General features: G+C 67.1%; 103 protein-coding genes (2 of these 103 only partly in view). 59 read left to right on the plus strand and 44 right to left on the minus strand.

Translation table 11 applies throughout. The features are described 5' to 3' along the window. On the minus strand, positions 1-810 hold the 5' portion of the coding sequence (locus HV766_RS01840; protein WP_175180443.1) for a Bug family tripartite tricarboxylate transporter substrate binding protein. 174 nt of this gene lie to the left of the window's left edge; 810 of the gene's 984 nt are visible here — the first part of the coding sequence; its start codon is at positions 808-810; its stop codon lies beyond the left edge, outside the window. Positions 811-912: 102 nt separating this feature from the next. Here HV766_RS01840 and HV766_RS01845 point away from each other — a divergent pair, with 102 nt between their 5' ends. Beyond that, complete coding sequence (locus tag HV766_RS01845; RefSeq protein ID WP_054454964.1) at positions 913-1,710, plus strand: IclR family transcriptional regulator; 798 nt, start codon at positions 913-915, stop codon at positions 1,708-1,710. Here HV766_RS01845 and HV766_RS01850 read toward each other — a convergent pair. The 4 genes from HV766_RS01850 to HV766_RS01865 all read right to left on the minus strand — a co-directional run bounded on the left by HV766_RS01850 (position 1,707) and on the right by HV766_RS01865 (position 5,430). Next, a complete protein-coding gene (locus HV766_RS01850; RefSeq protein ID WP_175180444.1) occupies positions 1,707-2,252 on the minus strand; it encodes a DUF934 domain-containing protein in 546 nt (181 codons plus the stop codon). The genes HV766_RS01845 and HV766_RS01850 overlap by 4 nt on opposite strands. Next, the gene (locus HV766_RS01855) at positions 2,245-3,987 is read right to left on the minus strand and encodes a nitrite/sulfite reductase (protein WP_175159681.1); all 1,743 of its coding nucleotides are present in this window, start codon (positions 3,985-3,987) and stop codon (positions 2,245-2,247) included. Before HV766_RS01855 ends, HV766_RS01850 begins: the two co-directional genes overlap by 8 nt. Before the next feature lie 239 nt (positions 3,988-4,226). Further along, entirely contained in the window at positions 4,227-4,418 is a 192-nt protein-coding gene (locus tag HV766_RS01860) for a DUF2970 domain-containing protein (RefSeq protein WP_013391270.1), read from the minus strand. A 76-nt stretch (positions 4,419-4,494) separates the two neighbouring features. After that, on the minus strand, positions 4,495-5,430 hold the full coding sequence (locus HV766_RS01865) for a LysR family transcriptional regulator (protein WP_054454956.1): 936 nt from the start codon (positions 5,428-5,430) through the stop codon (positions 4,495-4,497). 291 nt (positions 5,431-5,721) lie between these two features. On the opposite strand from HV766_RS01865, the gene HV766_RS01870 reads away from it, so the two are divergent. Next, entirely contained in the window at positions 5,722-7,059 is a 1,338-nt protein-coding gene (locus HV766_RS01870) for a DUF3100 domain-containing protein (protein ID WP_054454954.1), read from the plus strand. Between the two features lie 55 nt (positions 7,060-7,114). Here HV766_RS01870 and HV766_RS01875 read toward each other — a convergent pair whose 3' ends face one another. The 11 genes from HV766_RS01875 to HV766_RS01925 form a co-directional block, all read right to left on the minus strand. Continuing rightward, complete coding sequence (locus HV766_RS01875) at positions 7,115-7,621, minus strand: hypothetical protein (protein WP_175180445.1); 507 nt, start codon at positions 7,619-7,621, stop codon at positions 7,115-7,117. A 200-nt stretch (positions 7,622-7,821) separates the two neighbouring features. Further along, positions 7,822-8,421: a glutathione S-transferase gene (locus tag HV766_RS01880; protein ID WP_054454949.1), complete on the minus strand. Its 600-nt coding sequence runs from the start codon at positions 8,419-8,421 to the stop codon at positions 7,822-7,824. 25 nt (positions 8,422-8,446) lie between these two features. Further along, on the minus strand, positions 8,447-10,153 hold the full coding sequence (locus HV766_RS01885) for an FAD-binding protein (protein WP_119452185.1): 1,707 nt from the start codon (positions 10,151-10,153) through the stop codon (positions 8,447-8,449). Between the two features lie 5 nt (positions 10,154-10,158). After that, positions 10,159-10,887: an SDR family NAD(P)-dependent oxidoreductase gene (locus HV766_RS01890; protein WP_054454945.1), complete on the minus strand. Its 729-nt coding sequence runs from the start codon at positions 10,885-10,887 to the stop codon at positions 10,159-10,161. A gap of 9 nt (positions 10,888-10,896) precedes the next feature. Then, a complete protein-coding gene (locus tag HV766_RS01895; RefSeq protein WP_175180446.1) occupies positions 10,897-11,649 on the minus strand; it encodes an SDR family NAD(P)-dependent oxidoreductase in 753 nt (250 codons plus the stop codon). Between the two features lie 19 nt (positions 11,650-11,668). Next, positions 11,669-12,388 (minus strand): ABC transporter ATP-binding protein, encoded by a 720-nt coding sequence (locus tag HV766_RS01900; RefSeq protein ID WP_119452187.1) that lies wholly within the window; start codon positions 12,386-12,388, stop codon positions 11,669-11,671. Further along, a complete protein-coding gene (locus HV766_RS01905; RefSeq protein ID WP_054454939.1) occupies positions 12,381-13,145 on the minus strand; it encodes an ABC transporter ATP-binding protein in 765 nt (254 codons plus the stop codon). Before HV766_RS01905 ends, HV766_RS01900 begins: the two co-directional genes overlap by 8 nt. Further along, complete coding sequence (locus HV766_RS01910) at positions 13,142-14,140, minus strand: branched-chain amino acid ABC transporter permease (protein ID WP_054454937.1); 999 nt, start codon at positions 14,138-14,140, stop codon at positions 13,142-13,144. The genes HV766_RS01905 and HV766_RS01910 overlap by 4 nt, the downstream gene beginning before the upstream one ends. After that, positions 14,137-15,039 (minus strand): branched-chain amino acid ABC transporter permease, encoded by a 903-nt coding sequence (locus HV766_RS01915; protein WP_054454934.1) that lies wholly within the window; start codon positions 15,037-15,039, stop codon positions 14,137-14,139. The genes HV766_RS01910 and HV766_RS01915 overlap by 4 nt, the downstream gene beginning before the upstream one ends. 67 nt (positions 15,040-15,106) lie before the next feature. Continuing rightward, the gene (locus HV766_RS01920) at positions 15,107-16,321 is read right to left on the minus strand and encodes an ABC transporter substrate-binding protein (protein WP_054454932.1); all 1,215 of its coding nucleotides are present in this window, start codon (positions 16,319-16,321) and stop codon (positions 15,107-15,109) included. 83 nt (positions 16,322-16,404) lie between these two features. Further along, entirely contained in the window at positions 16,405-17,199 is a 795-nt protein-coding gene (locus HV766_RS01925) for an SDR family NAD(P)-dependent oxidoreductase (protein WP_175180447.1), read from the minus strand. A 204-nt stretch (positions 17,200-17,403) separates the two neighbouring features. Here HV766_RS01925 and HV766_RS01930 point away from each other — a divergent pair, with 204 nt between their 5' ends. Further along, positions 17,404-18,081, plus strand: a complete 678-nt coding sequence (locus tag HV766_RS01930) for a GntR family transcriptional regulator (protein WP_013391284.1) — start codon at positions 17,404-17,406, stop codon at positions 18,079-18,081. A gap of 20 nt (positions 18,082-18,101) precedes the next feature. Here HV766_RS01930 and HV766_RS01935 read toward each other — a convergent pair whose 3' ends face one another. After that, the gene (locus tag HV766_RS01935; protein ID WP_054455866.1) at positions 18,102-18,755 is read right to left on the minus strand and encodes a carbonic anhydrase; all 654 of its coding nucleotides are present in this window, start codon (positions 18,753-18,755) and stop codon (positions 18,102-18,104) included. 197 nt (positions 18,756-18,952) lie between these two features. Next, positions 18,953-19,291, minus strand: coding sequence for an FxLYD domain-containing protein (locus HV766_RS01940; protein ID WP_119452189.1), 339 nt, complete (start codon positions 19,289-19,291; stop codon positions 18,953-18,955). A 364-nt stretch (positions 19,292-19,655) separates the two neighbouring features. On the opposite strand from HV766_RS01940, the gene HV766_RS01945 reads away from it, so the two are divergent. Next, positions 19,656-19,991: a PsiF family protein gene (locus HV766_RS01945; protein WP_059377545.1), complete on the plus strand. Its 336-nt coding sequence runs from the start codon at positions 19,656-19,658 to the stop codon at positions 19,989-19,991. Between the two features lie 80 nt (positions 19,992-20,071). Here HV766_RS01945 and iaaH read toward each other — a convergent pair whose 3' ends face one another. Both iaaH and HV766_RS01955 read right to left on the minus strand, forming a co-directional pair. Further along, positions 20,072-21,547 (minus strand): indoleacetamide hydrolase, encoded by a 1,476-nt coding sequence (gene iaaH, locus HV766_RS01950; RefSeq protein WP_175180448.1) that lies wholly within the window; start codon positions 21,545-21,547, stop codon positions 20,072-20,074. Positions 21,548-21,640: 93 nt separating this feature from the next. Beyond that, entirely contained in the window at positions 21,641-22,411 is a 771-nt protein-coding gene (locus tag HV766_RS01955; RefSeq protein WP_175180449.1) for a class I SAM-dependent methyltransferase, read from the minus strand. Between the two features lie 115 nt (positions 22,412-22,526). On the opposite strand from HV766_RS01955, the gene HV766_RS01960 reads away from it, so the two are divergent. Continuing rightward, positions 22,527-23,351: a helix-turn-helix transcriptional regulator gene (locus HV766_RS01960; protein WP_054459416.1), complete on the plus strand. Its 825-nt coding sequence runs from the start codon at positions 22,527-22,529 to the stop codon at positions 23,349-23,351. Between the two features lie 4 nt (positions 23,352-23,355). Here the strand turns inward: HV766_RS01960 and mutY are convergent, their stop codons facing one another. Further along, positions 23,356-24,426 (minus strand): A/G-specific adenine glycosylase, encoded by a 1,071-nt coding sequence (mutY, locus tag HV766_RS01965; RefSeq protein WP_175180450.1) that lies wholly within the window; start codon positions 24,424-24,426, stop codon positions 23,356-23,358. Between the two features lie 168 nt (positions 24,427-24,594). On the opposite strand from mutY, the gene HV766_RS01970 reads away from it, so the two are divergent. Continuing rightward, complete coding sequence (locus HV766_RS01970; protein WP_175180451.1) at positions 24,595-28,206, plus strand: indolepyruvate ferredoxin oxidoreductase family protein; 3,612 nt, start codon at positions 24,595-24,597, stop codon at positions 28,204-28,206. 16 nt (positions 28,207-28,222) lie between these two features. Here HV766_RS01970 and HV766_RS01975 read toward each other — a convergent pair whose 3' ends face one another. Next, entirely contained in the window at positions 28,223-29,209 is a 987-nt protein-coding gene (locus HV766_RS01975) for an AraC family transcriptional regulator (RefSeq protein ID WP_119452194.1), read from the minus strand. Positions 29,210-29,489: 280 nt separating this feature from the next. Here HV766_RS01975 and HV766_RS01980 point away from each other — a divergent pair, with 280 nt between their 5' ends. Genes HV766_RS01980 through HV766_RS02005 form a run of 6 tightly spaced genes read left to right on the plus strand, consistent with a single transcriptional unit; the run spans position 29,490 to position 35,246 of the window. After that, positions 29,490-30,668: an ABC transporter substrate-binding protein gene (locus tag HV766_RS01980; RefSeq protein ID WP_054459409.1), complete on the plus strand. Its 1,179-nt coding sequence runs from the start codon at positions 29,490-29,492 to the stop codon at positions 30,666-30,668. Between the two features lie 28 nt (positions 30,669-30,696). Next, positions 30,697-31,941: a dienelactone hydrolase family protein gene (locus tag HV766_RS01985; RefSeq protein WP_054459407.1), complete on the plus strand. Its 1,245-nt coding sequence runs from the start codon at positions 30,697-30,699 to the stop codon at positions 31,939-31,941. 9 nt (positions 31,942-31,950) lie between these two features. Continuing rightward, complete coding sequence (locus HV766_RS01990) at positions 31,951-33,294, plus strand: aromatic ring-hydroxylating dioxygenase subunit alpha (protein ID WP_054459406.1); 1,344 nt, start codon at positions 31,951-31,953, stop codon at positions 33,292-33,294. Continuing rightward, a complete protein-coding gene (locus tag HV766_RS01995; protein ID WP_054459404.1) occupies positions 33,285-33,818 on the plus strand; it encodes an aromatic-ring-hydroxylating dioxygenase subunit beta in 534 nt (177 codons plus the stop codon). The genes HV766_RS01990 and HV766_RS01995 overlap by 10 nt, the downstream gene beginning before the upstream one ends. Then, positions 33,815-34,426, plus strand: a complete 612-nt coding sequence (locus tag HV766_RS02000) for a cysteine hydrolase family protein (protein WP_054459402.1) — start codon at positions 33,815-33,817, stop codon at positions 34,424-34,426. Before HV766_RS01995 ends, HV766_RS02000 begins: the two co-directional genes overlap by 4 nt. A gap of 13 nt (positions 34,427-34,439) precedes the next feature. Continuing rightward, on the plus strand, positions 34,440-35,246 hold the full coding sequence (locus HV766_RS02005; protein ID WP_054459400.1) for an SDR family oxidoreductase: 807 nt from the start codon (positions 34,440-34,442) through the stop codon (positions 35,244-35,246). A gap of 18 nt (positions 35,247-35,264) precedes the next feature. On the opposite strand, the gene HV766_RS02010 is transcribed toward HV766_RS02005, so the two are convergent. Then, positions 35,265-37,007 (minus strand): flagellar assembly protein A, encoded by a 1,743-nt coding sequence (locus HV766_RS02010; protein ID WP_175180452.1) that lies wholly within the window; start codon positions 37,005-37,007, stop codon positions 35,265-35,267. Between the two features lie 266 nt (positions 37,008-37,273). On the opposite strand from HV766_RS02010, the gene HV766_RS02015 reads away from it, so the two are divergent. Then, complete coding sequence (locus tag HV766_RS02015; RefSeq protein WP_054459396.1) at positions 37,274-38,026, plus strand: lytic transglycosylase domain-containing protein; 753 nt, start codon at positions 37,274-37,276, stop codon at positions 38,024-38,026. A 34-nt stretch (positions 38,027-38,060) separates the two neighbouring features. On the opposite strand, the gene hemL is transcribed toward HV766_RS02015, so the two are convergent. The 3 genes from hemL to HV766_RS02030 are packed head-to-tail and all read right to left on the minus strand — an operon-like array spanning position 38,061 to position 40,815. Next, entirely contained in the window at positions 38,061-39,338 is a 1,278-nt protein-coding gene (gene hemL, locus HV766_RS02020; protein WP_054459395.1) for a glutamate-1-semialdehyde 2,1-aminomutase, read from the minus strand. Between the two features lie 5 nt (positions 39,339-39,343). Continuing rightward, on the minus strand, positions 39,344-40,009 hold the full coding sequence (gene thiE / locus HV766_RS02025; protein WP_054459393.1) for a thiamine phosphate synthase: 666 nt from the start codon (positions 40,007-40,009) through the stop codon (positions 39,344-39,346). Beyond that, positions 40,006-40,815, minus strand: a complete 810-nt coding sequence (locus HV766_RS02030) for a bifunctional hydroxymethylpyrimidine kinase/phosphomethylpyrimidine kinase (protein WP_119452196.1) — start codon at positions 40,813-40,815, stop codon at positions 40,006-40,008. Before HV766_RS02030 ends, thiE begins: the two co-directional genes overlap by 4 nt. Before the next feature lie 155 nt (positions 40,816-40,970). Between HV766_RS02030 and HV766_RS02035 the strand changes: the two genes are divergently transcribed. The 7 genes from HV766_RS02035 to HV766_RS02065 all read left to right on the plus strand — a co-directional run bounded on the left by HV766_RS02035 (position 40,971) and on the right by HV766_RS02065 (position 45,681). Next, positions 40,971-41,135, plus strand: a complete 165-nt coding sequence (locus HV766_RS02035) for a rubredoxin (protein ID WP_003814980.1) — start codon at positions 40,971-40,973, stop codon at positions 41,133-41,135. Positions 41,136-41,287: 152 nt separating this feature from the next. Further along, a complete protein-coding gene (locus HV766_RS02040; protein ID WP_054459390.1) occupies positions 41,288-41,875 on the plus strand; it encodes a YqgE/AlgH family protein in 588 nt (195 codons plus the stop codon). Further along, the gene (gene ruvX / locus HV766_RS02045) at positions 41,868-42,269 is read left to right on the plus strand and encodes a Holliday junction resolvase RuvX (protein WP_054459420.1); all 402 of its coding nucleotides are present in this window, start codon (positions 41,868-41,870) and stop codon (positions 42,267-42,269) included. The genes HV766_RS02040 and ruvX overlap by 8 nt, the downstream gene beginning before the upstream one ends. A 21-nt stretch (positions 42,270-42,290) precedes the next feature. Beyond that, entirely contained in the window at positions 42,291-43,223 is a 933-nt protein-coding gene (locus HV766_RS02050) for an aspartate carbamoyltransferase (RefSeq protein ID WP_175180453.1), read from the plus strand. Beyond that, positions 43,220-44,509 carry a dihydroorotase gene (locus HV766_RS02055; protein ID WP_175180454.1) on the plus strand — a complete coding sequence of 430 codons (1,290 nt, stop codon included), beginning with the start codon at positions 43,220-43,222 and terminating at the stop codon, positions 44,507-44,509. The genes HV766_RS02050 and HV766_RS02055 overlap by 4 nt, the downstream gene beginning before the upstream one ends. Further along, on the plus strand, positions 44,506-45,246 hold the full coding sequence (locus HV766_RS02060; protein WP_054459385.1) for a lysophospholipid acyltransferase family protein: 741 nt from the start codon (positions 44,506-44,508) through the stop codon (positions 45,244-45,246). Before HV766_RS02055 ends, HV766_RS02060 begins: the two co-directional genes overlap by 4 nt. Positions 45,247-45,522: 276 nt before the next feature. Further along, positions 45,523-45,681 (plus strand): hypothetical protein, encoded by a 159-nt coding sequence (locus HV766_RS02065; protein WP_175180455.1) that lies wholly within the window; start codon positions 45,523-45,525, stop codon positions 45,679-45,681. A 311-nt stretch (positions 45,682-45,992) separates the two neighbouring features. On the opposite strand, the gene glpK is transcribed toward HV766_RS02065, so the two are convergent. Both glpK and HV766_RS02075 read right to left on the minus strand, forming a co-directional pair. Then, positions 45,993-47,519: a glycerol kinase GlpK gene (gene glpK / locus HV766_RS02070; RefSeq protein WP_119451860.1), complete on the minus strand. Its 1,527-nt coding sequence runs from the start codon at positions 47,517-47,519 to the stop codon at positions 45,993-45,995. Further along, complete coding sequence (locus HV766_RS02075; RefSeq protein WP_054459292.1) at positions 47,506-48,960, minus strand: DHA2 family efflux MFS transporter permease subunit; 1,455 nt, start codon at positions 48,958-48,960, stop codon at positions 47,506-47,508. Before HV766_RS02075 ends, glpK begins: the two co-directional genes overlap by 14 nt. Before the next feature lie 98 nt (positions 48,961-49,058). Between HV766_RS02075 and HV766_RS02080 the strand changes: the two genes are divergently transcribed. The 4 genes from HV766_RS02080 (at position 49,059) to HV766_RS30280 (ending at position 51,578) form a co-directional block, all read left to right on the plus strand. After that, positions 49,059-49,247, plus strand: coding sequence for a DUF3460 family protein (locus HV766_RS02080; protein ID WP_042796240.1), 189 nt, complete (start codon positions 49,059-49,061; stop codon positions 49,245-49,247). A 16-nt stretch (positions 49,248-49,263) separates the two neighbouring features. Further along, positions 49,264-50,154 carry a segregation and condensation protein A gene (locus HV766_RS02085; RefSeq protein ID WP_054459290.1) on the plus strand — a complete coding sequence of 297 codons (891 nt, stop codon included), beginning with the start codon at positions 49,264-49,266 and terminating at the stop codon, positions 50,152-50,154. Between the two features lie 36 nt (positions 50,155-50,190). Continuing rightward, entirely contained in the window at positions 50,191-51,045 is an 855-nt protein-coding gene (panC, locus tag HV766_RS02090; RefSeq protein ID WP_054459288.1) for a pantoate--beta-alanine ligase, read from the plus strand. A gap of 116 nt (positions 51,046-51,161) precedes the next feature. After that, the gene (locus HV766_RS30280) at positions 51,162-51,578 is read left to right on the plus strand and encodes a response regulator transcription factor (protein WP_054459287.1); all 417 of its coding nucleotides are present in this window, start codon (positions 51,162-51,164) and stop codon (positions 51,576-51,578) included. 91 nt (positions 51,579-51,669) lie between these two features. On the opposite strand, the gene HV766_RS02100 is transcribed toward HV766_RS30280, so the two are convergent. After that, positions 51,670-52,458, minus strand: coding sequence for a copper resistance protein NlpE N-terminal domain-containing protein (locus HV766_RS02100; protein ID WP_119451858.1), 789 nt, complete (start codon positions 52,456-52,458; stop codon positions 51,670-51,672). Positions 52,459-52,661: 203 nt separating this feature from the next. On the opposite strand from HV766_RS02100, the gene HV766_RS02105 reads away from it, so the two are divergent. The 7 genes from HV766_RS02105 (at position 52,662) to HV766_RS02135 (ending at position 64,232) form a co-directional block, all read left to right on the plus strand. Continuing rightward, positions 52,662-53,510 carry a prepilin peptidase gene (locus HV766_RS02105; protein WP_054459296.1) on the plus strand — a complete coding sequence of 283 codons (849 nt, stop codon included), beginning with the start codon at positions 52,662-52,664 and terminating at the stop codon, positions 53,508-53,510. 31 nt (positions 53,511-53,541) lie between these two features. Next, entirely contained in the window at positions 53,542-54,171 is a 630-nt protein-coding gene (coaE, locus tag HV766_RS02110; protein ID WP_119451856.1) for a dephospho-CoA kinase, read from the plus strand. Positions 54,172-54,232: 61 nt separating this feature from the next. Continuing rightward, positions 54,233-54,985: a cell division protein ZapD gene (gene zapD / locus HV766_RS02115; RefSeq protein WP_054459281.1), complete on the plus strand. Its 753-nt coding sequence runs from the start codon at positions 54,233-54,235 to the stop codon at positions 54,983-54,985. 233 nt (positions 54,986-55,218) lie between these two features. Then, positions 55,219-56,493: an MdtA/MuxA family multidrug efflux RND transporter periplasmic adaptor subunit gene (locus tag HV766_RS02120; protein WP_054459279.1), complete on the plus strand. Its 1,275-nt coding sequence runs from the start codon at positions 55,219-55,221 to the stop codon at positions 56,491-56,493. Positions 56,494-56,506: 13 nt separating this feature from the next. Continuing rightward, entirely contained in the window at positions 56,507-59,605 is a 3,099-nt protein-coding gene (locus tag HV766_RS02125; protein ID WP_119451854.1) for an MdtB/MuxB family multidrug efflux RND transporter permease subunit, read from the plus strand. Further along, on the plus strand, positions 59,602-62,715 hold the full coding sequence (locus HV766_RS02130) for a multidrug efflux RND transporter permease subunit (RefSeq protein WP_175180456.1): 3,114 nt from the start codon (positions 59,602-59,604) through the stop codon (positions 62,713-62,715). Before HV766_RS02125 ends, HV766_RS02130 begins: the two co-directional genes overlap by 4 nt. Beyond that, entirely contained in the window at positions 62,712-64,232 is a 1,521-nt protein-coding gene (locus tag HV766_RS02135) for an efflux transporter outer membrane subunit (protein WP_175180457.1), read from the plus strand. Before HV766_RS02130 ends, HV766_RS02135 begins: the two co-directional genes overlap by 4 nt. Positions 64,233-64,285: 53 nt before the next feature. On the opposite strand, the gene HV766_RS02140 is transcribed toward HV766_RS02135, so the two are convergent. Next, positions 64,286-64,555, minus strand: a complete 270-nt coding sequence (locus HV766_RS02140; protein ID WP_054459270.1) for a hypothetical protein — start codon at positions 64,553-64,555, stop codon at positions 64,286-64,288. Between the two features lie 10 nt (positions 64,556-64,565). Further along, positions 64,566-65,339, minus strand: coding sequence for an SDR family oxidoreductase (locus HV766_RS02145; RefSeq protein WP_054459269.1), 774 nt, complete (start codon positions 65,337-65,339; stop codon positions 64,566-64,568). A 147-nt stretch (positions 65,340-65,486) separates the two neighbouring features. On the opposite strand from HV766_RS02145, the gene HV766_RS02150 reads away from it, so the two are divergent. Continuing rightward, on the plus strand, positions 65,487-66,395 hold the full coding sequence (locus tag HV766_RS02150; protein ID WP_054459267.1) for a LysR family transcriptional regulator: 909 nt from the start codon (positions 65,487-65,489) through the stop codon (positions 66,393-66,395). Between the two features lie 70 nt (positions 66,396-66,465). Here HV766_RS02150 and HV766_RS02155 read toward each other — a convergent pair whose 3' ends face one another. Both HV766_RS02155 and HV766_RS02160 read right to left on the minus strand, forming a co-directional pair. Then, entirely contained in the window at positions 66,466-67,884 is a 1,419-nt protein-coding gene (locus tag HV766_RS02155; protein WP_054459266.1) for an amidase, read from the minus strand. 64 nt (positions 67,885-67,948) lie between these two features. Next, positions 67,949-69,181 carry an amino acid ABC transporter substrate-binding protein gene (locus HV766_RS02160; RefSeq protein WP_054459264.1) on the minus strand — a complete coding sequence of 411 codons (1,233 nt, stop codon included), beginning with the start codon at positions 69,179-69,181 and terminating at the stop codon, positions 67,949-67,951. 161 nt (positions 69,182-69,342) lie between these two features. Between HV766_RS02160 and HV766_RS02165 the strand changes: the two genes are divergently transcribed. The 5 genes from HV766_RS02165 (at position 69,343) to HV766_RS02185 (ending at position 73,664) form a co-directional block, all read left to right on the plus strand. Beyond that, positions 69,343-70,227 carry a LysR family transcriptional regulator gene (locus HV766_RS02165; RefSeq protein ID WP_175180759.1) on the plus strand — a complete coding sequence of 295 codons (885 nt, stop codon included), beginning with the start codon at positions 69,343-69,345 and terminating at the stop codon, positions 70,225-70,227. 89 nt (positions 70,228-70,316) lie between these two features. Beyond that, positions 70,317-71,309, plus strand: a complete 993-nt coding sequence (locus HV766_RS02170) for a branched-chain amino acid ABC transporter permease (RefSeq protein ID WP_175180458.1) — start codon at positions 70,317-70,319, stop codon at positions 71,307-71,309. Positions 71,310-71,318: 9 nt separating this feature from the next. Then, the gene (locus HV766_RS02175; protein ID WP_054459258.1) at positions 71,319-72,200 is read left to right on the plus strand and encodes a branched-chain amino acid ABC transporter permease; all 882 of its coding nucleotides are present in this window, start codon (positions 71,319-71,321) and stop codon (positions 72,198-72,200) included. A gap of 14 nt (positions 72,201-72,214) precedes the next feature. Beyond that, on the plus strand, positions 72,215-72,922 hold the full coding sequence (locus HV766_RS02180) for an ABC transporter ATP-binding protein (RefSeq protein ID WP_054459256.1): 708 nt from the start codon (positions 72,215-72,217) through the stop codon (positions 72,920-72,922). Between the two features lies 1 nt (position 72,923). Next, positions 72,924-73,664, plus strand: coding sequence for a branched-chain amino acid ABC transporter ATP-binding protein (locus HV766_RS02185; RefSeq protein WP_054459254.1), 741 nt, complete (start codon positions 72,924-72,926; stop codon positions 73,662-73,664). Positions 73,665-73,799: 135 nt separating this feature from the next. Here HV766_RS02185 and vapC read toward each other — a convergent pair whose 3' ends face one another. Next, entirely contained in the window at positions 73,800-74,210 is a 411-nt protein-coding gene (gene vapC, locus HV766_RS02190; RefSeq protein WP_175180459.1) for a type II toxin-antitoxin system tRNA(fMet)-specific endonuclease VapC, read from the minus strand. A 502-nt stretch (positions 74,211-74,712) separates the two neighbouring features. Between vapC and HV766_RS02195 the strand changes: the two genes are divergently transcribed. Then, entirely contained in the window at positions 74,713-75,906 is a 1,194-nt protein-coding gene (locus HV766_RS02195; RefSeq protein WP_054459250.1) for a low temperature requirement protein A, read from the plus strand. A gap of 98 nt (positions 75,907-76,004) precedes the next feature. On the opposite strand, the gene HV766_RS02200 is transcribed toward HV766_RS02195, so the two are convergent. From HV766_RS02200 to HV766_RS02220, 5 genes are all read right to left on the minus strand, one after another. Next, the gene (locus HV766_RS02200; protein WP_119451845.1) at positions 76,005-76,967 is read right to left on the minus strand and encodes a Nudix family hydrolase; all 963 of its coding nucleotides are present in this window, start codon (positions 76,965-76,967) and stop codon (positions 76,005-76,007) included. Next, positions 76,960-77,826 (minus strand): ATP-binding protein, encoded by an 867-nt coding sequence (locus HV766_RS02205; protein WP_054459246.1) that lies wholly within the window; start codon positions 77,824-77,826, stop codon positions 76,960-76,962. The genes HV766_RS02200 and HV766_RS02205 overlap by 8 nt, the downstream gene beginning before the upstream one ends. 24 nt (positions 77,827-77,850) lie before the next feature. Then, on the minus strand, positions 77,851-79,077 hold the full coding sequence (argJ, locus tag HV766_RS02210) for a bifunctional glutamate N-acetyltransferase/amino-acid acetyltransferase ArgJ (RefSeq protein WP_175180460.1): 1,227 nt from the start codon (positions 79,075-79,077) through the stop codon (positions 77,851-77,853). 99 nt (positions 79,078-79,176) lie between these two features. Further along, the gene (locus HV766_RS02215) at positions 79,177-80,199 is read right to left on the minus strand and encodes a hypothetical protein (RefSeq protein ID WP_054459241.1); all 1,023 of its coding nucleotides are present in this window, start codon (positions 80,197-80,199) and stop codon (positions 79,177-79,179) included. A 50-nt stretch (positions 80,200-80,249) separates the two neighbouring features. Beyond that, entirely contained in the window at positions 80,250-80,744 is a 495-nt protein-coding gene (locus HV766_RS02220; RefSeq protein ID WP_054459239.1) for a MarR family winged helix-turn-helix transcriptional regulator, read from the minus strand. Between the two features lie 359 nt (positions 80,745-81,103). On the opposite strand from HV766_RS02220, the gene HV766_RS02225 reads away from it, so the two are divergent. The 10 genes from HV766_RS02225 to HV766_RS02270 all read left to right on the plus strand — a co-directional run bounded on the left by HV766_RS02225 (position 81,104) and on the right by HV766_RS02270 (position 92,508). Further along, positions 81,104-82,267: an ABC transporter substrate-binding protein gene (locus HV766_RS02225; RefSeq protein ID WP_054459234.1), complete on the plus strand. Its 1,164-nt coding sequence runs from the start codon at positions 81,104-81,106 to the stop codon at positions 82,265-82,267. A gap of 207 nt (positions 82,268-82,474) precedes the next feature. Next, the gene (locus HV766_RS02230) at positions 82,475-83,395 is read left to right on the plus strand and encodes a branched-chain amino acid ABC transporter permease (RefSeq protein ID WP_013391329.1); all 921 of its coding nucleotides are present in this window, start codon (positions 82,475-82,477) and stop codon (positions 83,393-83,395) included. A 2-nt stretch (positions 83,396-83,397) separates the two neighbouring features. Then, the gene (locus HV766_RS02235) at positions 83,398-84,363 is read left to right on the plus strand and encodes a branched-chain amino acid ABC transporter permease (RefSeq protein WP_054459232.1); all 966 of its coding nucleotides are present in this window, start codon (positions 83,398-83,400) and stop codon (positions 84,361-84,363) included. Further along, positions 84,360-85,127 carry an ABC transporter ATP-binding protein gene (locus HV766_RS02240; RefSeq protein WP_054459230.1) on the plus strand — a complete coding sequence of 256 codons (768 nt, stop codon included), beginning with the start codon at positions 84,360-84,362 and terminating at the stop codon, positions 85,125-85,127. Before HV766_RS02235 ends, HV766_RS02240 begins: the two co-directional genes overlap by 4 nt. Then, positions 85,127-85,831: an ABC transporter ATP-binding protein gene (locus HV766_RS02245; protein ID WP_175159935.1), complete on the plus strand. Its 705-nt coding sequence runs from the start codon at positions 85,127-85,129 to the stop codon at positions 85,829-85,831. The genes HV766_RS02240 and HV766_RS02245 overlap by 1 nt, the downstream gene beginning before the upstream one ends. A 308-nt stretch (positions 85,832-86,139) precedes the next feature. After that, positions 86,140-88,122: a biofilm regulation protein phosphatase SiaA gene (gene siaA / locus HV766_RS02250; RefSeq protein ID WP_199728345.1), complete on the plus strand. Its 1,983-nt coding sequence runs from the start codon at positions 86,140-86,142 to the stop codon at positions 88,120-88,122. A 23-nt stretch (positions 88,123-88,145) separates the two neighbouring features. Continuing rightward, a complete protein-coding gene (gene siaB, locus HV766_RS02255) occupies positions 88,146-88,685 on the plus strand; it encodes a biofilm regulation protein kinase SiaB (protein ID WP_054459227.1) in 540 nt (179 codons plus the stop codon). A 36-nt stretch (positions 88,686-88,721) separates the two neighbouring features. Beyond that, entirely contained in the window at positions 88,722-89,099 is a 378-nt protein-coding gene (siaC, locus tag HV766_RS02260) for a biofilm regulation phosphoprotein SiaC (protein WP_054459225.1), read from the plus strand. After that, positions 89,096-89,896: a biofilm regulation diguanylate cyclase SiaD gene (gene siaD / locus HV766_RS02265; protein ID WP_054459223.1), complete on the plus strand. Its 801-nt coding sequence runs from the start codon at positions 89,096-89,098 to the stop codon at positions 89,894-89,896. The genes siaC and siaD overlap by 4 nt, the downstream gene beginning before the upstream one ends. Positions 89,897-89,931: 35 nt before the next feature. Continuing rightward, positions 89,932-92,508, plus strand: a complete 2,577-nt coding sequence (locus HV766_RS02270; RefSeq protein ID WP_054459221.1) for a sensor domain-containing protein — start codon at positions 89,932-89,934, stop codon at positions 92,506-92,508. Positions 92,509-92,987: 479 nt separating this feature from the next. On the opposite strand, the gene HV766_RS02275 is transcribed toward HV766_RS02270, so the two are convergent. The 3 genes from HV766_RS02275 to HV766_RS02285 all read right to left on the minus strand — a co-directional run bounded on the left by HV766_RS02275 (position 92,988) and on the right by HV766_RS02285 (position 98,977). Next, a complete protein-coding gene (locus tag HV766_RS02275; protein WP_175180461.1) occupies positions 92,988-94,466 on the minus strand; it encodes an efflux transporter outer membrane subunit in 1,479 nt (492 codons plus the stop codon). A 73-nt stretch (positions 94,467-94,539) separates the two neighbouring features. Continuing rightward, positions 94,540-97,755 carry an efflux RND transporter permease subunit gene (locus HV766_RS02280; protein ID WP_054458791.1) on the minus strand — a complete coding sequence of 1,072 codons (3,216 nt, stop codon included), beginning with the start codon at positions 97,753-97,755 and terminating at the stop codon, positions 94,540-94,542. Between the two features lie 25 nt (positions 97,756-97,780). Continuing rightward, positions 97,781-98,977 (minus strand): efflux RND transporter periplasmic adaptor subunit, encoded by a 1,197-nt coding sequence (locus HV766_RS02285; protein WP_054458793.1) that lies wholly within the window; start codon positions 98,975-98,977, stop codon positions 97,781-97,783. Positions 98,978-99,361: 384 nt separating this feature from the next. On the opposite strand from HV766_RS02285, the gene HV766_RS02290 reads away from it, so the two are divergent. From HV766_RS02290 to HV766_RS02320, 7 genes are all read left to right on the plus strand, one after another. Next, positions 99,362-100,429, plus strand: a complete 1,068-nt coding sequence (locus tag HV766_RS02290) for a LysR family transcriptional regulator (RefSeq protein ID WP_175180462.1) — start codon at positions 99,362-99,364, stop codon at positions 100,427-100,429. A 150-nt stretch (positions 100,430-100,579) separates the two neighbouring features. Next, a complete protein-coding gene (locus HV766_RS02295; RefSeq protein ID WP_054458797.1) occupies positions 100,580-101,680 on the plus strand; it encodes an AI-2E family transporter in 1,101 nt (366 codons plus the stop codon). 5 nt (positions 101,681-101,685) lie between these two features. Then, positions 101,686-102,456, plus strand: coding sequence for a phytanoyl-CoA dioxygenase family protein (locus HV766_RS02300; RefSeq protein WP_119451679.1), 771 nt, complete (start codon positions 101,686-101,688; stop codon positions 102,454-102,456). Between the two features lie 441 nt (positions 102,457-102,897). Next, positions 102,898-103,431, plus strand: coding sequence for a fimbrial protein (locus HV766_RS02305; protein WP_054458801.1), 534 nt, complete (start codon positions 102,898-102,900; stop codon positions 103,429-103,431). 134 nt (positions 103,432-103,565) lie between these two features. Beyond that, entirely contained in the window at positions 103,566-104,333 is a 768-nt protein-coding gene (locus HV766_RS02310) for a fimbrial biogenesis chaperone (protein ID WP_175180464.1), read from the plus strand. Between the two features lie 130 nt (positions 104,334-104,463). Next, on the plus strand, positions 104,464-107,043 hold the full coding sequence (locus HV766_RS02315) for a fimbria/pilus outer membrane usher protein (RefSeq protein WP_175180465.1): 2,580 nt from the start codon (positions 104,464-104,466) through the stop codon (positions 107,041-107,043). A gap of 43 nt (positions 107,044-107,086) precedes the next feature. Next, positions 107,087-108,097 carry a fimbrial protein gene (locus HV766_RS02320; RefSeq protein ID WP_054458807.1) on the plus strand — a complete coding sequence of 337 codons (1,011 nt, stop codon included), beginning with the start codon at positions 107,087-107,089 and terminating at the stop codon, positions 108,095-108,097. Here the strand turns inward: HV766_RS02320 and HV766_RS02325 are convergent. Continuing rightward, on the minus strand, positions 108,078-109,553 hold the full coding sequence (locus HV766_RS02325) for an MFS transporter (RefSeq protein ID WP_175180466.1): 1,476 nt from the start codon (positions 109,551-109,553) through the stop codon (positions 108,078-108,080). The genes HV766_RS02320 and HV766_RS02325 overlap by 20 nt on opposite strands. A gap of 97 nt (positions 109,554-109,650) precedes the next feature. Here HV766_RS02325 and HV766_RS02330 point away from each other — a divergent pair, with 97 nt between their 5' ends. The 4 genes from HV766_RS02330 (at position 109,651) to HV766_RS02345 (ending at position 113,203) form a co-directional block, all read left to right on the plus strand. Continuing rightward, a complete protein-coding gene (locus tag HV766_RS02330) occupies positions 109,651-110,541 on the plus strand; it encodes a helix-turn-helix transcriptional regulator (protein WP_175180467.1) in 891 nt (296 codons plus the stop codon). A gap of 91 nt (positions 110,542-110,632) precedes the next feature. Beyond that, complete coding sequence (locus HV766_RS02335; RefSeq protein ID WP_119451769.1) at positions 110,633-111,526, plus strand: DMT family transporter; 894 nt, start codon at positions 110,633-110,635, stop codon at positions 111,524-111,526. Between the two features lie 77 nt (positions 111,527-111,603). Next, complete coding sequence (locus tag HV766_RS30165; protein ID WP_254593263.1) at positions 111,604-112,365, plus strand: PadR family transcriptional regulator; 762 nt, start codon at positions 111,604-111,606, stop codon at positions 112,363-112,365. A 22-nt stretch (positions 112,366-112,387) separates the two neighbouring features. After that, complete coding sequence (locus HV766_RS02345; protein WP_119451686.1) at positions 112,388-113,203, plus strand: siderophore-interacting protein; 816 nt, start codon at positions 112,388-112,390, stop codon at positions 113,201-113,203. Positions 113,204-113,237: 34 nt separating this feature from the next. Here the strand turns inward: HV766_RS02345 and HV766_RS02350 are convergent, their stop codons facing one another. Further along, positions 113,238-113,532, minus strand: the end of a protein-coding gene (locus tag HV766_RS02350) for a LysR family transcriptional regulator (RefSeq protein ID WP_175180468.1). Its footprint extends 584 nt past the window's final position; only the last 295 of its 879 coding nucleotides appear in the window; its start codon lies off the right edge, out of view — the gene reads right to left on this strand; the stop codon is at positions 113,238-113,240.

The raw sequence follows: 113,532 nt of genomic DNA on the forward strand, positions 1-113,532 counted from the left end.
CAAGCGCTCGACGACGGGCTTGGGGGTGCCGGCCGGCGCCATCACGCCGAACCAGGATTCCACCTCGAAGCCGGGCAGGCCGGATTCGGCCAGCGTGGGCGTGTCGGGCGCGGAGGGCAGGCGCTGCGGCGAGGTCACGCCGATGGCGCGCAGCTTGCCGGCCTGCACGTGCGGCAGCGACGAGGGCAGGTTGTCGAACATGGAATCCACCTGGCCGCCTAGCAGGTCGGCCACGGCCGGGCCGCTGCCGCGGTACGGCACGTGCAGGATGTCGGTGCCGGTCTGCATCTTGAACAGCTCGCACGACAGGTGGATGGACGAGCCGCTGCCGGAAGAGGCGCAGGTCAGCTTGCCCGGATTCTTCTTCGCGTAGGCCACGTATTCCTGCACGGTCTTGACCGGCAGCTTGGGGTTGACGACCAGGATGTTCGGAATGGTCGCCAGCAGACCCACGGGCTCGAAGCCCTTCACGAAGTCATAGTTGAGCTGGCTGTACAGCGTGCGGTTGATGGTGTTGGCGATGGAACCCACATACAGCGTGTAGCCGTCTGGCGCGGCGCGCGAGACGATTTCCGCGCCTATGTTGCTGTTGGCGCCGGTCTTGTTCTCCACCACGATGGTCTGGCCCAATTCTTCCGAGAGGGACTTCGCCATCAGGCGCGCCACGATGTCGGTGGCGCCGCCCGCCGCGTAGCCGACGACCAGCGTCACGGGACGCTCGGGATAGGGCTTGGCCGCCAGGGCCGGGGCCGCGAGCAGCGCACCCAGGGCGGCCGCCGCGGCGGCCCACCGCTTGCTTTGCATCTTCATTGTTGTCTCCGTCCTGTTTGTCTAATATTTGGACAGCTCTGCGTCTGCCCGGATTCATATTGGGCTTTGATAGGGGCCTCATCAACGCAAGCTGTCCAAAAAATGAACAAACCAGAATCCGAAGGCTCGGGGCCGCGCGTATTGCGCCGCGGGCTGCGCGTGCTGGGCGTGCTGCGGCAGGCGGGGGCGGCGGGCATGCACGTGGTCGACATCGCGCGCGCTGCGGGCATGCAGCGGACCACGGCCTATCGCTATCTCGACGTGCTGGTGCAGGAGGGCTACGCCTTGCGCGAGTCCGAGGCGCCGCGCTGGCGCGTGGCTGAGCTGGGCGTGATGATGGCGGGCGATCCGCATGCGCAGGCTGTGCGCGACCTGCGGCCGGTGCTGCGCCAGATCAGCGACGTCAGCGGCGATTCCGCTTTTCTCATCTGCCGCGCGGGCAACGATTCGCTTTGCCTGCACCGTGAAGTGGGCAACTATCCCGTGCAGGTGCTGGCGGTCACGGTGGGCCACCGCCAGCCGCTGGGCGTGGGGGCGGCCGGGCTGGCGCTATTGGCCGCGCTGCCGCCGGACGAGTCGGAAGAGGTGATTGCGCAGAACGAGCAGGCGCTGCGCGCCTACGGCGGCATGACGGTGGCGCAGATGCGGCGCCTGGTGGAGAACACGCGCGGGCGCGGCTGGTCGGTGGTGGGCAACGCGGCGGTGCCGGGCGTGTTGGGGGTGGGCGTGGCCTTGTGCGACGCGGGCGGATATCCGCGCCTGGCCGTCAGCGTGTCCAGCCTGATCGGCCGCATGCAGGCGGCGCGCCAGCGCAATATCGCCGACCTGATCCGCGCCCAGTTGGCGCAGGATGAGGTCAGGACGCAGCGCTGGGCGCTGCCGGGATTTCCCGCGGCTTAGGCGGCTGCCGGCGTCGGCACGCGGTAGGTCTTCTGGTAATGCACCGTGAAGGTCTTGAACGCGTCCAGGGCCTTGTGCGGATCGTGGCCGGGCTTGACCAGGAAGCTGTCGAAGCCGACGCGCGCCTGGTAGTGGATGGTATCGATCATCACGTCGCCGACCGCGCGCAGTTCGCCTTGCCATTGGTAGCGCGTGCGCAGCAGCTGCGCCAGCGAATAGCCTCGGCCATCGGTGTAGACCGGGAAGTCGACGGCGATGAAGGCGATGCCGGCGGGGTCCAGCGTGCCGTCGGCTTCTGCCAGGTCGCGCAGGTCGGCGTCGGGGTCAAGCAGTACCGCGACCGGATGCTGGTGGCGGCGCAAGGTGGCGCGCGAGATCTTCCAGACGGAAAGCGGCACGATCCAGCCCGGCGCGTCGCCAGGCACCTGGCCTTCGGCGGGGACCTCGGGTTCAGGCGTGAAGACGCGCGAGGCGTCGGCTTCCAGGCGGCCGTTGCGGATCAGGTGCGGGCCGGGGGCGTCGTGCGGATAGATTTCAGACATGGGCGGCCTCGGCTTGCTGCGCGGGTTTGGCGAAGGCGGGATCGGAGTAGACGTCCTGCTTGAAGGGGTCGATGCCGACCCGGTCCACCACGTCGATGAAGCGTTCCTCTTCGCTGTCGCGCAGGCCCAGGTAAGTGCGGATCAGGCGGTCCACCACGCCAGCGACCTGCTCGCGTGCGAACGACGGGCCGATGATGCGGCCGATGGCGGCGCCGCCGCCGCGCGTGGATTCGATATCGGGCAACGGCTTGGCGGCGCCGTTCTGGCGTCCGCCGATGGTGACCTGATACCACTCTTCGCCGGCCTTATCGACCCCGAGGATGCCGATGTGGCCCACGTGATGGTGGCCGCAGGAGTTGATGCAGCCCGAGATGTTCAGGTCCAGCTCGCCGATCTCGAACAGGTAGTCGAGGTTGTCGAACTGGCGCTGGATGGCTTCGGCCACGGGGATGGAGACGGCATTGGCCAGCGCGCAGAAATCCCCGCCCGGACAGGCGATGATGTTGGTCAGCAGGCCGATGTTGGGCGTGGCCAGGTTCAGCGCCTGCAACGTGGTCCAGAGATCGTGCAGGCGCGCGCGGCGCACGTCGGCCAGGATCAGGTTCTGCTCGTGCGAGACGCGCAGTTCGCCGAAGCCGTAGTCGTCGGCCAGGTCGGCTACCGCGTCCATCTGGTCGGCGGTGATGTCGCCCGGGGGCACGCCGGTGGGCTTGAGCGACACGGTGACGGCGGCATAGCCGGCCACCTTGTGCGGATGCACGTTGGTGCGCAGCCAGCGCGCAAAGCGCGGATCGGCGGCGGCCAGCGCGGCGGTGTTGTCCACATCCTGCGCGGCAGCGGCATCGTATTGCGGCCAGACGAAACGGGCCTTGATGCTGTCGACGAATTCCTGGGTGATGGTGTCCGGGCCGCCCTTGATGAGCTGCCACTGTTCATCCACCTGCTGCGCATAGACTTCCGGCGTCAGGTCCTTGACCAGGATCTTGATGCGCGCCTTGTACTTGTTGTCGCGGCGGCCGTGCAGGTTGTAGACCCGCAGCGCGGCCTGCAGATAGGTCAGCAGGTCCTGCCATTCGACGAAGGGATTGATCAGCTTGCCGACGATGGGCGTGCGGCCCAGCCCGCCGCCCACCCAGACGCGAAAGCCCAGCTTGCCGTCGCGTTCGACGGCTTGCAGGCCGATGTCGTGCACGCCCACGGCCGCGCGGTCCTGCACGGCGCCGCTGACCGCGATCTTGAACTTGCGCGGCAGGAAGGCGAACTCCGGGTGCAGCGTGGACCACTGGCGGATGATCTCGCACCAAACCAGCGGATCCACCAGCTCGTCCGGCGCGACGCCGGCGAAGTGGTCGGTGGTGGTGTTGCGGATGCAGTTGCCGCTGGTCTGGATGGCATGCATCTGCACCGTGGCAAGTTCGGCCAGGATGGCCGGCACGTCTTCCAGCTTGGGCCAGTTGAACTGGATGTTCTGGCGGGTGCTGAAATGGCCGTAGCCGCGGTCCCATTTGCGGGCGATGTGCGCCAGCGTGCGCAATTGGCGCGACGCCAGGATGCCGTAGGGAATGGCGACGCGCAGCATGGGCGCGTGGCGCTGGATGTACAGGCCGTTCTGCAGGCGCAAAACGCGGAATTCATCTTCCGTTAGTTGGCCATCGAGGAAGCGGCGCGTCTGGTCGGAGAATTGCGCCACGCGTTGCTCGACTAGCTGCTGGTCGACGGGGTCATACACGTACATGTCTACTGCCCTTGAAGTCTTCTCGGTCTGGATCCCGGCGGTCGCCCGGCGCAATGCGGCAGGAGAAAGGGGTTCATAACCGTAACAGGCAGCTGTAGCGACCGTCTAAGTCATTCTGGTAATAAGATAATGGGGCCCCCACGCTGCACGCGCTTGCGCGCGCTTGCTGCCCCCCGAGGGGGCTGTCCCGCCTTGGGGCGGCCCGGCGGCGGGACGGCCATTCTTGCGGGACGGTGGATTTACAACGCGGCGTTCACCGCCCAGCGCGCGACCAGCACCAGAATGACCACCAGACAAGCCGCCATCAGCAGCCCGGTCAATATCAATGGCGCCGGCTTGTTGTTGGCGATGTCGGCATCGTAGCCCCGTCCGCGGCGCACGCCGAAGAATCCCCACAGCACGGATTTGACCGTGCGCAAGAAACTCAGCATGTTGTCTCTCCTGGCGTCGTGGCGGATAGCGCCAATGTAGGCTGCCGGACGTCGGGGAAACAGATGCAGATCCGCCTTACCTGACCGTATCAGACGCCGAACCGGCCGGGGCGCCGATGCCGCGCACGATGTGGTCCAGCAGTTCGCGCGCGGCGGGGGACACATGGCGGCCGGCGCGGCTCAGTACGTGCAGGCTGCCCTGGTTGAGGATGGGATTGGCCAGCGGCAGGCTGGCCAGGCGCTGGGCGCGCAGGTCGGCCGTGACCGCGATGGGCGGCGTCAGCGCATAGCCGATGCCGGCGGCGGCGAATTGCCACAGTGCCTTGAAGGACGAAGTGGTGAGCACGTTGCGCAGCCTGACCTGTTCGCTGATTTCGGCGGCCTGGATGTGCTGGCGCACGCCGAACCCCTCCTGCATGGACGCGCCGGGATACTCGGCCAGGTCGGTCAGCAGCAGGGGACGGCGCAGCAGCGTCAGCGGGTGGTCCTCGCGCACGATGGCGCGGATGGGTTCGGGCCGCGAATAATGGGTGCGCAGGCGGGCGTCGTTGGGCGGCTGGAACACCAGCCCTATGTAGGCGCGGTCATCGACGATGCGCTGCACGATCTCGGACGTGCGCGCGACGTCGATGTCCAGCGTGACCTCCGGGTGGCTGCGCCAGTAGCCCGGCAGCACGCGTTCGAACATCAGCTCCACGAAGCCCTCGCCCAGCACCAGGTCTATGTGTCCCCGTTCGGCCTTGCGCAAGCTGTCGATCTCGGAGAAGAAGCTCTCCTGGATGTCCTGCTGGCGCTTGATGTAGCGCGCCAGGATGTGGCCCGCGTCGGTCGGCACTACGCCCCGTCCGCGGCGTTCGAACAGGGCGATGCCGCAGTCGCGTTCCAGGGCGGCTATGGCGCGGCTGACGGCGGACGGGTCCATGTCCAGCACTTCGGCGGCGCCGCGCACCGAGCCGCGGCTCATGACCTGCATGAAATAGTGGGTGCGGCGGGCGTCGAGTTTTTCGTCCATGGCGGGGCTCCGTGGCGGGGAGTGCGGCGGCAGATCCACAGATACAATCTAGGGTTTACCCTTGCATGAATCGAGATCATGCAAAATTTTCCCTGGAAAAGCCTGTCCGTTGCATTTTACGCAACGTTTATGCGCCAGCCCTGTCATGGTTGCGCGCCGGGCCCCCGGCGAAAATCGGCCCTGCTGCGCGCGCCGTCGCCGCCGCCGCGCTGCGACGCCCATTGCGGGCGCCGGCCGGCCGGGATCGCGGCGGGCAGCCACGACGACTATTCACGTACTCAGGGGAATCCGATGTCACACGCCAGCGCCAGCCTGGCCGCGCCTTCCATGCCGCTATCCGGGCGCATCCGCATGCTCGCCGCCATCTTGCTGGTGGTTGTCGTTTCGGAGGCGATCGGCAGCGCCACCTTCAACGTAGGCCCGGGCAAGATCATCCTGCAGCCGATGCTGTGGGCCATCTTCATCGGCGCCATCGTGGCCGCCTTGGGCCAGCGCCTGCCGGCGGGCCTGAACATCGACACCGCCATGCAGACCCGCATCAGCGGCTATCTGCAATACGCGCTGCTGCCCTTCCTGGCCAAGCTGGGCCTGATGGTGGGCGGCGCCTTGCCGCAGGTGCGCGAAGCCGGCTGGGCCCTGGTGTTCCAGGAATTCGGCCACTTCTTCGGCACCATGGCCGTCGGCCTGCCGCTGGCGCTGCTGCTGGGCATCAAGCGCGAGGCCATCGGCGCCACTTTCTCGGTGGGCCGCGAGCCCAGCCTGGCCATCATCGGCGAACGCTACGGCATGAACTCGCCCGAAGGCCGCGGCGTGATGGCCGAGTACATCACCGGCACCGTGATCGGCGCGCTGTTCGTGGCGTTGATGGCCGGCTTCATCACCAGCCTGAACATCTTCGATCCGCGCTCGCTCGCCATGGGCGCCGGGGTGGGCTCGGGCAGCATGATGGCCGCCGGCGTGGGCGCGATCGCGTCCCAGCAGACGCCCGAAGTCGCGCACCAGGTGGCCGCGCTGGCCGCCGCCGCCAATCTGCTGACCACGGTGGTGGGCGTGTACTTCACGCTGTTCATTTCGCTGCCGACCACCATCTTCCTGTACGGCAAGCTGGAACCGGTGCTGGGCCGCTTCTCGCGCGGCAAGGCCGAGACCGTCGCCGCTGATGACGAGGTCACGCAGGACGCGCCCGCGCACGGCGTCAAGATGGGCTTCGGCGATCGCCTGACCGCCTATGTCATCTGCGGCCTGTTCGCGCTGGTGGGCAACCGCCTGGGCTACAACGTGCCGTTTGCCGACGCCTTGCCGGGCATGGGCATCATCATCCTGCTGGTCGTCATCACCGACCTGGTGCTGCGCGTGGTGCCCAAGTTGCCCGCCGTGTTCGTGCTGTCGCTGATCGCCATGACCGCGGGCTGCCCCGGCGTGCTGCCGTACTCGGACCAGATCATCGCCATGGTAGGCAAGGTGAACTTCCTGCCGTTCACGACCGTGATCCTGGCCATGGCCGGCCTGTCGATCCTCAAGGACCTGCCGGCGTTCCGCAAGCTGGGCTGGAAGATCGTGGTGGTGTCCCTGGCCGCCAACGCCGGCACCTTCCTGGGCGCGACCATGATCGCGGAATTCTTCCACTGATCGCCGTTCGCTCCCGAATCAAGAACCGCCTGATGCGTCAGGCGGTTTTTTTTGGTCAGGGCGCGAAACCCGGCCGGTAGCGCGCGTTGTCCGTGACGTTCTCGGTCGCGCCGATGTTGGCGACCTTGGGAACGCCCAGGCCCGCCGCCTTCATGGCGACTGCGGTCTGCAGGTCCTGCACTTGCGGATTGCCCATCGCGACGCGGTAGGCCTGCAGCGGCATCAGGCCTTCGATGGTGCCCAGGTCGTTGGCGGAGCCGGCGCGCTGGGCCGCGGGGTCGGGCTGCGCGGCAAAATCCTCAACGGCGCGGCGCATGCGCGATGCCGCGTGCAGGTCGCGTAGCGCGTCCGCATTCGAGGCGTCAAAGACGGCCAGCGCCAATGGCAGACTGTCGCGGTCGCGTTCGACGCGCAGCGCGTGGGCGGCAGCCGTTGCCCGGGCCGCGTGGACGTGGGCCACGCGTTGGGTTTCGGGAAATGCGCGGGTGGCGTCCAGCGCGGCGGAGCGCGCGGGGTAGGGCGCGTCAGCCCGGTGGATGGCGGAGATCGCAGCGACGTTCATGCTGGGCCCCTTCTGGTGATGGCCGGCGGATCGGCCCGCCTGCCGACTTCACTGTAACAGCTGGGGGCGATCCGGGCGAAAAAAAGGCCCCTGCACGCGTCAGGGGCCTAGCGACGCGGCTCGGGGCCGCGCCGTACCAGGGCAGGTGATGGCCAGGGAGCCCGGCGGGTTCTCCCGGCCCTGCGCCTGCCCAAACCGGATCAGGGCTTGGTGGCCTGCATGGACGGACGCTGGCTGAAGGTCTCGTACCAGGCGGCGGTGGCCGGATGTTCGGCGCGCCAGTCCAGGTCGGGGAAGCGGAAGTCCAGATAGCCCAGCGCGCAGCCGATGGTGATGGTGCCGATGTCCAGGCGGCCTGCCAGCGCGGCGGCGTTCTTTTCCACCAGCGCGAGGCCGTCGCGGACCTTGCCCAGCTGGCCCTCGACCCAGCCGTCCCAGCGCAGCGCTTCCGGACGCAGCACGGTTTCGTAGCGGGCCAGCAGTGCCGCGCCCAGCATGCCGTCGGCCATGGACTGTTCCGTCAGCACCTGCCAGCGGGTCTTGCCCGACGGGAACAGCGAACCGCCGCCCAGGTCGTTCAGGTATTCGCAGACCACGCGGCTGTCGTACAGCGCCTGGCCGTCATCCGTGATGAAGGTGGGCACCTGGCCCAGCGGATTGGTGGGGATGATGGTCTGGTCGCGGGCCACGGGGCCGGCTGCGCTCGGCAGCTTCTCGATGCGGTCGGCCAGGCCGAGCTCATGGGCGATGACCATGCATTTGCGCACGAAGGGCGAGGCGGGCGAGTAGAAGATTTTCATGGGGATCCTTGTCGGTGGAGAGGCGTCAGTGTTGTGCATGGGCCAGATGTTGTCCAGCGATCCAGCCGAAGGTCAGGGCGGGACCAAGCGTGATGCCGGGGCCGGGATAGGCGCCGCCCATCACCGACTGCATGTCGTTGCCGGCCACGTAGAGGCCAGCAATGGGCGCGCCCGTGGCGTCCAGGGCCTGGGCATGCGGATTGGCGGCGATGCCGCAAGCGGTGCCGATGTCGCCGGGATAGACCTTGACGGCGTAGTAGGGGCCCGCCGCCAGCGGCGCGAGGCAGGGATTGGGAGCGTGTTCCGGATCGCCCAGGTAGCGGTTGTAGGCGGTCGATCCCTTGCCGAAGTCTGGGTCCTGGCCCTGGGCGGCGTGGGTGTTGTAGCGTTCCACCGTGGCCTGCAGCGCATCGGCGGGCACGCCCAGCCGGGCCGCCAGGGCCGCCAGCGTGCCGGCTTGCAGCAGGTAGCCGGCGTCGATCAGATGCTGGCGCGGCCGGCCCCCTGGCAGCGCCAGGCCCAGGCCCCAGGTGTCGATGAAGCGCTGGTCGCAGATCAGGAAAGCGGGAATGCTGGGCGTCGTGCCATGGCTGCGGTACATGGCCTGCACGAACTCATGGTACGAGGCGGATTCGTTCACGAAACGCCGGCCCGCGCCATTGACCGCGATGAGGCCCGGCTTGGCCCGGTCCCACACCAGGTGCGGGTAATGCAGGGGCTTGCCGTCCGCGGATTCCAGCAGCGAGACCGGCGCCCAGAACGCGGGGCTGGCGTGGCCCGAGCCGAGCGCGGCGCCGGCGGCTTCCGACAGGCGGATGCCGTCGCCGGCGTTGTCTCGCGGCGACATGGACCACAGACCCGTGGGCTGAGGATAGCTCTGCGCGCGGCGCGCCGGATCCCAGGGAAAGCCGCCCGTGGCCATCACCACGCCGCGGCGCGCGCGGATGTTCAACGACTTGCCATTGCGCCGGACCGCGGCGCCCAGCACGCGGCCCGCTGCATCGCGGTGCAGCGCCAGCGCCGGCGTGTCCAGCCAGTATTCGATCTTGCGAGCCAGCATGCCGTGGAACAGCTGCGCGGCCAGCGCATTGCCCAGCAGCAGCCGGGTGCCGCGGCGATAGCCGCGCGCGCGGTCGGCGGCATAGCGCAGCACCAGCTTCATGCTGTGGCGCCAGGCCGCGAACGAACGCGTGGCGCGCAGCAGATGGCGCACGTCGGTGATGTTGACCATCATGCCGCCCAGCACCGTGAATTCCTTCAGGGGATCCCGCAGGAAACGGAAATCGCCGCCGAGCTTGCGGCCGTCGAACTCCAGTGGGTCGAGCGAACGGCCGCCCATCGCGGCGCCGGGCAGGTCGGGGTAGTAATCGGGCGAGGCCGTGCGCGCCGCCAGATCCAGGATGCCGCGCGACACCAGGTAATCCATCATGCGCGGGCCGGCTTCGAGATAGGCGCGCTTCATGTCGTCGGGGGCCGCCGCGCCCACGGTCTGTTCCAGATACGTCCAGACCTTTTCAAAACTGTCCGGATGGCCGGCGGCTTCTGTCTGCGCGTTCAGCGGTATCCACAGCGCGCCGCCTGAGATCGCGGTGGAACCGCCGATGCGGCCGGTCTTTTCCACCAGCAGCACGTCCAGTCCTTCCTCGCGCGCCGTCAGCGCCGCGGCCATGCCGCCCGCGCCCGAGCCGACGACCAGCGCGTCGACTTCCTTGTCCCAAGTAATGCCTTCCATGCTGCCTATGCTCCCGAGCCGCCCAGCGATTTTCCGCCGTCCACGAAGATGACCTGGCCGGTGATGAAGTCCATGTGCGGCGCGGCCAGGAAGGACACGGCATAGGCGATGTCTTGCGGCTGGCCCGCGCGGCCGGTGGGCTGCAGGGCCAGTTGCGCCGCAAGGCGTTCGGGCGTGAGGTTGCGCAAGAGCGGGGTGTCGATGAGGCCGGGGGCGATGGCGTTGACCAGGATGCCGCGCGGGGCCAGTTCCATGGCCGAGGCGCGCGTGTAGCCGACCAAGGCCGCTTTCGAGGCCACGTAGTGCGGGTGGTTCTTTGCGCCCAGGTAGGCGCGCGAGGCGATGTTGACGATCTTGGCGCCCGGCGCCATGTCGCGCGCGGCCTCCTGCGTCAAGGTCGCGACCGCCAGCAGGTTGACGTCAAAGGCGCGGCGGTAGTCGGCGCTGTCCACCTCAAAGAACTTGCGCTCGTCGAAGAGTCCCGCGTTGTTGACCAGCGCGGCCAGCGGCGCAAGCGAACGCGCCAGCGCGCGCGTGGCGGCTTCGTCCGTCAGGTCCACCACGCGGTGTTCCACGTCCAGCCCTTGCGCCCGCAGCGCGTCGGCCTCCTTTTCGGCCAGTTCCGCGTTGCGGTCGGCCATCACGACGCGAAAGCCATCGCGCGCCAGCCGCTCCACGATCGCAAGACCCATGCCGCTAGCGCCGCCCGTAACCAATGCCGTGCCCAGATTCATGATGTTTCCTCACACGGCCAGGTAGCCGCCGTCCACGGGCAGCACCACGCCGTTCACGTAGCTGGCCATGTCCGAGGCCAGGAAAAGGACCGGACCCACGATCTCGTCGGCCCGCCCCGCGCGGGCCATGGGCGCGCGCTGCATGTACCAGTCCGTGCCCTGCGCCTGCGCGCGCTGGCCCGCCGTCATCTCGGTTTCCATCAGGCCGGGAGCCACGGCGTTCACGCGCACGCCATGCGGCGCCAGGTCGCGCGCCAGTACCTCGGTGAACGAGCGCACGCCGCCCTTGGACACCACATAGCCGGCGGTCGAGATGCTGCAGCCGTAGGCCACGATGGAGCACAGATTGACGATGGCGCCGCGCGTGGCTTTCAGCTGTTCGACGAAGGCGTGGGTGACGTTGAACGTGCCTTGCAGGTTCACGCTCATCAGGCGGTCCCAGATCTCGGGCGTCTGGGGATCGTCGAACGGGGCGCGCGCCGAAATCCCAGCGTTGTTGATCAGGATGTCCAGATTGCCGTGTTCGGTGGCGGACCGTTGCGCAAAGTCGCGCACGGCGGCGGCATCCGTCACGTCCAGCACCGCGTCGGCGGCCTTGCCGCCCGCGGCGCGGATGGCTTGCACCGTGGCTGCGGCCAGCGCCGCATCCACATCGGCGACGATGACGGCAGCGCCTTGCCTGGCGAAGCCCAGCGCGATTGCCGCGCCCAGGCCGCGGCCCGCGCCCGTCACGAGCACCCGCTTGTCTTGCATCGATATCATGGTCGGTCCTTTCGGCGCGTCAGGCGCCCAGATAGGCGCGCTGCACGCCTTCGTCGCTGGCGAGCGCGGCGGACTCGCCTTCCAGCGCGATCTCGCCGTTTTCGAGGATGTACGCGTAGCTGGACACCGACAGCGCCAGCTTCACGTTCTGCTCCACCAGCAGGATGGTGATGCCTTGCTCGCGGTTCAGCCGCAGCACGATGTCGAAGATCTGTTCGACCACCAGCGGCGACAGACCCATCGAGGGTTCGTCCAGCAAGATCATGCGCGGGCGCGCCATCATGGCGCGGCCCGTGGCCAGCATCTGCTGTTCGCCGCCGGACAGCGTCGCGGCTTTCTGTTCGTAGCGTTCGCGCAGGCGCGGGAAGGTGTCGCACACCATGTCCAGGTCCTGCCGCACCGCGGCCCGGTCGGTGCGCAGGTAGGCGCCCATCTCCAGGTTCTCGCGCACGCTCATTTCGCGGAAGATCTCGCGGCCTTCCGGCACCTGCACGATGCCGCGTCCGACGATGGCGTCCGCTGCCAGGCGGTGTATGGGTTCGCCCGCAAAGCGCACGCTGCCCGCGGTGGGCGCGACCAGGCGCGAGATCACGTTCAGCGTGGTGGACTTGCCCGCGCCGTTGGCGCCCAGCAGCGCCACGATGGCGCCCTGCGGCACTTTCAGCGATACGTCCTGCAGCGCGCGGATATTGCCGTAGGCGGCCGATACCGCATCGACTTCAAGCAAATAATCAGCCACCGGCCGCTCCCTTGCCCAGATAGGCTTCAATGACCCGCGGGTTGCTGCGCACCTCGGCAGGCGTGCCTTCGGCGATCTTCTCGCCAAAGGACATGACGGTGATGCGATGCGAGATCGACATCACCAGCTGCATGACGTGCTCCACCAGCAGCACCGTGATGCCGTCGCGTTCGCACAGTTCGGTCAGCAGGCGGTCCAGCGTTTCGATTTCGCGGTTGCGCAGGCCGGCCGCCGGTTCGTCCAGCAACAGCAGCTTGGGCGATATGGCCAGGGCGCGCGCCAGCTCCAGCATCTTCTGGCGGCCGAAGTCCAAGCTGCACGCCGGCGTGTCCAGGAAGTCGGCCAGTCCGACGCGCTCCAGCAGGTGCTCGACGCGCTCGCGCGTCTGCGCGGCAGCGGGGCGCAGCAGCTTGCCTGCGCTGTCGGCGCCATGCGCATAGGTGCCCAGCAGGGCGTTTTCGCGCACGCTCAGCGCGCCGAACAGCTCCAGGTTCTGGAAGGTGCGGGCCACGCCCAGCGCCGCCATTTCATGCGGCTTCTTGCGGGTGATGTCCGCGCCGTCGAACCGGATGCTGCCGCTGCTGGGACGGTAATAGCGCGAGATGCAATTGAAGGTGGTGGACTTGCCCGCGCCGTTGGGGCCGATCAGCGCGTGGATGCGGCCGCGCTCGACCTGCATGGACAGGCCGTTGATGGCGGTGAGGCCGCCGAACTTGACGGTCAGGCCTTGCACGTCCAGATAGGGATGGCTGCTCATGCGGCGCTCCTTTGGGTCGGTTTGGCCGCGGCCGGGCGCGTGGCAGAAGGCAAGGGCGCAGCCGGCGCCGGTGCCCGTCCGCGCGCACCTCGGCCGGCGAACAAGCCCTTGGGCGCGAACATCATGAAGCCCATCAGAATGACGCCGTAGATGATTTCCTGGAACGACAGGGCCTGGCGCAGCAGCTCGGAGATCAGGCCGAAGGCCAACGCGCCCGCGATGGCGCCGCGCACCGACCCGATGCCGCCAACCACCACCATCGTCAGGATCAGGATGGTGGTCTGAAAGCCCAGGCTCTCCGGGTGGATGAACGAGGCGAAGGTCGTGTACATGCCGCCGGCGATGCCGGCATAGGCCGCGGACAACGTGAAGGCCGTGCGCTTGATGGCGTTGACGTTCACGCCCATGGCCTGGGCCGCCACGTCGCTCTCGCGCACGGCGCGAAAGGCCGAGCCCAGTTGCGAGCGCGACAGCGCAATGGTGGCCCACAGCAACAGCGCGGCGATCAGCACCACGAAGGGATAGGCCTTGGCGTCCGACACCAGTTCGTAGCCGAACAGCGTGGCCGGCGAGATCCGGAAGCCGTTCGAGCCGTTGGTGACCGATTGCCAGTTCAGGAACACCCACTGCATCGCTTCGCCGAAGGCGAAGGTGGACAGCGCCAGGTAGATGTCGCGCATGCGCAGCGCCAGCGCGCCGATCACATAGCCGAGCACGGCGGCCAGCAGCCCGCCCGCGATGATCGAAATGAAGAAGGGCGGATGCCACAGATTGTTGATGAGGCCCGCGGTATAGATGCCCACGCCGTAGAAGGCGGCGTGCGATAGCGCGAACTGCCCGGTTTCGCCGATGACCAGATGCAGGCCCAGCGCCAACACCACGAACACCATCAGCAGGTTCACCACGTAGATGACATAGCCGCTGGCCGCGAAGGGCAGGATCGCCAGCACGATGGCCATCAGCGCCAGCAGCGCATGGTCTATTTTCTTGCTCATACTTTCTTCACCTGCAGTTTGCCGCCCAAGAGCCCTTGCGGACGCAGCAGCAGCACGACCATGATGGCCACGAAAGGCGCAACCACGATGGCATTGGTCGAAATGAACAGCCCCACCAGGTTCTCGGCCACACCGATCACGAAGCCGCCGACCACCGCGCCAGGCAGGCTGGTGATGCCGCCCACGATGGCCGCGGCGTAGGCCAGGATGGCGATGTGGCCGATGTCGGGAGTGATCAGGATCTTGGGCGTGATGAGCAGCGCCGCGACCGCCGATATCAGGCCGGCCAGCGCCCACACCAGCATGCGGATGCGGGTCAGGTTCACGCCCACCAGCCGGGCGGCCTTGGGATTCATACCCACGGCGCGCATGGCGCGGCCGACCCGGGTATAGGTGAACATGCCGAAAAGCAGCAGCATCACCGTCACGGCGACCGCGAAGATCACCAGGTCCAGCTGGGTCAGCACCGCGTCGCCGATGATGATGGCGTCGGTTGATGCCAGCGGCGGCAACGAGCGCGGCGTGTCGCCCAGGCCGGTCTGGCGCACCAGGCCCTTGAGCGCATAGGCCAGGCCCAGCGTGGCGATCACCATCTGCACGCCCACGCCCTTGGAGGCGATGACGCGCTCCATCACGACGCGCTGGAACAGGCCGGACAGGATGGCCACGGCGGCGAGCGTGATGGGAATGACGACGAGATAAGGCCAGCCCATTACCAGGGTGAGGAACAGGGCGATGTAGCCGCCGACCATGAAGATCTCGCCCTGGGCGAAATTGGGCACGTCGGTGGTCTTGAAAATGATCACTACGGCGACCGCCAGCAGCGCGTACACGCTGCCCGTCACCAGTCCCGACAGCACCCCCTGCTGCAGGAACAGCCAGATATCGGCAAAGCTCATGATGTTCTCCGGCAGCCCGCGCGCTGCTGCGCCAGCGCGCGGGCCAGGCCCAAGGCGGGCCGCTGATTTACTTCTGGTACTGCCAGACGCTCTTGAAGGCGCCGGGCACGAGCGACATGTTGGTGCCGTCGAACTTGATGTAGATGGCGGATTCCTGCGCCGCGCGGTCGTTCGGGCCGAACTCGATCGGACCGGCCATGACGCCGGAGTCGAACTTCATGGTTTCCAGCGCCTGCAGCACTTTTTCGCGGGTGGGCTGCGGGCCGGCGGCCTTGAGCGCGTTGACCACCGCCATCGCGGGCGGCAGGCCGTAAGGCATGTAGGTCTGCGGATGGCCCGGCTTGGCGGCCAGGTCGGGGTAGGCCTGCTTGTACATGTCGTACACCCAGGTCAGCTTGGCGCCGCCCGGCACGTCGGACAGCACTTCCTGGATGTAGACGTTCTTGAAGGCGTCCTTGTTGCCCACGTTTTCCACCAGTTGCTTCAGGTCGGCCGTGCCGTTCACCGCCAGGACGATAGGCTTGTTCCAGCCCAGTTCCTGTGCCTTCTTGATGATGAGCGCGGCGGGGCGGGCGTATGTCGTCAGCAGAAGCACGTCGGCGTTGGCGGCGCGGATCTTCAGCATGGGCGCGGTCACGTCGGTGATGTTCGGGTTCACCGACTGGACTTGCAGCGATGCGTCGCCCAGCTGCTTGACCTGGGCCTGCGCGGCCTCCAGGTTCCAGCCGCCGTAGGCGTCGTCATGGTTGATGTAGCCGATCTTCTTGGCCTTAAGGTGCTCGGCGGCGAACTGCACCATCGAGCCGCCCACGGCGTGCTGGGAGATGGAGAAGGCGCCGTAGATGTACTTGGACGGCGGATACAGCGCGCCGTCGCCCGAGGCGTTGAGCATGACCAGCGGCACCTTTTCGCGTTCCACGTATTCGCGCGAGGCCACCACCGCGGCCGAGCAGGAACCGCCGTTCAGCAGGAACACCTTGTCCTGTTCGTTCAGCTTCTTCACCGCGGCGACCAGGTCGTTGGCGTTGCAGCGGTCGTCCTCGATCACCAGTTCGATCTGGCGGCCGTGCACGCCGCCTTCCTTGTTGACCTTGGCGTACCACATCTTGGCGGCGTTCAGCACGTCAAAGCCGTAGGCCATGCCGCTGCCGGACAAGGGCGCGAACAGACCGATCTTGATGGTCTTGTCGGTGATGCCCGGTTCCTGCTGCGCTTGCGCGCCCGTGCTCAGCGCCCATGCGCATAGCGCGGCGGCGGCTGCGTAGCGACTGCTTTTCTTCATCTTTGTCTCCCGTTCTTTTTTGATGCGCGCCTTTGTTTGGGTGTGGCGCTTTGCTGCGTTGCCGGCCTGGCCGCCGGAATGCCTTACTGCATGCGGTAGCCGCCGTTGACGTCGATGACGCTGCCGGTGATGTAGCCGGCTTCTTCGGACGCCAGGAAGCGCACGGAGGCCGCGACATCGTCCACGGTGCCGATGCGGCCCAGCGGAATGGCCTGCGCCGCGGCGGCCAGCGCGCCGCTGCTTGTGACGGTGCTGCGCAGCATGTCGGTGTCGATGAGGCCGGGGGCAATGCCGTTGACCGTCACGCCCAGGTGCGCGGATTCGCGCGCCATGGCCTTGGTCAGGCCCAGCACCGCGGACTTGGCCGCGATGTAAGACGCGCTGGAGCGGTAGCCGCCCAGCTGCGCCGCAACCGAGGTGAACGTGACGATGCGGCCGTGCGCCAGCGGCGCGGCCTCGCGCCGGCGCAGGTAGGCGCGGCCGCACAGGAACACGCCGCGGGCGTTGACGGCGAAGCTGCGTTCCCAGATGTCCAGCGAGGTGTCCTTGATGAGCGGGCGTTCGCCGTTTTCCTGGAACAGCAGCAGGCCGGCGGCGCTGACGAGCACGGCGATGGGGCCGTGCTGCGCTTCGATCTGTTCGAACGCGTTTTCGACCGAGGACTCATCGCTGACGTCGAAGGCGAGCGACGCGTGCGGCGCGCCCAGCTCGTCGGCCACGCGGCGGGCGCGCCCGGCGTCCACGTCCGAGACGACGACGCGCAAGCCGGCGCTGGCCAGTTCCTGGCAGATGCGGGCGCCTATGCCGCCGCCGCCGCCCGTGACGAGCGCAAGACGGGGAGCCGGGCCCTTGCCGGCCGGCGTGGATACATTGGACATGCTGTCTCCTGGTAGCGTGCTGTCCGCCTAGGGTGGGACCTGGCCGCTGGTTTGAATTTTTTGCGATTATGTATACATGGATGATTCGCAGGTATAGGGGCTTACCCGGAGTGTTGCTTGATTTACATCGTGTTTTACGGAGATGTTCCGAAAACTAATAAGGCGCATGACGCCCTATGTATTCTTCATGTATACAATGCGGCTATGGACACGCTATCTCAACACGTTACCGACACGCTGCGGGACTGGGTGCTGCACGGCAAGTTCAGCCCTGGCGCCCGCCTGGAAGAAATCCCGCTGGCGGAAAAACTGGGGGTGTCGCGCACGCCGGTGCGCGCGGCGCTGGCGACGCTGGGCAATGAAGGCTTGCTGGAGCATCTGCCCAAGCGCGGCTACACGGTGCGCGCCTACGACATCGGCGAAATCGTGGCGGCCTACGAGGTGCGCGCGGCGCTGGAAGGGCTGGCCTGCCGGCAGGCGGCCTTGCGCGGGCTATCGAACGACGCCGTGGCGGTGCTGAAGAATTGCCTGGACGAAGGGGACCGGATCCTGGGCAAGGGGGTCTTGCTGGCCGAGGACCATCTGCCGTATCAGCAGGTGAACATCACCTTGCACAACGGCATCCTGGAAGCGGCGGGCAACCCCTGGGTGCGGCGCTTCGCGACGCAGGCGCAGGCTATCCCCTACGCCTCGGACCGGATCATCCTGTGGGAAGACCACGGGATCATCCTGCGATCGCATGACGACCATCACCGCATCGTCAATGCGATCATCGCCCGCGACGGCGCGCGGGCCGAGGATCTGATGCGCGAACACGTGTACTACGCGGGCATCATCCTGAAGAACAACTACGAGAGGCTGGCGCAGGCGTACCGGGTGTAAGGCCCGCCCGCGGTCCAACCTCAGGCTGCGGCCGCAGGCGCCTCGAGGCAGGGATTGAATTCGCCGGTGGCGGGGTCGCGCAGGTACAGCAGGCCGGTGGCCACGCCGAAGTAGGTGCCGTGCAGTTCCAGTTCGCCCTTTTCGACGCGGCGGCGGATGGAGGGGAAGGTCATCAGGTTGTTCAGGCTGTGCTCGACCACGGCCAGTTCCAGGCGCTTCAGGTTGGCCTGGCGGTCGCCGGTGCCGGGGCCCAGGCGTTCGGCCACGGGTTCGATCTGCGACATCCACTTGCCGATGAAATCGCCTTTGGTCAGGGGCTTGGCGTCGTCGAAGAACGAGCGGATGCCGCCGCAGGAAGCATGGCCCAGCACCACGATGTGCTTGACGTTCAGGCCGTTGACCGCGAATTCGATCGCGGCGCTGGTGCCGTGGTACGAGGATTCCGAGTCAGGGTCACAGGGCGGGACCAGGTTCGCGACGTTGCGCACGACAAACATTTCGCCGGGGCCGGCGTCGAAGATGACTTCAGGCGACACGCGGGAGTCGCAGCACCCGATGATCAGGATTTCCGGGTTTTGCCCCGATTCGGCCAGCTTCTGGTATCGGCTGCTTTCCGAAGGGAAACGGCCCCCCAGGAAAGATTGATAGCCTTCGGTAAGTCTTTTTGGAAACATGATCTTTTCTTCCTCGTAGCTGGAGCCAGGCGTGCTGGCGCGTCGGCGCACGCAACAAGGGGCTTCGTGTGGAAGCCCCTTTTATTGAGTCGACGAACGGAATTTTCCCATATTTGACCTTGCGCCACGCTGTCTAAACCCTGAAGTAATCAGGGTTTTTTCCGGCAGGCGGGCCATAACGGGCGCCTGGCGGGCGCCTAGCGGGCGTCGACGTCCAGCGCGGTGACGCGGGCGAATTGCAGCGGCGTGACGGCCCGGATCTGCTTGATCTGGCCGGGCGCCAGCGGGCCGATGACGTCGTCGCGAACGCGGCCGATCTCGCGGCCCTGCGAGTCGTACAGCACGAAGGTCAGCATGGCGCTGTTGATGTGCCGCGCCGACTGGTTGGACAGCAGGCCGGTGATGGCCGACACGTTCTGGTTGACGTCGCGCACGGCCTGGACATTGCCCAGCGTGACGCCGTAGACCAGGCTCTGCGCGCCGGCGGCGCCGGACAGGCCGGCAAGCAGCGCGAACGAAGCAAGGGCAAGTTTCATCATGGTCTCCTGTGCAGCCGCGCAGTCGGACGCCGTTCGGGTCCGCAGGGCGGTCAATGCCTCCTCTACCTTGGGGGCATGCTTATCTCACACCTTTCCCGCCGTGTACACAACGGGGCAAAGGGATGAATGGGTAACAGGGTGCTTGGATTGGTCGCAAATTCGCCTGCGTGGATGGCCTGTCCACGAGGGAAGCGGCCGGTGGTTTCAGGGGCATGTAAGGCCTTGGCGATTCTTGACTTTCCGCACTCTTGCGCAGGGTTCGGGTTTGTTCGATCATGACCGGGCCGGCGATTGGGCCGGCGGATCGTGCGGCCCGCCTTTGCGACTGAGTCCAGGCGCGCGGGCGCCAAGGGAGGAACCCATGCTTTCCCGTACCAGCCAGTTGGCCTCGGCCTTTCTGTTGACCGCTTGTTTTGCTGGCGCAGCCCTTGCCCAGACCCCCGCAGCTCCCGCCACCGCCAAGACGCCTACGCCGCAACAGCAGCGCATGGCCGACTGCAACAAGTCCGCTGAAGGCAAGAAGGGCGACGACCGCAAGGCCTACATGAGCAGCTGCCTGAAGGGCGAAACCGCCGCGCCCGCCAAGGAACTCACGCCGCAGCAGCAGAAGATGAAGGACTGCAACGCCAAGGCCACCTCGCAGCAACTGACCGGCGACAAGCGCAAGACCTTCATGAGCACCTGCCTGAAAGGCTGATGCCGAAGCAACGCGTCATCTCGCGAAGAAAAATCGCCAGCCCGTGAACCGGCTGGCGATTTTTTTGCATGAGGCGCCTCTCAGCCGCCGGAACGTCCCGGCCCCTGCAAGCGCCCCAGCACGCTTTCCAGCGCCAACCCGACCGCCAGCACCTTGCGGTCCTCGCCCGGCAGCCCGTCGACTTCCAATCCCACCGGCAGTCCGTCCGCTGCCAAGCCCGCAGGCACGCTCAGCCCCGGCAGGCCGGCGTTGCTGCCCGGATCGACGTTGCGCGCCAGGCGGCCGAAGCTCTCGAAGCTGCTGGCCTCGGGCGTGGCGGCCATCGGCGGGATCGGCACGGTGGGAAACAGCAGGCCGTCCAGCGCATGCTCCTGGAACGCGCGGCGGTACACGCCGATGAGCTCGTCGCGGTGCGTCGCCATGGCGCGTTCATAAAGCGGCTGCAGCGGCAGCGCCTCGCCGGAGGGCAGGGGCAGCACGCCAGGCACGATGAGGCCGTCGAAAATTCCTTTGACGTCCGGGCTGGAAATTTGCGCCACCACCTGTTCGAAGCTGAGGCCCGTGCCGTAGCGGCTGAGATAGTCGGTCAGGTCGCCCTTCTGTTCGTACAGGCAGACCGGCATGCCGACCGCGGCGTTGCTGGCTTCCAGGCCCGGCATTTCCAGTTCGACCAGTTGCACGCCGGCCGCGCGCAGCTTGGCCAGCGCGGCATCCGTGACGGCCTGCACCTGCGGATCCAGGTCCTTCCAGAAGTAGTCGCACAGGCCCAGGCGCATGCCGGCAGGCGGCAGGGCGGACAAGGGCTGGCGGTCGCCCGTCAGCACCGCGTCCAGCAGCACGATGTCGTCCATGCTGTTGGCGATGGGCCCCGGCGTATCGCGGGTGTGCGAGATCGGTGTGATGCCGGCGCCGTCGTAGCGGCCCACCGACGGGCGAAAGCCCACCGCGCCGTTCACCGCCGCAGGCAGGCGCACCGAGGCGCCCGTGTCCGTACCCAGCGCGGCCGGCGTCAGGTGCGCGCCCACCGCCGCGCCGCTGCCCGAGGACGAGCCGCCAGCGATCAGGCGCGCGTCATAGGCATTGCGCGTGCCCTCGCCGTGCGCGCCGGGAAAGGCGGTGTTGTACCCCGACACGCCGAAGGCCAGTTCATGCATGTTGGTCTTGCCCACGATGACGGCGCCCGCCTCGCGCAGGCGGCGCACCACCGGTGCGTCCTCGGCCGGACGGAAATTCTTCAAGGCGGGCGTGCCGGCCGTGTTGGGCAGGCCGGCAACGTGGATGTTGTCCTTGATGGCGATGGGCACGCCCGCCAGTGGCAGCGCGGCCTGGTCCGCCTGGCCGCGGGCGGCATCCCGGGCGCGGGCCTGGGCCAGCGCGCCTGCGCGGTCCACGGTGATGAAGGCGTTGAGATCGGCGCGCGCCTCGATGCGGTCCAGGCAGGCCTGGGTCAGCGCAACGCTGGTGAGGCGGCCCTGCCGGATCAGGGCCGCGGCCTCGGTGACGGTCAGGTCCGCAGGGGACGCGGCGGGCAATGACTGTTTGGACGTATCGGACATGACGCTTCCTTACCTGTGCGGGATTCTGTCGAATCCGTACCTATACAGGGGGAAGCGGGCGCTGTCGAGCAGGTCCCGCCGCCGCTGCAGGAATCAGCCCGGCTTTCTCACCACGATGGTCGCCGTGTCGCTGGTGAAGGATGCGTCGTCCTGCACCTCGAAGTGCGCGCGCACCACGTCCGGCGCGATGCCGAACATGTGGCGCAGCGCCGCCACCAGCGTCTCCGGGGTGCGCATGCGCACAACCCAGGACTGGAACTCCAGCGGCAGGCGGCGCGGCGTCAGACCCTGCAGGGTGAAGCCGGCCTCGGTCAGCATGCGGGTCCACTCGGCGACCGAGTAGTCGCGCACGTGCGAGGTGTCGCGCAGCACCTCGATGGTCTGCAGCCACGTATCCAGGAGCGGCTCGCCCGGCGACACCACGTCGGCGAACACGGCGATGCCGCCCGGCTTCAGCACGCGGAAGGCTTCCCGCAGGCCGCGCCCGGCGTCCTGCCAGTGGTGGGTGGAGTAGCGCGACATCACCAGGTCGAACTCGCCGTCGCCGAAGGGCAGGTACTCCGCCTTGCCCTGGCGGGTGGCCAGATTGGCCAGCCCGCGCTTGGCGGCCTCGCCGGCGACCACGTCCAGCATCTGCTGCGACAGGTCATAGGCGGTGACGTGTTTGACCTGCGGCGCCACGTGAAAGCTCACGTGGCCGCCGCCACAGCCCAGGTCCAGCAGCCGGGCTTCGGGATGCTGCGCGGCGATGTCGGCCATCTGCAGCAGGTCTTCGCCCTGCGCGTGTACGGCGCTGGTCAGATAGTCGGTCGCGCGCGGGCTGAATTGGCGGTCGACGGCGGCGTCATGGGTACTGGCGGTCATGGGAATCCTTGGGTGGCTGGGGCCGGTACAAGGGCGGAAAGCATTTGGAAGCGGCGGCCCAGGCGCTAAGATAGGCGGCCGCCCATACACGTACAAGTCCATTGCTCATCCTGGTATGACTACTTCCCCCCAAGCCGGCGCCGCCGGTCACGAAGGCTCCCCCCTGCGCCGTCAGGCGCTGGGCGAATTCGTGCGTAGCGCCCGCTCCCGCATCACGCCCCAGATGGCCGGCCTGCCCGAAGGCATGCGCCGCCGCACCCCCGGACTGCGGCGCGAGGAAGTCGCCCAGCTTTGCGGCATCAGCGTCACCTGGTACACCTGGATCGAACAGGGGCGGGAAGTGTCGGTATCGCCCTCGGTCTGGTCGCGCATCGCGGGCGTGCTGCAACTGGCCCGCGCCGAACGCGCGTATCTGTTCGACCTGGCCGACTGCGCCGACCCTCAGCATGCCCGCGACGACGCCGGCGCGCCGGGTCCCTTGCAGGAATGCGTGAACGCGATCAACGCCCCGGCCTACGTGCTGGACCGCGCCTGGAATGTGCTGGCCTACAACGAGCCCCTGCGCGACCTGTTCGACAACTGGCCGGCGCGCGATGCCGAGCCCAACCTGCTGCGCTATATCTTCCTGGACCCCGCCGCCCGCGAGCTGGTGGTGGATTGGGACCAGCGCGCTCGCCGCGTGGTGGCGGAATTCCGCGCCGACGCCGGCGCGCATCTGGACGAGCCGGCCGTGCTGGCGCTCTTGGACAACCTGAACCGGCAAAGCCCGGTGTTCGCCCACTGGTGGACGCGCCACGCGGTGGTCGAGCGCGAAGGCGGCCTGCGTGAGTTCCAGCATCCGGGCCGCGGCAAGCTGGCTTACCAGCAGATCACGTTCCGGCTGGCGACGCATCCGGACCTGAAGCTGGTGATCTTGTTGGGCGGGGGCGCGCAGCCCTGAAAGATCAGCCCTTGAACAGGCTGTCCTGCATCCCGGCTTCGACCAGTCCTTGCAGCAGTTTTTTCACCGGCGCCGGCAGCGCCATCGACGGCAGTTCATCCGCCGGCACCCAGCGCTCCGGCCTTGCGGACTCGCGCAGCCCGGCTGCGCGCACCGGCACCAGCCAGGGCCGGATGTGCAGGCGGTAGTGCGTGAAGGTGTGGGCGAAGGCCGCCAGCTCGAAGCGCTGTTCAGGCTCCAGGCCCAGCGCGCGGGAAGCGCTGTCGGGGTCTTGCGACACGTCGAATTCGGGCAGGCTCCACAGTCCGCCCCAGATGCCGGGTTCGGGCCGCTGCTGCAGCAGGAAGGCGCCTTGGTGCCGCAGGACCAGCATACAGGTCTCGCGTTCGGGGATCGCCTTGCGCGCCTTGGGCGTGGGCAGTTCGGCCTGGCGGCCTTCGCGCTTGGCCACGCAGCTGTCCGCCACGGGGCAGGCCTCGCACGCGGGCTTGCCGCGCGTGCATAGCGTGGCGCCCAGATCCATCAGCCCCTGCGTGTAGGCGGCCATGTCCAGGCCGGGCGCGGCCTCGACCTGCGCATCGGCCAGCGCCCACAGCCTCTGTTCGATTTCACGCTTGGCGGGATCGCCGGCGATGCCGAAGTGCCGCGTGAATACGCGTTTGACGTTGCCGTCCAGGATGGGCGAGCGCTCGCCGTAGGCGAACGCGGCGATGGCGGCGGCGGTGGAACGGCCGATGCCGGGCAGCGTGGCGATGGCTTCGGCCGTGGGCGGGAAACGTCCGTCCCAGTCGCGCGCGATTTCTTGCGCGCAGCGGTGCAGGTTGCGGGCGCGGGCGTAGTAGCCCAGTCCGGCCCAGTAGGGCATCACGTCTTCCTGCGCGGCCGCCGCCAGCGCGGCGACGTCCGGAAAGCGCTGCAGGAAGCGTTCGTAATAGGGAATGACCGTCGCCACCTGCGTCTGCTGCAGCATGATCTCGGAGAGCCAGATGCGGTAAGGATCCCGGGTGTTTTGCCAGGGGAGATCGTGGCGGCCATGGCGGCGCTGCCAGTCGACGATACGAGGGGCGAAGTCCATGGCGGCAATTATCGCATCGCCCTATTGCCCGGGTTGGGGCTAGCGGTTACAAACAATGGAAACAGAAGCGCGCCAGCGCCCGCAATTCACGTCCCTTGCTCGCCCGCGTGCGCTTCAAGAGGGTGTCGCGCGTAGCCGGCCGGGGTTCCTGGATCCCTTGGAGTCGACATGAACGCTCCTGTTTCGCCCGCCTTGCGTGCCGCGCTTGAATCCGTCCAGCTGGACGACAAGTACACCCTGGAATCCGGGCGCGCCTGGATGAGCGGCATCCATGCCCTGGTCCGCCTGCCCATGATGCAACGCGTGCGCGATGCGCGCGCCGGCCTGAACACGGCGGGCTTCGTGTCGGGTTATCGCGGCTCTCCGCTGGGCGGCGTGGACCAGAACATGTGGAAGGCGGCCAAGTACCTGAAGGCGCATCACGTCGAGTTCCAGCCCGGCATCAACGAAGACCTGGCCGCCACCGCGGTGTGGGGTTCGCAGCAGGTCAACCTGTTCCCCGGCGCCAAGTACGACGGCGTGTTTGGCATGTGGTACGGCAAGGGACCTGGCGTGGACCGCTGCGGCGATGTCTTCAAGCACGCGAACGCGGCCGGCACCTCGCGCCACGGCGGCGTGCTGGTGGTGGCGGGCGATGACCACCCCGCAAAGTCTTCGACCCTGCCGCACCAGAGCGACCACATCCTCAAGGCCTGCATGATTCCCGCGCTGTTTCCGTCCAGCGTGCAGGAAGTGCTGGACTACGGCCTGCATGGATGGGCGATGAGCCGCTACGCGGGCGTCTGGGTGGGCATGAAGTGCATCACCGACATCGTCGAAGTCTCGGCTTCCGTGGACGTGGATCCCCATCGCGTGGAGATCCTGCTGCCGCAGGACTTTTTGCTGCCGGCCGACGGCCTGAACATCCGGCTGCCCGACACGCCGCTACAGCAGGAAGCCCGCCTCCTGGACTACAAGCTCTATGCCGCGCTGGCCTATGCCCGCGCCAACAAGCTCAACCGCGAACTCTGGCACGTGCCGCAGCGCGATGCGCGCTTCGGCATCATGACCTCGGGCAAGGCTTATCTGGACACGCGCCAGGCGCTGTCCGACCTGGGGCTGTCCGAGTCCGTATGCCAGCGCATCGGCCTGCGGTTGTTCAAGGTCGGCATGGTCTGGCCGCTGGAATCCACCGGCATGCAGCATTTCGCCGAAGGCCTGGACGAGATCCTGGTGGTCGAGGAAAAGCGCCAGGTGCTGGAGTACCAGCTGAAGGAAGAACTGTTCAGCTGGATCGGCAGCGGCAAGAAGATTCCGCGCGTGGTCGGCAAGTTCGACGACAAGGACGGCGGCGAATGGTCGGTGCCGCAGGGCAACTGGCTGCTGCCGGCGCACTACGAGTTCTCGCCCGCGATGGTCGCGCGCGCCATCGCCGCGCGCCTGCTGCGCTTCGAACTGCCCGAGGACGTGCGCGCCGGCATCGAGGCGCGCCTGGCCTTCATCAGCGGCCGCGAACAGGCGCTGGCGCGCCCGCGCGTGGTCGAAGAGCGCAAGCCCTGGTTCTGTTCGGGCTGTCCGCACAACACCTCGACCCGCCTGCCGGAAGGTTCGCGCGGGATGGCAGGCATAGGCTGCCACTACATGGTCCGCTGGATGGACCGCAGCACCGATGTCTTTACACAGATGGGCGGCGAGGGCGTGCCCTGGGTGGGACAGGCTCCGTTCACCGAGGAAAAGCACGTGTTCGCCAACCTGGGCGACGGTACCTATTTCCATTCGGGCTTGCTGGCCATACGCGCGGCAGTGGCGGCCAAGGTGCCCATTACCTACAAGATCCTGTTCAACGACGCGGTGGCGATGACGGGCGGGCAGCCGGTGGACGGCCCCTTGAGCGTGCCCATGATCAGCAGCCAGGTGGCGGCCGAGGGCATCGAGAAAATCATCGTCGTCACCGACGATCCCGACAAGTACAAGCATGTCGAGGGACTGGCCCCAGGCGTGCCGGTGCGGCATCGCGACGAACTCGACGCGGTCATGCGCGAACTGCGCGAGCATCCCGCGGTATCGGTGCTGATCTATGACCAGACCTGCGCCACCGAGAAGCGCCGCCGCCGCAAGCGCAATGCCTACCCGGATCCGGCCCGCCGCGTGCTCATCAACGAGCGCGTGTGCGAAGGCTGCGGCGATTGTTCACAGAAATCGCACTGCCTGTCGGTGGAACCGCTGGACACCGAGTTCGGCCGCAAGCGCACGATCAACCAGTCCAGCTGCAACAAGGATTTCTCCTGTCTGAAGGGCTTTTGCCCCAGCTTCGTGACGGTGGAAGGCGGCAAGCTCAAGAAGCCGGACGCCCTGGCGCAGGACGGCGCCATCGACGACGACGTGCCGCATCCGGCGGCGCGCGAACTGCATCAGCCCTACGGCGTCTTCATCGCCGGCGTGGGCGGCACGGGCGTGGTCACCATAGGCCAGTTGCTGGGCATGGCCGCGCACCTGGAAGGCAAGGGCTGTTCGGTGCTGGACATGGCGGGCCTGGCGCAAAAGGGCGGCGCGGTGTACTCGCACGTGGTGCTGGCGCAGACGCCGGACCGCCTGCTGAATACGCGGGTCGCCATGGGCGAGGCCGACCTGCTGCTGGCAGGCGATCTGGTCGTGGCCACCAGCGCCGAATCCATGGCGCGGGTGAATCCGGATCGCACCCGCGTGCTGCTCAACAGCGACACCGCGCCGACCGCGGCCTTCGTCGGCAATCCGGACTGGACGCTGCCGGGCGCCAACCTGACCGCAGACCTGGCGTCCGCCTGCGGCAAGGAGCACCTGGCCACCGTCGATGCCGCCGCATTGGCCCTGGGCTTGCTGGGCGACGCGATCTACTCGAATCCGCTGATGATGGGCTACGCCTACCAGAAGGGCTGGATCCCGCTGTCGCAGCAGGCGCTTTTGCGCGCCATCGAACTGAACGGCCAGCAGGTGCCGAACAACCTGGCAGCCTTTGCCTGGGGCCGCCGCGCCGCGCACGACCTGGCGGACGTGAAGCGCCTGATCGCCAACGGCGGCGCGCCGTCGCGGCCGGAAGGCATCATCGAACTCAAGCGTCCGCGCGCCGCCAGTCCGGTGATGGAACTGAAGAAGCCGACCGGCGAACTGGAGCGGGTGGTGGCGGTGCGCAAGGCTTTCCTGACCGACTACCAGAACCAGGCTTACGCCCTGCAATACACCGAACTGGTGGACAAGGTGGCGCGCGCCGAGCGCGAGGCTACGGGCACCAACCGGCTGGCGCTGGCGGTGGCACGCTACTACTTCAAGCTGATGGCCTACAAGGACGAATACGAAGTCGCGCGGCTGTATTCGGACGGAGAGTTCCTCAAACGGGTGCAATCGCAGTTCGAAGGCGACTGGAAGCTGCGTTTCCACCTGGCGCCGCCGCTGTTCGCGCGGCGCGACCAGGAAGGCCGCCTGATCAAGCGCAGCTATGGCCCGGGGATGTTGCGCGTGTTCCGGGTGCTGGCGCGGATGCGGAGATTGCGCGGCACGAAACTGGACCCGTTCGGTTACACGGCCGAGCGCCGCGCCGAACGCGAACTGATCCGCGAGTACCGGGAGACGATCACGGCGATCCTGTCGAAATTGAATCGCGGGAATCTGGATCGTGCAGTGGCGCTGGCGAGCTTGCCCGAGGACATCCGGGGGTACGGGCATGTGAAGGAGGCCGCGATGGAGAGCGTGGCGGCGCGCAGGGAGACGTTGCTGAAGGACTTCAGCGCGACGGTGGTTTCCATCGGAGGAGCGCGGGTGGCTTGAGTTACTCCATGACCCGTCACTCCATGACCCGCCGCGTCTCGCGCGGCAGTTCCCCGAAACGTTCCCGGTAATACTCCGAGAACCTCCCCAGATGTCCGAACCCTACGCCCAGCGCCACTTCGGTGACGCTGGCGCCTGTCTGCGTGCGCAACCGGTTCCTGGCTTCGTCCAGCCGCAGCGCCCGCAGCGCATTCATGGGCGTGGTGTTGCGGTGTTCCTGGAACAGGCGCGTCAGCGCGCTGGCGCTGGCGCCGGCGTGACGGGCGATGTCGGCCAGGGTGAGCGGAGCAGCGAGGCGGTCGCGCATATAGGCTTCGGCGGCGCTCAGGCGGCGCGGGACGGCGGGGGCGATGCCGGCGTGCGCCTGCCAGCTGTTGGGCTGGTTGTAGAGCAGGTGCAGCACCAGCGTGTCTTCCAGGTGCTCCAGCCAGGCCGCGGGCGGACGGGGGGCGCCGTCGTCCAGGGTGGGCAGCAGGTGGATCAGGCTTTCGACCATGCTGCGCCAGACGGCGCCCACGGGATTATCCAGGCGCAGGGCGGGGCTGAAATCCAGCGGCCGGGTGGCGGCCTCGCCGAATGCGCGCTGCCCGATGGCTTCGAGCTTGCCGCGGGGGATCTTGAGCAGCAGCTGTTCGCAGCCGGCTTCCCAGTGCAGCTTGAGCGGGCGGTTGGGGGCGATGACCGCGGCGCAGTCGGGGTCGGCGTCGACGCGGTCGTTGCCGCATTCGATACAGGCGCGGCCGCTCAGGGGGACCTGGACCAGCATGAAATCCTGCAGGCGGTCGGGTTCGATGTGGACTTCGGCGCCGTAGCGCAGCGTACAGACCGTCAGCGACCCGAAGCGGCCCCGGTTCAGTTCGGCATCGACGCGGCCACCCTTCCAGGTGAGACGGTGTTCCTTCAGGGCTTCAGATACGAGGGTGCGCGTCTCGTCCTGCTGGGTGGAGCTGAAGACGCGCCGCTTGAACAGCGGCGCAAGCGTAAGTCGGGACCAGCCGTGCATGGATGCCTCCGGGACGGGAACGCTCCCGTGTCACTGCCGAGGGTAATTTAAACGTCAAGGACTTGGAATTAAGTGATTCCCGGATAAGGCTGACGGAATCCGGATAGAGCGGCCCCCTGGCGCGGCCTAATCTAGCCGGCAGGCCCTTCGCGTGCAGGTTGGAGGGCGCCGCCGCGGCGCGTAAGCTGGCGGCGTTGTTCGGCAGCATGCGTTAACCGACGGCAGACGGGTTCTGTCAGCTTTCCGCCGGCATGGCCAGGCGGGGATAACGGGGTGGCTCATGAATCGGAATCTATGGAGCCGGCGCGCGCTGGCTGCGCTGGTGTGCATGACGGCGGCGGCGGGCGCGACGGCGGCGGACAAGGTCAAGGTCGGCTTGCTGACCACGCTGTCGGGGCCGGGCGCGGCGCTGGGCAACGAGATCCGCGACGGCTTCAACCTGGCGCTGCAACATACGGGCGGCAAGCTCGGCGGCTTGCCGGCGGAAGTCGTGGTGGCGGACGACCAGCAGAAGGCGGACACGGGCCGCCAGGCGGTAGAGCGGCTGTTGAAGCGCGACCGCGTGAACGTCATGACGGGCATCGTGTTCTCGAATGTGCTGCTGCCGGTGATGCCGGCCATCCTGCAGTCGGGCACCATCTACCTGAGCACCAATACTGGCCCGGAGAACTATGCGGGCGCAGGCTGTAATCCGAATTTCTTCGCGGTGGCATGGCAGAACGAGGACATCCCGGCCGCGATGGGCAAGTACGCCACAGACCAGGGCTACAAGAGCGTGGCGCTGATCGCGCCGGATTATCCGGGCGGACGCGAATCGCTCAACGGTTTCAAGCGCCTGTACAAGGGCGGGCTGTCCGAAGAGATCTACACCCAGCTGGGGCAGTTGGATTATGGCGTGGAGATCACGCGCCTGCGCGCCAGCAAGCCGGACGCAGTGTTCTTCTTCCTGCCCGGCGGCATGGGCGTGAATTTCATCAAGCAGTTCAACGGCGCCGGCCTGTCCAAGGAGATCGCGCTGCTGGCGCCGGGCTTCTCGGGCGACGAGGACACCATCGCGGCGGTGGGCGCGCCCATCGAGGGCATGCGCAATACCTCGCAGTGGGCCTCGGACCTGGACAACCCCGCCAACCGCAAGTTCGTCGAGGACTTCCGGAAGACCTACAACCGCAGTCCCACGCTGTATGCCTCGCAGGGCTATGACGCGGCCATGTTGCTGGACAGCGCGGTGCGCCAGACCGGCGGCAAGCTGGAGGCGGACGCGCTGCGTCCGGCGCTGCGGCGCGCGGACTTCAAGTCGGTGCGCGGCGATTTCAAGTTCAACCGCAACCAATATCCGGTGCAGAACTATTACCTGCGCATCGTCGAGGCCGGGGCGGGGGGCAAGTTGTCCAATAAGCTGTCGGGCACGGTGCTGACCCAGTATCAGGACCCTTTCGCCGCAGCCTGCCAGATGAAGTAGGGCGGACATCCGCAACAAGGAGATACGTATGACCCAGAACATTACGACGCGCGAAGTGACGGTGGCCTCGCATGACGGCAAGTCCTTCGGCGCCTATCTGGCCGTGCCGGCGTCCGGGCATGGCCCGGGCCTGGTGCTGTGCCAGGAGATCTTCGGCGTGAACGATTTTATGCGCCGCGCGGCGCAGCTGTTGGCCGAGGAAGGTTATGTGGTGCTGGTGCCGGACCTGTTCTGGCGCCAGCAGCCGGGCATCCAGCTGACCGATGGCCCGGCCGATATGCCGCGCGCCTTCGAGCTTTACCAGAAATTCGACGTAGAGCTGGGCCTGAAGGACATCGCGTCCACCATCGCCGCGCTGCGCGGGCTGCCTGAACAGCAGGGCGGGGTGGGCGTGCTGGGCTACTGCCTGGGCGGCAAGCTGGCCTACCTGGCCGCCTGCCGCACCGACGTGGACGTGGCCATCGGCTACTACGGCGTAGGCATCGAGAACAGCCTGGACGAAGCGGCGCAACTGCGCGGCCGGCTGGTGCTGCACATCGCCGAGCAGGACGGCTTCTGTCCGCCCGAGGCGCGTCAGCGCATCCTGGAAGCGCTGGGCAACAAGCCCGGGGTGCAGATCTACGTCTACCCGGGCATGGACCATGCGTTCGCGCGCACGGGCGGGGACCATTACGACAAGCCTTCGGCGCTGATGGCGCATCAGCGCAGCATGGCGGCCTTGCAGCGCGCCATCGGGCCGGAGTTCGACTATTCGTACTTGTGGGACAAGCACTGCGAGTACGAATTCGGCACGCGCGATGTGGCGGCGACCATGGCGACCATGGTCGCCGAACCCTACGTTAACCACATCCCCACCATGACCGGGGGCGTGGGCCACAAGGAGCTGAGCCGCTTCTACCAGCATCACTTCGTCAACAGCAATCCGCCGGATACGCGCCTGGTGCCGCTGTCGCGCACGGTGGGCGCGACGCAGATCGTGGACGAGCTGCTGTTCTGCTTCACGCACACCACCGAGATCGACTGGCTGCTGCCGGGCGTGAAGCCCACGGGCAAGTACGTGGAGATTCCGCTGATCGCCATCGTCAAGTTCCGCGGCGACAAGCTCTATCACGAGCACATCTATTGGGACCAGGCCAGCGTGCTGGTGCAGGTGGGCCTGCTGGACCCCAAGGGCCTGCCCGTGGCCGGTCGCGAGACCGCTGCCAAGCTGCTGGACGAGACCCTGCCGTCGAACACGTTGATGGCGCGCTGGAAAGAAAGCGAGAACAAGTAGGAGCCGGACATGTCATACACCGAAGAGCAATTGGCCGCGATGGTGCGCGGCGACAGCGTGCACCGCGGCGTCTACACCGACCCCGCCATCTTCGACCTGGAGATGCAGCGGATCTATGGCCGCGCCTGGATCTACGTGGGGCACGAAAGCCAGGTGCCCAAGACGGGCGACTACCACACCACGCGCCTGGGCGACCAGGACGTGCTGATGGTGCGCGCCACCGACGGCCGCGTGCATGTGCTGTACAACCGCTGCCCGCACAAGGGCGCCAAGGTAGTGGCCGACGGCGAGGGCTGCGTCGGCAAGTTCTTCCGCTGCCCCTACCACGCCTGGACCTTCAAGCTGGATGGCAGCCATCTGGGCGTGCCGTTGAAGCAGGGGCTGGAGGGTACGGCCTACGATCCCGCCGATCCGTCCTTTTCGATGCGCCGGGTGGCGCGCGTGGAAAGCTATCGCGGCTTCGTGTTCGCCAGCCAGGCCAAGGACGGCCCGGCGCTGGAAGACTTCCTGGGCGGCGTGCGCTCGTCGATCGACAATCTCTGCGACCGTTCGCCGGTGGGCGAGGTGGAAGTGGCCGGTGGCATCTTCCGCGTCATGCAGCGTTCCAACTGGAAGGTGTTCTACGAGAACCTGCACGACACCATGCATGCCCGCGTCACGCATGAATCGTCGTATGCCGCGGCCCGCGACGAAGCCAAGGAAATGGGCGAGATGCCGCTGGAGCTGCACATCATGGACGGCAACGGCGAACCCTACGAATTCTGGGAAAAGCTGGAGCTGCGCGCCTATCCCAACGGCCACGGCTACATGGAAGGCATCTTCAATCCGGGCGCGGCCGAGCGCGACCCGGTGTCGCGCGCGCATTTCGAAACCCTGACCGCCGCCTATGGCGAGACGCGCGCCCGCGAGATCCTGGGCATGAACCGCCACAACACGGTGATCTACGGCAGCGGCTCGCCCCACACGGTGTTCCAGCAGTTCCGCGTGATCCGACCCATCGCCGTCGACCGCACCATGATCGAGATCCAGACCTTCCGCTGCAAGGGCGCGCCGGACGGCGTTTTCAAGCGCGCCATGCTGTACGCCAACGTCATCAACTCGCCTTCGTCCAACGTCATGCCGGACGACATCGAACTCTACAACCGCTGCCAGGAAGGCAACGCCACGAGAGGCGGTGAATGGGTCAGCATGCACCGCTACCACGGCAGCGACCGCAGCGATAGCGAAGGCCTGGTGTCGGTCAACGGCACCAGCGAGCTGCCCATGCGCAACCAGTTCGACGCCTGGAAGACCTATATGGAAGCCGGCCCCGCCGCCGCCGAAGCCGCCACCGGAGACCGCTCATGCTGCTAGACCTTGATTTCGACGTGAGCACGGAAGGCCTGTCGCCGGCAGAGGTCCCGGCCGACGCCTATCACCGCATCGCGCAGTTCCTGTACCGCGAGGCCCGCCTGCTGGACGAACGCCGCTACGACGACTGGCAGGCGCTGTGGACCGCCGACGGCATGTACTGGATGCCGCGCACGCCGGGCCAGCAGAGCCCCTACGACCACATCTCGCTGTTCTGGGAAGACCGCATGCTGCGCGACGTGCGCATCCGCCGGCTGGAGCATCCGCGCAACTGGTCGCAGCAGCCGCCCACGCGCAGCGCGCGGCTGGTGGGCGCGGTGGAGATCGAGGGCGTGGACGCCGGCGGCAATCTGGTGGTGCATTCCACCTTCCAGATGACCGAATGGCGCAAGCGCCAGCCGCGCCAATTGGCGGGCCGCTATACCCATAAGCTGGCCGCCGAGGGCGACAGCTGGCGTATCCGCATGAAGCGGGTGGATCTGGTCAATTGCGACGACGTGCACGACGTGTTCGAGGTGTTCGTGTGACTGCGACCGACGCCGCGGTGCTGGCGCTGCACTTCCAGAACGACGTGCTGCACCCCGAGGGCAAGATCCGTGTCGGCCTGGATGCGGACAGCGGGGCGCGCCAGCGCCTGCTGGACAACGCGGCGGCCCTGCTGGCGGGGGCGCGGGCGCATGATCTGCCCATCGTGCACGTGCGCATCGCATTCCGGCCGGATTACGCCGACCTGATGGCCAATTGCCCCATCTTCCGCAACGTGGCCGCCATCGGCGCGGTGCCGGAGGGGCAGTGGGGCAGCGCGTTTTACGAGGGGCTGCAGCCGCTGGCCGGCAGCGCGCGCGAGTTCGTGGTGAAGCACACCCGCATCAGCGCCTTCTACGGCACGCCGCTGGAAGAGACCCTGCGGCTCTTGGGCGCGCGTCGGCTGGTGGTGGCAGGCGTCGCCACGCATTCGGTGGTGGAGGGCACGGTGCGCCACGCGGCCGACATCGGCTTCGAGGTCATGGTGGCGCAGGACGCCTGCGCGTCCGCTGACCCGGCGGTGCATGACGCGTCGCTGGCCAGCATGCGCCTGATTGCGCAAACCGGGCCGGTGGCGGAAGCTGTGCGCTGGGCCGCCGCGCCTCATTGATCAAGGATTCATCATGGATTTCACAGGCTTTCCCGGGCTGGCCGGCAAGACCGCCATCGTCACTGGCAGTACCCAGGGACTGGGCGCGGACATCGCGCGCGGCCTGGCCGCGGCTGGCGTCAACGTGGTGCTGGTCGGGCGCAACGCCGAGGCCGGCCGCAAGCTCGAAGACGAGCTGGACGGCCGTGCGCTGTACTGCGAAACCGACATCGGGCAGGACGCGCAGATACAGCGCTGCATCGATGCTGCCGTGGCGCGTTTCGGACGGCTGGATATCCTGGTCAACAACGCTTGCCAGTACGCGGACCGGGGCCTGGCCTCGTCGCGCGAGGAATGGCACAACACGCTGGACACCAACCTGGTGTCGGCGGCCATCTTCACGCAACTGGCTGCGCCGCTGCTGCCGCGCGGCGGCGTGGTGGTGAACATGGGCAGCACCGGCGGCAAGTTCGGCGCGGCCGGGCGCGCGCTTTATCCGGCGTCCAAAGCGGCGCTGCTGCAGATCACCAAGAACTTCGCGGTGGAGCTGGCGCCGGCCGGCGTGCGCGTGCTGGCGGTGTCGCCGGCCTGGACCTGGTCGCCGTCGGTGGAACAGTTGTCGGGCGGTTCGCGTCCAGCGGCGGACGCGGTGGGAGCGCATTTCCATCCGCTGGGGCGGGTAGGGTCGGGCGAGGAGATCGCCGCGGCGGTGTGCTTCGCCTGCTCCGACGCGGCTTCGTGGATGACGGGTGTGGACATACCCGTGGACGGCGGCTTTTCCATCCTGGGGCCGGACCGCGGCATTTCGCCGCGCGCCTGGTTCAAGGAACTGGCGCCCTGAGGGCGCCAGCGGGCAGGGTCAGCGGATGACGATCTGCCCTTCTTCGACGGCGGCCTTGCCGCCGATCTGGTCTTCCAGGAATTCCTGCACCTTGTTGCCCACCTGAATCGTCGCGCCGCCGCAGAAGCGGCGCGCGGCCTGGATGGTGGCGCTGGCCAGGGGCTGCAGGTCCAGCACCAGCTGGGCTTCCTCTGCGTCCAGCGCCAGCAGGTCCTGGCTGAGCTTGACGTGGGTGTTGCGGGCGCGGTCGGCTACGTCGCCCGGGGCGCGTTGAGGATTGGCCTTCAGGAACATCAGCAGTTGCTCCAGCTTGGATTTTTCCTCGTGCATCTTCTGGCGCTTGCGCGCCAATGCCGAACGCTTGATGTCGGCATGCGGATCCAGGCCGGCCTGCACCAGCGTCGGGATGCCCGAGGGCGAACCAATGGTGCCGGCGCGTACGGCCTGCATGGCGCGGGTCTGGCCGCCGGTGATGGCGCTTTGCTGGGTGTTGGGCGGGCCGACGTTGACGCTGCCGCCGGCCGCGATGCTGCTCTGGCGGATTTCGCGCTCCACGTCTACGTCCTTGCCTGCACTGATGACGGCGTTTTCGATGAACTTGGCGCGCAGTGCGCCGCCACAGACGACGCGCGCGGTGCGCGCGGCGGCGGTGGCGTCTTGCAGGGCTTCGGCCAGGCCGATGATGCCACCCTTGACCGTGACGTTGCCGCCGGCCTCGACCAGCGCAGCTTCCATGGTGCCGTTGACCATCACGTCGCCCGTCACGTGGACTTCCATGGTGGCGGCGATGTCGCCGCGCACCAGCAGCGAGCCTTCGAAATGGATGTTGCCGGTGCTGAGGTTGACGGCGTCGACTTCGACCAGCGGATTCACCTGCACGCCGTGGCTGACCAGGGTGGGCGTGCCGGCGATGGTGGCGCGCAGCAGCAGCGGATCTTCCGGGTCGACGGCGGCGCCGGACAGGTCGCTGGCGAACGGCGTGTCAGGCAGTTCGTTGGGCAGGATCGGTTCGCCCAGCACGGTGCTGCCGTCCACGCCGGGCAGGGGCGGCGTGCGCCGCATCAGTGGCATGCCGGGCGTGACCAGCAGCAGGCTGCCGAGGTCGCGGTAGTCGACCTGGGCCAGTTCGTCGATATCCTGGCCGCGGGGCTTGAGGCGGTCCAGCAGGCTTTCGAAGCGCGTCGGGGTGCCGCGGGTGGGCGGCGTGCCGCGGGCGATCTGCGTGGTTTCGCGGCGGCCCTGCGTGACGGCGTCGATCAGCTCCTGTTCCAGGATGCCGTGGACAATGCCGCGTTCGGCCAGCACCTGGCGCACGGCTTCCAGCGTGACGGGCTTGCCGCCCTTGGGCGGGAGCAGGGTCAGCAGGGCGGACATGCGCTCGGCGTCCAGTTCCAGCTCTAGTGAGCCGTCGACGACCTGGCCGACCGGGGCCTTCACGGTTTCGTTGGCGTGGCGGCACAGGTCGATGAAGGTCAGGACGGCCTGGCTGTCCAGCGCCTCGGCACCCCAGCCCTGAGCGACGGCCGCCGCTGCCAGGGTGTCCCAGCTGGGCAGGTCGGCATTGACGTTGGGACGCGGTTCGTCGTCGTCGACCGCGACGCTGACCTCGGTGTCCAGGGCGGTTGCGCCGTCTGTCTCGGCTGGCGAGGCGGGCGCCAGGGCGGAATCCGCCGAGTCGGGACGCGCGGGCGGCGTGTAGACCGCCGTCAGGACGTTGGTCGTGGCGTCCAGCGTCAGCCGGAGCGTGTTTTCTGCGTCCATCTTGCCTCTCTCCAGCCTGGTGTTTCTGCCAGGTGAAATTATTTGGTAATCATAGGAAATATTAAGTCATATTCTATCCCAAGCGTTATAGGCTACTGGAAAGTAGGTGGGGCAAATTCCGCCGCATGCCCTAGTTCTGCCCCTGTTTGCCCCTGGGATGGCGACCGTCCGGGCAGGACTAGGGCGTCGGTACTAGCGACAAAAGGGCGTTGCCGCAGCAGCATAGGAGCTCGATTCCGCGTCTTCGGACGCCGCCGGAGCCGCCCATGCACCGCCATCCCTGTCCCGTCCTGCCGGCCCTGCGCGCCTTCGCGGCGCGCGCCGCGGGCATGGCGGCGCTGGCGGCCCTGGTGAGCGGCGTTCTGGCCCTGGCGCCCGCCGGTTCCGCCCAGGCGGCCGACATCTATCGCTACAAGGATCCCTATGGCGTGTGGCGGTCGATGAAGGTGCCCACGGGTTACGCCAAGTATTACAAGCGGGCGCAGGCCAGGACCGCCTGGCGCGGCAGCAGCATGAAGGTCTGTCTGGACTGCGAGCCCAAGTCCGGCGATGGCGCGCGCCTGGTGACGCTGGCCTCTGCCTCGCGCGCGCAGCGTTGGGAAGACCTGAAGGTGCCGCAGGCGCATGACGGGCTGATTGCCCGGGCGGCCCGGGAGTCGGGCGTGGACCAGGCCTTGCTCAGGGCCGTGATCGCAATCGAATCGGGCTTTCGCAGCGATGCGCGTTCGCCCAAGGGGGCGTTGGGCCTGATGCAGTTGATGCCTGCCACCGCGGCGCCGCTGCTTTCAGTGGCTGACGTGGAGACGGCGCTGGTGGATCCGGCGACCAATGTGAACGCGGGCTCGCGCCATCTGCGCCGGCTGATCGACCAGTATCCGGGCCGGCTGGATCTGGCGCTGGCGGCCTATAACGCGGGGGAAGGGGCGGTGCGCAAATATGACGCCGTGCCGCCCTATGCGGAGACCCAGGCGTACGTGCGGGATGTGACCGCCTTGTACGAGCACTACAAGGCGCCTTGAAGGGGAGCGGCCGCGGGCCGGCTCCCCGGCGTCGTTACATGGACGCGAAGACCTTTTCGGCGATGTCCAGGGTGGACTTGATCACCGCGTCGTCGTGCGTGGCCGAGACAAAGCCCGCTTCGAAGGCGGACGGCGCGAAGTGCACGCCGTGGTCCAGCATGGCATGGAAGAAGCGATTGAACGCCGCCGTGTCGCAGGCCGAGACTTCGGCGAACGAGGTCGGGACCTTATCGCTGAAGTAGATGCCGAACATGCCGCCCACCGAGTCGGCCGAGAAGGCCAGGCCCGCGGCGCGGGCGCGTTCCTGCAGGCCCTGGGCCAGCTTGGCGGTCTGGGCCGACAGCTTGTCGTAGAAGCCCGGAGCGGCGATCAGGCGCATCGTGGCCAGGCCCGCGGCCACGGCCACCGGGTTGCCCGACAGCGTGCCGGCCTGATAGACGCCGCCCAGCGGGGCGATGTGCTTCATGATCTCGGCGCTGCCGCCGAAGGCGCCCACCGGCATGCCGCCGCCGATCACCTTGGCCAGCGTGGTGATGTCGGGCTTGACGCCGGTCAGGCCTTGCACGCCTTGCGGGCCGACGCGGAAACCGGTCATGACTTCGTCGAAGATCAGCAGCGCGCCGTGCTGCGTGCAGACCTCGCGCAGGCCTTCCAGGAAGCCAGGGGCCGGCTTGATCAGGTTCATGTTGCCGGCGACCGGCTCGACGATGATGCAGGCGATGTCGGCGCCATGCTGGGCGAAAGCCTCGCGCACGGCGTCCAGGTTGTTGTATTCCAGGGTCAGCGTGTGCGAAACGAATTCCGGCGGCACGCCGGCCGAGCTGGGGTTGCCGAAGGTCAGCAGGCCCGAGCCCGCCTTCACCAGCAGGCTGTCCGAATGGCCGTGGTAGCAGCCTTCGAACTTCACGATCTTGGCGCGGCCGGTGGCGCCGCGGGCCAGGCGGATGGCCGTCATGGTCGCTTCGGTGCCCGAGCTGACCAGGCGCACCTGCTCCAGCGAGGGCAGGCGCGAGATCAGCACTTCGGCCAGCTCGATTTCCGCTTCGGTGGGAGCGCCGAAGGACAGGCCGTTGACCGCCGCGTCCTGCACGGCGCGCACCACTTCAGGATGCGAATGGCCGAGGATGGCCGGGCCCCAGGAACCGACGTAGTCGATGTACTGCTTGTCTTCCGCGTCCCACACGTACGGGCCCTGCGCGCGCTTGATGAAGCGCGGCGTGCCGCCCACGGAACGGAAGGCGCGCACGGGCGAGTTGACGCCGCCGGGGATGCTGCGGCAGGCGCGTTCGAAAAGCTGAGCGTTACTGGACATGGCGTTCAAGGCTTGCGGTTGGGGTTTGCGGAATAGGGCGCGGAGCATGCGGCCGCGGCGGCGCGGATGCTGGGCGCTTCGAATAGCGCGGTGATGACGGCAATGGCGTCGGCGCCCGCTTGGGCCACCAACGGCGCGTTGTCGGGCGTGATGCCGCCGATGGCGACGACCGCGGGCCGGGGGGCGTCGCAGGTGTCCGTCAGGCGGCGGGCTTCGGTCAGCACCGACAGCGGCGCGCGCACGGTGTCGGGCTTGACGGTGGAGGCATACATGGCGCCGAAGGCGATGTAATCGGCGCCCGCGGCCAGCAGTTCCTGCGCGCGGCCCAGGTCGTCGTAGCTGGAGCCGCCCAGGATCAGGTCGGGACCGGCCTCGGCGCGGATTCGCGCCAGGCTTTCGTCCTCGCGGCCGACGTGCGCGCCGTCGGCGCCCACTTCCAGCGCCAGGCGCCAGTCGTCGTTGATCAGGAAGACTACGCCCAGCTCGCGGCACAGCGGCGCCAGCGCGCGGGCCTGGGCGGCGCGCACGGCGTCAGGCACGTTCTTGCGGCGCAGCTGCAGCGAGCGCATGCCGCCCGCGGCGGCCTGGCGCACCGCCAGCAGCAGGCGATCGGTGTCGTCCCATTCGGGGGTGACGCCATACAGGCCAGTGGGGAAGCGCAGCGCTTTCATTGGGAGGGAATCCGGTTGGGAATGCGCCGGCCCATGCCCGGCAGGAAGCTGGCGGCGACTGCCGCGTCGGCGTGCGCCAGCCCCTGGCGCACGGCTTCCGGCATTTCCAGGCCGCGAGCCAGCATGGCCGCGATGGCAGTGGCGGCCACGCCGCCGGCGTCGCCGTTGCGGTCCGGGGGCGCCTGCCAGGGCAGGGTGGCGGTCTGGCCGTTGGGGCCTAGCAGCATGTTGGCGTAGTGGCCGGGCCGCTGCGGGCTGCCCAGAACCAGAACCCATTCCGCGCCCGCCGCCAGCAGGGCGTGCATGGGTGTCGGTGCGTCCCCGATATCAATGTCGCCGTCGGCGTGCCACTGCGCCAGGCGCAGGTGCTCGATGATCAGCAGGTCCGTCTGCGGCAGCACCAGCTCCAGGGTGGCGGCCAGCAGGTCGTCGGCATCGTCCTCGTCGGCGGCGTCGGCCGGCGGCTGGGCGCGCTGGCCCAGATGCAGGACCAGCGGCACCTGGCTGTAATCGGCGGCGATCTGCGCTGCGACGCTGGCGGTTTCCGCGGTGTATAGTCCGCCCACCTTGATGGCCTGCACGGACATGTCTTCGAGCAGGCAGCGCGCCTGATCGTCCAGCAGGTCGGGTGTAACGGGATGGATTTCTTCGATGCCGGCGGTATCCCGCACGGTCAGCGCGGTCACGGCCGCGAGGCCATGGCAACCCAGGCCGGCACAAGTGACGGCATCTGCCGGCAAGCCGTCGGAACCCGAGGGATCGAGCGGACCGAAGACCAAAACGAGAGGGGGAGTAACGGGGGCCACTTGGACAGCGTTAGAGTGGGGGGGCGCCCGGACTCATTTGCGGTGAATCAGGGGAACCCCTATTGGGTTTCGGTAAGATTGTCCCCATTCTAATGGAAGCCCTTCACCTTTGCCCTGATGCCGGGCAAGGGCCTGGATTGATGTAAGAGAGAACTATGCGTACTTGGATGTGTTTGATTTGCGGCTGGGTCTATGACGAAGAGGCCGGCCTGCCCGACGAAGGCATTGCGCCCGGCACCCGCTGGGAAGACGTGCCCCCGAACTGGGTCTGTCCTGAATGCGGCGCCCGCAAAGAGGACTTCGAATTGATGGAAATCTGAGGCCATAGCGCCGACATATTCCGCCAAGGCTCGTAAGATGGGGCTAGGCCCCATCCCTCGCAACCGTGGACCCGACTGCCGCCAGGCATGATGCTTGCTGGATACGCGCGGCCTCCCCACGGTTCTTTCAGATTACCCATGTAGGGGTTGCCATGACGGAAAAACATCACGAAGACGCCGCGACGCAGGCAGCCAATTTTGCCAACCAGTTCCTGATCGCCATGCCCGGCATGGTGGAAGGCAGCCTGGCGGGTTCGGTCATCTATGTCTGCGAACACACCGAACGTGGCGCGCTGGGCCTGGTCATCAACCGGCCCACCGACCTGACGTTGGGCACCTTGTTCGAGCGCATCGACCTGACACTCGAAATCGGTCCCGTGAAGGACACCCTGGTCTTCTTTGGCGGTCCGGTGCAGACCGACCGCGGTTTCGTGCTGCACGCGCCGGCCGGCGACTACAGCTCCAGCATCAAGCTGGGCGACATGGCGCTGACCACCTCGCGCGACGTGCTGCAGGCCGTGGCCGACGGCAAGGGGCCGGCCCGCATGCTGGTCACGCTGGGTTATGCCGGTTGGGGCGCGGGCCAGCTCGAGAGCGAGATGGCGCAGAACGCCTGGCTCAGCGTGGGCGCTGACGACGACATCATTTTCGACGTGCCCCCCGAGGAACGCTATCCGGCCGCGCTGAAGCTGCTGGGCATCGATCCGGTGATGCTGGCGGGCGATGCCGGACATGCCTGAAGAGACCCTGCTTGCCTTCGATTTCGGCGAGAAGAAGATCGGCATCGCCATCGGCAATACGCTGACGCGCCAGGCGCGTCCGCTGGAAATCATCTTCAGCGAAGTCCGCGAGGCGCGCTTCGGCCGCATCGCGGCGCTCTTGCAGGAGTGGCAGCCCCACCGTGTCGTGGTGGGGCTGGCCCTGGACGCCGACGGCGGCGAGCAACCCGCCACCGCGCGCTGCCGCCGCTTTGCCAATCAATTGCACGGCCGCTTCGGCCTCGCCGTCGAACTGGTCGACGAACGCGGTTCCAGCATGGAGGCGCAGCGCCTGCTGGGTACCCATGCGGCGGACGACGCGATGGCGGCGGCTGTTATCCTGCAACGATACCTGGACACCCTGCCTGCGGCTTGATGCACGCGGTCCGGACTGCCTATGCTCAATCCGCAACTCGATCGCCGCGGCGAACTGATACACCTGTTGACCACCGAAGGGCTGCCCCGCAGGCACGTCGAACGGCTGCTGGACGCGGCGCGCGCCTGGGCGGCGCGCGGCGATACAACGGGGGAGGCGCCAGCCGGCCCGTCGTCCGCGATGCCGGTATTCCTGTGCCTGCCCGATGAGTCCACGCAAGACCGCGATGCCTTTGCCGCTGCTGCGCAGCGCTTGTCGCTGTCTGCGGTCATGCTGGATCCGCAGGCCGGCGACGCGCTGGCCGCAACCGTCGCGCGCCTGGCCCCGGGCCTGCTGGTGCTGCGCCATGGCGCCAGCGGCGCGGCGCATTGCGCGGCCGCGCACGCGGCGCCGGGCCTGCGCATCCTCAACGCAGGCGACGGCTGCCACGCCGATCCCTTGCCCGCGCTGGCGCAGGTGCAAGCCATGCTCGACGCGCGGCAGGACCTGACCAACCTGGCCGTGACGCTGGTGGGCGACATCCGCCACTCGCGCGTGGCGCGTTCCGTCATCCATGCCATGACCACGCTGGGCGTGCCCGAAGTCCGCGCCGCCGCGCCGCGCAGCCTGTTGCCCGACGGACTGCCGCAGCTCGGCGTGCGCGCCTGCGCCTCGCTGCGCGAGGGCTTGCAGGATGCAGATGTCGTCATCGCGCTGCCCTTGCAAGTGGAAGGCATCAGCGGCGCGCAACTCCCTTCCGCACGCGAATACGCGCAGGCCTACGGCCTGACGCCGGATGCCCTGGCCGCGGCCCGCTCCGATGCCCTGCTGCTGCCGGCGGGCGTGTTGACGCCCGGCATCGAGGTCGACGGCGATGTGTCGGCCAGCCTGGCGCCCATCGAGGCGCGGCTGGAGGATATCGAGCAGCATCTGCGTCTGGCCGCCTTGGAATTGCTGACCGGAGACGCGTCGTGAGGCTGCATATCGCCAATGGCCGGCTGATCGACCCCGCCAACGCGGTGGACGGACGGCACGACCTCTACATCGCCGACGGCCACGTCGTCGCCGTGGGCCGCGCGCCCGACGGTTTTCAAGCGGATCGCTCGCTGGACGCGAGCGGGCTGGCGGTGTTGCCGGGCCTGATCGATCTGTCCGCGCGCGTCACGCAACCGGGCGCGGCGGCCTTCGCCGCTGCCGAATTGCGCGCGGCGCTTGCCGGTGGCGTCACCCGGCTGGTGCTGCCACCGGACCCTGGCGCGCCGCTGGATGAACCCGGCAAGGCCGAGGCCTTGATGCGCCACGCCGAGGCCGGGCAATGTCGCGTCCATCCCTTGGGCGCGATGACGGTGGGACTGGCCGGCGAAACGCTGGCCGAGATGGGCCTGCTGGCGCAGGCGGGCTGCCTCGCCTATACGCACGGCGAACAAGGCATCGCCGATACGCGCGTGCTCTGGGGCGCGATGCGCTACGCCAGCGGCATGGGCCTGGCGCTGTGGCTGCGACCACAGGATCCGTGGCTCGCGCGCGGCGCGGTCGCCGCAAGCGGCGCCTACGCCGAGCGCCTGGGCCTCGAAGGGCTGCCGCCGCAGGCGGAAACCGTGGCCCTGCACACCATTTTTGAACTGCAGCGCGCCACCGGCGCGCGCGTGCACCTGACGCGGCTGTCCTCGGCCGCTGGCCTGGAACTGCTGCGCGCCGCCCGGCGCGAGGGCCTGCCGGTCACGGCCGACGTGTCCGTCCACAGTCTGCACCTGACTGACGTGGACATCGGCTTCTTCAATACGGACTTCCGCCTGAACCCGCCGCTGCGCGGCCAGCGCGATCGCGACGCGATCCAGGCCGCGTTGGCCGACGGCACTGTCGATGCGCTGTGCTCCGATCACAATCCGATCGACGACGCCGCCAAAGCCGTGCCGTTCCCGTTGGCCGAGCCCGGCGCTACCGGACTGGAGCTGCTGCTGTCCCTGGCCCTGAAGTGGGCGCGCGACCACCGCCGACCTCTGCCCGAAGCACTGGCGCGGGTCACTTGCGGCCCCGCCGCGGTGCTGGCCAGCGTTTCTCCGCTGGCCGCATCCGCCGGCCATCTGGGCGTGGGAGCGTCAGCGGACCTGTGCCTGGCCGATCTGGAAGCCGAATGGCTGGTGATGCCCGGCGCGCTGCAAAGCCGCAGCGGCCATACCCCGTTCGCGGGTATGATGCTGCCCGGCCGCGTACGCGCCACCGTGGTAGGTGGCAGCCTGGCCTGGGAGACTCCGGTTTGAAGCTGCTGCGCTTTGTCCTTAGGCTGTTCCTCGTGGTGCCCTGGATTCTCTTCGGCCTCTTGTGTGTAGGCCTGGTATATCCCCTGATCGGCCCCAAATCACGTGCCTGGCTGAACCGCCGCTGGTCGCGCTGCCTGATGGCTTTCTGTGGCCTGCGGGTCGTCCTCAAGGGTGAGCCGCGCCTGACCGGTCCGGTGCTGCTGGTGGCCAACCACGTGTCCTGGATCGACATCTTCGTGCTGAACTCGGCGCGCGCCACGTCCTTCGTCGCCAAAAGCGAAATCCGCAGTTGGCCGATCATCGGCTGGCTGGTGGCCGGCGCCGGCACGCTCTTCATCGAACGCGGCCAGCGCCACGCGGTGCACGCCATGGGTGAATCCATGCAAGCCCGCTTCAAGCAGGGCGACGCGGTGGGGCTGTTCCCCGAAGGCACGACGAGCGAGGGTTTCGAACTGCTGCCCTTCCACGCCAGCCTGTTCGAGCCGGCGCGTTCGGCCGCCGTCGAGATCCAGCCCGTGGCCTTGCGCTTCCTGCAGCATGGCAAGCGCAGCGGTTACGCGGCGTTCGTGGGGGAAGAGTCCTTGGTCGCGAATCTCTGGCGGGTGCTGGGGGTGACGGGACTGGCCGTCGAAGTGGTGTTCCTGCCGCCGTTGGCGGCGCGGCATCCGGACGGGAGTTTGCCTACGCGGCTGGAGTTGTCTCATCAGGCGCGGGATGCGATTTCGAGTGTGCTGTAGCGCATAAGCGCTTCGTAGGTCGTCCGTCGTCGCGGGCGGCGTGCGTCTTGGCTTGTCGTGCCGCTAGAGCAGTGGTTGGGGGCGTGTCTTGCGGGGCCCGCCCCAGGCCGGCCGCGCGGGCGGCCTTTTGGGGCTTACGCGGTGTCTTGCGTCGCGTGTTGGCGCTGCGCGCTGGTGGTTGGTGATTTTGGGTATGCGGGACGTTGAAGCGCGTCGGTTGGCCAACCATCGTCATTCAACGTCAGTGCGGGATGGGTGGCGCGCGTGACGGTCAGCATGCGCAAGCAGTTCGTCACCGCGCGCCATCCATCACCGCCCATCCCCCATGAGCTGGCGACCATTAGCAAACCACTCGCCGCATTCGCGCAAGCGAACACAATCGAAATTCAAGAAATCACGTATGTCATTCTCGGCCGCCCGCGCGGCCGAGAATGACGGGCAGCCCAAGAATCGTCCCTGACCACAGCTCTAGCAGCGCATCAGTCCAAGATTCAAGTAGCCCATCGGCGCGGGCGCCTGAGTGGCGGGCAACCTCGATGCGCCCGAGGGAATCTGAAGGGAAGGCCGAAGGCCTGGACGAAGATGACGACGGGGCAGTCCGGAGCGAAGGCTCCGGACCGCAATCGTGGGCGCCCGCCACTCAGGCGCCCGCGCCGATGGGCGGCCTACGAAGCACTGGAACGGCGCCTCGAAACCATGCAAACGCAGCCTCGGGCGAACTCAGCGCCAGAAGCTACAAAGCCCGCCTACTTCCCAGCACTATCCGACCACCCCTTGGACAACTCCACCGCCTGCCGCCACCGCTTCATCCGCGCAGCCCGCACGGACTCCGGCCAAGTCGGTTCGAACGTCCGCTCAGCCTGCCACTTCGAGGCAAACTCCTCCAGCCCCGACCAGAACCCGACCGCCAGCCCCGCCAACCCCGCGGCCCCCAGCGCCGTCGATTCCGATACGCGCGGGCGGACCACCGGGACGCCCAGCAAATCCGCCTGCATCTGCATCAGCAGGTCGTTGCGGGCGGCGCCGCCGTCCACGCGCAGCTCGGTCAGCGCGATGCCGCTGTCGCCGTTCATGCAGGTCAGCAGTTCGGCGCTTTGCAGAGCGATGGATTCCAGCGTGGCGCGGGCGATGTGGGCGCGGGTGGTGCCGCGGGTCAGGCCCACCAGCGTGCCGCGCGCATACGGATCCCAGTGCGGCGCGCCCAGGCCGGCGAAGGCCGGGACCATGAATACGTCGTCGGTGTCGGCCACGCTGGCGGCCAGGGATTCGATTTCTTCCGAACGCTGGATGATGCCCAGGCCGTCGCGCAGCCATTGCACCGCCGCGCCGGCCACGAACACGCCGCCTTCCAGCATGTAGGTCGGGCGCCAGCCGCTGTTGCCGGCCTGCGGCAGGCCCCAGCCTACCGTGGACAGCAGGTTGTTGTGGGACTGCACAGGTTTTTCGCCCACGTTCATCAGCATGAAGCAGCCGGTGCCGTAGGTGTTCTTTGCCATGCCCGGCGTGAAGCAGGCCTGGCCGAAGGTGGCGGCCTGCTGGTCGCCGGCGTTGCCGGCAATCGGGATCGAACCGCCTAACCATTCGGGCAGGGCTTCACCCACCACCGCGCTGCTGGGCGCGATGGTGGGCAGCACGCTGCGCGGGATCTTCAGCAGCGCCAGGATCTCGTCGTTCCAGTCCTGCGTGTGCAGGTCGAACAGCATGGTGCGCGAGGCGTTGCTCGGGTCGGTGCTGTGCACCGCGCCGCCCGTCAGTTGCCAGATCAGCCAGGTGTCCACCGTGCCAAAGGCCAGTTCGCCGCGATCGGCCATCTGGCGTGCGCCCGGCACGTGATCCAGCAGCCAGGCGAGCTTGGTGCCGGAAAAATAGGCGTCCAGCACCAGGCCGGTGCGCGATTGCAGGAAATCGGCGTGGCCGTCCTGGCGCAGCTGGTCGCACATGGGCGCCGTGCGGCGGTCCTGCCAGACGATGGCGCGCGCCAGCGGGCGGCCGGTGGCGCGTTCCCAGATCAGGGTGGTTTCGCGCTGATTGGTGATGCCGATGGCGGCGATGTCGGCGGCGGTCGCGCCGGCATTGCGCAGGGCTTCGCGCGCCACATCCAGCTGGCTATGCCAGATCTCGCTGGCGTCGTGCTCGACCCAGCCCGGCCGCGGATAGTGCTGGCGGAATTCGCGCTGGCCCACGCCGCGCACCACGCCCTCACGGTCGAACACGATTGCGCGGGAGCTGGTCGTGCCCTGGTCCAGGGCTAGGACAAATTCATTCGTCGTCACTTTGTTTGGCGCCGTTCAGGTGTGCCCCGGCCAGAGGGTCGAGGCGTCTAAAGGAGAAGGTCGAAGCCATGCACAGCACGCCGACGACGATGAAGCCCGCGACGACATCGCGGATCGCCAGCGTTTCCGCGCCGCGCAGGGACATGCTGATGTTCAGCGTCACCGCGGCCACGCCCACGCCCAGGCTGATGCCCAGCTGCTGCGCCATCGCGGCGAAACTGCTGGCGCGGCTCATCTTGGACGGGGGGATGTCGGCATAGGTTAGCGTATTTACCCCGGTGAACTGCAGCGAACGGAAAAAGCCGCCGACCAGCAGGATCGCGATCATCAGCCACACCGGCGTGGTGGGAGTGAAGGCGCCGCAGACCACGATGAACGCGCCCGCCAGCACGGCGTTCACGGTCAGGACCCGGCGAAAGCCGAAGTGCTTGACGATGGGGGTGGCCACGAACTTCATCAGCAGCGCGCCCGCGGCGCTGGCGAAGGTGATCAGGCCGGCCGCGAACGGCGTGAGGCCAAAACCCACCTGCAGCAGCATGGCCAGCAGGAAGGGCGTGGCGCCCACGGCGAAACGGCACAGGTTGCCGCCCAGCGTGGAGATGGCGAAGGTGGGGATCCGCATCAGCGACAGGTCGATGATGGGGTGTTCGGTGCGCTTGGCATGCCAGCCATAGAGCAGGCCGCAGATCGTGCCGACCACGATCAGCCCCAGCAGCACGGACGGCGGCATGACATCGCGGCCGATGGCCTCGAAACCGCTGACCAGGGTCGCCAGGCAGATCGCGCTGAGCAGGAAGCCCGGCCAGTCCAGGCGCGGGGCGGCTTCCTCGCGGATTTCCGCGACGTAGCGCAGCACCAGGAAAATTCCCAGGATACCGATAGGGATATTGATCAGGAAGATCCAGTGCCAGGACATGTAGGTGACCATGAAGCCGCCCAACGGCGGTCCGATCACGGGGCCCAGCAGGGCCGGAATGGAAAGGAAGGACATGGCCTTCAGCAAGTCCTGCTTGGGCACGGTGCGCAGCAGGATGATGCGCCCCACCGGCACCATCATTGCGCCCGCCATCCCCTGGACGATGCGGGCCAGGACCAGTTGCGGCAGATCCTGGGACAGCGCACAGGCCACCGAGCTGAGCGTGAACAGGCCGATCGCCGCCACGAACACCCGCCGCGCGCCGTAGCGGTCGGCCGCCCAGCCGCTGACGGGCACGAATACCGCCACCGACAGCAGGTAGGAAGTAATGGCCACGTTCAGCCGTACCGGGGTCGAACCCAGGGCGTGGGCCATGGCTGGCAGGGCGGTGGCGACCACGGTGGCGTCCAGCATCTGCATGAACAGCGCACAGCCCACGATGAAGGGAATCATGCGCGCCGCGCGCGCGGCTTGCTCACTGGAAAGAGGAGCGGGGCGGGCTGCTGCTGCGGTTTCTGCGGACATGGCGGGCGGGGGCGATGGGTGCCGCGAGATTGTAACGCCGGGGGGTGGGCCGCCGTGAAGTAAACTCCCTACATCCGAAACCCATTGAAATTGGTGCCATGGCGACCAACTACGAATCCGAGATCACCCTTTTCCTGAAGGACTACAAGAAATCGCATCCTGGCACCGAAGAGCGCCAGCGCGAGGGCCGCGCCCGCCTTTGGGACAAACCGCAGGACTCGGAGCTGCTGGAAGGCTTCCGCGCGGCCCGCGTGCCGCAAAAGCCGTACGTCTACCAGGCCGACTGAGCCCATTGCGGCAATCATGGCCCAAAACGCTTCCGTCCCGGGCGACGCCCTGGCCGCGCTAGTGGAACCGCCCGTCGACAGCACCCCTGACACGATCGACAGCGTGGCGTTCGCGCGCCTGTATGGCGAGCCGCTGTTCCAGATGCCCACGGACCTGTACATCCCGCCGGATGCGCTGGAAGTGTTTCTGGAAGCGTTTGAAGGGCCGCTCGACCTGCTGCTCTACCTGATCCGCAAGCAGAACTTCAATGTGCTGGACATCCCCATGGCGGATGTCACGCGGCAGTATCTGTCGTATGTGGAGCAGATCCGCATCCACAACCTGGAGCTGGCCGCAGAGTACCTGCTGATGGCGGCGATGCTCATCGAGATCAAGTCGCGCATGCTGCTGCCGGTCAAGAAGACCGACACCGGCGAAGAGCCGGAAGATCCACGCGCCGAACTCGTGCGCCGCCTGCTCGAATACGAGCAGATGAAGCTGGCCGCCCAGAAGCTGGACGCGATGCCCCAGCTGGGCCGCGACTTCGTCAGCAGCCAGGCGGTGGCCGACCTGAGCGTCGAGCGCATGCTGCCCGAGGTCAGCGTGGACGACTTGCGCGCGGCGTGGGCCGACATCATGAAGCGGGCCAAGCTGAACCAGCATCACCACATCACGCGCGAACAGTTGTCCGTGCGCGATCACATGACGCATATCCTGCGGCGCCTGAACGACGTGCGCTTCATGGAATTCGGCGACCTGTTCATGGAGCGCGTCCGCGAAGGCGCGCCCGCGGCGGTGGTCGTCGTGCATTTCATCGCCATGCTGGAGCTGGCGCGCGAGTCCCTGCTGGAAATTACGCAGGCCGAGCCCTATGCTCCCATCTACGTGCGCCTGGCCTACACCAGCGTGTCGGCGGTCGCGGCCTGATCCTCACCGGGCTGCCCCCAACCCCGGAGAAACTCCTTGAAAGTCGTACACACCATCCAGGAATTGCGCGATCACCTGCGCGGCCAGAATCGCGTGTCCTTCGTGCCCACGATGGGCAATCTGCACGAAGGCCACCTGTCCCTGATGAAGCTGGCGCGCCAGCATGGCGATCCGGTGGTGGCCAGCATCTTCGTGAACCGCCTGCAGTTCGGTCCCAACGAAGACTTCGACCAGTATCCCCGCACGCTCGCCGCCGACATCGAGAAGCTCGAGCGCGAGCGCGACGTCTACGTGCTGTTCGCGCCGAACGAGCGCGAGATGTATCCGGAGCCGCAGAACTTCCGTGTGCAGCCCCCGGACGACCTGGGCGATATCCTGGAAGGCGAGTTCCGCCCCGGCTTCTTCGAAGGCGTCAGCACCGTGGTGCTGAAGCTGTTCTCCTGCGTGCAGCCGCGCGTGGCGGTGTTCGGCAAGAAGGACTACCAGCAGCTGATGGTGGTGCGCAACATGTGTCGCCAATTCCAATTGCCCGTCGAAGTGTTGGCGCACGAGACCGTGCGCGCCGAAGATGGCCTGGCCTTGTCCTCGCGCAACCGTTACCTCAGCGACGCCGACCGCGCCGAGGCGCCTGCGTTGTATGCCGCGTTGCGGCACGCCAACGAGCGCCTGGCCCAGGGCGAACGCGATGCCGCCGCCCTGGAGCGCGAAGCCGTCGAGACCCTGACCCGGCGCGGCTGGCAGGTGGACTACGTGGCTCTGCGCCGCCAACGCGACCTCAAGCGTCCCGAAGCCGCCGACCTGCAGGCCGGCGAACCATTGGTGGCGCTGGCGGCCGCCAAGCTGGGCACGACCCGCCTGATCGACAATCTGGAACTGGCCTACACGGCCTGAGACGGCAAGGCCGCGGGGGTGGCGTCCATGTCCACCCCTGAAAGAACTACCAGCTTACGTGGTGGCGGGAGGCGGGTCAGACTCGGTGCAATCCTACATTGCAAGCGAGCCGCCCCATGCAAGCTCCCCGTCCCGATCTGGAAGCCGTTCTTTCTTCCCTCACTCCCCGCGAACGGCAAATCGTCACCTATGTGGCCGCCGGCCGCCCCAATAAAGTCATCGCCATAGACCTGGGCATTTCGCTGCGCACGGTCGAGGCCCACCGCTCCCGCATCTTCACCAAGCTGCAAGTGCGCAACGCCATGCAACTGGCGTGCCGGCTGTGCGAGCACGGCCGTTCCGGCGCCTCGCCCGTGCCTGGGGCGGCTGGGCCGGACCGCCGGCATGCGCTGGTTTCCATGCCCCCGCCCGGCAGCGTCAGTCCGAGCTATGTGCTGCATGAGCCGCCGACGCCAGCGTACAGCCCATGCCTGGCAAGTCCCGCTGCACGCCGTTCCGATCTTGGCGCCGACCCAGACAGCCAGGCCGGGTAGTCCAAAAGCACCGGGCCCGGCGAACGTGATGTTCGTCGGGCCCGGGTAGGAAGGCTGCGCAGGCGGCGTACTCAATAGCCGCCGGAGGGCCTCAAGGACACTGGGGCGCGGCCGCCTTGGCCAATTCGTCGATCGGGTCCAGATCAGGCTGGCGGGTCAGGTTGTAGTTCAGGTTGGGCGTCTGGCCGTCAATGGAGCGCACGCGCAGCACGTTGTTGGCAGCCACTACGAATTCCGCGCGGCCATTGCCCTTGCTGTCCATCAGGATGACGCGCGGCGGGCGCTCGTCGGTGGCATCCCAGCAGCCTTGCTCGGTAACCGGCGGGCCTTTCTTGGGATCGTTTTCCAGGTAGGCCACGCGGCCGCGCCAACGGCCATTGGGCGCCAGCGTAAGCGTCACGCGCTGTGCGGTGCACTGCATGGCGGGCGAGAAGCACGGCAGGGTGCCCATGTAGGTCTGCGGCTGCGGCACCAGGCTCTGCACGGCCGGATTGGGCGCGCTGGGATTTGCCGGGCTGGCGGCGGCCGGCGCGCTTGCGGCGGATGCCGAGGTGGTGTGTTCGGTGTCTGCCGGGACTGCCTGGCCGTCTTCCGTGGTCTGACCGCCGGCGGCGGCCTGGGCGGCCTGATTCTGGTTCTTGCGGGGGGCATCCGGCTTGAGCGCGATCTGCACTTGCGACGGCGCACGGATGACGCTGCGATATCCCGCGCCCGACCCCTGGTACTGGGCGTCGGTCACGGTGCTTTCGGCGGGAGGGTCGTAGTAGCCTTCGGTTTTCTGTTGGGCACAGCCAGCTGCGCCCAATGCGGTGCCTGCGAGCAGCAGCCCCATGACGCTGAGTTTGCGGGAGCGGGTACCGATTTCTACGCGCGCGGTCATGGCAGCTTATCCGTGTGGTGAGTCTGTCTCCGATTTTACGCACTTATGCGAAGATTCGATACGTTCCCCTTAGCCGCACTTGGGCATCCTCAACACTTTATGCACTATTTACGACACGGCCGCCGCCAGCCTGCCCCGCGCACTATCGCCAGCTCCTGGCGTGGCGCCGTTGCGGCCCAGTGCCGCGCGTGTGGATGACGGCGATGCGGCATGTCTTCGATCTGCCTCTGGGCCTGTTCATCGGCCTGGCGGCGCTGGCGGGTTTGTTCGTCGGCAACTGGCTGACGGTGCTGACCCACCGGCTGCCACGCATGATGGAGCAGGAATGGCAGGCGCACTGCCAGGAAGCCTCGGGCAAGCCGCTTGCGGCGGGGCGCTATGGCCTGTGGTCGCCGGCATCGCACTGCCCCGCCTGCGACACCCCCGTGGCGGGCTGGCGGCGGCTGCCGCTGCTGGGTTGGCTGCTGTTGCGGGGTCGCTGCGGCGCTTGCGGCGTGGCCATCGGGTGGCGCTACCCGGCCATCGAACTGCTGACCTGCGCGCTGTTCGCTGCATGCGCCTGGCGGTTCGGCGCCACGCCGCTGGCGCTGTCCGCCATGGGCTTGTCGGCCATGCTGGTGGCGCTGGCCTGGATCGACTTCGAGTCCACACTGCTGCCCGACGCATTGACCCAGCCGCTGCTCTGGGCCGGGCTGCTGGTCAATCTGTTCGATGCCTATGCCAGCCTGCAGATGGCGGTGGTGGGGGCGGTGGCGGGCTACGTCTTCCTGTGGGTTATCTTTCATGTGTTCCGCCTGCTGACGGGGCGCGAGGGCATGGGCTATGGTGATTTCAAACTGCTCGCCGCGCTGGGCGCATGGTTTGGCGTGGAAGCCCTGCCGACGCTGCTGCTGAGCGCATCGTTGCTGGGCGTGCTGATCGGCGGCGCGCTGACCTTGAGCGGCCGCGCCAGCCGCGGGCAGCCGTTGCCCTTTGGTCCCTATCTTGCGCTGGCGGGCGTCGTGACGCTGCTGGTGGGCGGCGAGCACGGCTTGGGGCAGTTTTTGCAATAGGGCGGTTCATGTCCTCCATGGGATGGGCGGTATGTTGAAGATAGGTCTGACGGGCGGCATCGGATCGGGCAAGACCCGGGTGGCGGACATGCTCGCAGAGTGGGGTGCGACGCTGGTCGATACCGACGAGATCGCGCGTGAGCTGACCGCCGCGGGCGGTGCTGCCATGCCTGCGATAGAACGCGAGTTCGGCCCGCGGGCATTGACGCCGGACGGGGCGCTGGACCGCGCGTGGATGCGGGATCAGGCGTTCTCGGATCCGCAGGTGCGCTTGCGGCTGGAGGCCGTGCTGCATCCCGCCATCGGGCAGGAGACCGAGCGCCAGGCCGCGGCTGCGACCGGTGCGTATCTGGTCTTCGTGGTGCCGCTGCTGGTTGAATCGTTGCCGCGTTGGCGCTCGCGCCTGGACCGCATCTGCGTGGTGGATTGCGACCCGGAGACGCAGGTGGCGCGGGTGCGCCAACGCAGCGGGCTGACGGAGCCTGCCATACGGCGTATCATGGCGGCACAGGCTGCGCGGGCAAGCCGTCTGGAAGTCGCCGACGACGTCATCGTCAATGACGCAGGCACTACGCCGGAACAACTGCGCGCGCAGGCGAAGATCCTGCATGACCGCTGGCTGGCGCTGGCGAGCACGACGGGCCGGCAAGCTCCGCGCTAGGCCGGCACCCCTGAATAACATTGGCCCAGCCGGCCAAACACAGATGGGCCTGTAAAGAAGCGTGATCGTTTACGAATACCCCTTCAATGAGCGCATCCGCGCTTATCTGCGGCTGGAATACCTGTTCGACAGGCTGTTCTTCTTTGCCCGCGAGGGGGACTCGCGCCTGCATCAGGTCGCCGTCACCTCCCTGTTCGACCTGCTCGATGCCTGCGAACGCACCGATGTAAAAGGCGCGGTCCTGCAAGACCTGGAACGCCAGCGCATGGCGCTGGTCGGGCTGCGCGATCATCCCGGCGTTGCACAGGATGCGCTTGAAGCCATGCTGCGCGAAATGGAAAAGGTGACCACGGCGCTGGCCGCGCCTGGCAAGACCGGCCAGTCCCTGCGCGAAAACGAATGGCTGACCAGCCTGCGCGGACGCCTGTCGGTGCCGGGCAGCGCCACGCAGGTCGACATGCCCTCGTATTTCGCCTGGCAGAACAAATCCGAGGCCGCCCGCTGCGCCGACCTGCAGGCCTGGGTGGCACCCTTCATTCCTTTGTATGACGGCCTGACCCTGGCCCTGCGCCTGCTGCGCGAATCGGGCCGCAAGTCGGACATCGTGGGCGAGCAGGGCGCCTACCAGCAGATGCTGGGCGGCAAGCAGTTCCAGCTGCTGCGGGTCTGGCTGGACCCCGCCCAGGGCGTATTTCCCGAGATCAGTGCCAATAAGTACATGATCTGGATACGTTTTTCCACCCAGGACGGCGAATTCAAGCCCCAGCAGGTCGCCCGCGACGTCCCCTTCCAGATGACGCTCTGCACCTCATAGGATGGGTGGAGCGCGAGCATCCTCGCGCAACTCCGCCCGTTGTCCGACGCGCGTAACCCACCAAGCAGCGCTTGAATGGGGCAAGGCGGACCAAGCCTGCGGGACCAGGCGGCCCACTTTGCCTTCCGCCCAGATTCCTGTTGCTCCCAGTTTCAACCAGGGATCGCGGCGCTGGAAACCGGGACGGTCTGGTACACAATACGGCTTTCCTCCGCCCGTGCCGGAACTGTTCCATGCCTGATAGCCGTCCCGTATCTCCGCCCACCCGTTGGACCCGCCGCCGCCTGCTTGGGCTGGCGCTGGTATTGCTCGTTGTGGCGGGCATAGCCTGGCTGGTGCTGCGGCCCGCGGCCAAGCCGGGCGGGGCGGGCGCCCCGGGGGGGCGTCCCGGCGGCCGGCCGCCAGCGGGCGCCATGATGACCCCCGCGGTGCCGGTGCGCATCGCCACGGCCGCCAAGCAGGACATCGATATCTTCCTGAAGTCGCTGGGCACGGTCACCGCCTACAACACCGTTACCGTGCGCAGCCGGGTCAGCGGCGAACTGGTGGAAGTGGCCTTCCAGGAGGGCCAGCAAGTGAAGGCCGGCGACCTGTTGGCGCAGGTGGACCCGCGGGCGTTCCAGGTGGCCCTGGACCAGGCGCGCGGCACGCAGATGCAGAACCTGGCCCAGCTGGAGAACGCCCGGCGCGACCTGCAGCGTTATCAGGCGCTGTACAAGCAGGACTCGATCGCCAAGCAGCAGGTCGACACGCAGGCCGCCCTGGTGCGGCAGTACGAAGGCACCGTCAAGAGCGACCAGGCCAACGTGGACAACGCCCGCCTGCAACTGGAATACGCGCGTATCACCGCGCCCATCAGCGGCCGTTTGGGCTTGCGCCAGGTGGACCGCGGCAATCTGGTGTCCAGCTCGGACACCAACGGACTGGTGGTGATCACCCAGACCCAGCCGATTTCCGTGGTGTTCACGCTGCCCGAGACCCAGCTGCCCGAAGTGCGCGCCGAGATCGCCGCCGGCAAGACGCTGGCGGTGGATGCCTATGACCGCGCCGACACCCGGCGCATCGCCACGGGCCAGCTGGAAACGATGGACAACCAGATCGACGTCACCACCGGCACCCTGAAGCTGAAGGCGCGTTTTGAAAACGCCGACGACGCGCTTTTTCCCAACCAGTTCGTCAACGTGCGCCTGCACGTGCTCACGCGCAAGGACGTGACCGCGATCCCCACCGCCGCCATCCAGCAAGGCTCGGCCGGCGCCTTCGTGTTCCTGGTGCAGCAGGACAACACCGTGCAGGTGCGCCAGCTGAAGCTGGGCGCCGTCAACAACGGCATGGTGGCCGTCAACGAAGGCCTGCAGCCCGGCGACCGGGTGGTCGTCGAAGGCACCGACCGTCTGCGCGCGGGCGCCAAGGTGGAAGTGGTGGGCGGCTCGGACGTGATCCCCGCCACCCGCGACAAGACCCTGGGCGCGGGCGCGCCGGCCGGCACCACGCCGCCGTCGAAGTAAGCCGGGAAACATCGTGAGCCCGTCGCGCCTGTTCATCCTGCGTCCGGTAGCCACCACGCTGTCGATGGTGGCGATCCTGATCGCCGGTTTCATCGCCTACCGGCTGCTGCCCGTTTCGGCCCTGCCGGAAGTGGACTATCCGACGATCCAGGTGGTGACGCTGTACCCCGGCGCCAGTCCCGATGTGATGACTTCGCTGGTGACGTCGCCACTGGAACGGCAGTTCGGACAGATGCCGGGCCTGAACCAGATGTCGTCCACCAGTTCGGGCGGGGCCTCGGTCATCACGCTGCAGTTCAATTTGACGCTGCCCCTGGACGTGGCCGAACAGCAGGTGCAGGCGGCGATCAACGCCGCTTCGAACCTGCTGCCCAGCGACCTGCCGGTTCCGCCGACCTACAACAAGGTGAACCCGGCGGATGCGGCGGTGCTGACGCTGGCGATCACGTCCCCCACCATGCCCTTGCCGCAGGTGCGCGACCTGGTGGATACGCGGGTGGCGCAGAAGCTGTCGCAGATTCCCGGCGTGGGCCTGGTCAGCGTGGCGGGCGGCCAGCGTCCGGCGGTGCGGGTACAGGTCAATCCGCAGGCGCTGGCGGCCAACGGCCTGTCGCTGTCGGACCTGCGCACGGCCATCGTTGGCGCCAACGTCAACCAGCCGAAGGGCAATCTGGACGGACCGCAGCGGTCCACCACCATCAACGCCAACGATCAGCTCAAGACGCCCACCGACTACAACGACCTGATCATCGCCTACAAGAACAATGCGCCGCTGCGCCTGTCCGACGTGGCGCGCGCCGTCGAAGGCGCCGAGGACACGCGCCAGGCGGCCTGGGCCGGCGACAAGCCCGCCATCCTCCTGAACATCCAGCGCCAGCCGGGCGCCAACGTGATCGACGTGGTCAACCGGATCCAGGCGCTGCTGCCCCAGCTGCGCGCCGCCTTGCCCGCGACCCTGGACGTGAGCGTGGTGTCCGACCGCACCCAGACCATCCGCGATTCGGTGGCCGACGTGCAGTTCGAGATGATGCTGGCCGTGGCCCTGGTGGTCATGGTGACCTTCGTGTTCCTGCGCAGCCTGACGGCGACGCTGATCCCCAGCGTGGTGGTGCCGCTGTCTCTGGTGGGCACCTTCGGCATCATGTACCTGGCCGGCTTCTCCATCAACAACCTGACCTTGATGGCGCTGACCATCGCCACCGGCTTCGTGGTGGACGACGCCATCGTCATGATCGAGAACATCGCCCGCCACATCGAGGAAGGCGAGACGCCGCTGCAAGCCGCGCTCAAGGGCGCCTCGCAGATCGGCTTCACGCTGATCTCGCTGACCTTTTCGCTGATCGCCGTGCTGATCCCGCTGCTCTTCATGACCGAAGTGGTGGGGCGGCTGTTCCGCGAGTTCGCCATCACGCTGGCCGTTTCCATCCTGATATCGCTGGTGGTGTCGCTGACGCTGACGCCCATGATGTGCGCGCGCCTCTTGCGCGCCGAATCCGAGCAGAAGCACGGCCGCTTCCATCAGGTTACGGGCGCCTTCATCGACCGCGTGATCGCCGGCTACGACCGCTGGCTGCAGGTCGTGCTGCGCCATCAGCCGCTGACGCTGCTGGTGGCGCTGGCAACCTTCGCGCTGACCGTGTTGCTGTACCTGGTGATCCCCAAGGGCTTCTTCCCGCAGCAGGACACCGGCCTGATCCAGGCCATCACCCAGGCGCCGCAATCGATTTCCTTCCCCGCCATGGCGGAGCGCCAGCGCGAGGCCGCGCGCCTGGTGCTGGAAGATCCCGACGTGCAGGCCGTATCGTCCTTCATCGGCGTGGACGGCAGCAACGCCACGCTCAGCGCCGGACGCATGCAGATCGCGCTCAAGCCGCAAGCCGAGCGCAACGGCGACCTGCGCACGGTGATGGGACGCCTGGAGCAGGCGCTGGCCAAGCAGGATGGCCTGACCGTCTACATGCAGCCGGTGCAGGACCTGACCATCGAGGACCGCGTGAGCCGCACGCAGTACCAGATGACGCTGTCCAATCCCGACCTGAAGGTGCTGAGCGAATGGACGCCCAAGCTGGTGAACCGCCTGCGCCAGGTGCCGGGCCTGAAGGACGTGACCGACGACCTGCAGGACGATGGCCTGCAGACCTGGGTCGAGATCGACCGCGACGCCGCGTCGCGGCTGGGCATCACGGCGGCGGTAATTGACGAGGCGCTCTACAACGCCTTCGGCCAGCGGCTGATTTCCACCATCTTCACGCAATCCAACCAGTACCGCGTGGTGCTGGAGGTCGAGCCGCAGTTCCAGGTGACGCCGGCCTCGCTGGGCCAGATCCACGTGCCTACCTCGACCGGGGCGCAGGTGCCGCTGTCGTCAGTGGCGCATATCAGCGAAGGCAAGACGGTGCTGGCGGTGAACCGGCTGGACCAGTTCCCGATGGTGACGGTGTCCTTCAACCTGGCGCCGGGCGCGTCCTTGTCCGGCGCGGTGGAGGACATCATCGCGGCCGAGGCCGACATCGGTTTGCCCACCGGCGTCGAGACGCGCTTCCAGGGCGCGGCGCTGGCGTTCCAGAATTCGCTGTCCAGCACCTTGTGGCTGATCCTGGCCGCCATCGTGACGATGTACATCGTGCTGGGCGTGCTGTACGAAAGCTACATCCATCCCATCACCATCCTGTCGACGCTGCCCTCGGCCGGCGTGGGGGCGCTGCTGGCCTTGCTGATCAGTGGCACCGAGCTGGACATGATAGGGATCATCGGCATCATCCTCTTGATCGGCATCGTCAAGAAGAACGCCATCATGATGATCGACTTCGCGCTGGACGCGGAGCGCAAGCGCGGGCTGAGTCCGCGCGCGGCCATCCATGAGGCGGCGCTGCTGCGCTTTCGGCCCATCCTGATGACCACGCTGGCCGCCCTGTTCGGCGCGCTGCCGCTGATGCTGTCCACCGGCACGGGTGCGGAGCTGCGCCAGCCGCTGGGCCTGGTGATGGTGGGCGGGCTGCTGCTGTCGCAGGTGCTGACGCTGTTCACCACGCCGGTAATCTATCTGATGTTCGACCGCATGTCGCGCCGCTGGCGCGGGGTGGATCAGGCGCCGGCGGGGGATGCGTCATGATCCTGTCAGCACCCTTCATCGTCCGGCCGGTGGCGACCACGCTGCTGAGCCTGGCGGTCGTGCTGGCGGGCTTGCTGTCATTCTTCCTCTTGCCGGTGGCGCCGCTGCCGCAGGTGGATATCCCTACCATTTCGGTGTCGGCCAGCCTGCCGGGCGCCAGCCCGGAGACCATGGCGTCCAGCGTGGCCACGCCGCTGGAGCGCTCGCTGGGCAGCATCGCCGGCGTGACCGAGATGACTTCCAGCAGCTCGCAGGGCTCCACCCGCATCACGCTGCAATTCGATCTGTCGCGCGACATCAACGGCGCGGCCCGCGACGTGCAGGCCGCCATCAACGCGGCGCGTTCGCTCCTGCCGACCAGCCTGCGCAGCAACCCGACGTATCACAAGTCGAATCCGTCCGACGCGCCCATCATGACCCTGGCGCTGACGTCCGACACGCTCAGCCAGGGCCAGCTCTACGACATCGCGTCGACCATCGTGGCGCAGAAGCTGTCGCAGGTGGATGGCGTGGGCGAGGTGACGGTGGGCGGCAGTTCGCTGCCGGCGGTGCGCGTTACCGTGCTGCCGGGGGCGCTGGCCAACCGCGGCGTCTCGCTGGACCAATTGCGCACCACGCTGGCCAACGCCAATGCCAATCGCCCCAAGGGCGTGCTGGAGAATGACCGCTACCACTGGCAGATCATGGCCAGCGACCAGCTCAGCCGCGCCGAGCAATACCGGCCGCTGATCGTCGCCTGGAAGGACGGCGCGCCGGTGCGCGTGTCCGACGTGGCCCGCGTGGAAGACTCGGTCGAAGACCTGTACCAGACCGGTTTCTTCAATGAACGCAAGGCCATCCTGATGATCGTGCGGCGCCAGGCCGACGCCAACATCATCGAAACCGTGGACGCGGTGCGCGCCCAGTTGCCCATCCTGCAGGCCCTGATGCCGGCGGACGCGCACATGACGGTGGCGCAGGACCGCACGCCCAGCATCCGCGCCTCGCTGCACGAGGCCGAGCTGACCCTGATCATCGCGGTGGGCCTGGTGGTGCTGGTGGTGCTGCTGTTCCTGCGGCGCTGGCGCGCGGCCATCATTCCCAGCGTGGCGGTGCCGGTGTCGCTGATCGGCACCTTCTGCATCATGTACCTCAGCGGCTTCACGCTGAACACCATTTCGCTGATGGCGCTGATCGTGGCGACCGGCTTCGTGGTGGATGACGCCATCGTGGTGCTGGAGAACATCATGCGCCACGTGGAACGAGGCATGTCGCCCATGCGTGCGGCGCTGCGCGGTTCGCGCGAAGTGGGCTTCACGGTGCTGTCGATGAGCCTGTCGCTGGTGGCGGTGTTCATCCCCATCCTGCTGATGGGCGGCGTGGTCGGGCGGCTGTTCCGCGAGTTCGCGGTGACGCTGTCGGCCGCCATCATGGTGTCGCTGGTGGTGTCGCTGACCTTGACGCCCATGATGTGTGCGCGCCTGTTGCGTCAGGAAGCCCCGGAAGAGAAGCCGCCGGGCCGGCTCGCGCGCTGGTCGGAGCGTGGCTTCGACGCCATGCTGGACGGCTACCGCCGCAGCCTGCGCTGGGCGCTGACGCACAGCCGCCTGATGATGCTGATCCTGGCGGTGGCCGTGGGCCTGAACGTCTATCTGTACACCGTGGTGCCCAAGGGTTTCTTCCCACAGCAGGACACGGGCCAGCTGCTGGGCTTTTTCCGGGTCGACCAGGGCACCTCGTTCCAGGCCACGCTGCCCAAGCTGGAAGCGCTGCGCAAGGTGGTGCTGGCGGATCCGGCCGTGCAGAGCATGACGGGTTACGCGGGCGGACGCGGCGGCAGCAACAGCAGCTTCATGCAGATCCAGTTAAAGCCCCTGGAAGAGCGCAAGGTCTCGGCGGACGTGGTCATCAACCGGCTGCGCGGCAAGCTGCAGAACATGCCCGGCGCGCGCATGTTCCTGGTGTCGCAGCAGGACATACGCATCGGCGGGCGCCAGAGCCAGGGCTCTTACGACTACACGCTGATGGCGGGCGACCTGCAATTGCTGCGCACCTGGATGCCCAAGGTGCAGCAGGCCATGGCGCAGATCCCCGAGATCACCGACGTGGACACCGACGTCGAGGACAAGGGCCGCCAGATCAATCTGGTGATCGACCGCGAGGCCGCGACCCGCCTGGGCGTCAGCATGTCCACCATTTCCACGGTGCTGAACAACTCCTTCAGCCAGCGCCAGGTGTCGGTGATGTACGGGCCGTTGAATCAGTACCATGTGGTGCTGGGCGTGGACCCGAAGTTTGCGCAGGACATCGAATCGCTCAGGCAGGTCCAGGTCATCACCGCGGCTGGCGCGCGCGTGCCGCTGTCGGCCTTCACCCGCCTGGAAAACGCCAACGCGCCGCTCAGCGTGCAGCACCAGGGGCTGTTCGTGGCCGATACCATCTCGTTCAGCCTGGCGCCCGGCGTGTCGCTGGGCCAGGCCACCAGCGCCATCGATGCGGCGGTGGCACGCATCGGGCTGCCGTCAGACCAGATCCAGGCCGGCTTCCAGGGCACCGCCGCGGCCCTGCAGCAGACGCTGGCGCAGCAGCCCTGGCTGATCCTGGCGGCGCTGGTCACCATGTACATCGTGCTGGGCATCCTGTATGAAAGCTTCGTGCATCCCCTGACCATCCTGTCGACCCTGCCGTCGGCCGGTTTGGGCGCGCTGCTGGCACTGCTGCTGGTGCGCTATGACTTCACGCTGATTGCGCTGATCGGGGTGTTCCTGCTGATCGGCATCGTCAAGAAGAACGCCATCATGATGGTGGACTTCGCCCTGGACGCCGAGCGCACCCAGGGGATGAATCCGCGCGAGGCCATTTTCCAGGCGTGCCTGACGCGCTTTCGCCCCATCATGATGACAACCATGGCCGCCATCTTCGGCGCGCTGCCGCTGGTGCTCGCCACCGGCGCCGGGGTGGAAATGCGCCAGCCGCTGGGCATTACCATCGTCGGCGGCCTGGTCCTGAGCCAGATCCTCACGCTGTACACCACGCCCGTGGTCTATCTTTACCTGGACCGCTTCCGTCTCTGGGCCGCGCGCAAGCGCGCTTCCAGGAACGGGTCCTCCGCTTCCATAGAACCCACATGATGCGCAACGCCAAGTCTGTTCCCAACCTGTTCTTTCCCCGCAGCATCGCCGCGGCCGCGCTGTGCGCGCTGCTGGGCGCTTGCGCGGTCGGCCCCGATTACCAGCGCCCGGCGCTGGACGTGGGCACGGCCTACAAGGAAGGGCAGGACCAGGTCGAAGGCTGGAAGCCCGCCCGGCCGCTGGACCAGGCCGAGCGCGGCGCATGGTGGCAGGTCTACGACGATGCGACCTTGAACGGCCTGGTGGAGCGCCTGAACGCGTCCAACCAGACCGTGGCCCAGGCCGAGGCCAACTACCGGCAGGCGCTGGGCCTGGTGCGCGGCGCGCGCGCCGGCTTCTTCCCCACGGTGGGCGCGGGCGCGGGCATGACGCGCTCGGGCAGCGGCGGCGGGCAGAATGGCTCTTCGACTTCGTCCGGCAGCAATGTTTCGAACCAGTATTCACTGACCGGCAGCGTCAGCTGGGAAGTGGACCTGTGGGGCCGCGTGCGGCGCAGCGTGGAATCCTCGGAGGCCAGCGCCGCGGCCAGCCTGGCCGACCTGGGCGCCACGCGCCTGAGCGCGCAGGCCGCGCTGGTGCAGGCCTATCTGCAATTGCGCGTGCTGGATGAACAGAAACGCCTGCTGGACGCCACCGTGGCGGCCTATGAAAAATCCCTGCAGCTGACGCAGAACCGCTACGCCGTGGGCGTGGCGGGGCAGGCCGACGTGGCCGTGGCGCGCACGCAGGTGGAAAGCACGCGCGCGCAATCCATCGACCTGGATTGGCAGCGCGGTCAGCTCGAACACGCCATCGCCGTACTGATGGGCCAGGCGCCGTCGCAATTCAGCCTGCCGCCCACGGTGTTCGCGCTGCAACTGCCGCAGATCCCGGTGGGCCTGCCGTCCGAGCTGCTGGAACGCCGTCCTGACGTGGCGGCGGCCGAACGCCGCGCCGCCGCCGCCAATGCGCAGATCGGCGTGGCGCAGGCCGCGTGGTTCCCCAGCCTGACGCTGTCGGCCGATGGCGGTTTTCGCAACGGCCAGTTCGCGGAACTGTTGACGGCGCCGGCGCGTTTCTGGTCGCTGGGACCGGCGCTGGCGCTGACGATATTCGATGGCGGCGCGCGCGAGGCGCAGGTGGAACAGGCGCGCGCGTCCTATGACGCGCAAGCGGCCGCCTACCGTCAGACGGCGCTGACCGGATTGCGCGAGGTCGAGGACTACCTGATCCAGTTGCGCGTCATGGAGAACGAACAGGTGGTGCAGCGCCGCGCGCTCGAAGCGGCGCGTGAATCGCTGCGCCTGACGCAGAACCAGTACAAGGCGGGTCTGGTCGATTACCTGAGCGTGGCGGTGGTGGACGCCACCGCGCTCAACAGCGAACGCAATGCGCTGAGCCTGCTGGGTAATCGCTTCGCGGCCAGCGTCAATCTGATCGTGGCGCTGGGCGGCGGATGGGAAGGACTGCCTGCCGCGGGGGCGCAAGCGCGCGCGGACAATCCCGTCGCGCCTGCGGCGGCTCCCGCGCAGCCCTGAGGTCGGGCCGCGCGGATGCGGAATGGAGCGCTGGCGCGGTCAATGCCAGCGTTTCACCCGCGCGGCAGGAAGGCGATGACCAGCCAGGCCGCCGCGGCGGGTACCGCGAACACCAGCAGCAGGATGGGCAGTTCTTCGCGCACCGTGTAGCCGGCGCGCGTGACGCCGACCCACATGTTGACGATAGCCATCAGCAGCCACGCGGGCAGGAACAGTTTGGCCGCGGCGATCGAGCCTGCGGCGTCGCCGCCCCATTGCTTGCCGAACAGCGCGAACACGGCCAGCAGCAGCAGGCCTCCGACGATGGTCAACAGTACGTGCATGGCGCCGCTCCTATTTGGTGGTGTAGCCGCCGTTGATCAGCACCGTCTGGCCGGTGATCCACCAGCCGTCCGACACCAGGAAGCGGATGAAGGGCACCACGTCCTCGATATCGGTCAGCCCGGTTTTCGAGAACGGCGACAAGGCGGCCGCGGTCTTATGGTACGCCACCGCGTCGGCGCCTTCGGCCGGATAGAAGAACGGCGTGTCCATGGGACCGGGCCCTACCGCCGTCACGGAAATGCCGCGTGCGCCGTACTCCTTGGACGCGGCGCGGGTGTAGTGCTCCACCGGCGCCTTGGTGCCGGCGTAGGCCGCGTAAAAGGGCGTGTAGGCGCCCAGCAGCGAGGTCACCAGCGTGCAGATCTTGCCGTTGTCATTGACGTGGCGGCCGGCTTCCTTCAGGAAGAAGAAGGCGGACTTCGAGTTCACCGCAGCCATCTCGTCGTATTCCGCTTCCGTGATTTCGGTGAAGGGCTTCTTCAGCACTTTGCCGACGGTATTGATCGCAATGTCCGGCCGGCCTACCGCGGCCACCGCGTCGGCGAACAACTTTTCCATTGCGCCGGCCGAACTCAGGTCGGCCTGCAAGGCGACGGCCTGCGCGCCGGCGGCCTTGACGGCGGCGACCGTCGCGTCGGCGTCGGCCTTGGTGGCCGCGCTGTTGTAATGCACCGCCACCGCGCGCGCGCCTTGCTGCGCCAGGTCCCGCGCGATCAAGCCGCCCAGGTTCTTCGCGCCGCCCGCGATGATGACGGTTTTGCCTTTGATTCCGTGGTCTGCCATGGTCCTCTCCGCTATCGGGCTGCCGAATGCGAGCCCTTGTGCCGATGATGATATATTCCAAAAAATCCGCACAAAACTGATATTTCTGGTATCTCTATCCAGAAATCACGAACAGTGAGGCCAGGCCTCGCAGGAGCCATCCGCCCCATGGACCGCATAGATCTGTTCCGGGTTTACGCCCGCGTCGTCGAATGCGCGAACTTCTCGCGCGCGGCGGACACGCTGGGCCTGCCGCGCTCCACCGTGTCTGCCGCCGTGCAGGAATTGGAGGGCCGGCTGGGCGCGCGGCTGCTGAACCGCACCACGCGGCAGGTGGCGCCCACGCAGGAAGGCGCTGCCTTCTATGAGCGCTGTCTGCGCCTGGTGGCTGACATGGAAGAGGCCGAGAACCTCTTTCGCCACAGTTCGGTGGGTCCCAGCGGCATGCTGCGCGTGGACGTGCCCGGACGTGTGGGCCGCCTCATCGTGGCGCCAGCGTTGCCGTCTTTTCTGGAGGCCTATCCGCAGATCGACGTCACGCTGGGCGTGACGGACCGTGCCGTGAACCTGATCGAAGAGGGCGTGGATTGCGTGTTGCGAGTCGGCGTGTTGCCGGATTCGGGCCTGGTGGCGCGGCCGATAGGCATGCTGGGCTTGATCAACGTCGCCAGCCCGGCCTACCTGGCGCGCCATGGCGTGCCGTTGACGCCGGACGATCTGGCGGCGGGGCATGCTTGCGTGAACTACGCTTCGCCGTCCACCGGCCGGCTTGCGCCCTGGGAATGGCTGGATGGCGGCGTGTCCCGGACCGCGCCTCTGCGTGGGCGGGTCACGGTCAATAGCGCCGAAGCCTATATCGCCAGCTGCGTCGCGGGTCTGGGTCTGATCCAGATTCCGGCCTACGACGTGCAGCCGCAGATCGCCGCGGGCGAGCTGGTCGAAGTCATGCCCGACCACCGCCCCGCGCCTATGCCGATGACGCTGCTTTATCCGCAGCGGCGATCTCCATCGCGGCGGGTGCAGGTGTTTGCGGACTGGCTGGAGGCGCTGCTGCGGCCGGCTTGCGGACTGGGTTGAACGCAAAAAAAAGGCCGGCCCGTCTTGCTGAGGGGCCGGCCTTGGTGGCCTGGGGTCTACAACCGTCGGTCTACAACTGGATCGCAGACAGATCCGGACGCCGCAGGTGCCAGTCGGTGGCCGCCTGGAATGCCATGCCGATGCGGCCCAGCGCGTCTTCGCCATTGGGCTTGCCCAGCAGCTGCACGCCGATGGGCATGCCGTCCGCGGCAAAGCCGGCGGGCAGCGCCAGGCCCGAGGCGTTGACGTAATTGCCGGGACGGGTAAAGGCGGCCAGCGGCGTGGCGGCCTCGTCCACGTCTTCCAGCGGGCAGGCGGCAAACGGCAGGCAGGGCGCGAGGACCGCGTCGTAGTCGCGCATCCAGTCCAGCCAGGCCTGGCAGGCGCGGGCGTGGGCTTGCAGCGCCAGCACGTAGTCGGCGGCGCTGGTCTGCTTGCCGCCCAGCACGCGGGCGCGCACGTAGCGGCCCAGCGGCAGGCTGTCGTCCTCGATGTAGTCGCGGTGCTGGGCGTAGGCTTCAGCGGCGATGATCAGGCCGTTGCGCAGCATCATGTCGTGGAAATCGAAGGGGAAGGGGGCTTCCACGCATTCCGCGCCCAGGTCGGTCAGCGCGCGTCGCGTGTCGTCCAGCGCGCCTTGCACCGCCGCGTCGATGGCGATCGGGTACTGCGCCTGCGGCATGACGGCGATGCGCGTGCCGGCCAGCGGCTTCGCGCCCGCGCGCAGATCGCGGTAGCGGTAGGCGGGTATGCCTCGCGTCACGGGATCGCGCGGGTCGGGTCCGGACATGGCTGCGGTCAGCAGTAGCGAGTCGCGGGTGTCGCGGGTCAGCGGGCCGATGGAATCCAGTGTGTGGGACAGCGCCACCGCGCCGTACAGGCTGATGAGGCCGCGCGTGGTTTTCAGGCCGGTGATGCCGTTGAGCGCGGCGGGAATGCGTACCGAGCCGCCTGTGTCCGAACCCAGCGCGGCGGGCGCCAGGCCCGCGGCCACCGCCACGCCCGAGCCGCTGGACGAACCGCCGGGAATGCGGGCGCGCACCAGGTCCCAGGGGTTGCGCGGCGTGCCCATGACGGGGTTGGTGCCCCAGCCGCCGAAGGCGAATTCGACCATGTGGGTCTTGCCCAGCACCACCATGCCGGCGTCGATCAGGCGGGTCACGGCGGTGGCGGTGGTGGCGCTGCGGCGCTCGCGCCAGGCTTGCGAGCCGGCGGTGGTGACCTGGCCTTCGATGTCGCACAGATCCTTGACCGCGACGGGCAGGCCGTCCAGCGGACCGAGCAGGCCATAGCCGGCGCGGCGGCGCGCGTCGGCGGCTTCGGCCAGGCGCAGCGCGCCCTCGCGGTCGACGCTGACGTAGGCGCCCAGCGCCGGGTTGGCGCGGTCGATGCGGTCCAGGTAATGCCGCGCCAGCTCCACCGAACTGTAGCGGCCTTCGGCCAGGCCCTGCGCAAGTTCGCCGAGCGTGGCAAATGCAATGTCAGACATGTTTTCCTCGGGTGATGTCAGCGCGGCGCGCGGGCTGCCGCGCGCCGCCTTCCTGCTTGCGCGATCAGCGCTTGTTCCAGTCGGGGGCGGGGTAGACGGGTTTTTGCGTGGCCACGTCGGCCGGCCAGACCGGGACCATGCCCTTGCCCGGCAGCAGCTGCACCACGGGGAAGGGCATCAAGAGCTGCTTGCCCGTCTCGTCGATGGCGTAGGGGCCGGCCATGACGGTGAGCTTGCCCGACAGGTCCAGCGATGCCTTCTTCAGCGCGGCGGCGTCGGTGCTGCCGGCTTGCTTGACGATCTCCTCGGTCAGCGCGCCCGCGCCATAGGCCAGAGCAGTCTGGAAATCGGGCGGGAACTCGGCCTTGGGGAAGCGCTGGTCATAGGCGGCGGCGAATTGCTCGCGCGTCAGGCCGGCGTTGACCTTCCAGTTGATCGCGGGGTGGTAGTTGGTGTGGCTGTAGATGTAGTTGGAGTCCGCGCCGATGGCCTGGAATTGCGGGGTCGACGCATACACCATGAAGACATACGGGAAGTTGATATCCAGCTGCTTCATCTGGCGCGTCATGCTGATCAGATCGCCCTCGTAGGAGGTCGGCACCAGCGCCTCGGCTCCGGCCGCACGGGCCTTCTGCAGGATCGTGCTGAAGTCCTTCTGGCCCTTGGGGTACTTCTCGAACAGCACCACTTCCATGCCGTTCTTGGCGGCCTGCTCCTTGCCGCCTTCGGCCAGGCCCGCCGGGAACGGTTCGTCCGAATACAGCAGCGCGACCTTCTTCACGCCCTGCTTGGCGGCCAGTTCCATGTTCGCGCGCAGCATCGCCGACACCGGCATCTGCGTACCCGACACCATGTTCTTGAAGCCTTGCTTGTACAGGTCGTCGCTGGCGGCGGACCAGACCATCATGTACTTGCCCAGGCGTTCGGTCACCGTGGCGGCCGCGGCGGTCAGGGTGGAGCCGAAGGGCGCGAACACCAGATCCACTTTTTCATCGACAATCAGGCGTTCGTAAACGCGGGTCACCATCTGCTTGTCGCTGCGGTCGTCCAGCTTGACCAGCTCGACGGGGTATTTCTTGCCTTTGACTTCGATGCCGCCGCGGCGGTTGACGTCGTCGACCCACAGTTCGACGCCGCGCACGCCCGACTGCGAGGCGAGCGCGAAACTGCCGGTCGACGATACGGTCATGCCGACGCGGATCTTGTCCGAGGTCTGGGCGGCGCCCAGGGCAGGGGTCAGGGCGGCGACGGCGAGGGCCAGCGCCGGTATGCGGGACAGCCAGGGTCTAGCGTGCATGGGAGGTCTCCTATCGTTTTTGGTATGCGGCCCCGCGTTCCGTGGCGGACCATCGGACACAGGCCATATGTTGAGCAATGTTTGCTCAACATGCGAGATAGCGTATAACAAATAGGCATGGAGCGCACGCCTTGAATAAATTGAATTACCGACAGACCGAAATGTTGTGGGCCATCGTCATGGCCGGGTCCATCAGCGGCGCCGCGCGGCTGCTGAATATTTCCCAGCCGGCGGTCAGCCGGATGCTGGCGCATACGGAAAAAGCCATGGGGGTGACGCTCTTCGAGCGGGTTCGCGGCAAGCTCAGGCCGACCTCGCAAGTGCAGAGCCTGTTTGAGGAAATCGAGAAAACGCAGCGCATGATGCAGCGCGTCAACGATCTGGCCGACGCGCTGGCGGAGCACGGCACGGGGGTGCTGCGGTTGGCCTCCATTCCCAGCCTGGCTCAGTTCCTGGTGCCGCGCGCCGTGGCGCGTTTCCAGCAGCGCCATCCCGAGCTGCTGTTGCGCCTGAACACGACGGCGCTGCCCACGCTGATCACCGACGTGTTGCAGGGCGAGGCCGAGCTGGGCTTGGTGGTGATGCAGGCAGACCACCCTTTCCTGACGTCCCAGCCGTTGCATGTGGGGAAGATGGTGGCCGCCATGCCCAAGGCGCATCCGCTGGCAGCTCGTGCCGAGGTGAGCCTGGCCGATCTGTCGCCGCATCCGCACATCGTGGTGGGGACGCGCATGCCCTTCGGCATGCTGGTGCTGGGCGCCTTCGAGCAGGCGGGCCTGCCGTGCCGCATGTGCGCCGACGTGCCATGGAGCCAGCTGGCCTGCGCCCTGGTGAATGCCGGGGTGGGCATTGCCATCGTGGATGAGTTCACGGTCATGCAGAACACCATGCCGGACGTGGTCATCGTGCCGCTGGCCGAGCGCATTCCCCTGAATATCTCGGCCGTCTATGCCAGCAACCGCGAGCCCTCGGCCATCGCCCTGGAGTTCATCAAGGAGCTGCGCGGGGTGCTTGTCGAGGCCTTTCCTGCCGAAAATAAGGGTTAGTCCTTAACTTGCAGTTATGGTTTGAACTGTTCATAATCGCCTCCAAATAAAGCGGCCGTCCAACCCGGAAACGGCCCGGAGGAAGACATATGAGCAGCAGTCCCGTCCTGGCGGCGGGCGCCGCCTCGCATCGCGCGCAGGATCAGCGCGCAGTGCGGTTGCGCACCCGCATCGCCATCATCGTCTTTGCCGGCCTGGCCGCGGGCCTGGCTCTGATTCCGATGGCCACGTCGAACATCTCGTTCGCGTTCTACCTGATGTTGTGGATCACCATGGCCAGCGCCATGAACATCTGCGTCGGCTTCACCGGCTATCTGCCGTTCGGCTACGTGGTGTTCTACGGCGTGGGTTCGTACGCCACCGGCATTTGCTACAAGATCCTGGGCTGGCCCATCCTGCCGTCGCTGCTGGCGGCGGGCGGCGTGGGCGTGGCGATCGCGCTGCTGCTGGCGCCCACGCTGCGCTTGCGCGGGGTGTACTTCGGCATCGTGAGCCTGGCGCTGGCCACCATCGTCAAGCTGATCATCTCCAACCTGCCGCAGTCCTTCACCGGCGGCAGCATGGGCATCATCCTGTCCAATGCCAACAACCCCACGCATAGCTACTACGCCATGCTGGCGGTGATGGGCGCCACCCTTGCCACCGTCACCTGGCTGTCGGTGTCCAGCCTGGGCCGCGCGCTCAAGGCCATTCGCGACGACGACGGCGCGGCCGCCTGCGTCGGCATCCACGTGCCCAACACCCGCCTCAAGGCCTGGCTGCTGGCCGCGCTGTTCCCGGCGCTGGCTGGCGGCATCGAGGCCTGGTACACGAACGTGGTGGATCCGGAGTACGCCTTCCACGTGCTGATCACCGCCAAGAGCATCATCTACGCGATGGCGGGCGGCTTCGGCACCATCCTCGGACCAGTCGTCGGCACGCTGGCGCTACTGGGCATCGACCACATGATCTGGCAGAAATTCCCGGTGGTGAACCTGCTGCTGCTGGGCCTGATCATCGTGCTGCTGATGCTGTTCCTGCCGCGCGGCATCGTCGGCAGCCTCATCAAACGCAAGCCGCAACTGCGCCGCTACATCGCCTGAGGAACCGCCATGACCGGACTGATTATCCAAGGGCTGATCAACGGCCTGATCCTGGGCGCCATCTACGGCCTGATCGGCGTGGGGCTGAACGTGATCTTCGGCGTGCTGCGCGTGGTCAACTTCGCGCACGGCGAATTCCTGGTGCTGGGCGCGTACTTCGCCTTCTATCTGATGGAGTACGCCGGCATCAATCCGCTGGTGGCGCTGCCGCTGGCCTTCGCCGCATTCTTCCTGGCGGGCTACTTGCTGTACTTCGTGCTGATTCCGCGCTTGTCCAAGGCGGACGATCCCGAGATCAGCTCGCTGCTGCTGATGTTCGGCGTGTCCATCATGCTGGGCGCCATCATGCTGCTGGTGTTCGACGCCGACGCGCGTTCATTGCCCTATGAGATCGAGCCCGTGTTCCTGAAATTCGGGCCGGTGCTGATCCCGACCGTGCGCCTCCTGGCGCTGGTGATCGCCCTGGCCATCATCGGCGCGCTGACGGTGTTCCTGTACCGCAGCCAGCTGGGCAAGGCGCTGCGCGCCATCATCATGAACCGCGACGCGGTGCGCATCGTGGGCATCAACGCCGAACGCCTGTCGGCCGTGGCCTTCGGCCTGGGCATCGGCCTGGCCGCCGCCAGCGGCGTGCTGGTGGCGATGGTGTTTCCAGCGTTCTCGCCGTTCATGGGCAACGACTACACGCTGATCGGCTTCATCGTCATCGTGCTGGGCGGGCTGGGCCATCCGGTGGGCGCCCTGGTCGGCGCGCTGCTGTTCGGCGTCACGGAGCAGGTCTCGGTGGTGTTCTTCAATCCTTCCATTGCCACCATCTGCGGCTTTGCGCTCATGGTCGCCACCATCTTCATCCGGCCCAGCGGACTCTTCGGCCGCCAGGCGCTGCGCTAACAGGAGCCGGACACATGTTGAAAGTCAGCAATCTCAAGAAGCGCTTCGGCGGGCTGGTCGCCTTGCAGGGCGTGGACCTGGACGTGCCGCGCGGCTCCATCCTGGGCGTCATCGGCATGAACGGGTCAGGCAAGACCACCATGCTCAACTGCATCAACGGCATCTACACGCCGGACGAGGGCCGTATCGAGCTCGACGGCCAGAACATCGCCGGCAAGCAGATCCACGAAGTCGCGCGGCTGGGCGTGGGCCGCACCTTCCAGGTGCCGCGCATCTTCCGGCAGCTGACCCTGCTGGACAATCTGGAGGTCGCGCAGCAGCAGACCGGCCGCAGCGCCGACGAGCGTTACGCCCAATCCGAATATTGGCTGCACAAGGTAGAGCTGCACCGGCTGCGCCACAACTACGCCGAGGAGCTGTCCGGCGGACAGCAGAAGCTGGTGGAACTGGCGCGCATCATGGTGGCGCGACCCAAGGTGGTGTTGCTGGACGAGCCTTTCGCGGGCGTCAATCCGGCGCTGGCGCAACTGCTGATCTCGGTCATCCGCGAACTGCCGGGCGAGCACGACTGCTCGGTGGTGCTGGTGTCGCACGACCTGACCTCGATCTACCAGCTGTCCCACCACATCATCGTCATGAACGAAGGCGCCATCCTGAGCCAGGGCAACGCCGAGCAAGTGCGCGCCGACCCCCGCGTGGTCGAAGCCTATCTGGGAGCCTGACATGAGCACGTCGATACTCGCGCTGGAAGACGTGACCGTGGCCTACCACGGCGACATCACCATCCTGAACCACGTCAACATCCAGGCGCGCGCGGGCAAGGTGACGGGCGTCATCGGCCCCAATGGCGCCGGCAAGTCCACGGTGTTGAAGACCATGTTCGGCTTCCTGCCGCCGCGCACCGGCCGCATCACGCTGCGCGGCGCGGACATCAGCGCCCAGCCCTCGCACGAGCGCGCCAGCAACGGCGTGGCCTTCGTGCCGCAGCACCGCAGCCTGTTTGGCGAATTGTCGGTGCACGACAACCTGCTGCTGGGCTGCTGGCCGTTCCGCAAGGACAAGGCTCGCGTGCGCCAGCGCATCGACTCCGTCTATGACCGCTTCCCGATCTTGGCGCAGAAGCGCGACGACCCCGTCTCCAGCATGAGCGGCGGACAGCAGCGTTTCGTGGAGTTCGGGCGGGCCTTGTTGATCGAGCCGTCCGTCATCCTGCTGGACGAGCCCACCGCCATGCTGGCGCCCAAGATCTCCAAGGAGATCTACACGCTGATCCGCGGCTTTGCCGACGAGGGCATGACGGTGGTGCTGGTGGACCAGAACGTGCGCCGCTGCGCCGAGGTGTCCGACTATATGTACATCCTGGAACTGGGCCGCAACAAGGCCGAGGGCGGGCGCGAAGCCTTCGACGACGGCGGCGGGTTGCGCGAGATGGTTGCGTCCTGGATGGATTACAAGATTGATTGACTGCGGGTCAGAGCGGTCGCCCCAGCCGCTTTTCGACCTGGCGCTTTTTCCATTGGTTCGGAGTCACCAAGGTAGCCGATAGGACGGCGCAGCGATACGACAGGGGCACGACAGCGGGGCGACGGACACCCAGGCTCAGTGTTTCAGCGTCCAATCGTCCAGCCGCAACCCGGGCACGCGGGAAAATTCACGCGTGTTGTTCGTAACAAGTACCAGGCCGCGCGAGCGGGTGTGGCCGGCGATCATGGCGTCGTAGGGGCCGATGGGCGTTCCGGCGCGCGCCAGTTCCGCGCGAAGCTGACCGGAATCTGCTGCCGCGTCATGGTCATAGTCGAGCACTTCCAGGCGCTTCAGGAAGCCGTCGACCACGGCGTGATTGCGGGTGGGGGCGGCGGACTTTTCCGCGCCACAAGCGAGCTCCATGGCGGTGAGCGCGCTGATACATAACTGGCCCTGCCGTCGGTTGAACGCCTGCTGCACTGCGTCGGGCTTGTTCTTGATGGCAAAGATGCAGGTATTCGTGTCCAGCACGAATTTCAGCGGCATGAGCGGCCTCCTGCCCTGTCCACGGGTTGATCGCGGTCGTTGAGAAAGTCGGCAGTGACGGACTCGCCTGCGAACCAGGAGTCCCAGGACGTGTCGGCGGGTGCGGGCGCCGGCGCCGGCGTTTGCCGTTGGTTGATGGCGACGATGTACCCCAGTGCCGGACTGGCTGGCCGGGCGGCGGTTTTGTGCCGGCCTGCTGGGCGGCCATGGGAAGTTTTATAGATGGATTCTGATTTCATGGCGCTCTCCTCGACTGATGTATGGCGCCCGCCTTTTATAGCGCGCCGCATGTCTCCCGCCTATGACGGCTTACCGCAGGTCGCTGCGAGCCTAGTGCGGCTTCGGCTGGGTTCCGTGCTGTTGCGGGTGGCGGCAAGGCCGCGCAGATCCGGCCCGTGGCATCGCCGCCACGCCCGCCGGGCTTTGCATTTTTTGACGATCCGGCACGACCCGCCTTGCGCTAATCTGGCTGCGCCATCATCCCCAAGGCGAGGCCCACGCCATGACCTTTCTCGCAAGCGCCAACCTGCTGCGCCGCCGCGACGGGCACGAAGCCCGCGTCACTTTCGTCGAGCTGTTCTTCGATCTGGTGTACGTCTTCGCGGTCACCCAGATCTCCCACGGTCTGCTGCATGATCTGACCTTGTTGGGCGCGCTCCACTCCCTGGTGCTGTGGTTCGCCGTCTGGCTGGGTTGGCAATACACCTGCTGGGTCACGAATTGGTTCGATCCCGACGCCGTGCCCATGCGCATCATGCTGTTTGCCGTGATGCTGGCCGGCCTGGTCTTTGGCGCCGCCCTGCCGGGCGCGTTCGGCGCCACGGGGCTGGTGTTCGCCGTCAGCTACGCGCTGATCCAGGTGGGACGCACGCTATTCATCGTGCTGCACCTGGGGCCTGCGCATCCGCTGGCGCCCAACTTCCGCCGCATGCTGGCGTGGCTGTGCGTGTCGGCAGTCTTGTGGATTGCGGGCGGACTGTCCCAGGACGGCACGCGGCTGGCGCTGTGGGCGCTGGCGGTGGCCTGCGAGTATCTGTCGCCCATGATCGGCTTTCGGTTTCCCGGCCTGGGGCGTTCCGCGACCAGCGAATGGACGATCGAGGGCGGCCACCTGGCCGAGCGCTGCCAGCTGTTCGTCATCGTGGCGCTGGGCGAAACCCTGCTCATCACCGGCGCCACGCTGGCCGGCCTGGAGCGCTGGAACGCGCCCGCGCTGATCGCGTTGCTGGCGGCTTTCCTGGGCACGGCCGCCATGTGGTGGGTGTACTTCGACACCAGCAGCCGTGACGGCAGCGAGGCCATCGTGCATAGCGACGATCCAGGCCGCATCGGCGCCTGGTTCCACTATGTGCACGTCATCCTGATCGCCGGCGTGATCGTGTCCGCCGTGGCCAACGAGCTCGTCATATTGCATCCGGACGGGCGCATCGCCATGCCGGCGGCCGCCGCGCTGATCGGTGGCCCGGCGCTATACCTGGCGGGCAACGGTATTTACAAGACAGTAGTCTACGGCCGCTTCCCGCTGTCGCACGTAGTGGGGCTGGTGCTGCTGGCCGTGCTGGCGCCCGTGGCCTTTGTGACCGACAACCTCATGGTGGGCGGTTTGACCACGTTGATCATGATTCTGGTGGCGGCGTGGGAGAGCGTGTCGCGGCGCAGGGCGCATGCCGGCGTTCCGCAAGGAATCGCGGAGTAGCGTCAATCCCGCGAGGGCCGGAGGCTGCCCCAGAGGGAGCCGTTGGATGCCCCCGTGAAGCTGGCAGGCGGCGGCTTTCAGCAAAGCCGCCGCGCGGCTCAGATCAGGCCGCGTATCCCTGCAATGCCGTGCGCGCCGTGGCGCAGCGCCTGCGATACGGTCTGGGTCGACTGGCCGCCCAGCGCGAACACCGGGATGCCGGCGTCGCGATTGCCCGCGACGAAGCCTTCCCAACCCAGCGTCGCCGCGCCGGGGTGGCTGGGCGTGTCCAGCACGGGACCCAGTACCGCGAAGTCGGCGCCGAGTTCGCGTGCGTGGACGACCTGGGCATTGTCGTGGGCCGACACGCCGACCAGCGCGCCCGCGGGGAGTTCAGGGCGCGCCGTGAGCTTGGCGGCATCGGCCGCGCGCAGATGCACGCCATCGGCCTCGCGCCACCAGGCGGCAGGATGGATGCTGTTGACCAGCAGCCGGGCGCCCGCGGCGCGGCAGCGCTTCTGCACCTGTTGCAGCACTTCATGCAGCGAAGGCGAGGCCACGCCGTCCGGCCATTGCGGTTCGCGCAACTGCACCAGCTTGACGCCGCGCGCCAACGCCGCTTCCAGACGGCCCAGGAAAGCGGCCACGCCGGCACGCGAACCCACGGAGCTGATGCCGTAGGACGTGGGCAACTGCAGCCAGCGCAGCGGGGGCAGGGTGGCGGGCAACAGATCGCCCACCGATGCGGCCTGCGCAGGGGCGACCCATTCCAGGCGCTGGTTTTCCAGGCTGCGCGGTTCGCCCTCCCAGCCGGTGACGTGGCAGAACGCCAGGCGCACCGTGGTGTGGGGGTAGGCATGTACGTAGGTGACCCAGGGGCGCGACTGCGTGACGCGGATGCCGATTTCTTCCTGCAGTTCGCGCGCCAGGGCTTCCAGCACGGTTTCGCCGGGTTCGAGCTTGCCGCCGGGCAGCTCCCACCAGCCCGCCCAGGGCTTGCCTTCGGGGCGCTGTCCCAGCAGCAGCATGCCGTCCGGACGCAGGATCAGGCCGGCGGCGACGTCGACGATCTTTTCAGACATGACGGGCTGCCCAGTCGCGCGCGAACTGGTACGCCACGCGGCCAGAACGCGAGCCGCGCTCGATCGTCCATTGCAGCGCCTCGGTGCGCGAGGGTTCGATCTGCGCTTCCGGGCAGCCCAGCTCGCGCAGCCAGTGGTAGACGATGTCCAGATAGTCGTCCTGCTTGAAGGGGTAGAACGACAGCCACAGGCCGAAGCGTTCGGACAGCGAGATCTTTTCCTCGACGGTTTCGCCGGGGTGGATCTCGCCGTCGGGCTGGTGCTTGGCCGCCAGGTTCTCGCTCATGTATTCCGGCATCAGGTGGCGCCGGTTGGACGTTGCATAGATCAGCACGTTGTCGCCCGAGGCCGACACCGACCCGTCCAGCACCGACTTCAGCGCCTTGTAGCCGGCCTCGCCTTCCTCGAAAGAGAGGTCGTCGCAGAACACGATGAAGCGTTCGGGGCGGGAGGCGACCAGCTCGACGATGTCGGCCAGGTCGCCGAGGTCGGACTTGTCCACTTCGATCAGGCGCAGCCCGCGGTCGCCATAGGCGGCCAGCATGGCCTTGACCAGCGAACTCTTGCCAGTGCCGCGGGCGCCGGTCATGAGCACGTTGTTGGCCGGCTTCTTTTCCAGGAACTGCAGGGTGTTGCGATCGATGATGCCCTTCTGGCGCTCGATGTGCTGCAGGTCCGCCATGTCGATGCGCGCGACGTGGCGTACGGCGTCCAGCCAACCGCGCGCGCCGCGCTTGCGCCAGCGGTAGGCGTGGGCGGTCCAGTCGATTTCGGGCGTTGCGGGCGGAAGCCAGGCTTCCAGCTGCGCCAGCACGCGCTCGGCGCGCTGGATAAGGGTGGAGAACTCGGTTGCGGTCACGTCTGAAGTCCCGGAAGTTTCGGATCAGGAGCGGTAGTCGGCGTTGATCGACACGTATTCGTGCGAGAAGTCGCAGGTGTAGACCGTGTCGCTGACCTGGCCGCGGCCCAGGGCGATGCGCACCTGGATCTCGGCCTGCTTCATCACGCGCTGGCCGTCGGCTTCCTGGTAGGCGGGGTTACGGCCGCCGTCCTTGGCCACCAGCACATCGTCCAGCCACAGGCGGATGTTGGACACGTCCAGGTCGTCGATCCCGGCGTAGCCCACTGCGGCCAGGATGCGGCCCAGGTTGGGGTCCGAGGCGAAGAAGGCGGTCTTGACCAGCGGCGAGTGGGCGACGGCGTACGCCACCTTCAGCGCTTCCTCGGTGGTGCCGGCCTCTTCGACGCGGATGGTCATGAACTTGGTGGCGCCTTCGGCGTCGCGCACGATCTTGGTCGCCAGTTCCAGCGCGGCGGCCGTCAGGGCTGCGCGCACGGCGGCGTAGGCCGGATCGGATTCGGCGTTCACTTCGACGCCCGACTTGCCGGTGGCGGCGATGATGAAGGAGTCGTTGGTGGATGTGTCGCCGTCGACCGTGATGCGGTTGAACGAGGCGTCGGCGATTTCGCCGGCCAGCTTGGACAGCAGCGGCTGGGCGATGCCGGCGTCGGTCGCCAGGAAGCTCAGCATGGTGGCCATGTTGGGCCGGATCATGCCGGCGCCCTTGCTGATACCGGTGAAGGTGACGGTCTTGCCGTCGATCTGCACCTTGGCGGACGAGATCTTCGGCAGGGTGTCGGTCGTCATGATGCCGTGGGCGGCGCTGAACCAGTGGTCGGCGCCCAGGTCGGCGATGGCGGCGGGCAGGCCGGCCACCAGGCGGTCCAGCGGCAGCGGCTCGAGGATGACACCGGTGGAGAAGGGCAGGACTTCGGCCGCGGGCACGCCCAGCAGCTGGCCGAGCGCGGCGCAGGTGTCCTTGGCTTTTTGCAGGCCTTCTTCGCCGGTGCCGGCGTTGGCGTTGCCGGTGTTGATGACCAGCGCGCTGATCGGGCCGCCGGCGGCCAGGTGGGCCTGGCAGACCTGCACCGGCGCGGCGCAGAAGCGGTTGCGCGTGAACACGCCGGCCACGCTGGTGCCCTGCGCGAAGCGGAACACGGTCAGGTCGCGTCGGTTGGCTTTGCGGATGCCGGCCTCGGTAACGCCGATTTCAACGCCGGCAACAGGAAAAATTTCGGACTCGGAGGGGATCTGCAGATTAACGGCCATGACTTCGTCTCATGTATGAGCAGGACGGAATCGCCGCCAGGCGAGGCGGCGCGCGGGGGAAAGCTTCGTATTATCCCACCGGATTGGGACAGCGTCCGGTCAGGGGCCGATCCGCATGGCCGCGACGTCCAGCACGCCGGCCTCGCGGTTGCCCAGCACGCTGCGCACGGCGCCGTCCGGGGACTGCAGCACCGACTTGCCCGCCGGCACGTCCTCGCCGCCCGCGCGCCGCGCCGAACGTCCGCGCGACGGCGAGAACAGCAGGTCGCCGGGCTGGGCGCCGGGCAGGCGGGGGTTGGCGGCCAGCACCCGGGTGCCGGGCTGGTAGGTCATGTCGCCCAGTACGGTCTCGCGCGCCAGCAGGCCTTCGAAATCCAGCATGCGGCGCTGGCTGTCCAGCTGCATGTCCACCTTCAGCATGGGCATGCGCCCCACCTCCAGCGCCTCGCTGCCTTCGGTGCGCAGCAGCCAGCGCGGCGCGTCGGCGGCGCTGCCGCCATTGATGACCTTCAGCCAGGCGCCGGGCGGCACGGGCTGCTGGTTCAGGGTATTGCCGATGGCCAGATGGCAACTGGCAAAGCGCGGGCGGCCATCGTGCAGCACGAATTCAAGGCGGTGCCCATGCGCGCACAGCCAGCCGTCCTGCGCCTGGTCGCGCGCGATCTCCACCGACAGGGTCTCGGCCTGCTTGCTGCTGGCCGGGTAGCGGAACATGCGCGTGGCCGCGACGCCCTGGATGGAGGCGGGGTGGCTTTCGGGGAAGACGGCGAGATCGAACGATGCCAGATCGCCTGGCTTGGCCAGGCTGAGCACGGTGCCGGCCGGCATCTCCACTCCCGCCAATTGGGTGGACTGGGCCAGCACGGTCTTGCGGTCGGCGTCGGCCTGGGCGCTTTGCCGGGCCGAGAACCACAGGCTGAACTGCTGATAGGGAAAGATGGCGCCGACGATGGCAAGCAGGGCCATCAGGACGGCGCCGCCACGCCGGTGGCCGCCAAGCCATTCCCGGGCGCTGGACGTGGTGGCCAGCACGGCCAGCCAGGTCAGCAGCGTGGCCAGGCAGGCCAGCGAAGCTGCCATCAGCACGTAGAAATTACCGCCAGGAAGAGAAACCGGAATCATGGCGGCAATTATGCGCCAATCCGCAGGCGGACATGGGCGCCTGCGGGCGTTCAGTTCTTGGCGGATTCGGAGCGGGTCGCCACCACTTGCAGCTTGAGTTCGCCCAGGGCCTGGAACAGCGCGTTGCGGGTGCTTTCGGGCAGGTCGCCGAACATGGACTTGACCCAGGATTCGTGGGCGCGGGCCATGCGGGAGAAGCTCTTCTTGCCCAGCGGCGTAAGTTTGATGAGCGAGCTGCGGCGGTCGGATTCGACCTTGGTGCGCACCACCAGGCCTTCTTTTTCGAGCTGGTCGGTGATGCCGGTGATATTGCCGTTGGTGACCATCATGTGGCGCGACAGTTCGCCCATCTTCATGCCCTTGGGCGCGCGCTGCAATTGCGCCATCAGGTCAAAGCGCGGCAAGGTCGTGTCGAACTCATTGCGCAGGCGGCTGCGGATCTCGCTCTCGACGAGATTGGCGCAGGTCAGCATGCGCAGCCACAGGCGCAGCGCATGGTGATCGTCGGGCGCTGCGCGGGATTCCAGGTCGGGGGTGTCGGTCATGGCTATGGAAATTACCGGGAATGAGGGGCGGGCGCCAGATGCTGTCGATCGAGGATCGTCAGGCGGGCCGCGGCGTTGCCGGCGGCGCGCTTCTTGAGTATCGGCGGGATGTCGGGTACTGTCGCGCGAACGTCGCGCCGGGTATCCGGCACGGCGCGTTCATAGTTTGGGTGGAGGGTAACCATGGCGGTAGCTTATTAGTAAAAACCCTTTGGTAAAAACCCTAGACTTGTTTTGCCGAATACTTTAAACCTAAACTATGAAGCACGCCAGCCTTGGCTGTGCTGCACGAAGTTTTTCGAATCGCGATTTCAAAAAAGAACACCCTCTGCGCGGGCTCGCGCACGGAGCACACCACCATGCGTTTGATCACTTCCCTTCTGGCCGCCGCCGCCCTGGTACCGGCACTGGCCGGCGCCGACACCATCAAGGTCGGCATCGCCAACGACATCTCCGGTCCGTTCTCCGCCCTGGGCGCCGAAGCCCGCGACGGCTTCAACCTGGCCATCAAGCAACTGGGCAGCAAGCTGGGCGGGCAGCCCGCCGAATTCGTGCAGACCGACATGGGCGGCAACCCCGACCAGGCCCGCCAACTGGTGACGCGCTACATCCAGCGCGACAAGGTCGATTTCTTCACCGGCCCCATCGGCTCGAACGTGGCGCTGGCCGTGGGCCCCGCGCTGTTCGCGGCCAAGGTGCCGTACCTGTCGAACAACCCCGGCCCCAGCCAGTTCGCCGGCGCGCAGTGCAATGCGTACTGGTTCGGCACGTCCTACCAGAACGACGCCTTCCACGAAGCGGCCGGCAAGGTTGCGGCGGATCGCGGCTTCAAGAAGATGTTCATCATGGCCCCGGACTATCCGGCCGGCAAGGATGCGCTCAACGGCTTCAAGCGCGGCTACAAGACCGCCCCGGGCGACGAGGTCTACACCAAGCTCGGCCAGATCGACTACGCCGCAGAGTTGGCGCAGATCCGCGCCGCCAAGCCGGACGCCGTCTATATCTTCCTGCCGGGCGGCATGGGCATCAACTTCGTCAAGCAGTTCGTCTCGACCGGCCTGTCGCAAAGCGTCAAGCTGATCGGCCCGGGCTTCTCGGCCGACGAGGACGTGATCCAGGCCGTGGGCGAACCCATGCTGGGCATGTACAACACGGCGCAGTGGGCGCATGACCTGGACGTGCCGCAGAACAAGGCCTTCGTCGAAGCCTTCCGCAAGGAATACAACGGCCGCTACCCCTCGGTGTACGCTGCCCAGGCCTACGACGTGATCATGGCCATGGACGCTGCCGTCAAGCAGGCCGGCGGCAAGGCCTCCGACCGCGAAGCCATCGTGCGCGCGCTTGAAAAAGCCGACTACCCCTCGGTGCGCGGCAGCTTCACTTACGGCAAGAACCACTATCCCATCCAGTCTTATTACCTGCGTGTCGTCGACAAGGACGGCAGCGGCCGCATTACCAACAAGCTGGTGGGCAAGGTGTTCGACAAGTACCAGGACGTCTACGTCGGCGAATGTAAGCTGTAGAGGGAAAGACCCACCCCCGAAGCGCTGCGCGCTTCCCCCTCAAGGGGGCATGCCTGCGGACCGGCGAAGCCGGCTCCGCGGCATCTGGATCGGGTGGCACCGCAGCATGCGCCGTGCCTGGTGCGCGGACGCGATGCGCAATCAGATGGCTCTATTGATTAGGCCGCGAACCAGGCCATCGGCACTTCGCGGCAGGGGGAAGTCTTCATGACGTTTACGCTGATCGTCGAGCAATTGCTGAACGGTCTGCAGTTTGGGTTGATGTTGTTTCTGATCGCGGCCGGGCTGACCCTGGTGTTCGGCATCATGGACATCATGAATCTGGCTCACGGCTCGCTCTACATGGCCGGCGCCTATGTCGCCGCCGAAACCATGCAGCGCACAGGTTCATTCACCGCTGCCGTCCTGGTGGCGGCAGTCGCCACCGGCATCGTCGGCGTGGTGCTGGAACTCACGCTGATCCGCCGCCTGGCGCTGCGCGACCACCTGGCCCAGGTGCTGGGCACCTATGCCGTCATCCTCATCGCCAACGATCTGGTCAAGATGATCTGGGGGCCGGCCCCCGTCATGCTGAACATGCCGGCCGCGCTGTCCGGCCCGGTCCGGCTGCTGCCCGATCTGCTCTATCCCGCCTACCGCCTGATGATCATCGTGTTCGGTGTGGCCGCCGCCGCGGGCCTGTACTGGTTCGTGACGCGCACCCGTGCGGGCGTGCTGGTGCGGGCAGGGGCGTCCAACCGCCAGATGGCCACCCTGATGGGCGTGCGCGTGCCGCTGCTGTTCCTGGGCGTGTTCGTGCTGGGCGCCATGCTGGCCGCCGTGGCCGGCGCCTTGCTCGGCCCGATCACGTCGGTACAGGTGGGCATGGGCGAGGAAATCCTGATCCTGGTGCTGGTATGCATCGTGATCGGCGGCATCGGATCGATTCGCGGCGCCTTTGTCGGCGCGCTGTTGGTGGGCATGGTGGATACGGCGGGGCGGGCCTTCCTGCCCATGCTGCTGCGCCAGGTCTTTTCCCCGGCCGTGGCCTCCAGCGTCGGACCGACGCTGGCCGCCATTGCCATTTATGTATTGATGGCGGCAGTGCTGGTGTTCCGGCCCTCCGGCTTGTTTCCGGCGCGGGGTTGAGCATGAAATCCATGATCTGGACCGTGGTCCTGCTGGCCGCGCTGGCCGTATTCCCCCTGGTTGCGCCGGCGTTGGGCCTGGACTTTTACATTTCCTTCGTGCGGCGCGTGCTGATTTATGCGCTGGCCGCGACCAGCCTGAACCTGATCCTGGGCTATGGCGGCATGGTGGCGCTGGGACACGCGGCGTTCTTCGGCGCGGGCGCGTACGCGGTCGGCATCCTGGCCATGTCGGGCGTGACGTCCGCCCTGATCGTCTGGCCCGTGGCCATGCTGCTGGCGGCGGTGCTGGCCTGCATCACGGGGGCGATTTCGCTGCGCACCCGCGGCGTGTACTTCATCATGATCACGCTGGCCTTCGCGCAGATGCTGTTCTACATCTTCATCTCGCTGCGGCAGTACGGCGGCGAGGACGGGCTGAACCTGCCGGGCTACTCCAGCCTGCCGGGCATCGACCTGGCCAATGACGTCAGCTTCTATTACCTGGTGCTGGCGCTGTTCGCGCTGATCATGTGGGTGTTCGGCCGCGTGGTGACCTCGCGCTTTGGCACCGCCCTGCAAGGCATACGCGAAAACGAATCGCGCATGGAATCCATGGGTTATCCGGTCTATCGCATCAAGCTGATGGCCTTCACGCTGAGCGGCGCGGTGGCCGGCCTGGCCGGCGCGCTGCTGGCCAACCATAATCTCTTCATCTCGCCCAGCCTGATGCACTGGACCCAGTCGGCCAACCTGCTGATCATGGTGCTGGTGGGCGGCATCGGCCTGCGCTATGGCGGTGTGGCGGGCGCCGTGGTCATGCTGACCCTGGAGGAAGTGCTGCGCCTGTGGACCGAATATTGGCACCTGCCCCTGGGCGTGCTGCTGCTGTGCGTGGTGTTCGGCGCGCCGCGCGGTCTGGTCGGGCTGTTCGGCCCCTTGTTCAGCGGCCGCGCCGCTGCCACCCAATCCGGCAAGGCGGGATCATGAACGCAGCTGTAACGCCGGCCCTGCAGGCCACGGGACTGGTGCGCCGCTTCGGCGCGCTGGTCGCCACCGACAATGTGTCGCTGTCCCTGAACCCGGGCGAGATCCATGCCCTCATCGGCCCCAATGGCGCGGGCAAGTCGACGCTGATCCATCTGCTGTCCGGCACGTTGACGGCTGACTCGGGCAAGCTGACGGTAGGCGGACGCGACGTCACCAGCATGAACGCCCATCAGCGAGTGGCTGCCGGGCTGTCGCGGTCGTACCAGATCACCAATATCTTCAAGCAATCCTCCGTGCTGGACAACCTGGTGCTGGCGGTGCAGGCGCATGCCGGCAGCAGCTTCCGCTTCTGGAAGCCGCGCGCCGCCGAATCGGCCCTGTACGAGCAGGCGCGCGAGCTGGCCCGGGAATGCGCCATCGACGCCAGCCTGCTGGAACGCCCGGCCGGCACCCTGCCGCACGGCGAACAGCGCAAGGTCGAATTCGCGCTGGCCCTGGCCGCACGGCCTGCCGTCCTGCTGCTGGACGAACCCATGGCGGGCATGGGGCCCGACGAAACCGTGCGCCTGACCGAATTGATCGAATCCATGCGGGGCCGAGCCGCCATGCTGCTGGTCGAACACGACATGCAGGCGGTGTTCCGCCTGGCCGACCGCCTGTCGGTGCTGGTCTACGGCCGCGTCATCGCGACCGGCACCCCCGACGAAATCCGCGCCAACCCGGAAGTGCGGCAAGCCTACCTGGGCGACGAGGAGACCGCATGATGCTGACCATCGAATCCGCCAAGAGCGGTTACGGCGCCAGCCAGGTGCTGTTCGGCGTGGACCTGCAAATCGGCGCGGGCCAGGTCGTGACCTTGCTGGGCCGCAATGGCATGGGCAAGACCACGCTGCTGCGCACCTTGTTCGGCCAGTTGCCCCTGCGCGGCGGCAAGATCCAGTTCGCGGGCCAGGACATCAGCGGCTGGAGTCCGGACCGCATCGCGCGGGTCGGCATGGCCATCGTGCCGGAAGGGCGGCAGTGCTTCCCGAATCTGACGGTGCGCGAACACCTGACAGCCTTCGTCGCCTCCCGCAACCCGGACATCGGCGAACCCTGGACGCCCGAGCGCGTCTTTGAATTGTTTCCGCGCCTGCACGAACGCGCCCGCAACATGGGCAACCAGCTCTCGGGCGGCGAGCAGCAGATGCTGGCCATCGGCCGGGCGCTGGTCACCAATCCGCGGCTGCTGATCCTGGACGAGGCCACCGAAGGTCTGGCGCCCAAGATCCGCGAGGAAATCTGGAATTGCCTGGCGCGCCTGCGCCAGGCCGGGCAAACCATCCTGGTCATCGACAAATACGTCGAACGGCTGCTGAGCCTGGCGGACCGCCACGTGATCCTGGAGCGCGGCAAGGTCGTCTGGACCGGGGACTCCCAGGCCCTGGACGCGGATCGCGGCCTCTGGGAGCGCTATCTGGGCGTGTAGCAAGAAAGCTGCAATGTAAACAGGCAAACGCTGCCAGTCGTGAAATAAAAAGCAATAAATCGACATTTACATTGCAGTAGTGCAACTTAGGACGCCCGAGCGTCTTACAAGCGTTTGCTCCTGTTTCAATTGGATCCACTGTTCTCTACACTTGTCGCGCCGGACGTGCCTCGAGGGTACGCCTGCAACAGGCTCATGGCTGGACAAGCGGGGCAAGCGCGCGGCGAAACATCGTTACACAACGAAAGTCTGCCCATGCGTCCCCTTCACGCACGTTACGTCTTATCAGGCAGTAAGGAAGACTTTGCATGGCGAAATGGGGTTTGCGCAGAAAATCGTTGATGGCGCTGTTGCTGGCGTGCCTGGTTGCCCTGGCGCCGGCGGCCCTGATCGGCTGGCAGGTGCTGGACGGGGTCAGGGAGCACTTCGGACGGGCTTTCTCCGACAACTTCACGCAATTGAACCGCCAGCGCATCCTGGCGCCGGTGTCCCGTGAACTGGCCCTGTCGCAGCGGTTGGCGGATAGCGAGGTCACTCGCCGCTGGCTGCGGCACGAAAGCGATCCGGCCGCGCGCGAGCTGTTCTTTCGCGAAGCCGACGGCTACCGCCGCGATCTGCTGGGACGCGCCTACTTCATCGCCAGCGCCGCCTCGGGCAATTATTACTTCAACGACGACCAGCCCCTGTCCGAGACGCCGCGCTACACGCTGAGCAAAAGCGCGGCCGACGACGCCTGGTTCTACCTGACGCTGGCGTCTCCCGCCAAGTACAACATCAACGTCAACCCGGACCTGAAGCTCAAGACCACCAAGGTCTGGATCAACGTCCAGGTGCGCGACGGCGACCGGGTCATCGGCCTGACCGGTTCCGGTCTGGACGTAGGCGGATTCCTGCGTGAATTCGTCAACAGCGGCCAGCCCGGGGTCACGCCGATCATCGTCGACGAGGAAGGCGCGATCCAGGCCCACATGGACGCCTCGCTCATTGCCTACAACTCGGGCGCGGGCGGCGCTGCCCGCGGCACGGTGTTCAACCTGCTGGACGGCGGCGAGGGCCGCGCCGAGCTGGCCGCGGCCATGAAGGCGGCGCGGACCGACCCGCAGTCGGTGCAATCCGCCTGGGTCAAGATGGACGGCATCCGGCAGCTGGTGTCCGTAGCCTACATGCCGGAACTGCACTGGCACGTGCTGACGGTGGTGGACCTGGGCGCGGCCCGGGTACTGGACACGGATTGGCTCTGGCCCGCGGCGATCGGCCTGGTGGTGCTGTTCGCGGCCATGTTGCTGTGCTTCGGCTACGCCATCGAGCGCCTGATGCTGCGCCCCTTGCGCCGCCTGCAGCAGTCGGCGCGCGCCATCGCCGACGGCAGCTACGACGTGCGCCTGCCTCCGGGCGGCCAGGACGAAATCGGCGACCTCAGCCGCGCCTTCGGCGTGATGGCGGACAAGGTGCGCCAGCACACGGCTGAACTCGAAACCAAGGTGCGCGAGCGCACCTCCGAACTCGAGGACGCCAATCGCGCCATGGCCGCCGCGCACAAGAAAATCGACGACTCCATCGATTACGCCAGCCTGATCCAGCGCGCCATTCTGCCGGATCGCCAGCTTACCCAGTCCCTGGGCGCGCATCATTTCGTGCTGTGGAAGCCGCGCGACGTGGTGGGCGGCGACTTCTACGTATTCCGCTCCGACGGCGCCAACTGCCTGCTGGGCATCATGGATTGCGCCGGCCACGGCGTGCCCGGCGCATTGATGACCATGCTGGCCCGCGCCGCCATAGATCTGGCGATCACCGAGGCCGGCCCGGCCGACCCCGCCGCCATCCTGACCCGCACCGACAACGCCATCCGCGCCATGCTTGCCGACGCGCAATTGCCCCGTGCGCTGGCCACGAACACGGATGCGGCCCTGGTTTATATTGACCGCCAGGGCGGCCGGTTGCGCTATGCGGGCGCCAAGATCAGCCTGTACGCGAGCAACGGCGAGGAACTGCGCGAGGTGCCCGGCGGCAAGCGGGCGCTGGGCGACAAGCGCACCGAGACCTACGAAAACATCGAACTGCGGATGGAGTCCGGCTGGACCTACTACCTGGTCACGGACGGGTTCCTGGACCAGGCGGGAGGCGAACACGGCTTTGGCTTTGGCAATACCCGGTTCGCGGAAATGCTCAAGACGCACGCGCGCCGGCCGTTAACCGAACAGGCGGCCGCCTTTACCCAGGCGCTGGCAGAGTACCAAGGCGGGCGGCCGCAGCGTGATGACATCACCTTGCTGTCGTTCCGTTTCGAATAAACGTTATCAGGGCGGTTACCCCCATGAATGCCTCCGATCTTTACGCATTGGGCGAACGGTTCAACCAGAATCGCACTCTGTTGTGCTTCAACGGACCGACTTCCCGCAGCCTGATCGAGGAAATCGGCAATGCGCTCAAGAACTATCTGAACGCGGAGCACGCGCGGCCGGCCGAGGCCATGGACGTTTTCTCCGTCTACATCGAGATGATCCAGAACATCCGCCAGTACGCCGCGCTGCATGACGACCTGGACGCCTCGGCCACCGTGGTGATCGGCCGCCGCGATGAAAGCCGCTACGTGGTGTCGGCGGGCAACCTGGTCAAGGCGGAGGACGGCGAGGCGCTGGTCGCCCGCATCCAGGAACTGGCCGCGCTGGACAAGGCGGCGCTGAAGGCCGAGTACAAGGCGCAGCTGCACAAGCCGCGCGCCCAGGGCGTCGCCTCGGGCGCCGGCCTGGGGCTGATCGATATCGCCCGCCGCGCTGGCGCGCCGCTGGAGGCCAGCCTGACGCCCGCCGCAGCGCCCGGGCAGGCCTTCTTCAGCCTGAGCGTCGTGATCTGAAGGCGTGCCGGGCCAAGAATATATTTGGAGCAACTAATGAACGATTTGAATATTCCCGGGACCCAGTCCACGCCCGCCATCACCGCCGACACCGCTGCCGGCGTGCTGGCGATGCGCGGCGACTCCTATCCCGAGAATTCCTTCGAGCTGTTCGGTCCCGTCATCGAATGGGTCGAAGCCTATCTGCTGAGCAGCGCCGCGCCCCTGAAGCTGGAGCTGGAACTGCTCTACCTGAACACCAGCAGCATCAAGTCCGTCATGGACATCTTCGATCTGCTGGAGGCTGCCCACAACAAGGGCCGCGAGGTCAGCGTCACCTGGTTCTACGACATGCGCAATGAGCGCGTCGGCGAACTGGCCGAGGAATTCAAGGAAGACTGCACGTTTCCCTTTTCCGTTGTCGGCCGCCAATGAAATCCGACGCCGCCCAGCTGGACAAGCGCATCGCCGAATTGCTGGCGGATCCGGTCTATCAGGGCCATCCGTTGCATGAAGCGCTGGACGCGCTCTGGCGGCATACGGCCGAACAGATGGCGCGCATCGAGCGCGTGACCCAACTGTCGGACGCCTACCAGAGCATGGCGCACGAACGCGAGCTGGGCCTGTGCGACCGTTTCGACCGGCAACTGCGCCGGCTGACCCGCATCGCGCGCATCTCGGACCACTACCAGAACATGATGCGGGACCTGAACTCCGCATTGCAGGAAACCTCCAACCGCGATCCCTTGACCGGCCTCTTGAACCGGCGCGCCTTGATGGAAATGATCAAGCAGGAGGTCTTGCGCGTGTCTCGCGGCGGATCGACCTTCGTGGTGGCGATGCTGGACGTGGATCATTTCAAGTCGGTCAACGACCGCTATGGCCATGAAACAGGCGACCGCGCGCTGGTCGAGCTGGCCGGCGCGTTGGGCGACAACTTGCGTGAATACGATCTATGCGGCCGCTGGGGCGGCGAGGAATTCCTGGTGCTGCTGCCCAGCACCCAGCCCGAGGACGCCCAGCGCGTCATGGACCGGCTGGTTGGCGCGGTGCGCGCCTTGGCAATCACGGTGGGGGATGGCGTGTTGAGATTGACGGTCAGCATAGGCATGGCATATCACCAGTTGGGAGAAACCTTCTCTGAAACGCTCAGCCGTGCGGACCAGGCCTTGTACCTGGCCAAGCAGGACGGACGCGACCGCGTCGAACTCGGGTTTCCGAAGCGCAGATGAAACCGGATCAGCTGTTATCCGGCATGGAGCCCCATATGCTTGATTCTTATCCAGGCGTTACCGACGAGCGCCCTCAAGGCGCCGCGTGGCACTCCGCCACCTATCTGGCGTCCATGGATCGGGCGCTGCTGCTGTTCGATTTTGATCCGGCTGGCTCCTTGTTGAACGCCAACGCGAATTTTCTCGCCCTGGTCGGCCATGCCCGCGAAGAGGCCCTGGAGCTGCGCCATGACATGCTTTGCGACAGCATGGACGAAGGCAAGGGCATCGTCGGCGGCGAGCAGGTCTGGGCCAGGCTGCTGGGCGGCAAGCACTTCACCGGCACCTGCCGCTATCGCAAGAAGGACGGCGGCTTCGTCTGGATCGAAGCCACCTACATGCCCATCGCCGGCGAAGCCGGCGATGTCGTACGCATTTCCGTCATCTCCCGCAAATCCATCGCGGATGCCGACCGCCAGGAAGAGATCCGGCTCCTGTTGCTGGGCATCAACGAAACCGGCAATGCCGTTGCGGTGTCGGGCAAGGACGGCCGCATCCTCTACGTGAACGACGGCTTCCAGCGCATGCTGGGCTTTTCCCGCGGCGACGCCGTCAACCAGGAGCTGGGCGAACTGCTGGCCGGCGGCAGGCCGGACGGCGGCACGCGCGAAGAGCTGGGCCGCCGCATCGCCTGCCGCGAGGGCTACCACAAGGACGTGCTGGTCTACGATCGCGCCGGCCGCCCGCTGTGGGTGTCGGTGATGGCCAACTCCGTGTTCGACGAACGCGGCGCCCTGGTCAATATCGTGGACGTGCTGACGGACATCACGCCCACCAAGGTGCACGAAGTCTTGCAGCGCCGCGTGCTGCAAGCCATGGTCAATGAGGCCTCGGTGGTCGAGGTCATGAACATGGTGTGCCGCGAGGTCGAACGTCTGGCGCCCGAAGTCGCGGCCAGCGTCCTGCGGGTGGACGATGCCGGGCTGCTGCGGCCGCTGGCCGCGCCCAGCCTGCCGCAAGCCTACACCGACGCTTTGGACGGCGTGGCCATCGGGCCGCAGGCGGGCGCTTGCGGTACCTCTGCCTTCCTGGGCCGGCCGGTGATCGTGCCGGACATCTCCACCGATCCGCTGTGGGACGACTATCGCCACCTGCCGCTGCCGGACGACGTGAAGGCCTGCTGGTCGTCGCCGATCAAGTCCAGCGATGGCCGGGTCATAGGCACCTTCGGTTTTTATTTCCGGGAGCGGCGTCTGCCCGACGATTTCCATCACCGGCTGGTGGACGTGTGCGTGTACTTGTGCGCGCTGGCGCTGGAGCGCGAGGAGGCCCGCGCGCGTATCCGCCAGTTGGCGTTCTATGACGAACTGACCGGCTTGCCCAACCGCAACCTGCTGCTGGCGCAGGCCGAGCAGGCCATCGCGCGCGCTGAACCCGAGCGCAAGCGTGTCGCCATTCTGTTCCTGGACCTGGATCGCTTCAAGCAGGTCAACGATACGCTGGGTCATCCCATAGGCGATGCGTTGCTGCGCGACGTGGCGCAGCGCTTGCGCCGCCTGGCGCGCGCGACCGACATCGTGGGCCGCTTGTCGGGCGACGAGTTCGTGATGCTGATGCCGGACTTTGAACACGGTCGACTGACGACGGCGGCGGAGCATGTGCTGGTCGCCTTGGCTCAGCCGTTCTCGGTGGGCGGCATCACGCTCAATCCCTCGGTCAGCATCGGCATCAGCGTGTTCCCCGAGAACGGACGCGACATGGATACGTTGCTGCGCCATGCCGACATGGCGATGTACCAGGCCAAGACGGCGGGGCGCAACCGCATCTCTTTCTTCAGCGCCGAAATGAACCGGCAGGCGCAGGAGCGCCTGGCGCTGGAGGCCGCCTTGCGCGATGCGCTGGAGGCGAAGGCTTTGCGGCTGCACTATCAACCGCAGGTGGGGCTGAAGAACGGGCAGCTGTACGGGGTCGAGGCGCTGGCGCGCTGGCGTCATCCAACGCTGGGCGATATCTCGCCGGCGCGCTTTGTGCCGCTGGCCGAGGAATGCGGGTTGATCGGCGACCTGGGCGACTGGGCGGTGCACGAGGCTTGTTCGCAGTTGGCGGTCTGGCGGGCGAAGGGCCTGCGGGTGCCGTCGGTGTCGGTGAACCTGTCTGCGACGAATTTCCACAATCTGAATCTGCCGCGGTTGATCGAGGCGACGCTGGCCGAGTTCGGGCTGGCGGCGGCGGATCTGATGCTGGAGATCACGGAAGGCGTGGTGCTGGATGCGACGGCGGGTACGTTGCGGACGATCGCCGAGCTGCATCGCTTGGGGGTGCGGTTGTCGATGGACGATTTCGGGACTGGCTATTCCAGCCTGGGGCATTTGCGGCGACTGATCGTGGATGAACTGAAGCTGGATCGCAGTTTCGTGCAGGGGCTGGAGAGCGATGACGCGGCTCGGGCGTTGACCAGCGCTGTGATTCGTATCGGCGAGAGCCTGAGCCTGCCTGTGGTGGCTGAAGGCGTCGAGAACGAAGAGCAGCGGCGGTTTTTGATTGAGCAGGGGTGTGCGGCGGGGCAGGGGTTTTTGTTTTCGCCGCCGTTGCCGGCAGCTGATCTTGAGGAGTGGCTGCGGGGGCGGCCGTAGGTTTTCTGGTTGCTTTTGCTGCTGCTTCTGCTTCTGTGGCTTCTGTTGGTTCTTAAGACGCCAGTCGCGTCGGGGGCCGGCGGGACGCGGGGCAACGATTGCGGTCCGGAGCGTTCGCTCCGGACTTCCCCATCCTCATCCTCGTCACCGCCTGCGGCGGTTCCTTCGGATTCCGTCGGGCTTATCGACGCCCCGCGCCCCGCCGGCCCCCGACGCGACTGGCTCGGCTGGTTGGATCTTTACGGGCGCTGGGGCGGGTGGTTTGCTTGGCGTTCTTGGCGCCGGTAGCGGTTGGCGGAAGATCTTGCGGGGCCCGCCCCAGATCGGCCGCGCGGGCGGCCGATCTGGGGCTTACGTTTGGTCTTGCTACTGCTACTGCTACTGCGCCCGTGACACCGACAGCGATTGCGATTGCTGCCGCGGGCGCTCCGAACTGGTGCCAACGGGCTGCCGTGTCTTGCCCGTGGCGCGCCTGCCTCTTACTTCGATGCCACCGTTTCCGGCGGCACCGCGTTCTCCCAGCCGCCGCCAATTGCGCGGATCAGGCCTACGGCCGAGCGCGCTTGTTCACCGCTGAGCTGCACGGCGACGCGTTGCTGCAGCAGGACGCTGCGATCGGCTTCGATGACGTCCAGGTAGCTGATGGAGCCTTCGCGGTACTGCGTGTGCGAGAGCTTGGCGGCGCGGGCGGCTGCGTCGACGGCTGCGTCTTGCGCCTTGGTCTGGTCGGCCAGGATGCGCAGGTTGGCCAGGTTGTCTTCCACTTCGCGGAACGCGTTCAGCACGGTCTGGCGGTAGACGGCGACGTCTTCCTCGTAGACGGCGCGGGCGCGGTCCAGGCCGGCCTGGCGGCGGCCGCCGTCGAAGATGGGCATGGACAGCGCGGCGCCGACCAGCGGGCCCAGCAGGAAGGTGCGGCTGGACCACTGGAACAGGTTGCCCAGGTCCGAGGACTCGTAGCCGAAGGCGCCGGTGATGTCCAGGCGCGGGAAGAACGCGGACTTGGCAGCGCCGATGCGGGCGTTGGCGGCGGCCATGGCGCGTTCGGCGGCGGCGATGTCGGGGCGGCGTTCCAGCAGCGTGGATGGCAGGCCGGCGGGGATCGACAGCGCGACCTTCTGGATGGGCTGCTCGGGCATGGCGAAGTCTGACGGGGCGCGCCCCAGCAGCACGGCCAGCGCGTGCTCGGAGGCGGCGCGGCGGCGGTCGATGCCCAGGGCTTCGGATTGCGCGCTGGCAAGTTCGGCCTTGGCGCGGGCCAGGTCGAGTTCGCTGATGTCGCCGGCGTCGTAGCGGCGCTGGATCAGTTGCAGGGTGTCGGTGCGCAGCTTGACCGTCTGGCGGTATAGCTGCGATTCGGCGTCCTGTTCGCGCACCAGGAAGTAGGTGGTGGCGACGTCGGCCTGCAGGGCCAGCAGCACGGAACGGTACAGGGCCTCGCTTTGCTGGGCGTCGGCGCTGGCGGCGTCGTAGGTGGAGGCGACGCGGCCGAACAGGTCGGCTTCGTAGGAAACGGCACCTTGGGCGCGCCAAGTCGTGACCGGGCTGGTCGAGGTGCCGTCGGGCAGGCCCTGCGACACGGCCGAGGGGCGCTGGCGGTTGGGGCCGAAGGCGGCGTCCAGGTTGGGGAAGAAGCCGGCGCGGGCTTCGCGTTGCAGCGCGCGCGATTGGGTCAGGCGGGCGGCGGCGGCCTGCAGGTTCTGGTTGGCCTTTTGGGCTTCTTCCTGCAGCTGGTTCAGCCCTTCGTCGCCGAACACTTTCCACCAGGCGCCGCGCAGCGCGTCTTCCGACGGTTCGGCGGTCTTCCAGGTGCCGGCCTCGGAAGCGGGCAGGGCGGCTTCCTTGAAGGCCGCGGGCACCGCGGCCGAGGGGCGTTCGTAGGTGGGGCCCACCGCGCAGCCGGCCAGCACGAGCAGGACGGCAAGCAGGGCGGAACCGCGGGTCAGTCTTTTGATCATGATGACTATTCTCTTGTGGGCGCCTTCCGCCTAGGGGGCGGAAGGCGCTGTCTAGCTACTGTGGTGAGCCGGCTCAGGCGTGATGTTGCTGGGCGGGTTGCGCGTTCGGGGCCACGTGCGGGACGCACACGGGAGCCTCGTGCGGCGCGGCGGAGTGCAGCGTCTTGCCGCCCAGCGTGCGCAGCAGCACGTAGAACACGGGGGTCAGGAACAGGCCGAACAGGGTCACGCCCAGCATGCCGAAGAACACCGCGATGCCCATGGCCTGGCGCATTTCAGAACCCGCGCCCGAGGACAGCACCAGCGGCACCACGCCCATGATGAACGCGATGGACGTCATCAGGATGGGGCGCAGGCGCAGGCGGCTGGCCTCGATGGCGGCGTCCAGCGGACTGCGGCCGTTCATTTCCAGTTCGCGGGCGAACTCCACGATCAGGATCGCGTTCTTCGCCGACAGGCCCACCAGCACCATCAGGCCGATCTGCGTGAAGATGTTGTTGTCGTTGCCGGTCAGGTAGACGCCCGTCAGCGCGGCCAGGATGCTCATCGGCACGATCAGGATCACGGCCAGCGGCAGGGTCAGGCTTTCGTACAACGCGGCCAGCACCAGGAACACCAGCAGCACGCTGATCGGGAACACCCACAGGCCCGCGTTGCCCGCCAGGATCTGCTGGTAGGTCAGGTCGGTCCACTCCATCTTCATGCCGCGCGGCAGGGTCTCGGCGGCGATGCGCTCGGCCGCGGCCTGGGCCTGGTCGGACGAGTAGCCGGGCGCCGGACCGCCGTTGATGTCGGCGGCGGTGTAGCCGTTGTAGCGCACCACCATTTCCGGGCCGAAGGTCTGGTTGACGGTGACGAGCGAGGACAGCGGCACCATTTCGCCGGCGACGTTGCGGGTCTTCAGTTGCAGAATGTCGTCGGCGTGCGCGCGGAATTGCGCGTCGGCTTGCGCCCGCACCTGGAAGACGCGGCCGAAACGGTTGAAGTCGTTGACATACATCGAGCCCAGGTAGATCTGCATGGTGTCGAAGACTTCCGTCACCGGCACGCCCAGTTGCTTGGCCTTGACGCGGTCCAGGTCCACGTCCAGCTGCGGCACGTTGATCTCATAGCTGGAGAAGGCGGGGCCCAGTTCCGGCGTCTGGCGCGCCTTTTCCAGGAAGGCTTGCTTGGCCTTGTCCAGTGCGGCGTAGCCGGCGGCGCTGCGGTCTTCGATCTGGAACTTGAAACCGCCCAGCGTGCCCAGGCCCATCACGGGCGGAGGCGGGAACACGGCGATGAACGAGTCCTGGATGGCCGCGAACTTCTGGTTGAGCGAGCCCGCGATGGCGTCGCCCGACAGCGCGGCGTTCTTGCGCTCTTCGAAGGGCTTGAGCATGACGAACACGATGCCGGCGCTCGAACTATTGGTGAAGCCGTTGATCGACAGGCCGGGGAAGGCGATGGTGCTCTGTACGCCGGGTTCCTTCAGGGCGATGTCGCTCATGCGGCGGATCACCGCGTCCGTGCGGTCCAGCGAGGCGCCGTTGGGCAGCTGCGTGAAGGCGATCAGGTACTGCTTGTCCTGCGCGGGCACGAAGCCGCCGGGCACCAGATAGGAGACGCCGACGGTGGCGGCCACCAGCACGGCGTACACGCCCATGGCGCTGGCCTTGCGGCGGATCACTTTGGTGACGCCCGTGCCGTACGACTCGGACGCGCGGCCGAACATATTGTTGAACCAGTTGAAGAAGCGGCCGAAGACGCGGTTCATGCCACGGGTCAGCCAGTCGGGCTTGTCGTGGTGGCTCTTGAGCAGGATGGCCGACAGCGCGGGCGACAGGGTCAGCGAGTTGAAGGCCGAGATCACCGTCGAGATGGCGATGGTCATGGCGAACTGCTTGTAGAACTGGCCGGTCAGGCCCGTCATGAAGGCCAGTGGCACGAACACCGCGCACAGCGTCAGCGCAATGGCGATGATGGGGCCGCTGACCTCACGCATGGCGCGATAGGTCGCATCGCGCGGACTCAGGCCTGCGGCGATGTTGCGCTCCACGTTTTCCACCACCACGATGGCGTCGTCCACCACGATGCCGATGGCCAGCACCATGCCGAACAGCGACAGCGCGTTGATGGAATAGCCGAACATCAGCAGCAGGGCGAAGGTCCCCACGATGGACACGGGCACCGCCAGCAGCGGGATGATGGACGCGCGCCAGGTCTGCAGGAACAGGATCACCACCAGCACCACCAGGGCGATCGCTTCCAGCAGCGTGGTCACCACGGCTTTGATGCTGGCGCGCACGAATTGGGTGGGGTCGTATTCGATGCGGTATTCCACGCCCGGCGGGAAGTCCTGCGACAGCTCGGCCATGGCGGCGCGCACCTGGCTGGACACGTCCAGCGCGTTGGCGCCGGGCGACTGCATGATGCCCATGCCCACCGCCTGCTTGTTGTCCAGCAGCGACCGCAAGCCGTATTCCTGCGCGTCCAGTTCCACGCGGGCCACGTCCGACAGGTAGGTCACCGCGCCATCGGGCGAGGTCTTCAGGATGATGTCGCGGAATTCCTCTTCGGTCTGCAGGCGGCCGCGGGCATTCACGTTCAGCTGCAGCGGCACGTCACCCAGCGTGGGGGACGCGCCGATGACGCCGGCGGCGACCTGCACGTTCTGTTCGCGGATGGCGGCGACAACTTCGCTCGCGGTCATGCCGCGCTGGGCGACTTTCTGCGGGTCCAGCCAGACGCGCATGGAATAGTTGCCCGAGCCCCACACCGTCACTTCGCCCACGCCGGTGATGCGGGCGAGGCGATCCTTGACGTTCAGGATCGCGTAGTTGCGCAGGTAGGTGATGTCGTAGCGGTCATTGGGCGAGATCAGGTGCACCACCAGCGTCAGCGTGGGCGAGCTCTTGGCCGTGGTCACGCCCAGGCGCTGCACGTCCGGCGGCAGGCGCGGCAGCGCTTGCGACACGCGGTTCTGCACCAGCTGCTGCGCCTTGTCCGGGTCCACGCCCAGCTTGAAGTTGACCGTCAGGGTCAGGTTGCCGTCGCTGTTGGCCTGCGACTGCATGTACAGCATGTCCTCGACGCCGTTGATGGATTCCTCCAGCGGCGAGGCCACGGTTTCGGCGATGACCTTGGGGTTGGCGCCTGGATACTGCGCGCGCACGACCACGGACGGCGGCACCACTTCCGGATACTCGGAGATGGGCAGCTGGAACATGGCCAGCAGGCCCGCCAGCAGCACCAGGACCGACAGCACGCCGGCGAAGATCGGCCGGTCGATGAAGAATTTCGAGATATTCATGGACGTTCTCGTTAGACGCGCCGGCTCAGTTCAGGGTGGCCGAGGCGGTCTTGACCGGGTTGCGTTGGGCCGCAACCATGGGGACGACGGTGGGGGTCACGGCATCGCCGGGACGGATGCGCTGCAGGCCGTTGACGACGATGCGTTCGCCGGCGGCCAGGCCCGAATCGACCACGCGCAGGCCTTCCTGGTTGGCGCCCAGCTTGACCTGGCGGTAGACGGCATGGTTCTTGTCGTCCAGCACCAGCACGTAGCGCTTGTCCTGGTCGGTGCCGATGGCCTTTTCGTCGATCAGCACGGCCTGCCGCGGTTCGCTGCCGCCCAGGCGGACGCGGGCGTACAGGCCGGGCAGCAGCTGGCCGTCGGCGTTGTCGAACTCGGCGCGCACGCGGATCGTGCCGGAGGTGGTGTCCAGGCGGTTGTCCACGGACTGCACGACGCCGGTGCGCGAATAGCCTTCCTCGTTGGCCAGGCCCAGCTCCACCGGCACGGCGCCGGCGCGGCCGCCGCGCGCAGGGTTCACATAGCGCAGGAAGGTTTGTTCATCCACGTCGAACGATGCGTACATCTTGGACACCGACACCAGGCGGGTCAGCGGCACGGAGCCGGCGCCAGCCGCCACCACGTTGCCCACCGTGACCTCGGCGCGCGACACGCGGCCGTCCACCGGGGCTTCGATGCGGGTGTAGCCGAGGTTCAGCTTGGCATAGTCCAGCGCCGCCTGGGCGCCTTGCAGGTTGGCGGCGGCTTCGCGTGCGGCGTTCTGCTTTTCCTCGAAATCGCGGCGGGCGATGGCGTTGTCTGTCAGCAGGCGCTGGCCGCGGGCCAGTTCGCTGGCGGTATACGAGGCGCGGGCCTTCGCGGCGGTCAGGGCGGCGGCGGCGCGGTCCACCTCGGCCGCGTAGGGACGCGGGTCGATGGTGAAGAGCACGTCGCCCTTCTTGACGATGCTGCCGTCCTGGAAGTGCACGGCGGTCAGGGTGCCCGACACCAGGGGACGGATGTCGACGCGGTCGATGGCTTCCAGGCGGCCGGAGTAGCGCTGCCAGTCCACGATGGTCTTGTTCAGGACCTCGGCCACTTCGACTGGCGGCGCCGTGGGGGCAGTCTGCGCCTGCGCCGCATTGGCGCCAGCGGGAGCGCGGAAGAGGGCATAACCGCCGCCAGCGGCGACGATGGCGGCAAAGACGGCGAGCACAGCAATACGATTGCGCGAAACCATGGTGTTTCCTTGAGAGATGATGGGGCGAAAGCGCGCTTGCCTGGATGAGCCTGGGGGCGGAGGCGGCTGCGGCGGCCTGGGGCAGGCCTGTCCTCGGGATCCGGCGGAAATGCTGCAATGCAGCATGCAATGCTGCTGCGCATCCCAGGCAAAGGCGCCTGATCGGGGCGGGTCTTTGCGGGTGCCGGAATCTGAGGATAGGCTTGCCCTTTGATGGCGCCTGGCGGCAAGGGCACTTCAAGATGGTTTGCATTCTGAGCGGTTTAGGGGGTCGGATAAACCCTGATGTTTCGGCAACACTAGTCGTAAGGATCGACTAATCAATGCCGAAATCGGGTTATGCTCCGTCCACACCGACTATTTCCCCTAAAGGACACCGTCGCCATGGACCGTTTTCAGGCTATGCAGGTGTTTGTGCGCGTCGTGGACGCCAATAGCTTCACCCGGGCGGCCGACAGCCTCTCGCTTCCGCGCACCACCGTCACCACCATCATCCAGAACCTCGAACGCCTCTTGGGCGTGCGCCTGCTCAACCGCACCACGCGCCGTATCGGCCTGACGCCCGACGGCGCGGGCTATTACCAGCACTGCGTGCGCATTCTGGCCGACGTCGAGGAAACCGAGGCCTGCTTCCAGGAAGCGGCCCTGCGCCTGAAGGGCAGGCTGCGCATCGATGCCCCAACCTGCATCGGGCGGCTGATCCTGATCCCCTCATTGTGTGATTTCCACGACAAATACCCCGACGTGGAGCTGGTGCTGGGCCTGGGCGACCGCCCGGTCGACATGGTGCAGGAGGCCGTGGATTGCGTGATCCGCGCCGGCGACCTGGAGGATTCCAGCCTGGTCGCGCGCCGCATCGGCACGCTGCAGAGCGTGACCTGCGCCTCGCCCACCTATGTGGCGCGCCATGGCTTGCCGCAGAGCATCGACGAACTGCGCGACCATCACGCCGTGCACTATTTCTCCAGCCGTACCGGCCGCAATTGCGCCTGGGATTTCCGGGTCGACGGCAAGCACCAGGAAGTCGAAATGAAGGGCGTGGTGTCGGTGAACGAATCCGGCGCCTACCTGGATTGCGGGCTCAAGGGCTTCGGCTTGATCCAGACACCGCGTTACATGGCGCTGCCGCACCTGCAATCGGGCGAACTCATCGAGGTGCTGCCGCAATGGAAGCCCAGCCCCACCGCGATTTCGGTGCTGTATCCGCAAAGCCGCCAGCTGTCGCCCAAGGTGCGCGCCTTCACCGACTGGGCCGCTGAATTGTTCGCCAGCTGCCCGCTACTGAGCGGCCGCGACGAGACCGATCCGGCCGCGGCCAGCTGCAGCGTCTACGCCCGCGGGGCCGGCCAGGCGAACGCCGCGTCGTCCGCCGCGCCCAGGCCTGCGCTGGAGGAATACCTGCCGCCGCGCCGCCGTACCGCGCGCGAAGAGGCCGCGGAGTACGCGTTGTAAGCGCATGGCGTGGGGGGCGGATCCGCCCTCCACCTGGGGAATCACGGGAAACCCCGTAGTAAATACAGACCTTGCGTCCCTCGAATTGCATGAAACGTCTGTATAGTCCGACAGTCAAAGCCTACAACGTCCTTACTGTCGATCCGCTCCATGCAGCCTGTACTACCCGCTTACCTGATCGCCCGTTGGCTTTTGTTGCTCGTGCTGTTGGCGGGGGTGTACTTCCTCAGCGGTTTCCTGGTCCCCGCGCTCGCCGCACTCATCATCGGCCTGGCCAGCTGGCCCTTGTACCAGCGGCTGGTCGCGCGCTGCGGCGGCCGCAACGCGCTGGCAGCCTCGCTGGCGCTGCTGGTGGTGATCGTCGTGCTGATCGTGCCGATGTCGTTCGCGCTGTCCTACGCCATCAAGGAAGCCAGTACCTTCTTCGCCTGGGCCATCGCCGCCAACCGCCATGGCGTGGCCGTGCCCAACTGGATCACCTCCATGCCTGTAGTGGGCGAGCGCCTGAGCCAGTACTGGGAATCCTATATCGGCCAGCCCCATGCGCTGGGCGCCCTGGTCGAGGCCGTCAGCGGCGAGCATCTGGGCAATATCTACCGGATGGTCCTGGCGGCCACGGGCAATGTGTTCCAGTTGCTGCTGACCGTGCTGTTCATGCTGATCACGCTGTTCTTCGTCTACAAGGACGGCATCCGCATGGTGGCCCAGCTGGACGTGCTGGGCGAACGCATCCTGCCTGCCCGCTGGCAGCGCTTTTCGCGCGTGGTGCCGGCCACCATCAACTCCACCGTCACCGGCATGGGCCTGATCGCCCTGGGCGAGGGCGTGGTGCTGGGCATCGCCTACTGGGTGGCGGGCGTGCCGTCGCCCGTGCTGCTGGGCGTGGTCACCGGCTTCATGGCGCTGATACCCGGCGGCGCGCCGCTGTCGTTCACGCTGGTGTCGCTCTATCTGGTCGGCTCGGGCCATCTGGTGGCGGGCATCGCGCTGATGGTGTGGGGCAGCGTGGAACTCTTCATCGTCGACAAGACCCTGCGTCCGCGGCTGGTGGGCGGGCCGGTCAAGCTGCCTTTCCTGCCGACCTTCTTCGGGTTGGTGGGGGGCGTGAAGACGATGGGCATCGTCGGGCTGTTCGTCGGCCCCGTGCTGATGGCCCTGCTGGTGGCGGTGTGGCGCGAATGGGTGCACCATGAGGTGCAGGAACGCGATGCCGCCCGCATCAATCCTCCCGCCCAACCCCCTGCTGCTTGAATGCCATGTTGTTGCCTGATGACCAAATAGCCGTCCTGCGCGAGCAGGGCTTCGTGGTGGCGCGCCAGTTCGCCAGCCCGGAACAGGTGGCGGCGCTGCGCGCCGTTGCCGAACGCCATTTGCGCGACCACGTCGCGCCCATCGAATACGAAGCCGACCTGCGCTATCCCGGCGCGCCCGAGTCGCGCGCGGCCGAAGGCGGGCTGACCGTGCGGCGCCTGCTCGGCGCCTATGGCCGCGACCCCTTGTTCGCGCAATGGGCCGCCGATTCCCGCATCGGCCAGTGGCTGGGACGCTACTTCGGCGAAACGCCGGTGCTGTCCACCGTGCATCACAACTGCGTGATGACCAAGCATCCGGCCTATGGCAGCCTGACCGGCTGGCACCAGGACATCCGCTATTGGTCGTTTTCCGACACCGATCTGGTGTCCACCTGGCTGGCGCTGGGCCCGGAAACGCGCGCCAACGGCGGCCTGTCCTTCATCCCGGGTTCGCACGCGGCCGCCTTCGCGCCGGAACAGTTCGACCAGCAGAAGTTCTTCCGCGACGACGCGCCCCAGAACGCCGAGTGGATCGCCCGCGCGGTCTGCCCCGAACTGCAGGCGGGCGACGTGGTGTTCTTCCATTGCCGCACCCTGCATGCCGCCCAGGGCAACGCCAGCGACCGCGTGAAGCTGTCGCTGGTGCATACCTACCATCCACAGTCCTGTCATCCGCTGCCGGGTACGCGCTCGGCCAGCCAGCCGGGCGTGCCGCTGACGGTCCCGGCCGCCTGATGCTCTGAGTCAGCGCCGCATTCTGCGGCGCTGTTCCTTTCTCGATCAGCCGCTACTGCGGCCCGTGCTGTCCGCCTGAAATCTTTCCGGGCGCGGCCCCGCATGCGCCGACTTTCCCGGTCCGGGTTCGTGTCCTGACGGGATCTTTCCCCTTGATTGTCGACCACTGCGCCCGCTCGCTGGCGGGCTCGGCTGCGGGCGCTTTTTCCGGTGCTGAGAGGGCCTGCGCCAAAAAATGGGCCTAGTCCTATGTCTTGCCCGGATCGGAGAGGACTAGCCCGATGGGCGGCCTGCGCTGCGAAATCTACGATGCAGTTGTTGAGTACGCGAGCTGAAAAAGACCTGTCCCCAACGGTCCCTCATGCACTAGCGCACGCAGCAAAGATCCGCCCGCAAAGGCGATTTCCCTCACCTCAAAAACCCCAACTTAAAAGACTCATCATGAAAAAGACCCTCCTGACCGCTGCTCTGGCCATCGCCGGCCTCGCCTCTTTCGCCAGCGCCCACGCCGCCGACGGCACCATCGAATTCACCGGCAACATCACCGCCAACACCTGCGTCATCAACGGCGGCAACGGCGGCGAGAACTTCACCGTGGCCCTGCCCACCGTGTCGGCCAAGACGCTGGAAACCGCAGGCGCCACCGCCGGCCGTACGCCGTTCAAGATCGCGCTGAGCAGCTGCACCACCGACCAGCCGGTTTCGGTCCACTTCGAAGGCGGCCCCACCGTTTCGCAAACCACCGGCCGTCTGATCGTTGACGCCGGCGGCGCCGAGAAAGTCGAACTGGGCCTGCTGAACAACTCGTTCGGCGAAATCATGGCCGGCGCGGCCATCGGCCAGCAGAACTCGCAGACCGTGACGCTGTCCGGCGGCAAGGCTGACCTGGACTACTTCGTCGAGTACCACTCGCTGGGCAACGCCACCGCCGGCGCCGCCAACTCGCGCGTGCAGTACTCGATCTCCTACGAGTAATGCGCCGACTCGGCGGCTGCCTCCCCGGGGCCGCCGAGACAGGTGTTTCCCTGCAAGCCGTCTCACCCCGCTCCCCGAGACGGCTTGGAAGGAAACCGACCATAGACGCAGCATCCACCACCAAGGGCTACATCATGAAAACTCTACGCCGCACCCTGATGGCCGCCGCAACGCTTGCCGCGGGCTGTTTTGCACTCCAGGCGCAGGCCAGCGTCGTTATTGCCAGCACGCGTGTGATCTATCCGGCGCAGGAGCGCGAAGTCACCATCAAGCTGAGCAACGACGGCCGTACGCCTGCCCTGGTTCAGTCGTGGCTGGACGACGGCAGCATCACCGACGCGCCGGAAACGCTGAAGGTCCCCTTCGTGCTGACGCCCGCCATCTTCCGCGTGGATCCCGGCAAGGGGCAGACCCTGCGTCTGATCCACACCAAGGAATCGATGCCGCAGGATAAGGAAAGCATGTACTGGCTTAACGTGCTGGAAGTCCCGCCCAAGGCTCAGGCCGGCGAAGACGCCAATCGCCTGCAGCTTGCCTTTCGCACGCGCATCAAGGTGATGTATCGCCCGCAAGGCCTGCCGGGCCAGGCAGACGAGGCGCCGGCGCAGCTGCGTTGGGAGGTCGCTCCCGCCGCGGCCGGCAAAGGCTATGCGCTGAAGGCCAGCAATCCCACGCCCTATGTCGTGAACCTGGGCAAGATCAGCCTGCAGTCTGGCGGCCAGACCTTCGATGCCGGAGCCGGTTACGTCAAGCCGGGCGACTCCACGTTGTTTCCCCTCGCGGGAATGACATCGGCGCCGGCAGGCGGTGCCCAGGTCAAGTTCAACAGCATCAACGACTGGGGCGCGAACGTCGAAGGCTCCCTGCCGCTCATGTCGGGACCCGCGTCCTCCCTGCGCTAGGTCGCAAGGCCGCGCAAGCGCGCGGCGCCCATCTCACCAAACTCCCTTAGTGATGGATGCTGGCAACGGCATCCGCGGGGAGAGTGTTGTCCAGCGTTTTCATCGAATCCACTCTTTCAGCTCCGCCGTCATGAAGAAAACCCTTTCGAAGCTCCTGCATACGCGAGATAGCGTCAGTCTGCGTCTGACCCCTCTTTGCGCGGCACTGCTGGTGGCCCTGGTTGCGCATGAGCGGGTGGCGCAGGCCGCCGAGGCCGACGCATCCGGAACGATGGTGGCTTCGGTGGAATTCGAGGATGCTTTCCTGATGGGCGGTTCGGGCCAGCGCACCGACCTGTCGCGCTTCGCCAAGGGAAACATGGCCGCGCCCGGCAACTATTCGGTGGACTTGTTCATCAACCAAAGCTATGTGGGCCGCGTCGATGTGCCGTTCGCGGCGGTTGCCGGCGAGGCGGCGGCGCAGCCCGTGTTCGACCGTCAGCTGTTGCAGCGCATCGGCGTTGACCTGGGCAAGCTGCCCGCCGAGGCGACCGCAAAGCTGGCGCAAGACGCCAGCCTGCGCCTGGACGAGATCGCCGCGGACGCCGGCAGCGATTTCGACTTCGGCGACCAGCGCCTGGACCTCAGCATTCCCCAGGCCTCCATGAGCCGCCACGCCCGCGGTTACGTCAGTCCGGAACTATGGGACTCAGGCGTCAACGCGGCCATGGTCGATTACGACTTCAACCTGTACAACTACCGCAACAAGGCGTTTGGCGGCACGCAGCGGCAGGGCTATCTGGGCTTGCGCGCGGGCGTCAACCTGGGTGATTGGCGTCTGCGCCACAACGGCTCCTATTCTTTCGATTCCCAGGGCCAGCGCCAGTACCAGAACATCTCGACTTACGCGCAGCGCGAAATCGTTGCGCTGTCGTCCCAACTCACCTTGGGCGAAGCCTATACCAGCGGCGAACTGTTCGAGTCCACGCCCTTCAAGGGCGTACGCCTGGCCAGCGACGATCGCATGCTGCCCGACTCGATGCGCGGCTACGCGCCCGTGGTGCGCGGCATGGCCAACAGCAACGCGCGGGTCACCATCCGGCAGAACTCGGTCGTTATTTACGAAACCACGGTGGCGCCGGGGGCCTTTGAAATCACCGACCTGTACGCCACCGGCTACGGCGGCGACCTGGATGTGTCGGTGCAGGAAGCCGACGGCAGCGTGCGCAGGTTTTCGGTGCCCTACGCCGCCGTGCCGATGTCGCTGCGCCCGGGCGTGAGCCGCTATAGCGTGGTCGGCGGCGCCGTGCGCAACAAGCAATTGTCGAAAAGCCCGCATTTCCTGCAGGCTACTTACCAACGCGGCCTGTCCAATCTGGTCACGGGTTATGCCGGCGCCACGGTGGCGCAAAACTACACCTCGGTCTTGTTGGGCGGGGCCCTGAATACGTCGGCCGGAGCGTTCGGCCTGGACGCGACCCAGTCGCGCCTGTCGCAGGCAGACGCCACGCATACCGGCACCAGCATGCGCGCCAGCTATGCAAAGAACCTGCCCAACACTGGCACCAACGTCTCCATCGCGGCGTACCGCTATTCCACCAGCGGCTTCTACGGCCTGAACGAAGCCATGAATTCGCTCTACGGCTATGGCCAGTACCGTTATACCGGCAGCATGGTGCGCGAGCGCAACCGCGCCTCGATCATGCTGAGCCAGCAGTTGGGCGGGCAGCGCGGCAGCATCAACCTGACCGCCTCGGGCGTGGACCATTGGAACCGCGATGGCCGCGACGTGAACTACAGCATCGCCTATGCGAACCGGTACAAGACCGTGGGCTACAACATCAGCGTCCAGCGTCAGCGCGACAGCCGACAGCAGATGGGCACCGCGGTCTACGCGACCATCAGCATTCCGCTGGGCAAGAGCAATCCGCTCAGCCTGTCGACCAATGCCGGACGCGACTCCGACGGCCGCTTGCGGGTGCAAAGCACGTTGTCCGGCTCCACGGGCGAGGACAATGATCTGTCCTACAGCCTTAGCGCCGACCATGCTTCCGGCGGTTCGGGCGACAGCATGAACGGCGGCAGCGCCAGCGTGCTTTACCGCGCGCCGGTCGCCGAATTCACGGGCAGCGCAGGCGTGGGTACGGGCTATTCGCAAAGCTCGGTAGGCGTGCGCGGGGCGCTCGTCGCGCATCCGGGCGGCCTTACGCTGTCGCAGCCGCTTTCGGAAACCTTCGGCATCGTTGAAGCGCCCGACGCCGAAGGCGCGCGTCTGCTCAATGCCTCGGGCGTGCGCGTCAACAGCCGTGGATATGCCGTCGTGCCGCATCTGACGCCGTATCGCATGAACACGGTGGAAATCGATCCCAAGGGGCTGTCCACCGATGTGGAACTGCAGGTCACCAGCCAGCAGGTGGCGCCGCGCGCCGGTGCGGTCGCGATGCTGCGGTACGCCACGGTCTCGGGGCGGTCGGCCATGCTGCAGGTGCTGAAAGCCGATGGCAAGCCGCTGCCGTTCGGCGCCAGCGTGGTGGATGAACATGGTGTGGAAGTCGGTCTGGTCGGGCAGGCCAGCCGTGTACTGGCGCGGGGTTTGCAAGATAGCGGCCAGTTGACCGCCAAGTGGGGCGAGCACCCCGGCGATGCTTGCCGCATGGCATACGAGCTTGCGGCGATGGAGAAAGGCACGCGTGCCGATACCTATCAGCAGATCGAAATCCGCTGCAATTAACCAATCAGATAACTGTCTATTCGCTACCGATCGGAGTTGCGAGATGAAAATGCTTCGAAACCTGTATTCATTTGGCGCGCTGCTATTGCTGCTGGCGCTGTCTCCCAATGCCTATGCTGCGCTTTGTTCCAACGGTCAAATTCCTGCGCCCTTCTCGGGAGGCCCAGAGATTACTGTCGATCCCGATGCGCCGGTCGGCCAGGTGTTGAAAACGGTTGCTTTTTGGGCGAACGGCTACCACAGTGGCACCGGCACCTGTCTTACCGCCACCGTCAGAATGTCCTTCAATGGTTCAGGTACGCAGGTTGCACCCAATGTTTTCGCGACTGGTATTCCGGGAGTCGGTATCCGCACGAAGGTGACGGGGGGCACCTGCGGCACGGGCTACGTTCCTTTTAGTTGCACGGGTAGATTCTCCGGGGCCGAATTGCCCAGGATCGATTTCATCTACGAACTGATCAAGACGGGACCGATTACCTCCAAGACTATTTCAAGTCCGACCCTATTCACGATGACCGACGACTATCAGCACCCGGCTACCGGCAGTAACAGGTACGCGTATGTCTTTATATGGGGCGACCTCACTGTAAAAGTGAAGCAGCCACCCACCTGTTCGGTTTCGTCGGCTGGACCTATCAAGAGGTCGTTGGGGAGCTTCCCTGCAACTAGTTTCAAGGGTGTGGGCTCCACCTCGCCCGAGCGGCCCTTCAGCATCGATTTGAAATGTTCGGGCGGGGATCCCGGGATGTCTGCAGAGGCGTATGTCACGCTGACGGATGCCACCAATACCGACAATCGCTCCAATGTTTTGACGTTGTCGCCGGACTCCCAAGCCAGAGGTATTGGCATCGAGATTCTGAAGGGAACCACGGTGCTTGGCTATGGCCCGGATTCCAAAGTGGCTGGAAACGTCAACCAATGGCACGCGGGTTCTGTGTCCACGGGTACCGGCACGTTCTCAATTCCGTTGTCGGCGCGCTATGTGCAGACAGATCCGGTTGTTACCGCGGGATCTGCCAATGGCCGCGCCACGTTTACGATGAGCTACCAGTAGCGGCGCGCGCCGCCCGCAAGCGGCGCCCCAGCCACCACAGTAGCGCCGCCGCCGCCAGAATCGCCGCGACGTTGAACTGCATGGCGCTGGCGAAGGCGCGGGCGTGACGTTCGGCCGCACCAACCGCGGCATGGGCCTCCAGTGCGCCGGCGTACAGCATGCCCGCCGCCGACACGCCCAGCGCCGCGCCCACCTGCTGCAAGGTCGACACCACGCCGGCCGCCATGCCAGCGTGGCGGTCGTCGACGAAGCCCAGCGCCAGATTCACCAGCGGCGTGTTGACGGCGCCCTGGGCCGCGCCCAGCCACACCAGCGCCGGCAACAGCGACCACGGCGCCAGGCTCGCGCCGGCCGCCTCCACCCGCAGCATCAAGGTTGCCGTGGCGCCGCCATACAGCAGGGCGGCCAGCGCGATGGCACGCGTGCCGAAGCGCGCCACCAGCCGCGGCGCCGCCATCGACCCGGCCACGAAGCCCACGCTGGCGGGGGCGAAGATCAGGCCGGCCGTCAGCGCGTCCAGGCCGAAGCCAGTCTGCACCAGCAGCGCATAGCAGAGGAACATGGCGCTGGCAGTGGAGAACACCAGCATGACCAGCAGACAACCCGCCGCGAAGCGCGGCTGCGCCAGCAAGGCCATGTCAACTAGCGGCGCGCCGCCGCGGGCCGCGACACGCCGCTGCATGCGCACGAACAGCGCCAGCGCGATCAGCGCCGCCACGCCGCAGGCCACCGTCCACACGGGCCAGCGGCGCGCGGGACCTTCTATCAGCGCCAGCAGCAGCAGGGCCAGTCCTGCGCCCACCAGCGCCGAACCGGGCCAGTCCATGTCGGCGGCCGAGGGCTCGCGCGATTCCGGGATATGGCGGGCCAGCCGCCACGCCAGCAGGCCCAGCGGCACGTTGAGCAGGAAGATGCTGCGCCATGCCAGCCCGAACAGGTCGGCATGCACGATCCAGCCGCCCAGCACCTGTCCGGCGATGGCCGCCAGTCCCAGCGTCATGCCCAGCAAGCCGAAGGCGCGCCGCCGTTCGTGGCCCTGATAGCTGACGCGGATCAACGCATACACCTGTGGAAACAGCATGGCCGCGGCCATGCCTTGCAGGATGCGCGCGGCGATCAGCGTGTCGGCCGTGGGCGCCAGGCCGCACAGCGCCGAGGCCAGCGCAAACCCCGCCATGCCCAGCATGAAGAGGCGCCGCCGGCCATGGCGGTCGCCCAGCCGGCTGCCCGCGATCAGCAGCACGCCATAGGCCAGCTCGTAGGCGGCGATGATGAAGCTGATCTGCGCGAAGCTGGCGGACAAGGTGGACTGCATGCTGGGAATGGCGACGTTCACCACGAACAGATCGAAGATCGTGATGAAGCCGCCAGACAGCAGCACGGCCAGGCCCAGGCGGCCCAGGGCGGGCTGCGGCGCGGCGTGCGCTCCAGGGCAGGGGAGTGTGGAAGAAGACATGGAAAGCGCCATCGGAGTCAGGATGGGCGCTATTCTGGAGAGGCTTTTAGCCTTATACAATTTAGCTGTTTATGCTATTACCAGGTACAATAGACTCATGACCGCAACCGCAGCCCCCAAGCGCCTGGAGCGCACCCGCGCCGATCTGTCGGAATTTCTGCGGCTGCGCCGCGAACGGCTCAGTCCTGCCGAGCTGGGGCTGCCCGCGGGAGGCCGCCGGCGCACGCCGGGATTGCGGCGCGAGGAAGTGGCCGCGTTGGCCGGCGTGGGCCTGGCCTGGTACACCTGGTTCGAACAAGGGCGCAACATCAGCGTGTCGGCAGGCTTCCTGGAAAACCTGGCGCGCGTGCTGAAGCTGGACGCCGCCGAACGCCGTCATCTCTACCTGCTGGCGCACCAGCGTCCGCCATCGGAACCGGGCCGCACCTGGTGCACGGTGCCCGCGCAGGTGCGCCGCCTGATGGACGATCTGCCCACGCGCCCGGCCTACATCCTCAATCTGCGCTGGGACGTGGTGGTGTGGAACGCGGCCGCGGACCGCGTGTTCAATTTTTCTACGCAGGCGCCGGGCCGCAGGAACCTGTTGTGGATGCTGTTCGCGGATCCGGCGATGCGCGAACTGTTCGTGGACTGGCCAGCGCAAGCGCCCGCCATGCTGTCCACATTCCGGCGCGACTTCGCCAGCGCGGGCCAGGCGCCGGACGTCGGAGAGCTGGTGGATGAACTGGAGCGCGTATCGCCGGACTTCAAGAGCTGGTGGCGCGAGCACGATGTGCACGGGTCCTGCATGGGCCTGCGCAGCCTTTGCCTGCCGGCCCTGGGCGCGCTGGCGTTCGAGCATTCCACCTTGTCGGTGGACGAGAGCCGGCACCTGCGGCTGGTGGTTTACGCGCCCGCGCCCGACGAACCCAAGGCGGCGGCGTTCGAGCGTTGGCTCGCGGGGCGCGTAGCGGCCCGATCCAAGCCCGCACGTGGCACCAGGGAATAGGCGCGCCGTGGGTCTACGGAGCCGTGGTGGGCGGCTCCTATAGTCGGGGCATCTTCATACCGCCGCGTCCTCGCGGATGCTTCCGCCGGCCATGTCCACCACTGCGCTTTCCCGCCGCCACGCCTTGCTGCTGCTGGGCGTGGTGGTGCTGGCCTGGGGCTTCACCTGGATCGTCAACAAGCTGCTGTTGCAGTACATGACGCCTATCTGGGCAGCGGCCGCGCGCAGCATTGCGGGCACCGCCGCATTGCTGTTGCTGGGTCTCGCGCTGCGCCGCGTGGCCCGGCCGGTCAAGGCCGACCTTCCGGTGATTTTCAGCGTGGGGCTGCTGCACATGGGGGCGTTTGCCGCGCTGGTCAGCCTGGGCATGCTGTACGTGCCGGCGGGCCGCTCGGCCGTGCTGGCCTACACCACGCCCTTGTGGGTGATACCGGGCGCCTGGCTGTTCCTGAGGGAGGCAGTGGGGCCAGCCCGGCGGGCCGGGCTGGCGCTGGGCATCCTGGGGCTGGTCGTCATCTTCAATCCGCTGGCCTTCGACTGGACCAATCGCGATGCCCTGTTGGGCAATGGCCTGATCCTGCTGGCGGCGCTGTGCTGGGCGGCCAATATCGTCTACGTGCGCGCACACCGCTGGGTTACGCCGCCCTTCGAACTCGCGCTGTGGCAGGCCCTGTTGGCTTCGGCCGTATTGTCGGCCGTAGCGTACGCAACCGAAGGTCCGCCGCAAGTGGCGTGGAGCGCCGACTTGGCATGGCTGCTGGGCTATGCCGGCGTGTTCGGCATCGCGGTGGCGCACTGGGCTGCCGTGAATGTAAATCGTGCATTGCCCGCAGGCGTGACTGCCATCGGGCTCCTGGGGGTGCCCGTGTTCGGCCTGCTGTGCGCGGCCCTGTTCCTGCATGAGCCGGTCAGCGCCTCGCTGCTGGCGGGCATGGCACTCATCGTGGGCGGGATCGCGGCAGGGGTGATCGAACGTCGCGCTTGACGGCTGGACTATCGCAGGTATATCGTAAGATATATGTCGTAAGATATAACTCGTACGATAGATATCGGAGGTAAACCATGCGTGATGCCCAATTCCTTACCGCATTCGTGCGCCGAGCCCGCCAGAAGCCGCAGGGCCGCCACGATCATTCCCATTCCCATCATCCCCATGCGCACCATCGCCACCACGGCGAAGGCCATGGCCACCACCAGCGCCACGCCGCCGCGGGCGGGGACTGGTTCTCCGGTCCGGCCGACGAGCGCGGCGAAGGCGGCGGCTTCGGGGGCGGTTTCGGCGACGACGGCCGCGGCTGGACCCGCAGCCGCAAAGTCAGCGCCGACGACCTGCAGCTGATGCTGCTGGGCCTGCTGGAAAAGAATCCCAGCCATGGCTACGAGCTGATCAAGGCGCTGGGTGCGCTCAGCAACGGCTTCTACACGCCCAGCCCCGGCATGGTGTATCCCGCGCTGACGTACCTGGAGGAGCTGGGCTATGCCACCGTCGAGCAAGAGGGCGCGAAGAAGCGCTATCACCTGGCCGAGCCGGGCCGTGCGCACCTGGACGGCAATCGCGAACGTCTGGCGCTGATGTTCAACAAGCTCAAGCACGTGGCGCGCAAGATGGACTGGATGCGCCAGGCCTGGAGCGGCCAGCCGCGCAACGTCGGCCCCGAAGGCGAAGACACCGCCACCGGCTGGCTGCCGGAATTCGTGGCCGCGCGCCAGGCGCTCAAGCGCGCGCTGCTGGACCGCACCGACGCCTCGCCCGCCGAGCAGCGGCGCATCGCGGCCATCCTGGCCCGCGCCACTGCCGACATCACGGAACAGAGCTGTTCCTGAAGACCTCATTCCTGGAGTATCCATGACCCGCAACGACCTGAATGTCGAACGCGTCCGCCACAACCTGAAGATGCGCACGCTGACCGTTGTCAGCGTCGAACGCGTCGCCGGCCTGATGGCCCGCGTCACCTTCACCGGCGACGAGCTGCAGGACTTCGTGTCCGCCTCGTTCGACGACCACGTGAAACTGTTTTTTTCCGCCGATCCGTCCCTGCCGCCGGCGCTGCCGGTGGTGACCCCGGACGGCATCAAGTTCCCGGAGGACACGCCCAAGCCCGCCGCGCGCGACTACACGCCGCGCTTTTTCGACGCGGCGCGCAAGGAGCTCGTCATCGACTTCGTGCTGCACGGCGACGGCCCCGCGTCCACCTGGGCCGAACAGGCCAAGCCGGGCCAGCTGCTGGGCATAGGCGGGCCGCGCGGCTCCTTCGTCGTGCCCACGGGCTTTGACTGGCATGTGCTGATCGGCGATGAAACCGCCTTGCCCGCCATCGCCCGCCGCCTGGAAGAGCTGCCGGCCAGCGCGCAGGCGCTGGTGCTGATCGAAGTGCCGGACGCCTCCAACGAAATCCCGCTGGCTACCGCAGCGCAGGCTTCGGTGCGCTGGCTGCACCGCAACGGCACCGCGGCGGGCTACAGCACCCTGTTGCTGGAAGCCGCGCGCGAGCTGACGCTGCCGCCGGGCGAAGGCTATGCCTGGGTGGCCGCGGAATCGGCCGCGGCCAAGGCCGTGCGGGAAATCATGGTGGCGCAGCATGGCGTCGACAAGAGCCGCATCCGCGCCGCCAGCTACTGGAAACGCGGCGCCGTGGCCGTGCACGAATCGCACGAAGGCTGAATCGATGCGCCGGCTGGCGGCGGGGTAGAGACCTTCAGCCGCCGGCCAACGCCAGCAGATTGCGCACGCGTCCGCCCGCGCCTTGCTCGCGCACTGCGAGGCCCAGCACCGCGCGCGGCCAGTCCAGCGCGAAAGGGCGGTACACCACGCCGTCGGGGCGCAGATGGCGCAGCGATTCCGGTACGATGGCCACGCCCATGCCCGCCGCTACCAGGTTCACCGCCGACGACAGTTGCGGCGCGCGCTGGCCGATCTGCGGATTCAGTCCATGCTGGCGGCAGGCGGCCATGATGTCGGCGCTGAGTCCATAGCCGGATTTGCGCGAGTAC

The sequence above is a fragment of the Achromobacter aegrifaciens genome, assembly GCF_902859735.1.
In the GTDB taxonomy this organism is placed as follows: Bacteria; Pseudomonadota; Gammaproteobacteria; order Burkholderiales; family Burkholderiaceae_B; genus Achromobacter; species Achromobacter aegrifaciens.

Coding starts and splice junctions, on each gene's coding strand:
- coaE (WP_119451856.1), top strand. CDS start 53,542: ATGTTGAAGATAGGTCTGACGGGCGGCATCGGATCGGGCAAGACCCGG.
- HV766_RS02215 (WP_054459241.1), bottom strand. CDS start 80,199: ATGATTCCGGTTTCTCTTCCTGGCGGTAATTTCTACGTGCTGATGGCA.
- HV766_RS02275 (WP_175180461.1), bottom strand. CDS start 94,466: ATGATCAAAAGACTGACCCGCGGTTCCGCCCTGCTTGCCGTCCTGCTC.
- HV766_RS02140 (WP_054459270.1), bottom strand. CDS start 64,555: ATGCACGTACTGTTGACCATCGTCGGAGGCCTGCTGCTGCTGGCCGTG.
- mutY (WP_175180450.1), bottom strand. CDS start 24,426: ATGGACTTCGCCCCTCGTATCGTCGACTGGCAGCGCCGCCATGGCCGC.
- HV766_RS02235 (WP_054459232.1), top strand. CDS start 83,398: ATGAAATCCATGATCTGGACCGTGGTCCTGCTGGCCGCGCTGGCCGTA.
- HV766_RS01865 (WP_054454956.1), bottom strand. CDS start 5,430: ATGGACGAAAAACTCGACGCCCGCCGCACCCACTATTTCATGCAGGTC.
- HV766_RS02335 (WP_119451769.1), top strand. CDS start 110,633: ATGTCCACCACTGCGCTTTCCCGCCGCCACGCCTTGCTGCTGCTGGGC.
- HV766_RS02015 (WP_054459396.1), top strand. CDS start 37,274: ATGCACCGCCATCCCTGTCCCGTCCTGCCGGCCCTGCGCGCCTTCGCG.
- HV766_RS01925 (WP_175180447.1), bottom strand. CDS start 17,199: ATGTCCAATGTATCCACGCCGGCCGGCAAGGGCCCGGCTCCCCGTCTT.
- HV766_RS02065 (WP_175180455.1), top strand. CDS start 45,523: ATGCGCAAGCAGTTCGTCACCGCGCGCCATCCATCACCGCCCATCCCC.
- HV766_RS02200 (WP_119451845.1), bottom strand. CDS start 76,967: ATGTCTGAAAAGATCGTCGACGTCGCCGCCGGCCTGATCCTGCGTCCG.
- HV766_RS02280 (WP_054458791.1), bottom strand. CDS start 97,755: ATGAATATCTCGAAATTCTTCATCGACCGGCCGATCTTCGCCGGCGTG.
- HV766_RS01875 (WP_175180445.1), bottom strand. CDS start 7,621: ATGAACGTCGCTGCGATCTCCGCCATCCACCGGGCTGACGCGCCCTAC.
- HV766_RS30280 (WP_054459287.1), top strand. CDS start 51,162: ATGCAAGCTCCCCGTCCCGATCTGGAAGCCGTTCTTTCTTCCCTCACT.
- HV766_RS02185 (WP_054459254.1), top strand. CDS start 72,924: ATGAGCACGTCGATACTCGCGCTGGAAGACGTGACCGTGGCCTACCAC.
- HV766_RS01990 (WP_054459406.1), top strand. CDS start 31,951: ATGTCATACACCGAAGAGCAATTGGCCGCGATGGTGCGCGGCGACAGC.
- HV766_RS02305 (WP_054458801.1), top strand. CDS start 102,898: ATGAAAAAGACCCTCCTGACCGCTGCTCTGGCCATCGCCGGCCTCGCC.
- HV766_RS02145 (WP_054459269.1), bottom strand. CDS start 65,339: ATGGCAGACCACGGAATCAAAGGCAAAACCGTCATCATCGCGGGCGGC.
- HV766_RS02230 (WP_013391329.1), top strand. CDS start 82,475: ATGACGTTTACGCTGATCGTCGAGCAATTGCTGAACGGTCTGCAGTTT.
- HV766_RS02330 (WP_175180467.1), top strand. CDS start 109,651: ATGACCGCAACCGCAGCCCCCAAGCGCCTGGAGCGCACCCGCGCCGAT.
- HV766_RS02105 (WP_054459296.1), top strand. CDS start 52,662: ATGCGGCATGTCTTCGATCTGCCTCTGGGCCTGTTCATCGGCCTGGCG.
- HV766_RS01955 (WP_175180449.1), bottom strand. CDS start 22,411: ATGACCGCCAGTACCCATGACGCCGCCGTCGACCGCCAATTCAGCCCG.
- vapC (WP_175180459.1), bottom strand. CDS start 74,210: ATGCCGCTGAAATTCGTGCTGGACACGAATACCTGCATCTTTGCCATC.
- HV766_RS01935 (WP_054455866.1), bottom strand. CDS start 18,755: ATGTTTCCAAAAAGACTTACCGAAGGCTATCAATCTTTCCTGGGGGGC.
- siaA (WP_199728345.1), top strand. CDS start 86,140: ATGGCGAAATGGGGTTTGCGCAGAAAATCGTTGATGGCGCTGTTGCTG.
- HV766_RS02285 (WP_054458793.1), bottom strand. CDS start 98,977: ATGGTTTCGCGCAATCGTATTGCTGTGCTCGCCGTCTTTGCCGCCATC.
- HV766_RS02135 (WP_175180457.1), top strand. CDS start 62,712: ATGATGCGCAACGCCAAGTCTGTTCCCAACCTGTTCTTTCCCCGCAGC.
- HV766_RS01895 (WP_175180446.1), bottom strand. CDS start 11,649: ATGATATCGATGCAAGACAAGCGGGTGCTCGTGACGGGCGCGGGCCGC.
- HV766_RS01855 (WP_175159681.1), bottom strand. CDS start 3,987: ATGTACGTGTATGACCCCGTCGACCAGCAGCTAGTCGAGCAACGCGTG.
- HV766_RS01890 (WP_054454945.1), bottom strand. CDS start 10,887: ATGAATCTGGGCACGGCATTGGTTACGGGCGGCGCTAGCGGCATGGGT.
- HV766_RS02170 (WP_175180458.1), top strand. CDS start 70,317: ATGAGCAGCAGTCCCGTCCTGGCGGCGGGCGCCGCCTCGCATCGCGCG.
- HV766_RS01920 (WP_054454932.1), bottom strand. CDS start 16,321: ATGAAGAAAAGCAGTCGCTACGCAGCCGCCGCCGCGCTATGCGCATGG.
- HV766_RS02165 (WP_175180759.1), top strand. CDS start 69,343: ATGTTGTGGGCCATCGTCATGGCCGGGTCCATCAGCGGCGCCGCGCGG.
- HV766_RS02175 (WP_054459258.1), top strand. CDS start 71,319: ATGACCGGACTGATTATCCAAGGGCTGATCAACGGCCTGATCCTGGGC.
- HV766_RS02325 (WP_175180466.1), bottom strand. CDS start 109,553: ATGTCTTCTTCCACACTCCCCTGCCCTGGAGCGCACGCCGCGCCGCAG.
- HV766_RS02225 (WP_054459234.1), top strand. CDS start 81,104: ATGCGTTTGATCACTTCCCTTCTGGCCGCCGCCGCCCTGGTACCGGCA.
- HV766_RS02120 (WP_054459279.1), top strand. CDS start 55,219: ATGCCTGATAGCCGTCCCGTATCTCCGCCCACCCGTTGGACCCGCCGC.
- HV766_RS02180 (WP_054459256.1), top strand. CDS start 72,215: ATGTTGAAAGTCAGCAATCTCAAGAAGCGCTTCGGCGGGCTGGTCGCC.
- HV766_RS01930 (WP_013391284.1), top strand. CDS start 17,404: ATGGACACGCTATCTCAACACGTTACCGACACGCTGCGGGACTGGGTG.
- HV766_RS02300 (WP_119451679.1), top strand. CDS start 101,686: ATGTTGTTGCCTGATGACCAAATAGCCGTCCTGCGCGAGCAGGGCTTC.
- HV766_RS02100 (WP_119451858.1), bottom strand. CDS start 52,458: ATGACCGCGCGCGTAGAAATCGGTACCCGCTCCCGCAAACTCAGCGTC.
- argJ (WP_175180460.1), bottom strand. CDS start 79,077: ATGGCCGTTAATCTGCAGATCCCCTCCGAGTCCGAAATTTTTCCTGTT.
- iaaH (WP_175180448.1), bottom strand. CDS start 21,547: ATGTCCGATACGTCCAAACAGTCATTGCCCGCCGCGTCCCCTGCGGAC.
- ruvX (WP_054459420.1), top strand. CDS start 41,868: ATGCCTGAAGAGACCCTGCTTGCCTTCGATTTCGGCGAGAAGAAGATC.
- HV766_RS02310 (WP_175180464.1), top strand. CDS start 103,566: ATGAAAACTCTACGCCGCACCCTGATGGCCGCCGCAACGCTTGCCGCG.
- HV766_RS02130 (WP_175180456.1), top strand. CDS start 59,602: ATGATCCTGTCAGCACCCTTCATCGTCCGGCCGGTGGCGACCACGCTG.
- HV766_RS01850 (WP_175180444.1), bottom strand. CDS start 2,252: ATGTCTGAAATCTATCCGCACGACGCCCCCGGCCCGCACCTGATCCGC.
- HV766_RS01845 (WP_054454964.1), top strand. CDS start 913: ATGAACAAACCAGAATCCGAAGGCTCGGGGCCGCGCGTATTGCGCCGC.
- siaC (WP_054459225.1), top strand. CDS start 88,722: ATGAACGATTTGAATATTCCCGGGACCCAGTCCACGCCCGCCATCACC.
- HV766_RS02080 (WP_042796240.1), top strand. CDS start 49,059: ATGGCGACCAACTACGAATCCGAGATCACCCTTTTCCTGAAGGACTAC.
- HV766_RS01980 (WP_054459409.1), top strand. CDS start 29,490: ATGAATCGGAATCTATGGAGCCGGCGCGCGCTGGCTGCGCTGGTGTGC.
- siaD (WP_054459223.1), top strand. CDS start 89,096: ATGAAATCCGACGCCGCCCAGCTGGACAAGCGCATCGCCGAATTGCTG.
- HV766_RS01905 (WP_054454939.1), bottom strand. CDS start 13,145: ATGAGCAGCCATCCCTATCTGGACGTGCAAGGCCTGACCGTCAAGTTC.
- HV766_RS01970 (WP_175180451.1), top strand. CDS start 24,595: ATGAACGCTCCTGTTTCGCCCGCCTTGCGTGCCGCGCTTGAATCCGTC.
- HV766_RS01975 (WP_119452194.1), bottom strand. CDS start 29,209: ATGCACGGCTGGTCCCGACTTACGCTTGCGCCGCTGTTCAAGCGGCGC.
- HV766_RS01885 (WP_119452185.1), bottom strand. CDS start 10,153: ATGGAAGGCATTACTTGGGACAAGGAAGTCGACGCGCTGGTCGTCGGC.
- HV766_RS02345 (WP_119451686.1), top strand. CDS start 112,388: ATGACCCGCAACGACCTGAATGTCGAACGCGTCCGCCACAACCTGAAG.
- HV766_RS02290 (WP_175180462.1), top strand. CDS start 99,362: ATGGACCGTTTTCAGGCTATGCAGGTGTTTGTGCGCGTCGTGGACGCC.
- thiE (WP_054459393.1), bottom strand. CDS start 40,009: ATGAAAGCGCTGCGCTTCCCCACTGGCCTGTATGGCGTCACCCCCGAA.
- HV766_RS02270 (WP_054459221.1), top strand. CDS start 89,932: ATGCTTGATTCTTATCCAGGCGTTACCGACGAGCGCCCTCAAGGCGCC.
- HV766_RS02240 (WP_054459230.1), top strand. CDS start 84,360: ATGAACGCAGCTGTAACGCCGGCCCTGCAGGCCACGGGACTGGTGCGC.
- HV766_RS01960 (WP_054459416.1), top strand. CDS start 22,527: ATGACTACTTCCCCCCAAGCCGGCGCCGCCGGTCACGAAGGCTCCCCC.
- HV766_RS30165 (WP_254593263.1), top strand. CDS start 111,604: ATGCGTGATGCCCAATTCCTTACCGCATTCGTGCGCCGAGCCCGCCAG.
- HV766_RS02195 (WP_054459250.1), top strand. CDS start 74,713: ATGACCTTTCTCGCAAGCGCCAACCTGCTGCGCCGCCGCGACGGGCAC.
- HV766_RS02075 (WP_054459292.1), bottom strand. CDS start 48,960: ATGTCCGCAGAAACCGCAGCAGCAGCCCGCCCCGCTCCTCTTTCCAGT.
- HV766_RS02160 (WP_054459264.1), bottom strand. CDS start 69,181: ATGCACGCTAGACCCTGGCTGTCCCGCATACCGGCGCTGGCCCTCGCC.
- HV766_RS02010 (WP_175180452.1), bottom strand. CDS start 37,007: ATGGACGCAGAAAACACGCTCCGGCTGACGCTGGACGCCACGACCAAC.
- HV766_RS02245 (WP_175159935.1), top strand. CDS start 85,127: ATGCTGACCATCGAATCCGCCAAGAGCGGTTACGGCGCCAGCCAGGTG.
- hemL (WP_054459395.1), bottom strand. CDS start 39,338: ATGTCCAGTAACGCTCAGCTTTTCGAACGCGCCTGCCGCAGCATCCCC.
- HV766_RS02085 (WP_054459290.1), top strand. CDS start 49,264: ATGGCCCAAAACGCTTCCGTCCCGGGCGACGCCCTGGCCGCGCTAGTG.
- siaB (WP_054459227.1), top strand. CDS start 88,146: ATGAATGCCTCCGATCTTTACGCATTGGGCGAACGGTTCAACCAGAAT.
- HV766_RS01945 (WP_059377545.1), top strand. CDS start 19,656: ATGCTTTCCCGTACCAGCCAGTTGGCCTCGGCCTTTCTGTTGACCGCT.
- HV766_RS02315 (WP_175180465.1), top strand. CDS start 104,464: ATGAAGAAAACCCTTTCGAAGCTCCTGCATACGCGAGATAGCGTCAGT.
- HV766_RS02295 (WP_054458797.1), top strand. CDS start 100,580: ATGCAGCCTGTACTACCCGCTTACCTGATCGCCCGTTGGCTTTTGTTG.
- HV766_RS02155 (WP_054459266.1), bottom strand. CDS start 67,884: ATGTCTGACATTGCATTTGCCACGCTCGGCGAACTTGCGCAGGGCCTG.
- HV766_RS01870 (WP_054454954.1), top strand. CDS start 5,722: ATGTCACACGCCAGCGCCAGCCTGGCCGCGCCTTCCATGCCGCTATCC.
- HV766_RS02035 (WP_003814980.1), top strand. CDS start 40,971: ATGCGTACTTGGATGTGTTTGATTTGCGGCTGGGTCTATGACGAAGAG.
- HV766_RS02220 (WP_054459239.1), bottom strand. CDS start 80,744: ATGACCGACACCCCCGACCTGGAATCCCGCGCAGCGCCCGACGATCAC.
- HV766_RS02150 (WP_054459267.1), top strand. CDS start 65,487: ATGGACCGCATAGATCTGTTCCGGGTTTACGCCCGCGTCGTCGAATGC.
- HV766_RS02005 (WP_054459400.1), top strand. CDS start 34,440: ATGGATTTCACAGGCTTTCCCGGGCTGGCCGGCAAGACCGCCATCGTC.
- HV766_RS01915 (WP_054454934.1), bottom strand. CDS start 15,039: ATGAGCTTTGCCGATATCTGGCTGTTCCTGCAGCAGGGGGTGCTGTCG.
- HV766_RS01910 (WP_054454937.1), bottom strand. CDS start 14,140: ATGAGCAAGAAAATAGACCATGCGCTGCTGGCGCTGATGGCCATCGTG.
- HV766_RS01985 (WP_054459407.1), top strand. CDS start 30,697: ATGACCCAGAACATTACGACGCGCGAAGTGACGGTGGCCTCGCATGAC.
- HV766_RS01860 (WP_013391270.1), bottom strand. CDS start 4,418: ATGCTGAGTTTCTTGCGCACGGTCAAATCCGTGCTGTGGGGATTCTTC.
- HV766_RS02320 (WP_054458807.1), top strand. CDS start 107,087: ATGAAAATGCTTCGAAACCTGTATTCATTTGGCGCGCTGCTATTGCTG.
- HV766_RS02050 (WP_175180453.1), top strand. CDS start 42,291: ATGCTCAATCCGCAACTCGATCGCCGCGGCGAACTGATACACCTGTTG.
- HV766_RS01880 (WP_054454949.1), bottom strand. CDS start 8,421: ATGAAAATCTTCTACTCGCCCGCCTCGCCCTTCGTGCGCAAATGCATG.
- HV766_RS01940 (WP_119452189.1), bottom strand. CDS start 19,291: ATGAAACTTGCCCTTGCTTCGTTCGCGCTGCTTGCCGGCCTGTCCGGC.
- HV766_RS02040 (WP_054459390.1), top strand. CDS start 41,288: ATGACGGAAAAACATCACGAAGACGCCGCGACGCAGGCAGCCAATTTT.
- HV766_RS01995 (WP_054459404.1), top strand. CDS start 33,285: ATGCTGCTAGACCTTGATTTCGACGTGAGCACGGAAGGCCTGTCGCCG.